The sequence below is a fragment of the Acinetobacter sp. NIPH 542 genome, from assembly GCF_000369825.1.
In the GTDB taxonomy this organism is placed as follows: domain Bacteria; phylum Pseudomonadota; class Gammaproteobacteria; order Pseudomonadales; family Moraxellaceae; genus Acinetobacter; species Acinetobacter oleivorans.
Genome location: NZ_KB850204.1, coordinates 1 through 115,343, shown reverse-complemented (window position 1 = coordinate 115,343; position 115,343 = coordinate 1). Strand labels below are relative to the sequence as shown.

General features: G+C 39.7%; 105 protein-coding genes and 1 pseudogene (1 of these 106 running past the window's edge). 54 read left to right on the top strand and 52 right to left on the bottom strand.

Annotated elements, in window-relative coordinates; genetic code table 11:
- Positions 1–604, top strand: partial view of an outer membrane protein OmpK gene (locus F886_RS01565; RefSeq protein ID WP_005300575.1) — the 3' portion only. The gene continues 122 nt to the left of window position 1, outside the view; 604 of the gene's 726 nt are visible here — the last part of the coding sequence; its start codon lies beyond the left edge, outside the window; the stop codon is at positions 602–604.
- 52 nt (positions 605–656) lie between these two features.
- On the opposite strand, the gene hpxO is transcribed toward F886_RS01565, so the two are convergent.
- Positions 657–1,814, bottom strand: a complete 1,158-nt coding sequence (gene hpxO, locus F886_RS01560) for an FAD-dependent urate hydroxylase HpxO (RefSeq protein ID WP_005300572.1) — start codon at positions 1,812–1,814, stop codon at positions 657–659.
- 199 nt (positions 1,815–2,013) lie between these two features.
- On the opposite strand from hpxO, the gene alc reads away from it, so the two are divergent.
- Together alc and F886_RS01550 are read left to right on the top strand one after the other, a co-directional pair.
- A complete protein-coding gene (gene alc / locus F886_RS01555; protein WP_005300569.1) occupies positions 2,014–3,024 on the top strand; it encodes an allantoicase in 1,011 nt (336 codons plus the stop codon).
- Positions 3,021–3,524 (top strand): ureidoglycolate lyase, encoded by a 504-nt coding sequence (locus F886_RS01550; protein ID WP_005300567.1) that lies wholly within the window; start codon positions 3,021–3,023, stop codon positions 3,522–3,524. Before alc ends, F886_RS01550 begins: the two co-directional genes overlap by 4 nt.
- A 122-nt stretch (positions 3,525–3,646) precedes the next feature.
- Here F886_RS01550 and parE read toward each other — a convergent pair whose 3' ends face one another.
- Together parE and F886_RS01540 are read right to left on the bottom strand one after the other, a co-directional pair.
- Positions 3,647–5,530, bottom strand: coding sequence for a DNA topoisomerase IV subunit B (parE, locus tag F886_RS01545; RefSeq protein WP_005300564.1), 1,884 nt, complete (start codon positions 5,528–5,530; stop codon positions 3,647–3,649).
- Positions 5,531–5,544: 14 nt separating this feature from the next.
- Entirely contained in the window at positions 5,545–6,126 is a 582-nt protein-coding gene (locus F886_RS01540) for a YqiA/YcfP family alpha/beta fold hydrolase (RefSeq protein ID WP_005300561.1), read from the bottom strand.
- Between the two features lie 210 nt (positions 6,127–6,336).
- Here F886_RS01540 and F886_RS01535 point away from each other — a divergent pair, with 210 nt between their 5' ends.
- Entirely contained in the window at positions 6,337–7,680 is a 1,344-nt protein-coding gene (locus tag F886_RS01535) for an alpha/beta fold hydrolase (protein ID WP_005300558.1), read from the top strand.
- 68 nt (positions 7,681–7,748) lie between these two features.
- Here F886_RS01535 and F886_RS01530 read toward each other — a convergent pair whose 3' ends face one another.
- The 6 genes from F886_RS01530 to gshA form a co-directional block, all read right to left on the bottom strand.
- The gene (locus F886_RS01530) at positions 7,749–8,105 is read right to left on the bottom strand and encodes a DUF5991 domain-containing protein (RefSeq protein WP_005300556.1); all 357 of its coding nucleotides are present in this window, start codon (positions 8,103–8,105) and stop codon (positions 7,749–7,751) included.
- Position 8,106: 1 nt separating this feature from the next.
- Positions 8,107–8,565, bottom strand: coding sequence for a hypothetical protein (locus F886_RS01525; RefSeq protein ID WP_005300554.1), 459 nt, complete (start codon positions 8,563–8,565; stop codon positions 8,107–8,109).
- 21 nt (positions 8,566–8,586) lie between these two features.
- The gene (locus F886_RS01520) at positions 8,587–10,335 is read right to left on the bottom strand and encodes a LysM peptidoglycan-binding domain-containing protein (RefSeq protein ID WP_005300551.1); all 1,749 of its coding nucleotides are present in this window, start codon (positions 10,333–10,335) and stop codon (positions 8,587–8,589) included.
- 11 nt (positions 10,336–10,346) lie between these two features.
- Positions 10,347–13,652 (bottom strand): type VI secretion system Vgr family protein, encoded by a 3,306-nt coding sequence (locus tag F886_RS01515; RefSeq protein ID WP_005300547.1) that lies wholly within the window; start codon positions 13,650–13,652, stop codon positions 10,347–10,349.
- A 164-nt stretch (positions 13,653–13,816) separates the two neighbouring features.
- Positions 13,817–14,332: a disulfide bond formation protein B gene (locus F886_RS01510; protein WP_005300544.1), complete on the bottom strand. Its 516-nt coding sequence runs from the start codon at positions 14,330–14,332 to the stop codon at positions 13,817–13,819.
- Positions 14,333–14,348: 16 nt separating this feature from the next.
- Positions 14,349–15,926, bottom strand: a complete 1,578-nt coding sequence (gene gshA, locus F886_RS01505) for a glutamate--cysteine ligase (protein WP_005300539.1) — start codon at positions 15,924–15,926, stop codon at positions 14,349–14,351.
- Between the two features lie 168 nt (positions 15,927–16,094).
- On the opposite strand from gshA, the gene F886_RS01500 reads away from it, so the two are divergent.
- The 5 genes from F886_RS01500 (at position 16,095) to F886_RS01480 (ending at position 21,237) form a co-directional block, all read left to right on the top strand.
- Entirely contained in the window at positions 16,095–16,634 is a 540-nt protein-coding gene (locus F886_RS01500) for a DUF924 family protein (protein ID WP_005300536.1), read from the top strand.
- Positions 16,635–16,693: 59 nt separating this feature from the next.
- Entirely contained in the window at positions 16,694–17,257 is a 564-nt protein-coding gene (locus F886_RS01495; RefSeq protein WP_005300533.1) for a CC0125/CC1285 family lipoprotein, read from the top strand.
- Positions 17,258–17,270: 13 nt separating this feature from the next.
- The gene (locus F886_RS01490; RefSeq protein WP_005300530.1) at positions 17,271–18,581 is read left to right on the top strand and encodes a DUF445 domain-containing protein; all 1,311 of its coding nucleotides are present in this window, start codon (positions 17,271–17,273) and stop codon (positions 18,579–18,581) included.
- 28 nt (positions 18,582–18,609) lie between these two features.
- Positions 18,610–19,764 (top strand): pyridoxal phosphate-dependent aminotransferase, encoded by a 1,155-nt coding sequence (locus F886_RS01485; protein WP_005300527.1) that lies wholly within the window; start codon positions 18,610–18,612, stop codon positions 19,762–19,764.
- Positions 19,765–19,869: 105 nt separating this feature from the next.
- A complete protein-coding gene (locus tag F886_RS01480; protein ID WP_005300523.1) occupies positions 19,870–21,237 on the top strand; it encodes an MATE family efflux transporter in 1,368 nt (455 codons plus the stop codon).
- A 56-nt stretch (positions 21,238–21,293) separates the two neighbouring features.
- Here F886_RS01480 and F886_RS01475 read toward each other — a convergent pair whose 3' ends face one another.
- Positions 21,294–22,127 carry an SDR family NAD(P)-dependent oxidoreductase gene (locus tag F886_RS01475; RefSeq protein ID WP_005300520.1) on the bottom strand — a complete coding sequence of 278 codons (834 nt, stop codon included), beginning with the start codon at positions 22,125–22,127 and terminating at the stop codon, positions 21,294–21,296.
- Positions 22,128–22,339: 212 nt separating this feature from the next.
- Between F886_RS01475 and F886_RS01470 the strand changes: the two genes are divergently transcribed.
- From F886_RS01470 to phoR, 3 genes are all read left to right on the top strand, one after another.
- Positions 22,340–23,011 carry a TetR/AcrR family transcriptional regulator gene (locus F886_RS01470; protein ID WP_000224580.1) on the top strand — a complete coding sequence of 224 codons (672 nt, stop codon included), beginning with the start codon at positions 22,340–22,342 and terminating at the stop codon, positions 23,009–23,011.
- 254 nt (positions 23,012–23,265) lie between these two features.
- On the top strand, positions 23,266–23,976 hold the full coding sequence (gene phoB, locus F886_RS01465) for a phosphate regulon transcriptional regulator PhoB (protein WP_000650776.1): 711 nt from the start codon (positions 23,266–23,268) through the stop codon (positions 23,974–23,976).
- 9 nt (positions 23,977–23,985) lie between these two features.
- The gene (gene phoR, locus F886_RS01460; RefSeq protein ID WP_005300516.1) at positions 23,986–25,344 is read left to right on the top strand and encodes a phosphate regulon sensor histidine kinase PhoR; all 1,359 of its coding nucleotides are present in this window, start codon (positions 23,986–23,988) and stop codon (positions 25,342–25,344) included.
- Positions 25,345–25,412: 68 nt separating this feature from the next.
- Here the strand turns inward: phoR and F886_RS01455 are convergent, their stop codons facing one another.
- Entirely contained in the window at positions 25,413–26,609 is a 1,197-nt protein-coding gene (locus F886_RS01455; RefSeq protein ID WP_005300513.1) for an alpha/beta fold hydrolase, read from the bottom strand.
- A 241-nt stretch (positions 26,610–26,850) separates the two neighbouring features.
- Here F886_RS01455 and F886_RS01450 point away from each other — a divergent pair, with 241 nt between their 5' ends.
- On the top strand, positions 26,851–27,612 hold the full coding sequence (locus F886_RS01450; RefSeq protein WP_005300510.1) for an AcfC family putative adhesin: 762 nt from the start codon (positions 26,851–26,853) through the stop codon (positions 27,610–27,612).
- A gap of 72 nt (positions 27,613–27,684) precedes the next feature.
- Here F886_RS01450 and F886_RS01445 read toward each other — a convergent pair whose 3' ends face one another.
- The 5 genes from F886_RS01445 to pncB all read right to left on the bottom strand — a co-directional run bounded on the left by F886_RS01445 (position 27,685) and on the right by pncB (position 32,938).
- On the bottom strand, positions 27,685–28,104 hold the full coding sequence (locus F886_RS01445; protein ID WP_005300507.1) for a hypothetical protein: 420 nt from the start codon (positions 28,102–28,104) through the stop codon (positions 27,685–27,687).
- A 129-nt stretch (positions 28,105–28,233) separates the two neighbouring features.
- Positions 28,234–29,454 carry an acetamidase/formamidase family protein gene (locus tag F886_RS01440; protein ID WP_005300505.1) on the bottom strand — a complete coding sequence of 407 codons (1,221 nt, stop codon included), beginning with the start codon at positions 29,452–29,454 and terminating at the stop codon, positions 28,234–28,236.
- Between the two features lie 425 nt (positions 29,455–29,879).
- Positions 29,880–30,731 (bottom strand): archaetidylserine decarboxylase, encoded by an 852-nt coding sequence (gene asd / locus F886_RS01435; protein ID WP_004790127.1) that lies wholly within the window; start codon positions 30,729–30,731, stop codon positions 29,880–29,882.
- Positions 30,728–31,576 carry a sulfurtransferase gene (locus tag F886_RS01430; RefSeq protein WP_034590637.1) on the bottom strand — a complete coding sequence of 283 codons (849 nt, stop codon included), beginning with the start codon at positions 31,574–31,576 and terminating at the stop codon, positions 30,728–30,730. The genes asd and F886_RS01430 overlap by 4 nt, the downstream gene beginning before the upstream one ends.
- A gap of 147 nt (positions 31,577–31,723) precedes the next feature.
- On the bottom strand, positions 31,724–32,938 hold the full coding sequence (pncB, locus tag F886_RS01425; protein ID WP_005300500.1) for a nicotinate phosphoribosyltransferase: 1,215 nt from the start codon (positions 32,936–32,938) through the stop codon (positions 31,724–31,726).
- Positions 32,939–33,106: 168 nt separating this feature from the next.
- On the opposite strand from pncB, the gene dtd reads away from it, so the two are divergent.
- Positions 33,107–33,550, top strand: coding sequence for a D-aminoacyl-tRNA deacylase (gene dtd / locus F886_RS01420; RefSeq protein WP_005300497.1), 444 nt, complete (start codon positions 33,107–33,109; stop codon positions 33,548–33,550).
- 43 nt (positions 33,551–33,593) lie between these two features.
- Here the strand turns inward: dtd and F886_RS01415 are convergent, their stop codons facing one another.
- The 3 genes from F886_RS01415 to serB all read right to left on the bottom strand — a co-directional run bounded on the left by F886_RS01415 (position 33,594) and on the right by serB (position 36,294).
- A complete protein-coding gene (locus F886_RS01415; RefSeq protein WP_013196563.1) occupies positions 33,594–34,073 on the bottom strand; it encodes a hypothetical protein in 480 nt (159 codons plus the stop codon).
- Between the two features lie 251 nt (positions 34,074–34,324).
- The gene (aciT, locus tag F886_RS01410) at positions 34,325–34,660 is read right to left on the bottom strand and encodes a ciprofloxacin tolerance protein AciT (RefSeq protein WP_004704819.1); all 336 of its coding nucleotides are present in this window, start codon (positions 34,658–34,660) and stop codon (positions 34,325–34,327) included.
- 410 nt (positions 34,661–35,070) lie between these two features.
- On the bottom strand, positions 35,071–36,294 hold the full coding sequence (gene serB / locus F886_RS01400) for a phosphoserine phosphatase SerB (protein WP_004790139.1): 1,224 nt from the start codon (positions 36,292–36,294) through the stop codon (positions 35,071–35,073).
- A gap of 59 nt (positions 36,295–36,353) precedes the next feature.
- Between serB and F886_RS01395 the strand changes: the two genes are divergently transcribed.
- The 8 genes from F886_RS01395 (at position 36,354) to glmS (ending at position 44,616) form a co-directional block, all read left to right on the top strand.
- The gene (locus tag F886_RS01395) at positions 36,354–37,661 is read left to right on the top strand and encodes a hypothetical protein (protein WP_081402053.1); all 1,308 of its coding nucleotides are present in this window, start codon (positions 36,354–36,356) and stop codon (positions 37,659–37,661) included.
- Between the two features lie 240 nt (positions 37,662–37,901).
- A complete protein-coding gene (gene ribBA / locus F886_RS01390; RefSeq protein WP_003654193.1) occupies positions 37,902–39,023 on the top strand; it encodes a bifunctional 3,4-dihydroxy-2-butanone-4-phosphate synthase/GTP cyclohydrolase II in 1,122 nt (373 codons plus the stop codon).
- Between the two features lie 11 nt (positions 39,024–39,034).
- Positions 39,035–39,505, top strand: a complete 471-nt coding sequence (gene ribE, locus F886_RS01385; RefSeq protein WP_002119264.1) for a 6,7-dimethyl-8-ribityllumazine synthase — start codon at positions 39,035–39,037, stop codon at positions 39,503–39,505.
- Between the two features lie 3 nt (positions 39,506–39,508).
- Entirely contained in the window at positions 39,509–39,958 is a 450-nt protein-coding gene (gene nusB, locus F886_RS01380) for a transcription antitermination factor NusB (protein ID WP_004790142.1), read from the top strand.
- A gap of 16 nt (positions 39,959–39,974) precedes the next feature.
- On the top strand, positions 39,975–40,892 hold the full coding sequence (gene thiL / locus F886_RS01375) for a thiamine-phosphate kinase (protein WP_005300488.1): 918 nt from the start codon (positions 39,975–39,977) through the stop codon (positions 40,890–40,892).
- Positions 40,870–41,385, top strand: a complete 516-nt coding sequence (locus tag F886_RS01370) for a phosphatidylglycerophosphatase A family protein (protein ID WP_005044357.1) — start codon at positions 40,870–40,872, stop codon at positions 41,383–41,385. Before thiL ends, F886_RS01370 begins: the two co-directional genes overlap by 23 nt.
- A 15-nt stretch (positions 41,386–41,400) precedes the next feature.
- Complete coding sequence (gene glmU / locus F886_RS01365; RefSeq protein WP_005300484.1) at positions 41,401–42,765, top strand: bifunctional UDP-N-acetylglucosamine diphosphorylase/glucosamine-1-phosphate N-acetyltransferase GlmU; 1,365 nt, start codon at positions 41,401–41,403, stop codon at positions 42,763–42,765.
- Between the two features lie 12 nt (positions 42,766–42,777).
- Positions 42,778–44,616 carry a glutamine--fructose-6-phosphate transaminase (isomerizing) gene (gene glmS / locus F886_RS01360; RefSeq protein WP_005300481.1) on the top strand — a complete coding sequence of 613 codons (1,839 nt, stop codon included), beginning with the start codon at positions 42,778–42,780 and terminating at the stop codon, positions 44,614–44,616.
- 244 nt (positions 44,617–44,860) lie between these two features.
- On the opposite strand, the pseudogene F886_RS01355 reads toward glmS, so the two are convergent.
- A pseudogene (locus F886_RS01355) lies at positions 44,861–45,158 on the bottom strand (hypothetical protein).
- Between the two features lie 1,196 nt (positions 45,159–46,354).
- Here F886_RS01355 and F886_RS01350 point away from each other — a divergent pair.
- Both F886_RS01350 and F886_RS01345 read left to right on the top strand, forming a co-directional pair.
- A complete protein-coding gene (locus F886_RS01350) occupies positions 46,355–47,575 on the top strand; it encodes a hypothetical protein (RefSeq protein WP_005300475.1) in 1,221 nt (406 codons plus the stop codon).
- A gap of 185 nt (positions 47,576–47,760) precedes the next feature.
- A complete protein-coding gene (locus tag F886_RS01345) occupies positions 47,761–48,384 on the top strand; it encodes a LysE family translocator (RefSeq protein ID WP_005300472.1) in 624 nt (207 codons plus the stop codon).
- Here F886_RS01345 and murI read toward each other — a convergent pair.
- The 10 genes from murI to hutC all read right to left on the bottom strand — a co-directional run bounded on the left by murI (position 48,371) and on the right by hutC (position 60,554).
- Complete coding sequence (gene murI / locus F886_RS01340) at positions 48,371–49,171, bottom strand: glutamate racemase (protein ID WP_005300470.1); 801 nt, start codon at positions 49,169–49,171, stop codon at positions 48,371–48,373. The two genes, F886_RS01345 and murI, sit on opposite strands and share 14 nt — an antisense overlap.
- Before the next feature lie 23 nt (positions 49,172–49,194).
- Positions 49,195–49,833, bottom strand: coding sequence for an HAD family hydrolase (locus F886_RS01335; protein ID WP_005300467.1), 639 nt, complete (start codon positions 49,831–49,833; stop codon positions 49,195–49,197).
- 99 nt (positions 49,834–49,932) lie between these two features.
- A complete protein-coding gene (locus tag F886_RS01330; protein ID WP_005300465.1) occupies positions 49,933–51,759 on the bottom strand; it encodes a DUF885 domain-containing protein in 1,827 nt (608 codons plus the stop codon).
- A gap of 251 nt (positions 51,760–52,010) precedes the next feature.
- On the bottom strand, positions 52,011–52,931 hold the full coding sequence (gene hutG / locus F886_RS01325) for a formimidoylglutamase (protein WP_034590628.1): 921 nt from the start codon (positions 52,929–52,931) through the stop codon (positions 52,011–52,013).
- A 10-nt stretch (positions 52,932–52,941) separates the two neighbouring features.
- A complete protein-coding gene (gene hutI, locus F886_RS01320; protein ID WP_005300460.1) occupies positions 52,942–54,147 on the bottom strand; it encodes an imidazolonepropionase in 1,206 nt (401 codons plus the stop codon).
- A 51-nt stretch (positions 54,148–54,198) separates the two neighbouring features.
- Positions 54,199–55,611, bottom strand: coding sequence for an amino acid permease (locus F886_RS01315; RefSeq protein WP_005300457.1), 1,413 nt, complete (start codon positions 55,609–55,611; stop codon positions 54,199–54,201).
- Positions 55,612–55,675: 64 nt separating this feature from the next.
- Positions 55,676–57,214, bottom strand: coding sequence for a histidine ammonia-lyase (gene hutH / locus F886_RS01310; protein WP_005300454.1), 1,539 nt, complete (start codon positions 57,212–57,214; stop codon positions 55,676–55,678).
- 87 nt (positions 57,215–57,301) lie between these two features.
- Positions 57,302–58,978 carry a urocanate hydratase gene (gene hutU, locus F886_RS01305; RefSeq protein ID WP_005300451.1) on the bottom strand — a complete coding sequence of 559 codons (1,677 nt, stop codon included), beginning with the start codon at positions 58,976–58,978 and terminating at the stop codon, positions 57,302–57,304.
- 251 nt (positions 58,979–59,229) lie between these two features.
- Positions 59,230–59,805, bottom strand: a complete 576-nt coding sequence (locus tag F886_RS01300) for a HutD/Ves family protein (protein ID WP_005300449.1) — start codon at positions 59,803–59,805, stop codon at positions 59,230–59,232.
- Positions 59,802–60,554 carry a histidine utilization repressor gene (gene hutC, locus F886_RS01295; protein WP_005300446.1) on the bottom strand — a complete coding sequence of 251 codons (753 nt, stop codon included), beginning with the start codon at positions 60,552–60,554 and terminating at the stop codon, positions 59,802–59,804. The genes F886_RS01300 and hutC overlap by 4 nt, the downstream gene beginning before the upstream one ends.
- Before the next feature lie 354 nt (positions 60,555–60,908).
- Here hutC and F886_RS01290 point away from each other — a divergent pair, with 354 nt between their 5' ends.
- Entirely contained in the window at positions 60,909–62,021 is a 1,113-nt protein-coding gene (locus tag F886_RS01290; protein WP_005300443.1) for an acyltransferase family protein, read from the top strand.
- Between the two features lie 31 nt (positions 62,022–62,052).
- Here the strand turns inward: F886_RS01290 and zigA are convergent, their stop codons facing one another.
- From zigA to F886_RS01275, 3 genes are all read right to left on the bottom strand, one after another.
- On the bottom strand, positions 62,053–63,318 hold the full coding sequence (gene zigA / locus F886_RS01285; protein WP_081402052.1) for a zinc metallochaperone GTPase ZigA: 1,266 nt from the start codon (positions 63,316–63,318) through the stop codon (positions 62,053–62,055).
- Positions 63,319–63,466: 148 nt separating this feature from the next.
- Positions 63,467–64,144, bottom strand: a complete 678-nt coding sequence (locus F886_RS01280; RefSeq protein WP_005300438.1) for a D-Ala-D-Ala carboxypeptidase ZrlA — start codon at positions 64,142–64,144, stop codon at positions 63,467–63,469.
- Between the two features lie 165 nt (positions 64,145–64,309).
- Positions 64,310–65,698: an amino acid permease gene (locus F886_RS01275; protein WP_005300436.1), complete on the bottom strand. Its 1,389-nt coding sequence runs from the start codon at positions 65,696–65,698 to the stop codon at positions 64,310–64,312.
- Positions 65,699–66,052: 354 nt separating this feature from the next.
- On the opposite strand from F886_RS01275, the gene fahA reads away from it, so the two are divergent.
- The 4 genes from fahA to F886_RS01255 all read left to right on the top strand — a co-directional run bounded on the left by fahA (position 66,053) and on the right by F886_RS01255 (position 69,620).
- The gene (fahA, locus tag F886_RS01270; RefSeq protein ID WP_005300433.1) at positions 66,053–67,360 is read left to right on the top strand and encodes a fumarylacetoacetase; all 1,308 of its coding nucleotides are present in this window, start codon (positions 66,053–66,055) and stop codon (positions 67,358–67,360) included.
- A complete protein-coding gene (gene maiA / locus F886_RS01265; RefSeq protein ID WP_005300430.1) occupies positions 67,347–67,979 on the top strand; it encodes a maleylacetoacetate isomerase in 633 nt (210 codons plus the stop codon). Before fahA ends, maiA begins: the two co-directional genes overlap by 14 nt.
- 17 nt (positions 67,980–67,996) lie before the next feature.
- A complete protein-coding gene (locus tag F886_RS01260) occupies positions 67,997–68,545 on the top strand; it encodes a VOC family protein (protein ID WP_004790185.1) in 549 nt (182 codons plus the stop codon).
- Positions 68,546–68,840: 295 nt separating this feature from the next.
- A complete protein-coding gene (locus F886_RS01255) occupies positions 68,841–69,620 on the top strand; it encodes an IclR family transcriptional regulator (protein ID WP_005300427.1) in 780 nt (259 codons plus the stop codon).
- A gap of 66 nt (positions 69,621–69,686) precedes the next feature.
- Here F886_RS01255 and hppD read toward each other — a convergent pair whose 3' ends face one another.
- The gene (gene hppD, locus F886_RS01250) at positions 69,687–70,742 is read right to left on the bottom strand and encodes a 4-hydroxyphenylpyruvate dioxygenase (protein ID WP_005300424.1); all 1,056 of its coding nucleotides are present in this window, start codon (positions 70,740–70,742) and stop codon (positions 69,687–69,689) included.
- A 525-nt stretch (positions 70,743–71,267) separates the two neighbouring features.
- Here hppD and F886_RS01245 point away from each other — a divergent pair.
- Positions 71,268–71,738, top strand: a complete 471-nt coding sequence (locus tag F886_RS01245; protein ID WP_005300421.1) for a 2-thiouracil desulfurase family protein — start codon at positions 71,268–71,270, stop codon at positions 71,736–71,738.
- A 4-nt stretch (positions 71,739–71,742) separates the two neighbouring features.
- Here F886_RS01245 and F886_RS01240 read toward each other — a convergent pair whose 3' ends face one another.
- Positions 71,743–72,705 (bottom strand): bile acid:sodium symporter family protein, encoded by a 963-nt coding sequence (locus F886_RS01240; protein WP_005300416.1) that lies wholly within the window; start codon positions 72,703–72,705, stop codon positions 71,743–71,745.
- 40 nt (positions 72,706–72,745) lie between these two features.
- Positions 72,746–73,390: a bifunctional nicotinamidase/pyrazinamidase gene (gene pncA / locus F886_RS01235; RefSeq protein ID WP_005300414.1), complete on the bottom strand. Its 645-nt coding sequence runs from the start codon at positions 73,388–73,390 to the stop codon at positions 72,746–72,748.
- 329 nt (positions 73,391–73,719) lie between these two features.
- Between pncA and dapA the strand changes: the two genes are divergently transcribed.
- From dapA to F886_RS01210, 5 genes are all read left to right on the top strand, one after another.
- Positions 73,720–74,613, top strand: coding sequence for a 4-hydroxy-tetrahydrodipicolinate synthase (gene dapA / locus F886_RS01230; RefSeq protein ID WP_005300412.1), 894 nt, complete (start codon positions 73,720–73,722; stop codon positions 74,611–74,613).
- 15 nt (positions 74,614–74,628) lie between these two features.
- Positions 74,629–75,234, top strand: coding sequence for a lipoprotein-34 precursor (NlpB) (locus tag F886_RS01225; RefSeq protein WP_081399090.1), 606 nt, complete (start codon positions 74,629–74,631; stop codon positions 75,232–75,234).
- A gap of 34 nt (positions 75,235–75,268) precedes the next feature.
- A complete protein-coding gene (gene purC / locus F886_RS01220) occupies positions 75,269–75,988 on the top strand; it encodes a phosphoribosylaminoimidazolesuccinocarboxamide synthase (RefSeq protein ID WP_004790203.1) in 720 nt (239 codons plus the stop codon).
- 190 nt (positions 75,989–76,178) lie between these two features.
- Positions 76,179–76,382 carry a hypothetical protein gene (locus tag F886_RS01215; RefSeq protein WP_005300406.1) on the top strand — a complete coding sequence of 68 codons (204 nt, stop codon included), beginning with the start codon at positions 76,179–76,181 and terminating at the stop codon, positions 76,380–76,382.
- Between the two features lie 152 nt (positions 76,383–76,534).
- Positions 76,535–77,383, top strand: a complete 849-nt coding sequence (locus tag F886_RS01210) for a formate/nitrite transporter family protein (RefSeq protein ID WP_005300403.1) — start codon at positions 76,535–76,537, stop codon at positions 77,381–77,383.
- A 1-nt stretch (position 77,384) separates the two neighbouring features.
- On the opposite strand, the gene F886_RS01205 is transcribed toward F886_RS01210, so the two are convergent.
- The 3 genes from F886_RS01205 to F886_RS01195 all read right to left on the bottom strand — a co-directional run bounded on the left by F886_RS01205 (position 77,385) and on the right by F886_RS01195 (position 80,492).
- Complete coding sequence (locus F886_RS01205) at positions 77,385–78,650, bottom strand: replication-associated recombination protein A (RefSeq protein WP_005300400.1); 1,266 nt, start codon at positions 78,648–78,650, stop codon at positions 77,385–77,387.
- 102 nt (positions 78,651–78,752) lie between these two features.
- The gene (locus F886_RS01200) at positions 78,753–79,925 is read right to left on the bottom strand and encodes a PQQ-dependent sugar dehydrogenase (protein ID WP_212749657.1); all 1,173 of its coding nucleotides are present in this window, start codon (positions 79,923–79,925) and stop codon (positions 78,753–78,755) included.
- A 108-nt stretch (positions 79,926–80,033) separates the two neighbouring features.
- A complete protein-coding gene (locus F886_RS01195) occupies positions 80,034–80,492 on the bottom strand; it encodes a YcgN family cysteine cluster protein (RefSeq protein ID WP_005300395.1) in 459 nt (152 codons plus the stop codon).
- Between the two features lie 193 nt (positions 80,493–80,685).
- On the opposite strand from F886_RS01195, the gene F886_RS19555 reads away from it, so the two are divergent.
- From F886_RS19555 to ahr, 8 genes are all read left to right on the top strand, one after another.
- The gene (locus F886_RS19555) at positions 80,686–80,844 is read left to right on the top strand and encodes a DUF1328 domain-containing protein (RefSeq protein WP_002053759.1); all 159 of its coding nucleotides are present in this window, start codon (positions 80,686–80,688) and stop codon (positions 80,842–80,844) included.
- A 171-nt stretch (positions 80,845–81,015) separates the two neighbouring features.
- Entirely contained in the window at positions 81,016–81,753 is a 738-nt protein-coding gene (locus tag F886_RS01185; RefSeq protein WP_005300392.1) for a dienelactone hydrolase family protein, read from the top strand.
- 183 nt (positions 81,754–81,936) lie between these two features.
- Entirely contained in the window at positions 81,937–82,299 is a 363-nt protein-coding gene (locus tag F886_RS01180; RefSeq protein ID WP_005300389.1) for an HIT family protein, read from the top strand.
- A gap of 141 nt (positions 82,300–82,440) precedes the next feature.
- Positions 82,441–83,475: an A/G-specific adenine glycosylase gene (mutY, locus tag F886_RS01175; RefSeq protein WP_005300387.1), complete on the top strand. Its 1,035-nt coding sequence runs from the start codon at positions 82,441–82,443 to the stop codon at positions 83,473–83,475.
- 47 nt (positions 83,476–83,522) lie between these two features.
- Entirely contained in the window at positions 83,523–84,059 is a 537-nt protein-coding gene (locus tag F886_RS01170; protein ID WP_005300382.1) for a M23 family metallopeptidase, read from the top strand.
- Between the two features lie 9 nt (positions 84,060–84,068).
- Positions 84,069–84,314 (top strand): hypothetical protein, encoded by a 246-nt coding sequence (locus tag F886_RS01165; protein WP_001287364.1) that lies wholly within the window; start codon positions 84,069–84,071, stop codon positions 84,312–84,314.
- A gap of 30 nt (positions 84,315–84,344) precedes the next feature.
- Positions 84,345–84,905 (top strand): DNA-3-methyladenine glycosylase I, encoded by a 561-nt coding sequence (locus F886_RS01160; protein WP_005300378.1) that lies wholly within the window; start codon positions 84,345–84,347, stop codon positions 84,903–84,905.
- A 38-nt stretch (positions 84,906–84,943) separates the two neighbouring features.
- Complete coding sequence (gene ahr, locus F886_RS01155) at positions 84,944–85,972, top strand: NADPH-dependent aldehyde reductase Ahr (RefSeq protein ID WP_005300375.1); 1,029 nt, start codon at positions 84,944–84,946, stop codon at positions 85,970–85,972.
- A gap of 2 nt (positions 85,973–85,974) precedes the next feature.
- Here ahr and F886_RS01150 read toward each other — a convergent pair whose 3' ends face one another.
- A complete protein-coding gene (locus F886_RS01150; protein ID WP_005300371.1) occupies positions 85,975–87,399 on the bottom strand; it encodes an aminotransferase-like domain-containing protein in 1,425 nt (474 codons plus the stop codon).
- 90 nt (positions 87,400–87,489) lie between these two features.
- Between F886_RS01150 and F886_RS01145 the strand changes: the two genes are divergently transcribed.
- Positions 87,490–87,864, top strand: a complete 375-nt coding sequence (locus F886_RS01145) for a hypothetical protein (RefSeq protein ID WP_005300368.1) — start codon at positions 87,490–87,492, stop codon at positions 87,862–87,864.
- Here F886_RS01145 and F886_RS01140 read toward each other — a convergent pair.
- Entirely contained in the window at positions 87,848–88,750 is a 903-nt protein-coding gene (locus F886_RS01140; RefSeq protein ID WP_005300365.1) for a LysR family transcriptional regulator, read from the bottom strand. The genes F886_RS01145 and F886_RS01140 overlap by 17 nt on opposite strands.
- Before the next feature lie 120 nt (positions 88,751–88,870).
- Here F886_RS01140 and dkgB point away from each other — a divergent pair, with 120 nt between their 5' ends.
- On the top strand, positions 88,871–89,674 hold the full coding sequence (gene dkgB, locus F886_RS01135) for a 2,5-didehydrogluconate reductase DkgB (protein ID WP_005300363.1): 804 nt from the start codon (positions 88,871–88,873) through the stop codon (positions 89,672–89,674).
- A gap of 4 nt (positions 89,675–89,678) precedes the next feature.
- On the top strand, positions 89,679–90,869 hold the full coding sequence (locus tag F886_RS01130) for an MFS transporter (protein WP_005300360.1): 1,191 nt from the start codon (positions 89,679–89,681) through the stop codon (positions 90,867–90,869).
- A 40-nt stretch (positions 90,870–90,909) separates the two neighbouring features.
- Here F886_RS01130 and F886_RS01125 read toward each other — a convergent pair whose 3' ends face one another.
- Both F886_RS01125 and dapB read right to left on the bottom strand, forming a co-directional pair.
- On the bottom strand, positions 90,910–91,563 hold the full coding sequence (locus tag F886_RS01125) for an START domain-containing protein (protein WP_005300357.1): 654 nt from the start codon (positions 91,561–91,563) through the stop codon (positions 90,910–90,912).
- 50 nt (positions 91,564–91,613) lie between these two features.
- The gene (dapB, locus tag F886_RS01120; RefSeq protein ID WP_005300354.1) at positions 91,614–92,435 is read right to left on the bottom strand and encodes a 4-hydroxy-tetrahydrodipicolinate reductase; all 822 of its coding nucleotides are present in this window, start codon (positions 92,433–92,435) and stop codon (positions 91,614–91,616) included.
- A gap of 183 nt (positions 92,436–92,618) precedes the next feature.
- On the opposite strand from dapB, the gene F886_RS01115 reads away from it, so the two are divergent.
- The gene (locus F886_RS01115) at positions 92,619–92,978 is read left to right on the top strand and encodes a hypothetical protein (protein WP_005300352.1); all 360 of its coding nucleotides are present in this window, start codon (positions 92,619–92,621) and stop codon (positions 92,976–92,978) included.
- Between the two features lie 114 nt (positions 92,979–93,092).
- On the opposite strand, the gene dnaJ is transcribed toward F886_RS01115, so the two are convergent.
- From dnaJ to F886_RS01095, 4 genes are all read right to left on the bottom strand, one after another.
- Complete coding sequence (gene dnaJ / locus F886_RS01110; protein ID WP_002119101.1) at positions 93,093–94,205, bottom strand: molecular chaperone DnaJ; 1,113 nt, start codon at positions 94,203–94,205, stop codon at positions 93,093–93,095.
- Between the two features lie 103 nt (positions 94,206–94,308).
- Positions 94,309–94,686 (bottom strand): hypothetical protein, encoded by a 378-nt coding sequence (locus F886_RS01105; protein WP_004790237.1) that lies wholly within the window; start codon positions 94,684–94,686, stop codon positions 94,309–94,311.
- Positions 94,687–94,825: 139 nt separating this feature from the next.
- Positions 94,826–97,951 (bottom strand): efflux RND transporter permease subunit, encoded by a 3,126-nt coding sequence (locus F886_RS01100; protein ID WP_005300348.1) that lies wholly within the window; start codon positions 97,949–97,951, stop codon positions 94,826–94,828.
- A complete protein-coding gene (locus F886_RS01095) occupies positions 97,948–99,054 on the bottom strand; it encodes an efflux RND transporter periplasmic adaptor subunit (RefSeq protein WP_005300346.1) in 1,107 nt (368 codons plus the stop codon). Before F886_RS01095 ends, F886_RS01100 begins: the two co-directional genes overlap by 4 nt.
- A gap of 149 nt (positions 99,055–99,203) precedes the next feature.
- Here F886_RS01095 and F886_RS01090 point away from each other — a divergent pair, with 149 nt between their 5' ends.
- The 4 genes from F886_RS01090 (at position 99,204) to F886_RS01075 (ending at position 105,257) form a co-directional block, all read left to right on the top strand.
- Entirely contained in the window at positions 99,204–99,827 is a 624-nt protein-coding gene (locus F886_RS01090) for a TetR/AcrR family transcriptional regulator (RefSeq protein WP_005300344.1), read from the top strand.
- 170 nt (positions 99,828–99,997) lie between these two features.
- The gene (ppc, locus tag F886_RS01085) at positions 99,998–102,682 is read left to right on the top strand and encodes a phosphoenolpyruvate carboxylase (protein ID WP_004790246.1); all 2,685 of its coding nucleotides are present in this window, start codon (positions 99,998–100,000) and stop codon (positions 102,680–102,682) included.
- 297 nt (positions 102,683–102,979) lie between these two features.
- Positions 102,980–104,275: a solute carrier family 23 protein gene (locus F886_RS01080; RefSeq protein WP_004790247.1), complete on the top strand. Its 1,296-nt coding sequence runs from the start codon at positions 102,980–102,982 to the stop codon at positions 104,273–104,275.
- 79 nt (positions 104,276–104,354) lie between these two features.
- Positions 104,355–105,257 (top strand): LysR family transcriptional regulator, encoded by a 903-nt coding sequence (locus F886_RS01075; RefSeq protein WP_005300341.1) that lies wholly within the window; start codon positions 104,355–104,357, stop codon positions 105,255–105,257.
- Here F886_RS01075 and F886_RS01070 read toward each other — a convergent pair.
- The 3 genes from F886_RS01070 to ilvD all read right to left on the bottom strand — a co-directional run bounded on the left by F886_RS01070 (position 105,254) and on the right by ilvD (position 109,506).
- Complete coding sequence (locus F886_RS01070) at positions 105,254–105,985, bottom strand: sulfite exporter TauE/SafE family protein (protein ID WP_005300336.1); 732 nt, start codon at positions 105,983–105,985, stop codon at positions 105,254–105,256. The genes F886_RS01075 and F886_RS01070 overlap by 4 nt on opposite strands.
- A gap of 79 nt (positions 105,986–106,064) precedes the next feature.
- Positions 106,065–107,354, bottom strand: a complete 1,290-nt coding sequence (locus F886_RS01065; RefSeq protein ID WP_005300333.1) for a hypothetical protein — start codon at positions 107,352–107,354, stop codon at positions 106,065–106,067.
- A gap of 322 nt (positions 107,355–107,676) precedes the next feature.
- A complete protein-coding gene (gene ilvD / locus F886_RS01060) occupies positions 107,677–109,506 on the bottom strand; it encodes a dihydroxy-acid dehydratase (protein WP_034590616.1) in 1,830 nt (609 codons plus the stop codon).
- Positions 109,507–109,854: 348 nt separating this feature from the next.
- Between ilvD and fmt the strand changes: the two genes are divergently transcribed.
- Together fmt and rsmB are read left to right on the top strand one after the other, a co-directional pair.
- On the top strand, positions 109,855–110,817 hold the full coding sequence (gene fmt / locus F886_RS01055) for a methionyl-tRNA formyltransferase (protein WP_005300327.1): 963 nt from the start codon (positions 109,855–109,857) through the stop codon (positions 110,815–110,817).
- Entirely contained in the window at positions 110,814–112,118 is a 1,305-nt protein-coding gene (rsmB, locus tag F886_RS01050; protein ID WP_005300323.1) for a 16S rRNA (cytosine(967)-C(5))-methyltransferase RsmB, read from the top strand. Before fmt ends, rsmB begins: the two co-directional genes overlap by 4 nt.
- Before the next feature lie 39 nt (positions 112,119–112,157).
- On the opposite strand, the gene F886_RS19545 is transcribed toward rsmB, so the two are convergent.
- Together F886_RS19545 and F886_RS01045 are read right to left on the bottom strand one after the other, a co-directional pair.
- The gene (locus F886_RS19545; RefSeq protein ID WP_004790262.1) at positions 112,158–112,301 is read right to left on the bottom strand and encodes a methionine/alanine import family NSS transporter small subunit; all 144 of its coding nucleotides are present in this window, start codon (positions 112,299–112,301) and stop codon (positions 112,158–112,160) included.
- A gap of 12 nt (positions 112,302–112,313) precedes the next feature.
- The gene (locus F886_RS01045) at positions 112,314–113,792 is read right to left on the bottom strand and encodes a sodium-dependent transporter (protein ID WP_005300319.1); all 1,479 of its coding nucleotides are present in this window, start codon (positions 113,790–113,792) and stop codon (positions 112,314–112,316) included.
- 635 nt (positions 113,793–114,427) lie between these two features.
- Here F886_RS01045 and F886_RS01040 point away from each other — a divergent pair.
- The gene (locus tag F886_RS01040; protein WP_212749656.1) at positions 114,428–115,135 is read left to right on the top strand and encodes a TIGR04219 family outer membrane beta-barrel protein; all 708 of its coding nucleotides are present in this window, start codon (positions 114,428–114,430) and stop codon (positions 115,133–115,135) included.
- Positions 115,136–115,343 lie beyond the last annotated feature (208 nt).

Sequence of the window (115,343 nt, the reverse complement as noted above, 5' to 3'; positions counted from 1 at the left end):
AGATGACAAAGAAACCACGATTACTTTGGAATATGCTGCGAAAGTTAAATACGCTGATGTATTTTTCTTCATGGACCGCATGCGCGGTGAAAATGACCACAAGAGTACTTACTTTGAGTTATCACCACGTTTAAGCTTAGGCGAAGTGTCTGGGAAAAAACTGGCGTATGGTCCAATTAAAGATGTGTTAATTAGTACCACTTGGGAAAGTAACAGTGAAAACGGCAATAACTTCGACAACTTCCTTTATGGTTTTGCAGTTGACTTAGATATCCCATATTTCCAATATGCGAATTTAAACTTCTACCGCGCGAATAATGAGAAAACTGACGACGATTATCAAATGACATTCGTTTACGGTGTTCCATTAAAATTAGGATCTGAAGATTTCTTGGTAGATGGTTTCCTTGACTGGTCAACTGCTGAAGGCGACCATGCCAGCGAGTTGAACTGGACAACACAATGGAAATGGAATGTAGGTAAACACATTTCTCCTGACACACGTCTATACCTCGGTATTGAGCATTCTGTGTGGAATAACAAATTCGGTATTAAAGGTGCAGACGAAAATAACGTCAGCGCATTGGTTAAATACCACTTCTAAAATTATGATTTAGAAGATAAAACAGCAAGGAAAATTCCTTGCTGTTTTTGTTTTAATCGAGTGGATTACCTACAATATTGCTAATAATTCCCTGCATAATATGTCCGCCTTGTTCACGGCGTAATTCTGCATACCACGCTTGAGTAACGCTTTCATCTTTCATATGAGTCACATCACAGCGTTTACGCGCACGAAGTACCAACTCATTTGCACGTTCATTACGCTTGTTTTGATAGCGACGTAAAGCATCTTCGACACCTAAAGTGTTAATTTGCAGAGAACGTGCTAAATAAATCGCATCTTCCATTGCTTGGCAACCGCCTTGACCAATATCAGGTGTCGTGCTGTGTGCAGCATCACCCAAAATCACCACACGACCTTTATAAAATTGTGTAAACGGTTCAATGTCATGGATTTCTACCCGATTGGTCTTTTGCGGGTCTAAGCGCTCAATGAGTTGCTGTACTGGCAAACACCAATCCGCAAAATATTGTTTTAAAAGTTTTTTATAGTCATCACGATCATTGTCTAGACCTACTGGCAAAGGCACATCTAAAAAGAAATAGAACTTGCCATCTGCAACTGGCATTAAAGAAGCTCGCTTGCCTTCCCCCACATAAGTCGTCCATTGCTGAGCTGGGGCTAAATCTTCAGATATTTCAACCAAGCCATTCCAGTTCACATAACCCGCATAACGGCGCTGTACTTGTTGGCCCAAAACATAGGTTCGTGTAAGTGAGTGAGTACCGTCAGCCCCAATTAATAGATCAGCCTGCGTTGAACTGCCATCTGCAAAATGGACCTCAACAAAATCAGCTTTGTCTTCAAGGCTAACCATTTTTTTGCCTAAATAAATCTGATCTCTGCCAAATTCATCCATCAGCATATTTTGTAAATCGGCACGTGCAACTGGATAAGGTCTTTGGCCTACTTCTTCAATTAATGGTAGTAAACTGAATTGTGTCATCACATCTCCAGTTAGACCATCCACATAGGCCAAATCATCCATTTGTCCACCAAGTTTGGCAATTTTGTCAGTTAATCCCAGATAGTTTAGACATTTCACACCATTCGACCACAGCGAAATTGCAGCGCCAACTGGAAGAATCTTTTCAGTTTGCTCAAAAATACGAACTTGGTGACCAAATTTTTTTAATGCAATGCCTGTGGTTAGACCTCCCATTCCCGCACCAATAATCACCACATTCATAACACGCTCCTATAGATATTCACCTATAGAGTGCTTATGCTAAAAACATGCCATCCTTCAAAATTTATTTAGCTTTTCCACAAAACTGGCATGCACCATGCTTATATATTTAGGTGTAAAACTCGTCTCAGCACGCTCCGTGTTGGCGCAGTTTTAAATGAAAAATCATGTTTTTAACAAGAAATACGGATAATCCACTATGGCAACATTGCACGCCCCAGCATTTGAACTTCCTGAAATTTTGAATACGAAAACCAATTTGGCTGATGCCCGAATTGGTGCACAAGTCATTGAGTGTTCAGATGATTTCTTTGCAGAAGCAAAGCGTATGCTGCAATTTGATGCACCTATTTTTGTTGAAGATAAATTTGATGATAACGGCAAATGGATGGACGGTTGGGAAACGCGTCGTAAACGTCACGCAGGTTATGACTGGTGCATTGTGAAACTTGGTGTGACTGGAAAAATCAGTGCACTTGATATTGATACCAGCTTTTTTACAGGAAATTATCCTGCATCTGCATCATTAGAAGCATGTTATGCACCAAATGGTGACCTTACAGGGGCAAAATGGGAGAGTCTTTTAGGAAATACGGAACTCGGCCCAAGCCAGCATCATATTTTTATGGTCAATAATGATGCACTTTTCACTCATATACGCCTCAATATTTTCCCAGATGGTGGTATTGCCCGTTTACGTGTCTATGGAGACGTTCATATTCAGGTGACTGATAGCGAGCAAACTCTTGATTTATTAGCCCTTGAAAATGGTGGCCGCGTAGTTGCCTATAGCGATGCGCACTTTGGACATCCGCGTAATTTGATTAACCCCGGTCGTGGCGTCAACATGGGCGATGGATGGGAAACCAAACGCCGCCGAGCTCCGGGTTATGACTGGTGTATTCTTTCGTTAGGTAAAAGCGGAAAAATTGAGAAACTTGAAATTGATACGGCTCACTTTAAAGGGAACTTCCCTGCCCAAGTATCCATTCAAGCGGTTTACCTTGAAAATGCTACCGATGCACAGCTGATTCCACAAAGTATGTTCTGGTCTTATTTACTTGAAGCTCAACCGATGCAAATGGACCATATTCATGAATATGTGAATGAGATTTTACAGCATGAAAAAATCTCTCATATTCGCATTAACATGATTCCAGACGGTGGTATTAGTCGTGTTCGTTTATGGGGAAAAATTGCCAAGCCATGATCATGAAGAATGTTCAAATTCAGCCTTTAACAATTGAAAACTTTCAGTCCTTCGGAGAGGTCATCTGTTGCGACGGGCATGACTTTTTTCATATTAACGATGCCCACACCGAGCGCTACCATGCGCTCGTTGAAACTGAAATTGAAGGGGAAGCAAAGGCAGGAATTAGTATTTTCCGTAATATTAAGGCCAGTGTACTACCTCTGGAAATTTCAATGCTAGAGCGCCATCCCAAGGGGTCTCAGGCATTTATTCCATTACAGCAACAAAAGTTTTTAATTATTGTCGCGCCCGCTTTAGACGAGAATACTCCCGACATTTCAAAGCTATGTGCATTTGTTTCAAATGGGAAGCAAAGTATCAATTATCGGGCAGGCACATGGCATCATCCTTTGCTTACCTTTGAGGCACCAAGTGATTTTGCAGTGGTAGATCGAATTGGAGGTGGAGCGAATTGTGATATTTTTCAATTTCCACAGACTATAAAAATTACGACCTAAATTAGAATATACAGATCTGTCTATTTTAATTTTATGGCAAAAACCGTTGTGGTGATTTCCAATAACTTAGTTTTACATAAAAAAATCCCCGCCTATTGAGCGGGGATTTTTTTAATTCTATTTTAAACAGTGATATCAGCTAGGTTACCCTTCTGCTCAAGCCACTGCTTACGATCTGCCGAGCGTTTTTTCGCAAGCAATTTATCGAGTAAACCAGCTGTAAAATGAGCATCATCTAGATCGAGCTGAACTAAACGACGCGTGTTTGGATCCATGGTCGTTTCACGTAGCTGAATCGCGTTCATCTCACCCAATCCTTTGAATCGGGTAATTTGCGGATTACGATTACCTTTGATATTTTTCAAAATAGTTTCAAGTTCATCATCATCAAGTGCGTAATGGACATCTTTACCAATATCGATACGGAATAAGGGTGGCATTGCCACATACAAATGCCCTTCTTCAACCAATGTTGGGAAATGTTTTACGAATAAAGCACAAAGCAACGTCGCAATGTGTAAACCGTCCGAGTCCGCATCGGCCAAAATACAGATTTTGCCATAACGCAGCTCTGATAAATCATCACTGCCAGGGTCTACACCAATCGCAATCGCAATGTCGTGAACCTCTTGAGAAGCGAGTACTTCATCTGAAGAAACTTCCCACGTATTTAAGATTTTTCCACGAATTGGCATGATTGCCTGAAAGTTTTTATCGCGCGCTTGCTTGGCACTACCGCCAGCAGAGTCACCCTCGACAATAAATAACTCACTGTCCTCACGTGTTTGACCAACACAATCTGCCAATTTACCCGGCAATGCAGGGCCGGAAACAATTTTTTTACGCTCGACTTTCTTTGCTGCTTTTAAACGACGACCAGCTTTAGAAATCGCCATTTCTGCCAATTGCATGGCAATTTCAGCATGTTGGTTTAGCCAGAGTGAAAAAGCATCTTTAGCAATATTTAAAACAATATTTGATGCTTCACGACTCGAAAGACGCTCTTTGGTTTGACCTGAAAACTGCGGTTCTTGGAACTTGAGCGACAAGATATAGTTCACGCCATCCCAAACATCTTCTGCCGAAAGTTTAAGATTACGCGGTAACAAGTTACGCAATTCACAGAACTCACGTAACGCCTCGGTCACGCCTGAACGTAAACCGTTCACATGCGTACCGCCTTGTGCAGTTGGAATCAAGTTGACGTAACTTTCTTGAACCTGCTCACCGCCTTCTACATTCCAGCAAATCGCAAACTCACAGGCTGCGCGGTCTGCTTGTCCACTACTTACAAATGCAGGGTTTGGCAAAATTTCGCGGTCTTGTAATTCATCCATCAAATAATCGACGAGGCCATTTTCAAACTGCCATTCGATTTTTTCATCATTAATTTGATCGATATAAATAATTTTTAAACCAGCTGCTAATACAGCTTTCGCTTTTAAATTATGTTTGAGTGCTTTTAACGCAAATTTTGGACTATCAAAATATTTCGCTTCCGGCCAAAAATGTACCGTTGTACCTGTCGCGCGTTTTGGAGCTTTACCTTCGAGAACGGCTAAAGGTGCTACGGGTTCACCTTGCTCAAAGGCCATTTGATATAGGTTACCCTGGCGTTGAACCTCGACCTCAACACGTGTTGATAAAGCGTTTACAACCGAAATACCCACACCATGCAAACCACCTGAAAACTGGTAGTTATCGGTGCTGAATTTACCGCCCGCATGCAGCTTGGTCAGAATGATTTCGATACCACTTTGGCCATATTCAGGGTGAATATCCACTGGCATACCACGGCCATTATCTTCAACAGACAATGAACCATCTTTATAAACTGTGACACATATTTTGTCGGCATGACCAGCTAATGCTTCATCAACAGCATTATCAATAACTTCTTGGGCTAAATGGTTAGGTCGAGTCGTATCGGTATACATCCCTGGACGACGACGAACAGGGTCTAAACCAGAAAGGACTTCAAGCGATTGAGCCGTATATTGTGTCACGTTGTACGTTTTCCTTATTTGATGGTGTGCGCAAAGAATTCGATCACTAACGGTAATTTTTCTTCAAAATCTTCCATAGCATGATTGCCATGAGCATCCGTCAAAATCAATGAGGATGGCGTTGCAGCACTATAATAGCGTTGTGCTTGACGATAATCCAAAATTTCGTCGCCTTGTTGCAACAAGACGAGTATTTTGTCAGCATTTTCAGGTTGTTTCAGTTCCAAGTGTTGTAATTGTCGCAACTGAATATGGTCAATTGACCATTGATCATTCACCACATAGGGCATGCTTTCAACTTGGAATAACTCATCAAACAACTTCCATGGTTGCATAGCAGGATTAATCAGTACAGCCGGAATGTTATATTTCGCGACAAAATATGTCGCAAAAAAACCACCGAGACTACTACCAACTAAAGCCACGTCTTGCAACGATTCAATCAGCGCTGAAACTTGCTCTACCACTAGATTAGGAGATCTATTTAGGTCTGGCAAATGCACATTTATGCCTAATTCGCTACAATACTGCTTCAGGCTTAGCCCTTTAATTGAAGAAGAGCTACTATTAAAGCCATGGAGGTAGATAATATTCATATATTTCCCTCTAAATTGAGAATAAACTCACATTTTTGTTCTCAGTTTGTATATAAAAACACTATTGTCAGACAAGAAAAACCACTCAACTAACCATTCATCAGTATTTTAAAAACATGTGTTATTTAAACTACTAAGATGGAAACGTTTACTGCCGTTGATAAAAAGTACAGCTTAAAACGTCGGTTATAACGTATATGGGGAAAAGATATGCCGAGCTTAACACCACTACATGAAACTTATTGTAAATGGGATCGTACGCCACCGAGTCAGGCAGACGTACTAGAAGGTTTAGCTCAACTGTTCAGTACCAGCTTAAATGGTGTACATGAATTAATACAAGTTATTAATATTGAAGTATTAAAAAATGCTTTTGGTGTAAGCACACAAAATGCTAAAAACTTTCAAAAACGACCATTTGTACAAAAGGCATATCAATTTTCTTATGGCGCATTACAAAAATATGGTAGCCACTTTTTAGCGCCAAGCTTACGTCATATTATTGAAAAATATCCCACACTTCACGAAAAACCACTCACCCCGAGCTTACATTTTTTAGTCGGAATTTTGAATGGAATTTTTGGGGATTACCTACTTAAACAACATAGTCCACTCGCTTTACCAATGGTGCTATACGATCACTACGGTGCAATACAACAAGGGGAACTTGCAGGACGTATTGTAATTTTGGTTCATGGTTTGTGTATGAATCATCTGAGTTGGTCAAATGCACATTATGGTGGTATTGGGGAGCGTCTGTTAGCACAGCGCGACCATAACACGATGCTGTATTTAAACTACAATACAGGTCGACGTATTTCAGCCAATGGGCGCAGTTTTTCAAATTTATTAGAAGACTTGGTACAACGTAATCCAAGAATTACCAGTATTGATATCATTGGTCATAGTATGGGTGGACTGGTTTCTCGTAGCGCCTTGTTTTATGGCAAACAAAATATGTATCAATGGATTCATATGGTCGAGAATCTAGTATGCATTGGCTCTCCACATCATGGTGCAGTGTTAGAGCGCTTTGGCTTTACCATACAAGATAAGCTTGGGGCCTTCCCTTTTGTGGGTTTACTCGGTCAACTGGTTAATATTCGTAGTAATGGCATTTTAGACTTACGCCACGGTAGCGTTCGTGATGACGACTGGGAATATATGGATGCCCGAATTGGCATGATGGATGATAACCGTGCCCCAGCTCCGTTACCTTCCCATATCAATACCTTTTTAGTGGCAGGCACACTCGAATTTGAAAAAGTACGCAACAAAGCACTCACCGTAATTGGCGACTACTTGGTGAGTGTGAAAAGCGCGCTAGGCGAACATCCAAATCCACGTTTTCAGCTCAAAGTTCCAGACTCTCATAAAGCTGTATTTTATGGCTTAAATCACTTTGAAATTCAGTATCACTCGAGTGTTGCGGAACAGATTACTCGCTGGCTATATCCTAATGTTAATGATTATGTGCAAGAAGGTATTCAAACTCATATTATTGATATGCCGAACTATACGCTCGAAGATTTAGAAGGAATTGTAGAGACGTAAAAAAAGCCCAACTTAAGTTGGGCTTTTTTACAGAATCTGAAAATATTTTAAAAAGAGCTCTATAACTATTATTTATCTTTAAAAAATAAGTTGTCTTTACTATCTAAAACTTCATCAGAATAAAGATAGTATTTTCCTTTATTAAAAACTACTTTTCCTAACTTTTCACCACTTTGAACATTAAAGAAATATAGCTCGTTATTTTTCTCTTTTACTTTGCACATATAGGATTTATCAACCTGAAAACCTATAATAGAGTACACACATTTTTTTGGTGCTAATGTTAAAGTTGACTCTATCGTCGCAACATTTCCACTAGGTAGCTCCTCTGAACTATAATAATGATAAGTACCATTCCATATTTCTGTATTTGCAAATGTATGATTAGCAAATAGTAAAATTAAGAACAATATTGAATATTTCATGTTATTTCCGCAGCATTTTAATTAAATCACTTCCATCATCATATTTTATATTTTCTATTTTTTTACAAGAAGACTCTTTATTAATAACAAAGTTAATAAATTCCGAGTATTGATGATATTCAACTTTCACTGTTACTAAATTATCCGTATCCTGTAATATCTTATATTTATTAGGAGTATCTTGAGAATGAATTAAAATATTAAAATCAATATTACAAACCCCATTATTTCTTGCACTACACTCTTGATCTTTTATAAGTAAATTTGTAAGGTTTTTATCGAAAAAATTACTTAAGGTTTTTCTATTTTTATTTTCAACAACCTCATCGCTATTAATAGGAAATTTATTGTATAAATCTGTAATTAGAACTTTTGAAGTATTGTAACATTCAGCTTCTTTTGCGGAAGCGCAACCAGATAAAAGGCTTAAACATAAAATTTCTAAAATTAAAAGTTTCATTAAAATCTCCTATTTAACAAATTACATTCTAAAATATCTGTAGTTAACATGATCACTATAAATTCTATGACCTTTTTGTTTAAAATCAGAAATCCATTGGCTACCATCATAGCCTGCAATATGGCCATATTGATGCTTATCAGTTTTGGTGATGATATAAATATCACCTAATTGAGGTTTATTAAACTCTTCAGGTATTTCTTTATAACCTATTTTTTTGAGAGTTGGCCCCCAATCTGATGCTGCGATAGGATGTCCTGAAGTGTCGGCTCCCCCAGCCTCTAATGCAATTCTTACATATTTTGCACATTGATGTTGACTTTTTTCTTTAGCTCTCTTTCTTAAAATTTCAGCAAATTTTTCCAAATTAATTTTCTGAGTATTTTTTACCTCAGTATGATTTATGTATGCACAATTATAATTTTTCTCTAAATTTTGACTTTTTATACCTTCGGTTAAATGTTTTTTAATTTCTTGTTCAACCTCCCAAACTTTAGTTGAACCATTTTTAAATCCTTGTTTAATAACTTTTTTGCCATCCCGTTTATATTCATCATTCTCTTTCATAAAACTAGGATTTTGGTGATATGGGCTTTCTAAAAATTTTTTAGAAGTTACTTCTGCATCTTTAGGTGCCGCATACACAATATCTTCATCTTCTAATCGATTTTCTTTGACATTTTTAGGATAATTCACCCATAAATATAATCCAGTTAGAGTTTTAATCTTTGTATGAGCAGAATTTAGTTTATAGTATTTTTCCACATAATCTAATTGTTGTACGGCTGACATTTTTGCTAAATCAGATCTTTTAACTTTTAAATCAATTGAAGCAAATTTTCCGAATTGGATAAGACCAACATAACCACCTTTAGCATCATCTGTTAATTTTTTGCTGACAAAAGTTCCAATTTTTGGACTAAAAGTACCGGCAGACTCTAAATGCATAACAGCCATTAATTGACTTGCCATATTCTCTGAATCATTAGGCCACAAATTTTGTGCTATTTTTATAACTCTTTTCCTAAATTCACAACTAACTTTAGATCCCCAAGCCAAATTATATTGTTTACAAATACATGGTGAAGTTGCATTAGTAGCAACTTTCATTGGTTTTCCTGACTCTTTTGTATATTCATCAGTTATATCTTTTGACTCTATTCTTTTTTGAGGTTTATCTGAAGTATTTTTATTATTATTTTCATGTGAATTTACTTTCTGAGTAGAAGATGATTTATTATTTTCATGCTTAGATTGATTGTTATCAGGATTTTTTTTGGTATCACTCGATGCACCTTTATATGGAATTTTAATAATTTGTCCAACATCTATATGATCAGGATTTTTTAATTTATTTAAATTTACAATTTCACTAATTTTACAATTAAATCGATGAGAAATTGAAGATAAATTTTCTCCTTTTTTTACTTTATGCGTTAAATATCTATAATTACCAGGTTTATTCGTTGATTTTGCTAAGGTAATATTATCTAATAGTATTTTTGATGATGTTACTCTTACTATCTCCTTTTTATAAACAATAGTGTGTCTAACTTTTTCTTTCAAATCACCTGTTATAATATTTTTTAAATATACATAAAGAGTATCACCTACATCTCTACTTATCATTACTGTTAAGCCATTACTATTCGTCATTCCAGAAGCAATAGTTACACCCTTTTCATTCTTAATAACATGATATAAATTAGGTATGTTATTAGCAGTAAATAATTCAACAAACCTAAACTGAATTAAACCTTTCTTATTCATTTTCTCTCCCCTTAATTAGAATTATTATTTAAGTTAGAATCATTTTGGATTTCATAATCATCAAAATCCTCAAACTCTTCTGTTTCTTTATGCCACTTATCAGCACTATATCCCACTAAAACCTTCATTTTATCAGGGGTACTACTCTTGAATCTTTCTGTTCTTCCTAAATCATCTAAATTCCCTTGCGTAACTCTTTGATTTTCAAAAAGTGCGCTATATTTAATATTTTCGAAATCACTCCATTGAAAAATCTTATACAAATCAATTCTATTACTATAATCAAAAGAACTAGGTAACTCAGGAACCTCATAAGAAACCTTAGCCCCACCCGTAAACAAATGCTGCCCAGCTTTACTTTCAAACTTACCGCCTGTTGTTGAAAATACGCCATCCGCATTAATTTTGAGCTGTGATCCACCTGCTGTTAGTACAATTTCTTTTGGACTCGTAAGCTCGATTTTTTCTTCTGTAGAAATGAGCTTGATGACCTTCTTGGCAATCGCTTCAATAGCATCATCTTGCGCTTGTAGTTCGAGCTTTCCTTTTGCTGCATAAGCGCGGAAACCCTTTTGTGCAGCAAACAAGCTGATTTTGTCTTGTGCATGCCCAATGATATTTTTCTGTGCGCTTAAATTAATTGAACCGCTGGCACTTTCAGCAATATCTTGTGAAGCTTGCAGAATAATATTTTCAGGTGTCGTTAAAGCAATACCATTTGGCGATGCTAATAACATCAGAGCTTGCCTAAAGATTTTGCCTTGTTCTTGCTGTTTACTATCGGAACTGCTTTCTAAACCTTGGGTATAACCCTCCATAAAGCCTTGCAAAGAACTCAACGCTTTTGATGGTGATACTTCTAATTTACTGCCTTTACTAAATGTTCCACATACACTCATCATGTCAAAGTCTTTAGTCTCGACATTCCCTAAGACTTTTCCGACCTCTTTAATACTTTCAAATGGATTTTTATGAATCCGATCTTTAATGCTGGCAAGTTTTCCTTTAACGATGTCAGCGCCATGTTCTTCAACATTTTCGATGAACGCTTTTAAATTCTCTACCGCATCTTTAGCATCGGTAAAGAAAGCGTTAAATTCGTCTACAACACCTTTTGTATCGCCACCTAGAGCACCCATGTCTTGAATAAAGCCACCGCAGTCTTTTAATGCGTGAATAGGGTCGTTATTAATGCCTTCCTTAAATAGGTTTACTGTACTATTTAATGCCTGCCCTGTGGTTTTTAGCTCAAGAGACTGGATAAATTTGGGTAATCGATTAATCACATTCAAAGCATCAGTTTGTTGCTTGGCCGCAACTTCACTGAGCATTTTCATGCTGTCATAACCTTGTGAAAGTAAAGATTGTGCTTGTGCAGCTTCTAAATGGTCTGCAATTGCCTGCTCTTGCGCATAGGTACTAATGAGCATGCCTTTGCCTGCACGCACAGCGCCCCAAGCATCTGTTCTCAGCTCAAAACCTTCTCCACGTCCTTGGCTCGTCGCTTGTTCTTTCGGATGGCTTAAGTTACCTAAGTTCAGTTGCGTCGCTGCATGACTACTTTGTAGTTGGGTACTGATTTGCCCTGTTGTGTCATCAAAACGTAATTGGTTAAAACCACTACCGCTGATTTCCTGACTGCGAATCCCGCTTAGTTTTTTAGTCGCAGGAAGCTGCCCTTTTACATCGAACTTGGTTGGCGAACGGTGCGCTTCATGGATACGCCCCGTCACGAATGGACGATCAATATTGCCATCAAAGAAGTCTATGACAACCACTTCACCAATACGTGGTAAAAACCGTGCTCCATAGCCTTCGCCAGCCCAAGGAGTCAGTACATCGACCCAAGCCGAATCAGTATCGTTGTCATTGCTCCCTGCACCACCGTCATGTCCATGATCATCACTACGGGTAAATAGAAAACGTACTTTTATACGACCCCATTCATCGACATGAATGGTCTCTCCCTCTGGCCCCACGACTTTCGCTCTTTGTGGGTAGGCAATTGGTCGATGCTGTTCTGGATGATATTCAGGTGCAGTTTTAATTTGACGGCGTATTAAGGTCAGCTCATTACCTTGGCGCTCAATATCTTCATAACCATGTTTATCCCAACGACTTTGGGTTAACAACTGGCTAACTTGCTGATGCAAATCTTTCGGTAGGTTATTTTGGTTATAGAAATTTTTAGCAATGATGAGGAACTCTTGATCAGCCCCATCATGCTGATCAATTTCTGGATGCTCCTGTAGATTAAACCAATAACCAACTTGGCTATCACGGACACTACTATAGGCCTTAAAGTATTTGGCCTGACTCGCATACATATTAGTGAAGTGCTGATTTAATTTCTCTAGCTGATTACCACTTGAAGCAGTGGCTTGATCTTCCCCTTTTAAATCTTGCATCCAAGCTGGGCTCATGTGCCATGCTTGTTCAAGGCTCAAACTCGCTGAATCAAACTGCTCTGAATGTATGTGTGTAGTAATAACTGAACCTACACCTTCTTCGTGTGCCAGAGCATCGGGTTGCCAGCGCTGCACATGTACTGCTGTCGGTTGCAGAGTCCGCACTGCTATAAAACCCGTAATGCTATCTTGATATTCTGTCGCACTACTGCGGTGATAACGGATGCTGCGTCGTTCTAAAGCTTGGTACTGGCTATTGTCATCAATGAGTCTTAGTTTTTGAGCATGTATTGGCACAGTAAAATGAGGTACAAAAAGTTCGGCTTCATCAATTAGCCAGCTAACGCCTTCACTTCGCCATAAGCGTGTCAGAAAGTCATAATCAGACTCATTGTGCTGCATGATAAATGGGCGAATATCATAACTCTGACTTAACCCACTAAGATCGAGACTTAAACTTGTCGCAAAAAGCTGACTTTTTTCTTGCCACTCTTTAAATAAAACTTCCGTGACTTCAATAATACTTTTATTCATAAAAACACGACTATTACGGCGCTTGTGCCATAAATTTGTCGCGTCTTTTAAGGTCAGTTTATAAAGCGTTAAAGCACCGTCACTCTGACCATAACTAGCTTCGGTCACAATACCTGTAGTTCGAAATAATTGTCCTGAATCAGTGACCTGATCAACAGCAACCTGTACCCCTATAAATTGCTTCAATGCAATTTGGGCACTCGTCGAAAGACAAATTAACTCAGCTTCAACTCCCCCATTTAGCTGGTGTTGGCCTTCGATACGCTGTAAAAAAACTTGGTTATTGAGTAGTTCATTAGAAAATTGCACGTGAATCGCACGTTTCTGTGCACTTAACCCTATTTTTTCCAAAACATTAAAGATATTAAAAAACATTTTTTATAATCATAAGGATATAAAACGGCTGCACTTTATAAAAAACAGACCTATCTGTCTACATCATTATTCTTTTTTTCAATTTGTTTTTTTATAGTTTGATTAATTATAAAACAATAAAAAAAGCCCAACATAATATTGAGCTTTTTTTAATCTGTTTAAACTTACTTTTTAGCAGTCTTAAACACTGGATAAAAACGGAATAACTGCCATAAACAGACCAGTAAGAGCAAAACGAAATAAACCAATGACCAAACTGGTAAAGACTGACCTAAAAAGGTCCAGTCAATAGCTGCACACTCACCTGAACCAGAAAGCACTTCTTGCAAAACTGCTTTCATAGGTAAAGCATCAATTAAATAATTTAAACCCGGTCCACAACTCGGTACTTGATCTGCTGGTAAATGCTGTATCCAAACATGACGCCCTGCGACACCGACTGACCATAAAATTGCGATGCCAGCCAAAAATGCATAAAAGCGTTTAATCGCATTGGAAACAGGGTTATGCAAAAAAGCGACGAGCGCCACAAAACCCATCGCCATTAAGCCAACACGTTGAAAAATACAGAGCGGACATGGCTCTAAACCTTTTACATGTTCCAGATACAACGCAAAAGACATGCCGACAATACTTGCTAAAACAAGTAGCCCACTCACCAAACGGTAACTTAATCGCATGTAAAACCTCGTTTTATTATCGATATTGTTCAAGATATTGATCAAAACTGACCTGAGTATCTTGCTCAAGTTGTTCTTGCTGCTGTAACGACTGTGCAGCCAATTGTTCAAAATGTTTCAAGGTTTCCACACTAAGCTCATGCTCTTCATAACTTTCAGCATGTAATTGCGCCATGTGGCTACCAAAACTCCAAGTTCCACCATGCTTTAACGTATCGTCAATAACATGGGCAGATAAAGTCTCATCAACTTCATCAATTCGTGCTTGCATGATCGCTAATGCTGAACCATACAAGTCCGTTGCATAGGTCTGATCGAGTAGCTGTGCACAATCTTGCATTTTTGCAATATATAAACGTGCCCAATCTTCGATGTGATATGACCCTGTTAAATCTGTAATGGTTGCGTTCGGTGCTCGACCTCGGTTTACCACCTCGGTCTGATTTTTCTCAACCAAGTCTTGCTCAGGACCTAACAAGTCTGGACTATCACTTAACAGACAATAAAGTGCTAACACTTCAAGGAAGCCTGCCGTTGTTTCATCAACGCCAATTGCCGAGTATGGGTTTACATCAACAGCACGTAGCTCAACATATCCCACTCCTCGATTTTTCAAGGCTTGAGACGGCGTTTCACCTTTTTGAGGCACCTGTTTTGGGCGTACGAGACTGTAATATTCATTCTCGATCTGCAAAACATGATCATTAATTTGCAGCGGCTCACCAGAGGCATCATTTAACCCTAAACGGCTAAATGGTGGGTAAGGAGAATGAACGGCTTTTTGTAAACCATCCAGATAGCCAGTCAAATTGTTGTAATGAATACCCAAGCTTTTTTGAGCTGAGTTTTGATAGCCCAATCGTCCCATACGGAGTGCTGTAGCATACGGTAAATAGTATGAACCTTTGATTAAAGGCAACAACTGATGTTTATGTCCAGTTAAGAAACAACGACATACTGTTGGGCTAGCGCCCACTAAAAACATAACTAACGGTGTTAAACGGATAAAATTACGAATAAGACCAAAATAACGATGGCTACGATAATCCTGCAAACTTAATGATTTTAATTGTTCGTCAGTTTCATGAGCTTGTAGCTCGGCAAAAAGCGTATCTGGAAAAGATAAATTGTAATGCACACCTGAAATGGTCTGCATACGGCGACCATATCGAATTCCCAGCCCACGGCGGTATAGTGTTTTAAAACGACCAATATTAGAGGTGCCATATTGTGCTAGACGAATCCGTTCTTCATTGTCATCTAACATACATGGCATAGATAACGGCCAGAGTTTCTCACCATTTTCTAAATGACGATGCACAACTGCATGAATATCGGTAAGCTCATTCAAAGCTTCACCAATGGTTGGCTTAGGTGAAGTAATAAACTCCATTAATGCTTCTGAATAATCAGTCGTAATTTGTGGATGTGTTAAAGCCGAACCCAATGCCTTTGGATGTAACTCTTGTGATAAGAACCCATTACTTTGCATACGTAGGCTTTCACGCTCTATTCCACGTAACATGCCTTGTAGTAGCGACGAATCCACCCAAGCAGGAATAACTGATTGAGAGGGTGTAGTGGGTTGACTCATGCATTTGCTCGCTTATTAAAGATCACTATATACAAAATCGTGAGATGATACGGCTATTTATATACTCACATCATTCCAGTTTGGCAATTTTTATCACAATCTTGTTATTTAAGACACGAAAGAATTGTGATTTTATTGAAGAATAATTGCTAAAGAGTTGTCAATATCATGAACGAACAAGACATTTTAAACTTCTGGTTTTCTCCTGAACACCGTTCACTTTGGTTTGCAAAAAGTGATGATTTTGACAAAAAAATCCGTGAAAATTTTTCTGACGTTCATCGACAGGCAACTCAAGCAGAACTGTGGTCTTGGCGAAAAACAGCGGAAGGCCGTTTGGCAGAGATTATTGTACTAGACCAGTTTTCTCGCAACATTTATCGTGATCAACCCGAATCTTTTGCCTATGACAGCTTGGCATTAGCTTTGGCACAAGAAACGATTAGCTTGCAACTCGATGCACAGCTTAATCCAGAGCAACGTTCTTTTTTATATATGCCGTTTATGCATAGTGAATCGAAGCTGATTCATGAGTTTGCCTTGAAACTCTTTCAACGCCTCGGCAATGAAATTAACTTAAGTTTTGAGAAAAAGCATAAAGTGATTATTGATCGCTTTGGACGCTATCCTCATCGAAATACCATTCTCGGACGTGTTTCCACTCCAGAGGAAACCGAATTTTTATTAGAACCGAACAGTAGTTTTTAAAACTTCTTAATTTTTAATGCTGAGTCATTTATTTTTTAATGCTTAGCTGGGAGTTCATCATGAAATATCTCTCTCTTTGTTTAGCATTAGGCACTGCCTTAACTTTAACTGCGTGTGCAACGACTCCAAGTAAACCAAAAACCTTTGATCAGCTTGGCCAGTTTTCAGCATATCCTCTAAATGCCCAAACATTCCGTATCAGTTTTCAAGCCGACCCAAATATGAGTTATGGCAGAGCTGAAGAAATTACCTTGGTGAAATCAGCACAAACGACGATACAAAAAGGTTTCCGCTTTTTTAAAGTGCAAAATGATCCAAGTAATCAGAGCCAGAAACCGCCACGTCAGGCTGTGGTTTATCCATCAGCTCCAAGCTTTTACCCATATGGTTATGGTCGTCGCTACCCAGGTTTCTGGCATGATCCGTTCTATGATTACCCACAAGTGGTCAATATCGACCCTGTTCAAGTGTCGTATACTATTGAATGTTATCGGGATCAGAAGCAGGCTCCTCAGGATGCTTTTGATGCAACCTTGATCTTGAAATCAATCGGACAAAAATATGGATTGAGTCCGACAGGAGAGCTGTTGCCACCGCCTGAGCCTCCAGTAAAACAAAAATGAATAGGATAAATTTATGAACATGGCAGAAGAAGTTCATCACGTGCCCAGTCTAAAACGTAGCAAATATTTTGCTACTCTAGCGCTTATTATTGTCGTTGTGCTGTGGATTGCACTGATGGTGGCTGATCGTTTTCTGCCAGAGTACACAGGTTTTATTCATATTTTAATGTTAGGGGCAGAAGCCGGTGTAGTCGGTGGTTTAGCCGACTGGTACGCGATTACAGTTCTGTTTCGGAACCCATTTGGTAAGTTACCAATTCCGAAGTTTTTACGCGACCATACCGAGATTATTCCACGCAACAAAGCACGCATTGCAGAGTCAATGGGCCGTTTTGTACAGGAAAATTTTCTTTCGCCTCAAATAGTAGAACGAAGCTTAGAAAAAACTGACTTAAGCCTCGCAATTGGTCAATGGTTAGCAAGCCCACAAAACAATACGCAAGTGGTACAGCTTATTCAGCAAACTGTTCCGAAAATTTTTGAGTTTGTTAGCCAAGATCAAATTGCCAACTTTGTGCAAAACAATAGTGTGCAATGGGTGCGTAATACCGAAGTCAATAAACTCGCAAGTGAAATGCTCCGCGCAGTATTGGAAAATGACTTCCACCAAGACGTTTTACAGCGTGGTCTCGATATCGCCCATGAGTGGGTGGTACAAAACCCAGATAAAACCCGTGAATTAACCCGAAAAATGTTTAAAGCGCTGGGTGTCTGGTCCCTTGCAAAAGGTGCAAGCTGGATTGGTATTGATGTTCAACAACGCACCATCGACTCACTCGTTGAAAAAGTAGAATCGATGCTGGCAGACCCTGAACACCCATGGCGACAGGAAATTGAAACCATTGCCCATTCGCTCATGCTTGAGCTAGCAAAACCAGACAGTGCTGCCAGCCAACGCCTAAACAGCGGTAAAGATGCCCTTTTAGACAGCCCTCAAGTCCTAAATTTCATCAGTGGTGCTGTCACCATTTTGTGTGATGCCATTAAAGAAGATTTAATGAAAAAAGACTCTGGCATTGCAATGAACCTAAGAGCGGCTATTCAACAACTAGGTGAAAACCTTGTTCAAAATACCAAGGTACGTGAAGTGCTAAACAAAGAAATGACAGGACTTGCGCTGACTTTTACAGATCAATATAGCCATAAAATCATACGCTATGTCAGTGAACGCATTCATGAATGGGATTCACGCGAAATGATCGGGAAAATTGAAAATGAAGTCGGTGGCGACCTACATATGATCCGAGTAAATGGCGTTGTAGTCGGTGCATTTATTGGTTTAACCCTCGGTGTAATTCGAGCAGTGATTGAATCAATTTTATAACTTTAAATATTTTTAATAAGAGAACAATATGCTACAGCTACAGTCAAAACTGGCCACTCAAGGCGTGACTATTTTTAGTACCATGACGGCAATGGCACATCGTTTAGGTGCTCTCAACCTGTCACAAGGCTTTCCAGATTTTCCGGCACCACAAGCCTTACTGGAAGCTTTATCTCAGGCGACTTTAGCTGGGCATAATCAATATCCACCTGGCGATGGTATTCTCGGTTTACGTGAACAGCTCGCTTTACAATTTCAGCAGCGTGATCAACTTCAACTTGACCCTGTAACGCAAATCACGATTACTCCCGGTGCAACCATTGCAATTTTTTGTGCCATACAGGCATGCATCAATGCAGGTGATGAAGTCATTATTTTTGACCCAAGTTATGACAGCTATGGCCCTTCTGTGCAATTAGCAGGCGGTAAAGCAGTTCATATCGCTCTTGAAGCTCCAGACTTTAAAGTGAACTGGCAGCAAGTTAAAGATTTGATTAATGACAAAACCCGTATGATTGTGGTGAATACTCCCCATAATCCAACAGGTACCATCTGGGCAAAACAGGATTGGTTAGAGCTTATTGCACTAATTCAAGATAAAAACATTGTGGTTTTATCCGATGAAGTCTATGAACACTTAGTCTTTGATGGTCAACAACACTTTAGTGCTTTGCATTTTCCAGAACTCAGAGAGCGTAGCTTTGTGATTGGGTCTTTTGGGAAAACCTTTCATGTGACCGGCTGGAAAACAGGTTATTGCGTTGCTTCACCTGAGCTAATGCGTTTATTCCGCCAGATTTACCAATATGCAAATTTCTGTGGCACGACGCCTTGTCAGATTGCTCTAGCGCAATATATGCAGCAACATCCAGAACATATTCAAGAGCTTTCGCAGTTTTACCAAACTAAGCGAGATCGTTTTAATCAGGCAATTCACAATAGCCGTTTTTTACTAAAACCATCTCAAGGTACCTATTTTCAGAACCTTGATTACAGTCAGATTAGACCTGACTTAAACGACGTAGAAATGTGCCAGTTTCTTGCCGAGCAACATAAAATTGTGGCTATTCCTGTTTCGGTTTTCTACCAGCAAGCGCCCGAGTCTTTACGCCTGATTCGCTTCTGCTTTGCTAAAAATGATGAAACATTGCAAAAAGCAGGAGAAGTCTTGAATGAATGTTAATAAATTTAGAAACTTAGCATAGTAAAACACTACAAGAAATTTCACCTAAATATGCTAAGTTGAATGTCTGCCCCGCTCATCAAAGAGATGGGCGATGGAGAACACATGCCACCAAGACAGTCTTTAATTCACCAGCAAAATCTATGGAAAACGTTTTTCGTTTTCTTACTGCCTCTCATTGCAACTAATATTTTGCAGAACTTGTCGGGGACAATTAACACCATCTTTGTTGGTCAAATGATGGGAGTTGATGCGATTGCTGCCGTCTCGGTTTTTTTCCCTATTTTATTCTTGCTCCTTGCTTTTATTATCGGGATTTCAACGGGTACTACAGTTTTAGTAGGGCAAGCATGGGGCGCACAAAATATAGAAAAAGTCCAAAGTGTGGTCGGTTCTACCCTGTTTATGACACTGATTGGTGGGGTAATTACCGCGATTATCGGTGTGTTTTTTGCCCACGATATTTTAGAGTTATTGGGCACAGATCCAAAGGTAATGCATCTTGCTTTGCCTTATGTGCAATGGATGCTGGCGGGTAGCCCGCTTCTGTTTGTTTATATTATTTATACCTCAATTTTACGTGGTGTAGGCGACAGTACCACGCCTTTACTTGCATTGGCTTTAACCAGTGTAATTGGCTTGGTGATTACCCCGATATTGCTTAAAGGTTATTTTGGCTTACCCGCCCTAGGAATTATTGCTCCAGCAATTGCAACGATCACGGGTTATGTTGCTATTTTGATTTTTCTAGCGATTTATCTGAACAAGAAAAATCATCCACTTCGGCCGAATCGTCAGCTTCTGCAACATATCCGTCACAATCCAGAACTGAGCAAAATCATTTTGCGTTTAGGCGTTCCAACCGGCATTCAAATGATTACCACCTCAATGGCTGGCTTGGTTATTGTTGGGTTGGTTAACCATTATGGTTCACATGCTACAGCAGCGTATGGTGCAGTGAATCAGGTGCTCAACTACATTCAGTTCCCTGCCTTGTCGATATCAATTGCAGCTTCAATTTTTGCAGCACAAGCAATTGGTGCTGGCAAATCAGATCTGTTAGCACGGGTAACCCGCACAGCTTTGGGAATGAACTTTTTATTTACAGGTACCTTAATTGCACTTGGCTATCTATTTTCAAAATATTTAATGGCTTTGTTTATTACCGACCCAACTGTGGTGGTGTTAGGGCAGCAACTTTTATTTATTGTGCTGTGGGCAATTTTATTCTTTGGTGCAGGTGCCATTTTTGCATCGATCATGCGTGCTAGCGGAACCGTGACTGTTCCAATGCTACTTAATATTTCTGCTATTTTATTTATTGAAATTCCATGTGCTTACTGGTTTAGCTCAATATGGGGCCTTAAAGGAATCTGGGTTGCCTATGCCTTGGCATTCGTTAGTTTATGTATTATTCAAGGCCTGTATTACCAATTTATCTGGAAGAAAAAGAAGATCAAAGTTCTTATTTAGAACTAACTAAACCACATAAAAAAAGCCATCATTTGATGGCTTTTTTAGTTAAAAAATTACTTCATTAATTTGGTCACAATGGTAGAAGCACGTTGATATCCCGTTGGGAATAAACGCTGGAATGCATCAAGAATTTTTGCATCACTACCAATCAATAAACGGCGCTTATTTTTTAATACCGCTTGTAAGATTTGACGAGCTGCTTCTTCAGGTGGAGTACGTAGTAGCTTGTCAAAGTTTTGGATCGATTTCGTCGGATCCATACCCAAACTATTCAAGCTATCACTCATTTTTGCAGATTTAGCAATATTGGTGCGAATTCCACCCGGATGTACACATAACGAGCTTACGCCACTTTTTTCAATATCCAACTCTTGGCGTAATGATTCGGTAAAACCACGTACAGCAAATTTAGTCGCGTTATAGCCAGATTGAGTCGGTTGAGCTGTTAGACCAAATAAGCTCGAGATGTTAATAATATGGCCATCTTGAGTTTGCTTAATGAACGGTAAAAACTCTTTAGTACCGTACACCACACCCCAGAAGTTAATCCCAACGATCCACTCTAAATCTTCGTAGGTCGCACCTTCAACAGTTGAGCCTAAAGCAACACCAGCATTGTTAAAAATCAGGTTAACAGAACCGTGATCTTGCACAGTTTCTTGTGCCCACTGCTTTACCGCATCCCGATCCGACACATCAAGCTTTTTGGTGGTAACCGTAATATTGCTGTACGGTTTTAAAAGCTCGACAGTTTGTTGTAATCCTTTTTCATTAATATCACTCAACGAAAGATGGCAGCCCTGTTTTGCCAAAAGAATTGCTAACTGTTGCCCAATGCCAGAACCTGCGCCCGTAATTGCAGCGACTTTGTTTTTAAAATTTTTCATTGTCCATCCTTTGTTTTTCGATATTTGCACAACCGGTTCATTGCATGTGCAGTTCAGACATCTTCAATATAATTTTGACAATATCCATTGTCAATATAGTACACTGTAATTTCAGATAGAATGGCACAATTCTTCTGAGGGCTTTATCATAGTGAGTACATTTGGCCAAAACCTATAAATTAGGAAACCAATCTTTAGGAAACGACTTATTTATGGCGACTAACGACTCAACCAGTAAAAAGAAAACAAAAAGTGTGAGTAAAGAACGTCAGTTCAAAGGGTTATCTCTATCTGAACGCAAAGAGGCGCGCCGCGAAAAACTGATTGAAGCAGGTATTGCGACCTACGGAACACTCGGTTTTTTTTCCGTGACGGTAAAAGATGTATGCCAAGAGGCAAAACTCACAGAACGTTATTTTTATGAATCATTTAAGAAGAGTGAAGATTTATTCCAAACCATCTTTTTAAAAATGATTGAAGAATTACAGCAAAATCTGATGCAAGCCGTGATTAAAGCTGCACCCGATCCAGAAAAAATGGTGGATGCTGGTTTAAGAGCACTGCTGACGACATTAAAAGATGACCCAAGATTAGCTCGTATTGTCTATGTCGACGCAGTTTTGGTACAAGAGTTACATAATCAGGCCACCATTCAAGAAACACTTGCGCAATTTGATCGCATGATTCAAGCCTTTGTTATGTTGACCATGCCGCAAATTCAACACCATGAAAATGAGCTCTCTTTAATCGCAACTGGCTTAAATGGATATGTCACTCAAATTGCGATTCGATGGGTCATGGGAGGATTTGAGCAGTCTCTTGAGCAGGTTTTAACCGCATGCCGCATCGTTTTCTTATCTTTATTAGCGCAAGTTTCAAAATAATATTAAAGTTTTTTGACAGCCATAAATGTGCAAAACGAGTTAAGTGATTAAAGTTATAAGATATTGAATTATTTTAAGAAAATTAAATTCTTCATGTCACAATTTGGTCATAGCTTTGCCTTAGTTTTGTCACAAATTATTGCTAAATTTAATTTTATAGACTTTTCTGCAATGAAATTGTCATAATTAATCTTTGTAATAAGCCTGTCATAACTACAAAACGGTTCACCGTTAAATCTATAGGATATTGCGCTGTGAAAGATGACTATATTTTAATTGTCGATGATGAGCTTCCTATTCGCGAAATGATCCATACGTCTTTGGACATGGCAGGCTTTCAGTGTTTACAGGCAGAAGATGCCAAACAAGCTCATCAAATTATCGTCGACCAACGTCCGGCGCTTATCTTGCTTGATTGGATGTTACCTGGAGGCGTAAGTGGTGTCGATTTATGTCGCCGCTTAAAACGAGATGAAAACCTAGCAGAAATTCCGGTCATTATGTTGACTGCTCGCGGAGAAGAAGACCACAAAGTACAAGGTCTTGACGCAGGTGCAGATGACTACATGACTAAGCCTTTTTCAACACGTGAACTAGTTTCACGTATTAAGGCTGTTCTGCGTCGTGCTAATGCATTAAGTGGCGAAAAAACCATTGATGCCAATGGCTTAATTCTTGATCCTGTAAGCCAGCGTGTTAGCTTTGGCAACAGCATTTTAGATATGGGCCCAACTGAATATCGCTTACTTGCATTTTTTATGACCCATCCAGAGCGTGCATATACACGTGCCCAGTTGCTCGATCAGGTGTGGGGCGGTAATGTATATATCGAAGACCGCACTATCGATGTGCACATTCGTCGTTTGCGTAAAGTTTTAGAACCTTTCGGTGTTGACCGATTTGTTCAGACTGTACGTGGAACTGGCTACCGTTTCTCAACACGTGCAGATTTAGCCGCAGGTTAACCAAGATTTATGTATGAACCCTACCCCGTCCCCGAACAGGTACGTGAACAAAAACTTTCCCGCTACAGTAGTTTATGGACGTTTGCCAAACAAGATTTACGGCTCTTATTATTTTTTCTAATTATTGCCGGTTTAGTCGGTTTAGGCGTTGGGTATTTCTGGAGCTGTATTTTTATCGCCTTCGTGGTGTTTTTTACACTCCAGTTGCGTTCTTTATATCTGGTCAATGACTGGATTGCGAATAAACCTTATGACGTTCCTCCAAATCTTAATGGGATTTGGGGGGCATTATTATTTAATGTTTACCGTGCTCAGCGCCAAGAACGAATTGTTCAGGCGGAAATGGTCGGTTTAATTGACCGAGCTCAGTCATCTTTGGTTGCACTTGCTGAAGCCGTTGTTTTAATTGATGACCAACATCAAATCGAATGGTGGAACCCTGCTGCTGAACGTTTGTTAGGGATCAGCCCACTTGACCGCGGTCGTAACTTATTAACGATTTTACGTCAGCCGACCTTTATTGAATATTTTAACAATATTGATCAGGCACCCGACGGGATTAAGCTTCACTCAAATTTTGATGATGACCGCTATGTACAGGTTAAACTCACAAGATTTGGTGGAGAAAGTCGTTTATTGGTGGCTTACGACGTGACTCGTATGCACAACCTTGAGCAAATGCGTAAAGACTTCGTCGATAATATCTCTCATGAGCTTCGTACACCTTTAACTGTACTAAGTGGTTATATCGAGACATTTACTGATCAGGAAGATATTAGTCCGCGCTGGAAACGTGCTTTTGATCAGATGCAGTCACAAACCAAGCGTATGAATGCTTTGGTAAATGATTTACTGCTATTATCGAATTTAGAAAATAATAAAAAAATTGCAAAGAATCAGATTATTGAAATGCCGAGTTTAATGAGTCAACTCTTTGATGATGCTCAGGCCTACAATGCCGATTATGGACACACACTCAATTTACACATTGATAGTCACTGTGACCTGATTGGTTCTGACATGGAAATTGCCAGTGCATTTAGTAATTTAATTACCAATGCCATTAAATACACACCAAAAGGTGGAACGATTACGATTGGCTGGCATGATGACGGTGAACATGCGTACTTTAGTGTACAAGACACAGGTATTGGAATTAACCCTAAACATTTGCCACGACTAACTGAACGCTTCTATCGTGTTGACAGTGACCGTAGTCGCCAAACAGGTGGTACAGGTTTAGGTCTTGCGATTGTAAAACACGTGCTGATGCAACACGGCGCATATTTAGATGTGCAGTCTAAAGAAAACGAAGGATCAACATTTACCGCAGTTTTTCCGAAAGAAAGACTATATAACATGACCTAAAATTATCCTTTGTACATGTAAAAAGCCGACTTATGAAAAGTCGGCTTTTTTGTATTAGTTAAACCAATTTACTTAAAATTAGAGCAATATGATTTCGTCTGATTTTTTTCTATTACGTTTAAAAAACTAGTGGCAAACGTATTGCTCTGACGTAATGCATCACGGTGATCTCCGCCATTAATCGTTTGATATATAGTTGGTTTTTTTAATTTACATAGCTGTTGATAATAAGCAGATGTGCCTCTAGGGTCGACTAAATGATCTTTAGAACCTTGAACAATCATTAATGGCACGGTAGGCACCATATTTTCAATGGACTGTTGCTTTAGATAAGCCAAAAGAGGTTTTAAATCGGCATCAGATCGAAATATACTAGAAGGAGATTTCTTCAAATCAGATTGAAGTTCAGATAAACAACGACTGCGTCCTTGAGTCAATACTGTGTTCATTTCTGGGCTTACCAGCTTTTCAGGAACGATGCTTGGATCTGCTGCTTGCGCACCCAATAACACAATCGGGAAAAATGCTGCCACACTTGGTTCTGGGTTTGGATTACTCTGCACATATTCTGCGATGCCTTCATATTGATAGCCGCCTGGCGCAAGAGCAATTGCCCCTTTTAAATCCAGTTCAGGCGCATCTTTTTGACCATAGGCAGACACTGCAATTGCCGCTGCCCCACCTTGACTGTGCCCCATTACCAACCATTGTTTATTAAAACTCTTAGGCTTAAGCAAATGTAATGCTCGCACTGCATCGACCACTGTATGCAGTTGGCTCTTTGCATTCATATAGGGATGCCCACCTGGTGTACCTAAGCCCTGATAATCAGGTGCAACAACTGCATAGCCATGTGCAAGCCAACCATCTAAAGCTTTTGAAGCAACTTCTTGATATGAATGGACTGGCCCACCTACATAGTCACCCGAAGGTGCACAAGTATCGGCAACTCCAGTCGTGCCATGCGCCCAAGCCAGTATCGGCCAGCCATTTTTTGGCGGAGTGCCTTTCGGTAATAAAATAAAAGCCGATGCCACAATGGGCTCATCCTGAATACCTCGACTACGATAATTAACTAACAAACGTTGATCAGCATGAGGAAATAAATCCGTCACATCTTGCCGTTCTAGAGACAGTATTGAACCCGGTTTGTCGCTCACAATTTGCTTACCCAAATCTGTAATGGGAGCAGCCATAGCAGAACCAGAAACCAAACAAGCGCTGCTAAATAAAATTTTTAAAAAAGAATTACTTTTTTTAATCAAGGGATTACTCCTCTATTATTTACAATATATCTATTCAAATAATCAATTTATAAAATATAAATTACCATAAAAACTTATATAGTTATATTTACTTCAAAAGAATTTACATTTATACAGTCACTTAAAATCTAATTAAAATATATTTTAAAGAAATGTATTATAAATATCGTTGCAAAAATTAATCCCGTTTAAATAATAAAAAATATATGCTGATATTTTCTTAATTACTATAGCGATTAAAATGTCAAAACAATATAAATTTATACCATACCTGATTTGTCTTATTCTCGGTTCTCTACCCATCCATAGTTTTGCAGACGTACAAGTGTATGGTCCTGGTGGGCCAGCACCCGCCATGAAAGAAGCCGCCAAACAATTTACCAATAAGACTGGTATAGCAGTCCATGTAACGTCTGGGCCTACTTCTCAATGGTCTGACAAAGCGAAACTTGATGCCGATGTTATATATAGTGGTTCTGAAGCCATGATGTCTGATTTTGAAAATGCTTTTTCTGAGCAAATTATAAAAGATTCGGTGGAACCTTTATATTTACGCCCCGCAGCCATTTTAGTACGCAAAGGAAATCCTAAAAATATTAAAGGATTTAAAGACCTAGCTAAATCTGGCGTTAAAGTTTTAGTTACTCATGGTGCAGGCCAGGTAGGTATGTGGGAGGATATCGCTGGTAGAACTGGCAATATTCAATTAACCAAATCTGTTCGAAAAAATATTGCCACCTATGCAGCTAACACAGGAATTGCCAAGAAAAACTGGGAAGAAAATAGTAGCTATGATGCTTGGTTAGTTTTTAATATTTGGGGAATTAGTAACCCAGATGTTGGGCAAATTATACCTATTGAACCAGAGCTAGTTGTCTATCGAGATACAGGTGTAGCCTTAACCAAGCATAGTTTAAAAGACACTGAAGCTAAACGTTTTGTAGAGTTCTTATCGTCTCAGCAAGGTAATACTATTTTCAAAAAATATGGTTGGACTAAATAGTTAAAAAAGGGAGCGTTGCTCCCTTTCATTTTTTTAAATTATTCATTCTAATTCACCTAGAATATATTCATTTCAAATTAAATATATTCCAACGGCATATAAACTTCCCAATATTAAACAAAAGGCTGAACTGATATACCAAAATAAATCACTATTACCGACAAATTTTGACTTTAACCACGGAAAAGCCAGACCACGGATAAGAAAAACCGCTGCAACAAGCGACAAAATAAGTTTAGTAAATGGTAATACCTGTATTCCCTTTGCTGCAAAGAAAGCATAAGTAGCACATACCGTTAGAATTAATCCCACAGCTATAGCTGTAAAATTAGGATACCAATGCCCTCTTTCGACCATCTGAACAATACTTTTCCCGGCCCCTAAAAACCGAAAACCATTTGCCCCCCAGAACACACAAACAAAATGAAGCAATGCGGCACATAATGTTAATAATGCAGCAATATAAAGTAGAGCGTTCGGAGGTAAGTGCATTAGATTTTATACTAATTAATATATGTGATATTTATTATACTCAATTATAAAATATATAAAACTTATTAATATTTAAAATGAATTTAACTTGGTATTTAATATTTTAAATACCAAGCTTAATTCACTTAATTATTTACTCTCAAACTCTTTAAAATCAGCTTTTCTGATTTTTGCATGGATCCCTTTGGTTTTATCTACAACTTGTGAAACTTCAAAATCAGTTGCGGCACTTAAATACGCATAAGCCGTTGCTTCATCAATACCGTATTCTTGGTTTAAGAAACGAATGGCTTCACGTGTAGACTTTTTCATCGCTTCATCTAAATCTTCATCAAGACCTGGTGTAATCCAAAACTCAGCATTTTCAGCTAAAGGTTGTTTTAGCTCTTTGCCCGGTATTTTATCTTTACCTGCTTTGAGTAAGGTAAATTTTAGTGTCGCACGTGCTGAAGCTTCGAGTGCAGTTAGTGCTACTTCACCATCCCCTTGCGCAAAATGGCTATCCCCCGTATAGAATAATGCGCCTTTGACCTGAACAGGATAATAGGCTGTTGAACCTGCACCTAGTTCATTAATATCAATATTTCCACCATACATTGCAGGGGGTACGGAGTGAACAGGCTCAGAAGTATTAGCTGCTACCCCCATAATTCCCATAAAAGGATAAAGCGGGAAACGTATTGATTTACCCGATTCTGTTTTTAATACACCTTCGTACTCACCTTTAGCATTTTTTTCAATTGGTGTGAAAATTGAGACATTTCCATAGCGTTCAGGATGCTCAGCCGATGCATTTTCTTGCTTTGCTTTTTTAGGAAATTCCCCCACTAAAGCACCTTTACCATGTCGATTTGAAATAACACCGTAAGGTACACGTGGCTCAACTTTAAGTACTTCAACTTTCAAAATATCACCGGGCTGTGCGCCTTCAATTGCAACAGGGCCTGTCACAATATGTGGCCCATCTTTATGAAAATCATGCTTTAAATTTGACTGCGTAATTGTTTTTGCATCTTCCAAGATTTCATTAGATTTGACACCTTTCGATTGAAAGAACTTTTCAGCATTACGCCCTTGGTCTTCAAGCAAACCTTCATGAGAAACCGTATCAAATGTCACAATACTACCCGACGGAACGGTAAGGACGGGTTTAGCATCCCGATTCGGTAAATAACCCCATGTAATGGTTTTTAAAGTAGATGGAACGTAATAATTACCTTTATATTCGCCGCTTTGAAGTTGAGTAGGCTGTTTTGAAATTTGATTTAAAACTTTAAAATCATTGGCATGGCTGAGTGAAATACAAAGTACAGATAAAACCGAAGCTGTCAGACGTTTAACTTTTAACATGATTTCAGAACCTAAAAAATATGAAAATTACTGTAAGGTCCTGAATAATTAGCAAGCATTGTGCCAAGGCTAAAGGCTGTGCAATATCTAAAAAGCGCTTCATATTTATAAAATTAAATAATTTTTTTAGATTTAATAACTTATCTTCAAATAAAATTAAAATTACGACTTAAGTCTAACTTAAATATTTCTTTCTATTTTTATTTATTATTTTTTAATCATATTAATATTTTGCTCTCTTCAGACACATATTTATAGACTAGCTTCTATAATGTCCTATTTCAGATCACTTAATAACAATTATATTTCTATATAATATAAATAAAAAAACAGTTATATATTTTACGTTTATATAATTTAAATCAAAAAAAACCCTGAATAATTAAAGTCAGGGTTTATTTATCTTATAGGGGTTATATCGTTTACTAAACTGTATGTCCCATGCGCTCGCCCATTACAACCACAGACTCAGCTTTAAAACGTTGTTCCCATTCGATCTTATCTTTTTCAAATAAAATAACCGCTGTAGAACCTAAATAAAAACGTCCAAGCTCAGCACCTTTCTCTAGCTTTAACTGATGATGCTGTAATTCAATACGACCTGAAGGTTTCACTTTACCTGTCGCCACAGTTTCAATACCAGCAACAATCATTGCACCCACTAACACAACAGCCATACGGCCAAGTTCAGTATCAAACAAACACACCATGCGTTCATTACGGGCAAATAGTCCCGGTACATTTTCAGCCGTCACCTGATTTACCGAAAATAGCTCACCCGGTACATACAAGGTTTCAGTTAATGTACCTGCAAACGGCATATGTACACGGTGGTAATCGCGTGGAGATAGATAGACTGTCGCAAACTCACCTTCTTGGAATGGCTGAGCAAGTTGTGGGTCGCCAATGAGTTTCTCTACAGAAAAGCTTTGGCCTTTTGCTTGAAATACTTCACCCGCAGTAATTTTACCAATCTGAGAAATAGCACCATCAGCAGGTGAAACAATGCTATCTGCATTTTCGTCAACGAGACGCACGCCATCTTTTAAAGCACGGGTAAAAAAGTCATTAAAAGATTTATATTTCAGTGCATTGCCTTGCTCAGCAATCGATAAATCAATCCCATATTTGGTTTTAAATGCATGAATAACAGCAGTTTTCACAACTGGATTTTCACTCGCAGCAACTTTACCTACCACACGGCTCAATTGATGCTGTGGTACAAGGTTTTGTGCCTTAATAAATAATTCTTTTTTTAATCGAGATGTGAAACTCACGACGGTGATTCTCCAGTAATAATAGGACTATCGAGGCGATTGCCCCATTCACTCCACGCACCATCATAGGCTTTTGCTTCCCAGCCCAAGAGCCTAGCCAAAATATAGGCCAAACCGGAACGGTGATGTGACTGGCAGTACACAACTACAGGTTGCTGTAAATCGAACCCAAGTTGTTCAAGGCGCTGCCGCGTGCGTTCAAGCGGGTGCAATTTTAGATGATTTTGACGATTAAGTGCAGTACTCCATTCAAAATGGAGTGCATTTGGAATGTGACCGCCGCGTCGCGCTGCTAAACGGATCCCACTATATTCATCACTCGTCCGGCAATCCCACAATTGAACATTTTCTTGTTCTACTTGTTTGCGTAGCTCTTCATAGTTCACACGGAACTGAGCGGCATGCGATAAATCAATCTGAATTAAGTCAGTAACAGGAGAAACTTCTTCGACTTCTGCTGTAGTTGGTAACCCTGCTCCTAACCATGCATGGATACCGCCATTAATTAAACTGGTACGGGTGAATCCTAAGCAATGTAAATTCCAGATTAAACGTCCAGCCCATGCTCCACCTTCATCGTCATAGACCACAACATGATGATTAGGTGAAATATTCAATTTCTCAATCAGTGCTTGTAAACCTGCTTCATCTGGCAAAATGCCAGTGGCTTCTTCGTGTTGAGACACTAACCATTTTGGTTGTAAGTGAATAGCATGCGGAATATGAAGTTGCTCATAAACAGACGCACGGCTCAAATCTACAATGCGAATATATTCATTGCCTAAATAAGGCACTAATTCTTCTGCTTCTATTAATAAATCGAGTTTAAAATTCGGGAGTGTCATCGTCATGGTTTCTTTTTATACCAGCTTAATTTCATATTAGCATAAGCTTATATCTAACAAACTCTGATTTTCTACAACTCTTTAGCAGAAAATCAGATATCAGCATTCTTACTTTTAAAAATACAAAATAGCGAGACTATTTATTACTTAAACCACTTCTTCAAGTTCTTCAATTTCAAAAACCTGACGTAAATAAGCCAAGAAAGTATCGTTATCAGTCATGGTTTTACCGGGACTATCAGAAATTTTCGCAACCGACTGACCATTACATTCGACTAGTTTCAACACAATATTGAGCGGCTTTTGGCCCATATCATTAGTCAAATTAGTTCCAATACCAAAACTCACCTGAAAACGATCTTTAAAGTATTGATGTAATTCCCATGCTTTTGGCAAATTAAGACCATCGCTAAAAGTCAGCATCTTGGTTTTGGTATCAATTTTTAATTTACGATAATGCGCATAAGCCTTATCGCCCCATTCGTAAGGGTCACCACTGTCATGACGTAAGCCATCAAATAGTTTCGCAAAATACAAGTCAAAATCTCGTAGGAACGCATCCATACCAACAACGTCAGTCAAAGCAATTCCTAAATCTCCGCGATATTCCTGAACCCATGTCTCTAAAGCCGCTTTTTGAAAGTCACGTAGTCGTACATCAAGTGCCTGAAAAGCTTGTAGGAATTCATGAGCCATGGTCCCAATTGGCGTAATGTTTAACTCTTTTGCGAGCAGGACATTACTTGTACCACGGAACACATTTGGCACTGTTTTATGAAAGGCTGCCACCACATGTTTTTGCCATACGAAGCTATAACGGCGACGTGTACCAAAATCAGAAACTAAGAATGGCGGGTCATTCGGTTTTTGTGTTTTTTCATATTCTTGAATCAATTCAAGCTTGGCTTTTAAACGGCGCTCGCCTTCAGCCCATACTTCATCAGTTTTGATACGACTAAAATAAAGTTCATTTACAATTGCCAATACAAAAATTTCAAACATCATGGCTTGAACCATCGGACCTTCAATATGAATATCCAAACGGCCTTCCGCATCGATGCTAGCTCGAATAAAGCGTCGCTTCAGTTGAAACAGTTCCAAGTAATCGACAAAGTCACTTTTTATAAAGCGCAATTTACGCAAATATTGAAGCTCGTCTTCTTTATATTTAAGACTACACAAATAGTCGAGTTGCTCGTTTAAATCATCCAAAATATCTACTAGTGGATAGACAGTATCTTCTAAATTTCTACAGCGGAAATGGTAGACACTATGGGTTTGCGGGAATTTATGCAAAACCACTTGTAACATCGTAAATTTGTACAAGTCTGTATCTAGTAAAGAATGGATAATTGGAGACATAGTCAATGATTATTCGCTTGCTTCTTAGCATTAAAGCATATTTTTATAAATCAATTGCGAGCTTTTAGACCATTGTTGCAATTCCATGAAATTTCCTTTTAAAAATCATTTAAATTAAATTCTGCTAAACTAAACCAATTCAATTAATTGCAGAAATTTGCTTTAACTATGCGCGCTTTAATACAACGAGTTCTTGAAGCCAAAGTGGTGGTTGACGGTGAGACTACTGGTGAAATCCAACACGGACTACTGGTTTTTTTAGGCATTGGCCGTGATGACACTTTAGCAATTGGCCAGAAGCTTATTGATAAGATTTTGAAATATCGCATCTTTGATGACGAACAAGGCAAAATGGGTTGGAATGTCTCTCAAGCAAATGGTGGAATCCTGCTTGTTTCACAATTTACTCTAATGGCCCAAACGCAAAAAGGTTTACGTCCAGATTTTGGTCCAGCCATGCCACCAGCAGATGCCAAAGCGTTATATGAACAGTTGGTTGAATATGCCCATTCACAATTTGAAAAAGTTCAAACTGGCATTTTTGCAGCTGATATGAAGGTTCATCTCATTAATGATGGTCCGGTGACGTTCAATCTAGAAGTCGAAGCGTAGATATAAAAAAACTCCCAAATGGGAGTTTTTTTATATCTGGCGATTAGCGGCCAGTTTTCTCTTTAATAAAAGCACGTGCTTGACGTACTTTCTCTTTAACTGGTTTTGGCAACTTAGGTGGAATGAGTCTCGCCACTTGGTTAAACCAAACAAGTAGGCTGAAGTCACCTTCCATTTTAATACTGCCGTTTTGCATGCCTGTCATAAATGCAGTTGGGTCACCTTTAATCAAAGTTTTTACACCCTGTTCGCTATCTGCAAACTGCAAGATAAAGTCAGCTTTTTCAGGTGCACCTGCAACAGTATCGATCTGTCCATTATTAATAATGATCTGACGTGCAACACCTAAGTCCGTACCAATCTGAATACGGAAAGCGCGGTCATGAATCAATTCAATAAACTTAGGGCTAGTACGTGCCAATTGCTTCATACGCAGCACTAAACCTGCTACCAATAAATCTAACGGGTCTGTACTGACATCAACGAGAGGTAACTTGACTACAGGTATAGAAGAAAGTTTCATGAACATTCACGCCTATTGTATTTTTATGAAAACTTTAGAGCAAAACTCAACAAGGACATACCATTGCTTGTGTTTTGTGCATCAACTGATAATTTTTAGCTGGCAACGCAATCTAGATGAAACGTCAACAGACGCGTCTATCGTAGCATAACTGGCTATTTTTTAATAAATGCTTTGTATAATAAAAATCACGTTTCGTAAATAAAAAAGGCATGCTGTGCATACCTCTTTACCGTTAGATAACAATTTAATTATCGGCTAGAACATTGCTGCTGATCATCTTCATATACTGGCGTGTGTTCTATATATTGGCGATTTGCCAAAGCCTTTTGTGCCTGTTTATCCTCACGTAACAAAACAAATGTAACCATTACCATCGCTAGACTTAGTGCAGTTAAATAACTATATGTGACTGGCATTTCAAAAGTGACTTGAACTCCAAAACGGACCACTTCTAATAGCCCCCAAAAGAACATCCCTGCAAGCATAAAACCAAGCCAACGACGGTAAGGAGAAAAGAAAACAGCAACAAGCGCGACAGCGATCAAGCTGAATCCGGCGATAGCGGCAAAATTCGCTGTTACCATAGAAACCTCCGTCTTAATGAAAACGTCTAAAAAGATTCGGTCTTAAAAAACCCGACCTCATTCCAAAAACAACTTTAATTCATAATTTGTGTTGAAGCTTAGGATGCATTATGGATGTTTTTTTTTAGAAAAAAAGACCCGTTTTTTCTTAATGCGACATACTTTGTCGCAACATTCTTTTGTCATTACATTTTTGTAAAATTCAAAAAGTTCGATTCCCTATATGGCATCAATTCTGGCGTGTCATTACAAAAAAATATGCTGTTTTTAAGGACCAAAATAAGTTTTTTTCAGATTTTTTTATTGCCTTTTTTCTGTGCATGATTTGAGCATAACATGCTTGTTTTTATGACTATTCTGCATAAAAAAAGCGCTACTCTGAAGTAGCGCTTAAAGCTTAGCCTTATAGATTAAGCACGGTTTAAATCTTTGTCATGCATACCAAGTAAATACAGAACCCCATCTAAGCCAACGCTTGAAATAGCCTGATTTGCATTTTGACGAACCAAAGGTTTAGCGCGATAAGCTACACCAAGCCCTGCAATCGCAAGCATTGGCAAATCGTTTGCGCCATCGCCTACTGCCATCGCTTGCTCTAGAGAAATACCCATTTTATTTGCAAGTTCGCGTAATAACTCAGCTTTACGAGCGCCATCAACAATTGCGCCTTTCACTTCACCTGTTACGAAACCGTCTTGCACATCTAAGATGTTGGCATGAACTTCATCAATACCAAGTTTACCTTGTAGGTATTCAGCAAAATATTGGAATCCACCAGATAAAATTGCCGTTTTATAACCAAGCGCTTTTAAGGTCGAGATGAGACGCTCTGCACCTTCAGTAATAGTTAAACGCTCTGCAATTTTAGGTAAAACAGCAGCATCTAGCCCTTTTAATAATGCAACACGAGCACGGAAGCTTTGCTGGAAATCAAGTTCACCTTGCATCGCTCTTTCAGTGATTTCAGCAACTTGTGCGCCTACCCCTGCTTCAATCGCTAACTCATCAATCACTTCTTGTTCAATGAGTGTTGAGTCCATATCAAAACAAACTAAACGACGGTTACGTCGATAAGCATTGTCTTCTTGAACAGCGACATCAATATTTAATTCACTTGAAAGAAGTAAACATGCTGCACGCATGGCTTGAGCATCTAGAGTTGGGCCACTGCTTAAACCAAACTGTACACATGCACGACGCGGGAATGCGCTATCCTTTTCAAAGTCGACACGGCCTGATAAACGGGTAACAGTTTCAATGTTAAAGCCTTGGCTAGACACAATTTGTGTAACGGCTTGTAAGTGTGCAGCAGTGAGTTCAGGGGCTAAAGCCGTGACGATATAACGAGTACGGCCACCTTCAGTTACCCATTGATCGTATTCTGCGCCTGTGATTGGTTTAAAGCGCACTGTTAAGCCAATATCATGTGCTAAAATCAGAATTTCTTTCATTGCCAATGCGGTCGCAGTTTCATTATCAGAAGCGACTACAATGCCCAATGTGAGTTGATTATGAATAACAGCCTGACCTACATCCAGTATTTGCAATGAATGTACGGATAGTACTTGCATTAATCGGGTAAACTGGTTTGGTTGGTCTGGTCCTAAAAAGGATATAAGAATGATTTCTCGCATGAATTGACTCTAGTCTGAGTGACAACTATTGTAAGAATCATAATCGAATTTCAATATAATTGCCTTGGAAGTTTAACTTGATTGCGCCTAGACAAGGGCTATTTGCTAGCCTACTGATCGTTAGTTTTGCATTGCATACCTTTTTAATGGTGATTGCAACGACACACCAGCTCAATGAAAACCGTGCGAGTCAAGGTCAGCTCATGACCAGTCAACTCGTTGCAGACAGCTTATCTGAGCTAGAACCTGCCAATACGGTATCTTTAGCTCTGATTGCTAATCGCTATGCGACCAATCCAAGCGTTGCGTCTATTCGCATTCTTGATGCCAACAAACAAGTGTTGGCAACGAGTGGAATTTCAAAAACTCGCCAAGGTGAGATTTTTGCTCGCGATGCTCTGCAAAATGAAAAGAAAGTGGGCTCTATCGAGATTACGCTGATTCAACCAAGTATTGGTGAAATTCTGCGTACTCAATGGCTAGCAATTTTAGCTTCTCTGTTTTTGCATGTTTTATTATGGCTTGCCTATCGCGCGATTGCTCGCCCAACCCGTAGCGAATATTTGGCACGTATTAACGAAGAAAACCGCTTAAAACATGAAATTCAGCAGTTAACTCAGGCATTGGCTTTAGAAAAACAAAATACAGTAACCTTGGTTGCTCAAGCTCAACAACAAGCGAAAGGTAAACCGGCGGCTCGTCCACAACCAGAGAAAACAGCAGATTCAGCTGACCAACATATGTTGGCACTCAATATTCAGTTTTATGACCCTAAACAGTTATTAAACAGTGTTAACCAATCGGTATCTGTTCCGTACTTTAAACTCTGTCAGCTCTTTTTAAACAAGAGTATTGAGTTATGCGTGAAACATTACCAATTAAAGTTAGCGGACATTGAAGTCGTAAATGAGTTTAATGCAGATGGCGCTACACTTGCGATTTCAACCTCGCATACTCACGCTGTAGAGTGTCTGCTTATGGTTGGAACCGTATTCCAGTTGCTCTCTGACGTTTTATATAAACGTTATCGCGAAGATAAACGCTTTGCGCTTCAAACTCGTAGTGCAACGTGTAATGCTGTGGAAGCAATGCAAATTGACGCGAAAGAAGCTGCTCAACGTTTAGCACAGCATCTTCATGCGAAAGAATCTGCTTTATATCTTGAGAATGATCAACTCAAAGCAATTCAAGACAGCTATCAACTTGTTGCGATGCCAAACCCAAGCAATGTCATGACTCGTCATGCCTTTATGATCAATGGTATGAATGCAGAGTGTGCTGAACTTGCACAAAATATTCGGACTGAGATTTTGATGGGGAAAAAATCAATCCCACAAAATGATAGTCCAAGCAGTGCAGCTTCATAAAAAATAACTGCGCATATCAGAACCTAGCCTTTTGGCTAGGTTTTTTTTATTTAAATTCATTGTTTTTATTTTAAATTATTCCTTTTTCTTATGATTTATTTGTATAAATAAAGCTGGATCTATTCTATCTGGTTGCAAAGTTGGATAAATCAGAATCATAGGCAAAATTCTCTAAACAGCGTAAACTATGCAAAATTTATTAAATAGAAATTGTCTAACGACAAAAAAAGGTGAGAGCGAATGCCGCTGAGTCGTGTTGAAGATCTTGTCGCCGATATTCGTGCAGGCAAAATGGTTATCTTGATGGATGACGAAGATCGCGAAAATGAAGGTGATCTTGTCATTGCAGCAACGCATGTTCGTCCTGAAGATATTAACTTCATGATTACCCATGCACGTGGTCTAGTTTGCTTAACGTTAAGCCGTGAGCGCTGTAAGCAGTTAAACCTTCCGTTGATGGTTGACCAAAATGGTGCTCAGCATAGTACAAACTTTACCTTATCAATCGAAGCCGCTGAAGGTATTACAACTGGTATTTCAGCAGCAGAGCGTGCACATACAATTCAAGCTGCTGTCGCAGCGCATGCAAAGCCAAGTGATATTGTACAACCGGGCCATATTTTCCCGTTAATGGCGCAGCCAGGCGGTGTTCTACATCGTGCGGGTCATACCGAAGCAGGCTGTGATTTAACACGATTAGCAGGTCTTGAACCAGCTTCTGTCATTTGTGAAATCATCAATGAAGATGGCACAATGGCGCGCCGTGCAGATTTAGAAATTTTTGCCGAGAAGCATGGCTTAAAAATTGGTACAATTGCGGACTTGATTCACTACCGCATGACCAATGAGCAAACGGTTGAACGTCTGGATCAAAAAACGATTCAAACAGAATATGGTTCATTTGAACTCTATCGTTATCGTGAGATTGGTAACCCGGACATCCATTTGGCTTTAGTCAAAGGCGAGCCAAAAGAAGGTGTTACAACAGTACGTGTACATGGTTTCAGTCCAATTCGCGATTTACTTAAGCTCAATAAAGCTGATGGTGAACCTGCGTGGAATCTAGACCGTGCACTACAGACAATTGCAGCGAGTGATCGCGGTGTTTTAGTCTGGATCGGGCAAGATCATTTGCAAGACTTGGGACCAGCGTTGGATGATTTAAATAAACCAAAACCGGTGAAATCCAATGCAGCACTTTCACACCAATATCAAACCATTGGTGTAGGCGCTCAAATTTTGCGTGACTTAGGTGTTGAAAAAATGAAGCTTCTTAGCTCACCATTACGTTTCAATGCTTTATCTGGCTTTAATTTAGAAGTAGTGGAATATGTCACTGCTGATCAAATCACAACGAAATAATCGAGGTTGCTATGGCAATTCGCCGTATTGAAGGTTTATTACATCTCGCAAGCGAAGGTCGTTATGCGATTTTAGTGGGTCGTTTCAACAGTTTTGTTGTTGAACACTTATTGGATGGTGCAATCGACACATTAAAACGTCATGGTGTAAATGAAGATAACATTACTGTTATTCATGCTCCTGGCGCATGGGAACTCCCGATTGTTGCTAAAAAATTAGCTACATCAAATCAATTTGATGCAATCATCGCACTTGGCGCAGTTATTCGTGGTAGCACACCACACTTTGACTTCGTTGCTGGTGAATGTGCAAAAGGTTTAGGTGTAGTCGCGTTAGAAAGCAGCTTGCCTGTCATCAATGGTGTCTTAACTACTGATAGCATCGAGCAAGCCATCGAACGTTCAGGTACAAAAGCAGGAAACAAAGGTAGCGAAGCTGCTTTAACTGCAATTGAAATGGTTAATTTATTAAAGGCAATTTAAAGCATGTCTCAAACACTGCAAGCCGCTTATGCAGCAAAACGCAAAGCACGTCGTTTTGCTGTACAAGGTATTTATGAGTGGCAAATGAGTCACAATCCTGTACATGAAATTGAAGCACGTACTCGTGCTGAAAATGCCATGCACAAGGTAGACTTAAATTACTATCACGAACTACTAACGCAAGTGATTGCACTGCGCGACGATCTTGATGCATTACTCATTCCGGTACTTGACCGTGAACTTAGTGCACTTGATGGCGTTGAGCTCGCAACCTTACGTTTAGGTGCTTATGAGTTACGTGATCATTTAGAAGTACCTTATCGTGTAGTTCTTGATGAAGCCATTGAACTCGCCAAACACTTTGGTGGAGCAGATAGCCATAAATATATTAATGGCGTTTTAGATCGTTTAAGTTCAACACTACGTAGTGCTGAAAAACAACAAGCAAACTAATAGGTTTGAAGTTGATATGGCTGAGTTTTCTATTATTGACCAATACTTTAACAGACAATCTTACACAGATGTCACCTTAGGTATTGGAGATGACTCAGCCTTAATCACCCCTCCCCAAAATCAACAATTGGTGATCTGTGCAGATACGCTAGTTGCTGGTCGTCACTTTCCTCTCAATACCTCAGCGCATGCAATTGGCTGGAAAAGTGTGGCTGTAAATCTTTCAGATATTGCTGCCATGGGTGCTAAACCCCATAGTATTTTACTTGCGTTAAGTCTACCTACCATTGACCATGAATGGCTCGAAGGATTCAGTCAGGGCATCTATGACTGCTGTAATCAATTTGGCGTTGCTCTCATTGGTGGAGATACGACCCAAGGTCCACATCTGACCATTACCGTGACGGCTATGGGTTGGATTGAAGCTGGACAAGCGGTGTTACGTTCGGGCGCAAAAGTCGGTGACTATGTGTGTGTGAGCGGTCAAGTCGGAGATGCAGCTTATGGTTTACAACACCTAGGTCATCCATTACAAAAAAGACTAGACTACCCGACGCCACGTTGTCAGCTTGGACAACAGTTAAAGGGCCTTGCTTCTAGCATGATTGATATTTCTGATGGATTAGCCCAAGATTTAGGTCATATTTTAAAAGCGTCAAAAGTCGGTGCCCGATTATTTTTAGAAAAGTTACCGATTGATTCAACGCTAGAGAAACTACCAGAACAGCAGCGTTGGCAATATGCGCTAGCTGGTGGTGATGACTACGAATTATGTTTTACAATAACACCGCAAAATTATGAAAAACTTTTGCAAAAACAACTAGACATTAAGATTACAATGATCGGACAGATCATTGAGCAAACACAACTAACTTTTGAGCATTTGGGTTCAGATTACCCATTGCAAATTCATGGATACCAACACTTTGCATAAGCCGCCGATTCATTTTAAAGACATGTCTTGGTTCAACCGCTGCATCGTTTTCTGTGGAGTTGGTTTCGGATCTGGTCTCGCACCTAAAGCCCCTGGTACTTTTGGCTCTGCCTTTGCCCTACTCTTTGTTCCGATCTGGTTATCGCTTGGATTTAACTTAAGCTTAATCGCGATGATTATCATGTCCTTGGTCGGGATTTATATCTGTGGTCAAACTGCAAAAGTTATAAACGTACACGATGATGGTCGAATTGTGTGGGATGAATTTGCAGGGCAATCTATTACCTTTCTTCCTCTCATTTACTTACAACAAATGAACTGGATGTGGGTGATCGTCGGCTTCATATTATTTCGAATTTTCGATGTTTGGAAACCTTGGCCTATCCGTGTTATTGATCGTCAAGTGCATGGTGGTTTTGGTATTATGCTTGACGATATTATTGCCGGTGTATGGGCTGCTCTTTGTACACTAATTATTATCCATTTGACTTAATCATTAGAGTTATTCATGTCAACTACCGTCATTATTCTTGCTGCTGGTAAAGGAACTCGTATGCGTTCTCAGCTTCCTAAAGTATTACAACCTTTAGCGGGTCGCCCACTATTAGGGCATGTCATTCAAACGGCAAAACAATTACAAGCTAAAAATATTATTACTATTTATGGTCATGGTGGTGACCGCGTACAACAAACATTTGCCCAAGAAAATGTTCAATGGGTTGAGCAAGCTGAACAACTTGGTACAGGTCATGCAGTACAAATGACCTTGCCTGTACTTCCTAAAGAAGGTGTTTCACTGATTTTATCAGGCGATGTACCATGCATTAATGCAAATACGCTACAAAAATTATTAGATGCATCGACCCAAACAGGAATTGGCTTGGTTACGCTCACTGTAGATGATGCTACAGGCTATGGTCGTATTGTGCGTCAAGATGGCAAAATTCAAGCCATTGTTGAACATAAAGATGCAAACGAAGCACAACGCCAAATTAAAGAATTCAATACGGGCATTTACTGTGTTAGCAACGCAAAACTTCATGAGTGGTTGCCTAAACTTTCAAATGAAAATGCACAGGGCGAATATTACCTAACTGACATCGTTGCAATGGCAATTGCAGATGGCTTAGAAGTTGCCTCTGTTGAACCAGAGCTTGCTTTTGAAGTTGAAGGTGTTAATGACCGCTTACAACTTGCAGCTTTAGAACGCCAGTTCCAGCAAGAACAAGTCAAAAAGCTCATGCAGCAAGGTGTAATGTTCTTTGACCCTGCACGCTTTGATTTACGTGGTTCTGTAAAAGTTGGACAAGACGTTCGTATTGACATCAATGTTATTATTGAAGGTGAATGTGAGCTTGGTGATTTTGTAGAAATCGGCGCTGGCTGTATTTTAAAGAACACCAAAATTGCAGCAGGCACTAAAGTTCAGGCCTATAGCGTTTTTGATGGCGCAGTTGTAGGTGAAAATGCTCAAATTGGACCATTTGCACGCTTACGCCCAGGGGCTAAATTGGCAAATGAAGTACATATTGGCAACTTTGTTGAAGTTAAAAACACATCGATTGGACTAGGTAGTAAAGCTAACCATTTCACATACTTAGGTGATGCAGAAATCGGTGCTGAATCAAATATTGGGGCAGGTACTATTACTTGTAATTACGACGGTGCAAATAAACACAAAACCACTATTGGCGATGCCGTTTTTATCGGTTCTAATAGCTCGCTGGTTGCTCCGGTGACCATTGGGAATGGCGCAACAGTTGGTGCGGGTTCTGTGATTACGAAAGATGTAGCCGAACAAAGTCTATCCTTTGAACGTGCGCAACAAATTTCAAAAGCAAATTATCAACGTCCCCAAAAGGTTAAAAAATAAGAGGATTGAAGTATGTGTGGTATCGTCGGAGGCGTTGCAGAGCGTTGTGTAACCGAGATTTTAATTGAAGGTTTAAAACGTCTTGAATACCGCGGTTATGATTCTGCGGGTGTTGCTTTACTGAATAACCAACAAATTTTACGTGAGCGTCGTGTAGGTAAAGTTATTAATCTTGCCGATGCAGTTGCTGAACACCAGCTTACAGGGGCTATCGGGATTGCGCATACCCGTTGGGCAACACATGGTAAACCAACTGAAAATAATGCTCACCCACATATGTCGGGTAAGGTTGCTGTTGTACATAACGGTATCATTGAAAACTACCAAGAATTAAAAGACGACCTTCAAGCTTTAGGTTATGTTTTTACTTCTCAAACAGATACTGAAGTTGTTGCACACTTAGTTGCTGAAGCACTAAAAAGCACAGATAGCCTTTTAGATGCTGTTGAAACTGTTGTACCTCAGCTTAAAGGTGCTTACGCGCTAGGCATTATCCACAGCGATTATCCAGATGAACTCATTACTGTACGTGAAGGTTCACCTTTAGTGATTGGCGTAGGTATTGGTGAAAACTTTATTAGTTCAGACCAACTTGCTCTTTTACCAGTGACTAACCGCTTTATGTACCTAGAAGAAGGCGATATTGCCCGTCTTACACGTACTTCAATTGAAGTATTTGCAAATGGCGAGCGCGTTGAGCGTCCAGTACGAGAGCTTGATGCAACCGTAAGCAGTGCATCAAAAGGTGAATACAAACACTACATGCTCAAAGAAATTTATGAGCAGCCAGAAGCAATCAAGCAAACGATTTCTCAAGCGCTTGATGGCAACAGCTTACGTGATGATTTCTTGAAAAATGCTGATGCAGATTTCAACAAAATTCAAAGCGTACAAATCATCGCTTGTGGTACAAGTTACCACTCAGGAATGATTGCGAAATATTGGTTTGAACAACTGATTGGCGTGCCTTGCCAAGTTGAAATCGCGAGTGAATTCCGCTATCGCACCCCTGTAATTGTTGAAAATACACTTTATATTTGTATTTCACAGTCAGGTGAAACTGCTGATACTTTAGCGGCACTACGTGAAACTCAAAAACGTGCGAAAGCAAACAATATCGATATTCAGACTTTGACTATCTGTAACGTTGCTACGTCTTCAATGGTTCGTGAAACTGATCATCACTTATTGACTCTTGCTGGTCCTGAGATTGGTGTTGCTTCAACTAAAGCGTTCACGACTCAGCTCGCTGCGCTTATGTTGTTAATCTTGAAAATTGGTCAAGTGAAACAACGTATTAGCCCTGCTCTTCTTGAAGAAATTACGCGTGAGCTATGGCACAGCCCGAAAGTTATTCTTGATACGCTTAAACATGATCCAGAAATTTTGCGTTTGTCTGAATTATTCGTTGAAAAAAATCACTGCTTATTCTTAGGTCGTGGTACGAATTATCCAATCGCATTAGAAGGTGCATTAAAGCTAAAAGAAATTTCATATATTCATGCAGAAGGTTATGCGGCTGGTGAGTTAAAACACGGCCCATTAGCACTTGTTGATAATGAAATGCCGATCGTCATTCTTGCTCCAAATGATGAAATGCTTGATAAGCTAAAATCAAATATGGAAGAAGTTCAGGCACGTGGTGGTGAATTATTTGTTTTCGCTGATGAAAATAGCGGAATCAATGGAAAAGACCGTCAACACGTTGTGCATATTCCAGCAGTAAACGAATGGCTTGCACCAATCGTTTATAGCGTACCAGTTCAGTTGTTGTCTTATCACGTTGCTGTATTACGTGGTACAGACGTTGACCAGCCACGTAACTTGGCGAAATCAGTAACTGTAGAATAATAATCAGACATGCTTTCTATGCCATAAAGGGTGTAGATCGCTTCTGTTGATTAGAAAGCCCGATATGCATTAATTGCCTATCGGGCTTTTTTATTGCGTTCATATCGCTACACAAGCGCTTTTACGTGAAAGAAAACCGAGTTTGATAGTAGAGAAATCCCCTAGGACCCTGTGTCACAACGGACTTTTTACTTTTGCGCTGATTTAAAGTTTGAGAGATCATTGCGACACAGAGATAAAGGAGCTAAGCGAAGTACTTAGCCCATTTCAGTTTTGTCGCAGCGTTGAATGCTGCTGAACAAGTTAGGGGCAAAGTCCTGTGGGAGAACAGAACTTTGCAAACTGGCATGTTTTAAACGTTGTACAATTTGAGGCGAATACGCCTGTGCAAGCTGTTGGCAAACACAATTACAACTGGCTTGCATGTGTTCACCTGACAAGCAAATTCTTTTAAATTCCTGCTGAGCATTGGCGTCATCATTTGTAATACTGTAAGCACCGACCACAAGGTTTAAAAACAATATAAATTTATGAAGTTTCATATTATTCTCATGCTTATTTATATCTTTAAATAAAATAAAAATATGATTAACTTAAATATTAAAATAATTTTTTAAATAATAATTAATCCTCCCACAAAAAATAGGAAAATAAAATAATTAAGATTTTAAAATAAAAATAATTTATAAATTTAAAAAATCAGGTTAAAGAAACCCAAATTTTAAATAAATAAAATAGTTAAATAAGAGAGAAAATGAGTTTAAATTGTGGCATGGCCAACTCCTTAAAAATGGAGTCCTACCACCAAATCACCGTCAATTGATTAGGGTGGCAGAACGAAAGAGGGTTAGCAGACTGACCTAGCGACCAGCACGCGCGAACGCGTCCCCCTTCCGCCCTACCATAGAGAAAAAGGGGGCACAAAGGTTCCACATGGGAAATACTCAGAAAGTATAACCCATTCGCTAGGATACGGTCTGCTAAAACCGACTGGCAATGTAGGCCAGCAACGAAATCATAATTGGTATAATAAAGAACGTCAATTTATTTTAATGAAAAAGTTTAAATATAATAATTTTATTCATATTTAAATAATATTATTGTCTTTATTATATTTGCGGATTTTAATTAAATTTAAAATAAAAACTTGGGTTATATATATTTAGTTAATAAAATAAATTGATCGTTAATTTTAATTTAACAGTTTATATAAATATATAAGATGAGAAAAAGCGAGACATAGAAACAACTTATAGAAAGCACTTACTCCAAAGATGCTGCGCCCCACCTCTTACCATCTTTTTGAGAGCTTATTTTTAAGCTTTTACAGGTGAATGCTGTCCTAATCCTAGGCCGTCAACATCTTTCTATATTGCATAGTACAGACGTTAACCAACAGCCTAACTTGGCTAAATCAGTAACCGTTAAGTAATTTAAAAGTATTTCGTTATCAAAGCATTCATAACTTTGATAACTCATCTATTAAAAAACTAGATATGTCTTTGAAATACATATTGGACTTTTTTATTGTGTTCTTATAGCTCTAAAGTATAGTCTCATGCTTTTATTAAGAAATTCTAATAAATACAATAAAATCAAAATGTTAAATACAAAAACCAACAAAAACACTTGGATTTATATGTGAAAAATTATGGTATAAATCACGCTTCGAAATTTACTTGATAACTATTAATTTCGACTATTACAAAAACTTTCTAATTATAAGGAGCGACATATCATGGCTAATGGCTTTCCAGAAGGAAACTTTAGAATCGTTAACAAAGAAACAGGTGCATGTATTTCAAGTTTGTATGGTGGTCAAACCCATGGTGTACAAGATGCAGTAACTGCGCGTGGTGAAACGGGTAAGTTAGCTTACTCTCATACAAATGACCGTGAATTTACGGTACATGACAAGGTTAAAAATATAGACGAAGAGCTTTGGTATTTTGACAGTAGTGCAGACAGTTGGGGTCACAGAGTGAATATGCTTTATAACAAAGTTAAAGATATCCGTTCTCGTTGGGTGCTCGGTGCTCATGTTAAGACAAATGCGGTTGCATATAAATTATTAGACAAAGACTTAGAACATTTCCTTAGTCTTTTGCCAAAACAAGATGAAGAAACACTAGCCCATTTACAAACAAGTGAAGGTCTTGATATTGTTCGTTTATTAAAAACATTTATTCATAGTAACGGCGAAGAAACAATTAAATCCGAACTCATTGGCAAACTTGATGAAACTAAGCTGAATGATTCTTTAAATACGGTACTGGCTCATAATTCAATTCGTAGCATCGAACACAAGTTCCATGAATATGCTAAATCTCCGTTTCTAGGTTTAGATATTCCTGAACTTAAAAATTTGTCTGTGAATCCTTTCGCTCAGCATAATGAACAACTTTATAAGATCATTCTTGCCGCGGTGCAATTAGATGTCTTGGATCAAAAAGATTGGACTTCAAGGTCAGAGTTCCGATTGCATTTACACCATCAAAATATTGATACTCTTCTAAAAAAAATCAAGAAAGAGAGCATTCATGAGCTTCATGCAAAAGTATTTAAAGAATATGAAAATACTCAAGACCTTAAAAAAGAAGCCGTAAAAGTTCTTTTAGAGCTTAGAAAAACTCTAGATTTACATACGAATGAAAAAAATATGGATACGGTCAAAAAGATTTTGCAGACAGGTTTACAGTCAAATGAGTCTTTTGAACAACTCCAAACCGCATTAAACAGTACCAATGGTAAAGAAATAAAACCAATTAATTGGCATAGTGGCCGTGTTTTCTTGCAAGGTGCGGGTCGCCAGTACCAAACTAAGTGGGCATTTGAAGATGGTTATATCTTTGTGGAAGGCCAACCAGATGCTGTACTGACACATACTTGGGGTTCATCTGTAGGTATTAGTCAACGATCTAATGACCCAAAACAGCGCTGGGAACTTAAAAGTGCTTAATAGACAGTGACTCTAAAAGCTAAATAAGCTTATTTTCAATCATCCAAAGAATTTAAATCATTCTTTGGATGATTTTTAGTTTTATAGAAATAAATCTGCTTATAAAATTGAAATACTTATAAATTTCTTATACTTTAAATTGTTTAAAATTCACTCAAAAATAGTAACAATAAGATAGGTCAAACATGATTTCTTTAGAGCTTTTCATTACCTTTTTAATTACTACAATTATTTTTGCTTATATTCCGGGCCCAGCAATGTTGTATACCGCTGCACAGACGCTTTCTCGCGGCAGAAAATCTGGTTTGATGGCAGCATTTGGAATTTTCTTAGGAGGTTGTTTTCATATCATCGCGGCCTCTTTAGGCTTAACGACTATCTTTCAAATTATTCCAAAACTCTATGATATTATTAAGATTTTAGGCGCTTTGTATTTAGTTTGGTTAGGCATTAAATTAATTAGATCTACCTCGTCCCCTACTGTTCAGCAAAATGTTGAAAATGGTCAATTATCTTTAAAGCAGAGCATTCTGGTCGAAGTTTTAAACCCTAAAACCGCTATTTTTTATATCGCATTTTTACCTCAATTTATTAATACCTCATTAGATTTTCCAGTTTGGTCTCAATTCATCATTCTGGGGCTGATTGTGAATCTAATCTTTGTTTCTGCTGATATTGTTTGTGTGTTTTTAGCCAATTACATCAGTCAAAAATTAACTAAATCAAAGAAACCCCAAAAATCTATGTCAGTTATGGGTGGACTCATTTTTATGGGACTAGGCGTTTTTCTTGGCTTTAAAAACCAGTAGTTTCTACGGGTAAATGTTTACCTAACAATGAAAAAGTAACGTCCGCAACTTCCAACGGGTCTGAACTGGTCCAAATAATATGATTCCCCTCATTTGGACTTTCAGAACTTAACTTATATTGATTGAGCTGCCGAATTAATTGCGCTGTTACAGCTTCGGAAGGCTCAATAATTTGGATATCATGGCCTACAATTTCCTGAATCGTATCTGAGACAAACGGATAGTGTGTGCATCCTAAAATAATCGTATCGACTTTTTGCTCGACCAACGGCGCCAAAATATTTTTTAAATAATCTTCAACTTCCGCTGTATGTGCTTTACCCGTTTCAATTTTTTCGGCTAAACCAATACAAGGTACTAAAGACACTTTAATATCTTGCGCATACGTTTCAATTAAACTTTTTAAGTTTTTGCCCTTCACTGTGGTGGCAGTCGCCAAGACAGCAATATGCTTACTTTGAGTGATGGCTACAGCAGGTTTTACCGCTGGTTCTATGGCAATGAGTGGCACATTAATTTGCGCTCTGATTGTTTCAATCGCTACAGCCGTCATCGTATTACACGCAATCACGATCGCTTTGCATTTACCCTGAGCAACTAGATTTGAAATTAGATGCGTGGTTCTTGAAACAATCCAGTCGCTTTCTTTGTCTCCATACGGGACATATTTCGAGTCAGCGAAATAGATAATATCTTCATTCGGAAGGGCCTGCCGAATGTGCTTAAAGAGAGACAACCCGCCTAAACCAGAATCAATCATTCCAATTGGGTTGTTATTGTTATTCATGGTTTGTCCTGCATTTCATATATTTAGAAAAATTCTTTCATGGTTGCTAAGTCTGTTAGCACGACTTTGGGCTGAATGGTTTTTAATTTTTCAGCCGATGTATAACCCCAACCGACGGCAGCAAAATCAATACCTGCTTTATGTGCAGCTTCGCCATCAGTGGTTTGGTCGCCAACATAAATGGCCTGCTCTTTATTTAAATTCAAAATGTTGAGAACACGCTTAATTCGTTTAGCTTTACCAAATATAGACGAGCCACCATCAATATGGCTAAAAAGCTCACAGAGTTCTTTACCCAGTACATTTTGACAGTTTTCTTTAGAGTTTGAAGTAATAATTGCGAGCGTATACCCCTGCTTATGCAGTTCAATTAAGTGATCGCGCATGCCTTCAAACATGTAAACTTCTTGGTCTCTTTCTTTCATTAGCTGAATAAAATCTTTGGCAATCCAAGGTAGTTTCCACCTAGAAACATTCATTTCTTTCATAATTTCTTTTGGTGAAAGATGTTTGTACTGCTCTACTTCATGTAGCTCTACAGATTTAAACTTATACTTTGCGGAAAGTTGATTTAAAACGCTTAGAAAAAAATGAAAGGAGTCGACTAAGGTACCATCTAAATCAAAAATAATAGCCTGATATTCTTTTAGGTTTTTTTCCATTTCTAATTTCGAAAATATATTTTTTATTATTATATTCTGTTTTCTATCGGTTTTTAAATCAGGCCCAACGAGGACCTGACCTAAATTTCAAATTTTATTTTAAGCTGCCGCTTTTTGTTCCTTAATCCAATTTTTAATACGGGCATCAAGTATATTTAAAGGCAATGTTCCTGCATTTAAAACCATGTCATGGAATGCTTTGATATCAAAACGGTCTCCAAGCTCGTGTTTGGCGAGCTCCCGTAGCTCTAAAATTTTTAGTTGTCCCATCTTGTATGCCAATGCTTGGGCAGGAATAGCAATATATCGATCAGTCTCTGCCTGAATATCTGGTTCATCTAAAGCTGAGTGTTCACGCATAAAATCAATCATTTGCTGACGGGTCCATTTTTTATAATGTACGCCAGTGTCCACCACTAAACGACAAGCGCGGAACAACTCACTTGATAGTCTTCCATAGTCTGAAAGCGGGTCTTTATAGAAACCAACATCTTTACCCAATTGCTCTGCGTAAAGTGCCCATCCTTCAATATACGCGGTGTGATTCGGCTGCTTCCGGAACATCGGCAAATTTGGCAGGTTTTGGGCAATATCAATCTGCATATGGTGGCCGGGAATAGCCTCATGGTAAGCGGTCGCTTCCATTGATATTTTGGAACGTTCAGAGAAGTCGCCAGTATTTACATATACTTGTCCGGGGCGTGAACCATCAGGTGTGCCTTGGTGATACTCCGCACCTGCCGCTTCTTTTTCTCGATATTGCTCTACAGGTAAAACTTCGACTTTATTTTTGGGCAATAAACCAAAGAGCTTCGGCAACTCTGGTTGCATTTGGGCAATATACCCGCGATAAATCTCTAAAATTTCTTCACGAGATTTTGGGAAAACAGCTGGATTTGTTTTTAAAGATTGTTGGAAACTTTTTAAGTCATTGAAACCTTGTGCTTTGGCAATTTTAAGCATTTCCGCTTCAATACGAGCAACTTCTTTTAATCCGAGCTGATGAATAGTTTCAGGGCTTTCTAGGGTGGTCGTATTATCTTCTACATAAAAACGATAGAGCTCATCACCGTTTGGCAAGCTCCATATACCCTCGTGCTGTCGTCCATAGGGTAAGTAATCTTTCTGAATAAACGTCCCGAGTTTTTGATAGGCAGGCCGAACATTCTGATCTATGGCCTGTAGTATTTCACGGCTTAAACGCTCTTGTTCTGCTTTCGAAATGTTTTTTGGAAATTGCTTTAATGGCGAAGCAAACACACTGTCCGCCCCTGCAGGAGTTGCAATGCTATCAATCTGCTTTGCCACTTTTTCAATTAAATACTTAGGTGGTATCAAGGCATCTTTTTGCCCTTGCTTCGCTAACTGAATACCTTGATCAAGAATAAGAGGGATTTGTTTTAAACGAGCAATATAGTCTTGATATTGCTTAGCATTATCAAATGGAATCGAACTAATAAATCCCGGAAATTGTAAATGTAGGCCCCACATTTGATTAAAAGGCATCTCATACAATTTCAAATCATAATTTTTAAGAGTCTCTTTCAACTGATAAATCATTAAATCTTTATTTAATTGATCAGTTGCTGAAAACCCTGTGCTATCAATCGCTTCAAAACGTTTTAAAAAATTTTGAGTAGTTTTTTTATCTTTCTCAATCTGACTTTTTGAAGACTCGGTCCATCGATCGTTGTAGCGTAAATCGCCTAAAGTCGTTGCAGTTTCAGGGTTATTTTTCAAAGTATATTCCCATTGTTCTTGTAAAAGCTGATTTAAAGCTTTCACCCGAACAGAGATATCACTCTTTTGCTTAGATTGTGATTTTTCGATGGTATTTGTATTTATTTCGGGGGTTGTAGCATTAGACGAATGAGACATCCAAAATAAAACACTGATACAAGCAAAATGTAAGGTTCTGTTTTTCATTTAATTATCCAAACATATTTAACGAAGTTTAAAATATAGACAAAACAAATTACGTGCCAAGCAGCCTATAAAATGGTGTAAAAATCGAGTATTTTTTAACTCAATGATTTTATAAATTAATTTTCTTTTTAATTAAATTATTTATAGTTGCTATCTATATTCCGTAGCTGACTTTAATGGTTCAGAAACTTAAAAAAGTGCACATGAGCGATCTCAGTGCACTTTTGAATTTCTACATTAAAAATTGTTTCTCAAGAAAACAAATATTGATAAACAATATATGCAGCCAGTTTTGCTGTTCTATTGTCTAAATCAAATTTTGGATTGCACTCGGCAATATCTAAAAGTTTGATTTTCCCAGTCTCTTGAATATGCTTAAAAATTGCTTCAAAAGTGGCTAAATCAATTCCTTTTACAGCTGGTGCACTGACTCCGGGTGCAACCGCAGCCGTGAAGACATCTAAATCTATCGTAACGTACAAACAGTCTACTTTTTCAATAAAAGCATCAACCGCTGCGAGCACGTTGTTTAGGTTAAAAATATTAACCTCATGATCGCGTAAATATGAACAATTCAGCGCATCGGCTGTATCAAACAAAACTTTAGTATTGGCGTGGTTAGCAACCCCAATACATAAGTAATTAAATTGTTTTTGATGCTGTTCTGAAAGTCTTGCTGCTTGTAAAAAAGGTGTTCCAGAGGTGGCATGTTCTGCTTCACGCAAATCAAAATGGGCATCGAAATTAATAATGCCTATTTTTTTATCTGGTGCGTGGGCTTGCATATATTGGAATAGACCGCTAAAGCTACCAAAAGCAACTTCATGTCCACCACCCAATACAATCGGTTTTAAACCATTTTGTAGGCTAGTTGCGACTTGTTCTGCTAACTCACTTTGTGCTTGCTCTAAATTGTCATATTCGCAGGTCACTGTACCCAAATCGACAATACTGACTGGACGATGAATCGGTAAGTTAGCAAGCTGATTACGGATTGCATCTGGCGCATCGGCAGCACCGACTCGCCCCTTGTTACGCTTCACACCTTCATCAGAGCTAAAACCAATCAGCGCAAATTCGGCATGTTGGGTTTTATTCATAATATGATGAATACGTTGGTGTGCTTCACCTTCGCCATCATGGCGGCCTTGCCATTTAAATGTGTGATTCATGTGACACCGTTTAAAAAATAACTTCTTGTCCATGCTGAACGACTCGCTTAGGCAAATCTCCGCCAAGCCAGTAAACAATTTCAGATGGATGCTCAATATCCCAAGCCACAAAGTCAGCGACTTTACCCTGCTCTAAACTGCCGTGTGTTTGCTCTAAACCGAGCGCTTGTGCAGCATGAATGGTGACACCCGCTAATGCTTGCTCTGGCGTTAAACGGAAGAGCGTACTGCCCATGTTCAGCATTAAACGTACAGAAAGTGCTGGAGATGTGCCCGGATTTAAATCACTCGACAGCGCAATACGCACGCCATGTTTAATAAGACTTTCAATTGGTGGGTATTGTGTTTCACGCAATAGATAAAAAGCGCCCGGTAGTAACACCGCAACCGTACCCGACTCTGCCATGGCTTTGACATCATCTTCGGTCATGTACTCTAAATGGTCAGCCGACAAAGCATGATAACGTGCTGCCAAGCTTGAGCCACCTAATGATGAGAGCTGTTCAGCATGAAGCTTAACGGGTAGACCCAATGATTGTGCTGTTTTAAAAACACGTTCGACCTGAGCAGGTGAAAATGCTAAATGCTCACAGAACGCATCAACTGCATCGACTAAACCTTCAGCATGCAGTTTAGGCAACATTTCTGTACAGATATGCTCGATATAAGCATCGCTTTGGTCTTTGTACTCTGGCGGTAAAGCATGAGCAGCTAAACAGGTACTTTTGACCGTCATTGGTAAAGCTTCACCAATTTGACGGATCACACGCAGCATTTTGCGCTCATTTTCGTAATTAAGTCCGTAACCAGACTTAATTTCGATGGTGGTTACACCGTCTTGTTGCATGCAACGAATACGTTTAAGTGCTGAATTTAATAGTTGTTCTTCGCTTGCTTCACGCGTTGCACGTACTGTACTAGCAATACCGCCACCGCTTGCTGCAATTTCAGCATAACTTACACCTTGTAAGCGCTTTTCAAACTCAACACTACGGTTGCCACCAAATACACTATGCGTATGGCAGTCGATGAACCCTGGGGTAACCCAAGCGCCTTTTAAGTCAACTGTTTCGGAATATGTGTCGGTAGGAAGTTGTTGTTGTTTTCCAATCCACTGAATGAGATGCCCTTCTGTGACAATTGCAGCATCTTCAATGTAGGAGTATTGCCCATTTTGCATGGTCGCAATGTGGCAATTCTGCCAAAGTTTTTTCATGAGCCTTTCCTCAAAACTGCCCAATAGTTAAACCATTGGGCAGTTCATTTGTTAGCTTTCTATCTCAACATTTTGCTGGATAGGATTACTTTCCTTTCCCAAGTTTTGCTGTGGTTTTACCCATATGCGATAAGCAATAGTTAAGAGTGCAAGCCATGTTATTCCGACATAAATTGCAGGACGTGAATCAGGGAAATAACCCATCATCACTAAAATAAACACCATAAAACCAATCGCGAACGCAGGTGCAACTGGCCAACCCCATACAGGGAAATCCAGTGCCTTAATTTCAGCAGTAGATAATTTACGGCGCATCGCAACTTGCGAAAGTAAAATCATGAGCCATACCCAAACCGTTGCAAAAGTCGCAATTGATGCAATGATCATGAATACATTTTCAGGAATTAGGTAGTTCAACACCACACCAATTAACAGCACGCCAGCCATAACCACAACAGTCATCCAAGGCACACCATTACGCGATAATTTTTGGAAAATGCGAGGTGCTTGACCACGGTTTGCCATACCATAAAGCATACGGCCAGCGCCAAATACATCACTATTAATTGCCGAAATCGCAGCAGTCACCACCACAATATTTAGAATATTCGCAGCAGATTTAATGCCTAAATTTTCAAAAATTTGTACAAATGGACTACCTTGGCTACCAATTTGATTCCATGGGAAAATCGACATCAAAACAAAAATGGTCAGTACATAGAAAAGTAAAATACGTACTGGAACAGCATTAATTGCTTTTGGCAAAGTGGTTTTAGGGTCTTGTGACTCACCAGCAGTTAAACCGATAATTTCGATACCACCGAAAGCAAATACAACCACAGATAAACATGCAACTAAGCCTGCAATGCCATGCGGCATAAAGCCATCATAAATCCATAAGTTTTGAATACCCGGTACCACACTGCTATGGTCAGCATGGAAGCCATAGAACATTAACCCTATTCCGCCTAAAATCATGGCAACAATGGCACTGACTTTAATGATGGAAAGCCAGAATTCGAGTTCACCAAAGACTTTAACGTGAATCAGGTTAATAGCACCCAAGAACATAATCAGAGATAAAATCCAGATCCACCGTGGCACATCGGGATACCAGAACCCCATATAAATACCAAAAGCGGTGACATCGGCAATCGCGACAATCACCATTTCAAACACATAAGTCCAGCCCGTAGTAAAACCTGCCAAAGGACTAATGTATTGTGATGCATAGTGACTAAATGAACCGGATACTGGGTTATGGACAGCCATTTCACCCAGTGCGCGCATAACGATATAAATTGCAATCCCTGCAACGATATACGCCAATAATACTGAAGGCCCCGCCATTTTAATGGCGGTAGCCGAACCATAGAAAAGCCCAGTTCCAATTGCTGAGCCCAATGCCAAGAAACGAATATGGCGGGTGTTCAATCCCCGCTGTAATGTGGAGTTTTGTGACATTATAATCTCCAATCCTTGAGGAAATTTAGTTAGATTCGGCCACTCCATGTGACCGTTTTATCAATCACACTTCAGATAAACTAGGGAGTAGTTTTGGAATAAGTAACTCGTTTAAACAGCCACTCGAAAGTAATTCACTTGCTTGTTCAATATCAGGAGCAAAGAAACGGTCTTCACTGTAGTAAGGAACTTGATCGCGCAAGATTTTACGAGCTTGTTCAAGTTTAGGCGAGCTTTTTAAGCCTTCACGGAAGTCTAGACCCTGACAAGCGCCTAACCATTCGACAGCTAAAATGCCACGGACGTTATCAGCCATATACCAAAGACGTTTACCTGCATTCGGAGCCATTGATACATGGTCTTCCTGATTCGCTGAAGTTGGCAAACTATCAACACTCGCTGGATGTGCAAGTGCTTTGTTATCACTCGCAAGAGCTGCTGCTGTCACTTGAGCAATCATGAAACCTGAGTTCACACCACCATTTGCAACCAAGAACGGTGGAAGCTGTGACATGTGACGGTCCATCATCATCGAAATACGACGTTCTGAAAGTGAACCAATTTCTGCGATTGCCAATGCTAAATTATCTGCCGCCATTGCTACAGGTTCTGCGTGGAAGTTACCACCAGAAATCACATCACCTTGTTCTGCGAAAACAAGTGGGTTATCAGATACCGCATTTGCTTCAATTTCTAAAACTTCAGCAGCCTGACGGATTTGAGTTAGACATGCACCCATCACCTGTGGTTGGCAACGTAAAGAATAGGGATCTTGAACTTTGCTACAGTCTTCGTGTGAATGTGCAATTTCACTCGAATCCGTCAATAAGTCACGATAAGCCGCCGCAACATCAATTTGACCACGTTGACCACGTACTTCATGAATACGTGCATCGAACGGTGAGCGTGAACCCAGCATTGCTTCAACACTTAAGCCACCACAAACTGTCGCAGCAGCAAATAAATCTTCAGCTTCAAATAAGCCACGTAAAGCATAAGCAGTCGAAACTTGTGTACCGTTTAAAAGTGCCAAGCCTTCTTTCGCTGCTAAAGAAATTGGTTCTAAGCCTGCAATTTTTAAAGCTTCAACTGCTGGTAACCATTCACCTTTATAACGCGCTTTACTTTCACCAAGTAAAATCAAAGACATATGTGCAAGTGGTGCCAAGTCACCTGAAGCGCCGACTGAACCTTTAAGAGGAATGTGCGGATAAACTTCAGCATTAATTAAAGCCAACAAAGCATCAATCACTTTACGGCGAATACCTGAGAAGCCACGTGCCAAGCTATTTGCTTTCAATAGAATAATTAAACGAACCATTGCATCATCAAGTGCTTCACCTACACCTGCTGCATGCGAAAGAACTAACGAACGCTGTAATTTTTCTAAATCTTCAGGAGCAATCTTGGTTGAAGCAAGTAAACCAAAACCTGTGTTAATGCCGTAAGCTGTACGCCCTTCATTTACAATCTGTTCTACACAAGCCACGCTTGCGTTGATTGCAGCTGAAGCACTTTCATCTAATTTAACTTTAATCGGGTTGAGGTAAGCTTGACGTAAATCAGCTAAGGTTAATTTTCCCGGTTGGATCAGTAATTCCATGTTGGCTTCCTAATTTTTTGCACTATATTCTGCTGAGACAGTGCTTTTCACAATTGCAAAAAGCACCGCCAGTTCTTCCATGTATTTTTATTGCGTGATCATTGGCAAGTTTAAGCCTTGCTCTTTCGCACAGTTAATCGCAATTTCATAACCGGCATCGGCATGACGCATAACACCTGTTGCAGGGTCATTGGTCAGTACACGAGCAATACGTGCAGCAGCTTCATCTGTACCGTCACACACAATCACAACGCCTGAGTGTTGAGAGAAGCCCATACCTACACCACCACCATGGTGTAAAGAAACCCAAGTTGCGCCGCCTGCTGTATTAAGCAAAGCGTTTAATAAAGGCCAGTCTGATACTGCATCTGATCCATCTTGCATTGCTTCAGTTTCACGGTTTGGACTCGCAACTGAACCTGAGTCTAAGTGGTCACGACCAATCACAACTGGAGCTGATAATTCACCGCTACGAACCATTTCGTTAAATGCCAAACCAAGTTTTGCACGTAAGCCTAGACCAACCCAACAAATACGTGCTGGTAAGCCTTGGAAGCTAATGCGTTCACGTGCCATGTCTAACCAGTGATGTAAATGTTCATCATCAGGAATTAATTCTTTAACTTTAGCATCTGTTTTATAAATGTCTTCTGGGTCACCAGAAAGCGCTGCCCAACGGAATGGACCAATACCACGGCAGAACAATGGACGGATATACGCAGGCACGAAGCCAGGGAAATCAAAAGCGTTTTCTACGCCTTCTTCTTTCGCCATTTGACGGATGTTATTACCATAGTCAAATGTTGGAACACCCATTTTTTGGAAATCGAGCATCGCTTGTACGTGTTTTGCCATCGACTGTTTTGCAGCTTTTACAACAGCCTCTGGTTCAGTTTTCGCACGTTCACGATATTCATCCCAAGTCCAGCCTACTGGTAGGTAGCCATTGAGTGGATCGTGTGCACTTGTTTGGTCGGTTACCATGTCAGGACGTACACCACGGCGAACAAGCTCAGGTAAAATTTCTGCAGCATTGCCATGAAGTGCAATTGAAATAACCTTGCCTTCTTTGGTGTAACGATCAATACGCGCTAAAGCATCGTCTAAATCAGTTGCTTGTTCATCTACATAACGAGTACGTAAACGGAAATCGATACTTGCTTGCTGACATTCGATGTTTAAAGAACAAGCCCCTGCAAGTGTTGCAGCTAAAGGCTGAGCGCCACCCATACCGCCTAAACCAGCAGTAAGAACCCAACGACCGTTTAAATCACCATTGTAATGTTGGCGGCCAGCTTCAACGAAAGTTTCATAAGTACCTTGCACAATGCCTTGGCTACCGATGTAGATCCAAGAACCCGCTGTCATTTGACCGTACATTGCGAGTGCTTTTGCATCTAATTCGTTAAAGTGTTCCCAGTTTGCCCAGTGCGGTACAAGGTTTGAGTTTGCAATTAAAACGCGTGGTGCATCTTTATGAGTTTTAAATACACCAACTGGCTTGCCTGATTGAACTAATAAAGTTTCGTCAGTTTCAAGATTTTTTAAAGTATCTACAATTTTGTCGAAACATTCCCAGTTTCGTGCTGCACGGCCAATACCACCGTATACAACCAACTCTTTCGGGTTTTCTGCAACGTCCGGATCAAGGTTATTCATCAACATACGTAATGGGGCTTCAGTTAACCAACTCTTAGCCGTTAATTCAGTGCCACGTGGTGCACGAATTTCTACATCACGAAATTTTGTTGTCGTTGTTGTCACAGGCGGACTCCTTCCTTTGAGCTTACATCAGCAGAACATCACTTGTTTCTGCATTTGTATAGTAATGTATTAACTTGTATATACATCCATATACTACACAAATATTTTACGGCGTGAAGAGGGTTACTCATATTTTTTTAAAAAAACTGAATAAGCATATGAATTAAATTAATTTATTTTTATATTAGGTATAAAAAAAGCACATATCTTTTAAATCGACATGTGCTTTTTAAGTAATAAATAATGTCTTTTTATCGTTGGATTAACTCAATGACATAGCAGCTTTTAAGTTGTTTTTTTAGAAAACTGATCGATGTCACGCCAGCATTTCTCTCAATTTTTAACGTCTCATGAGCAGCAAGCTGAACGGAATGATCATCAACATTTACTTCCGTTTCAGAACCACTATTAAAAATGAAAATCAGGTCTGCCGAACTTAAAAAAGTCTGTTCTTCTGTACACTCTACTCTCTGAAAGCGGGCATGAAACTTTGCAGGATCATAAATTAAATTTAAATCTCGAATTACACCGTCTATCAGTTTACTTTGAACCTGACTCTCACCATGGAAAGCAAAAATATCGCCTTGGTTCAGCGTTTTGGCAGGAAGATCATCGACATGCAGCACCAGGCCTTTTCCATCAAGCACACTAATAATTCGCTGCTTATTGGGAAATAAAGAAAATGGCCCAGAAGTAGTCACATCAGCCATCGAAATACGCCAATCGAAATCAGCCTCACCTTGGCTTCGAGCAATTTCTAAAGTGGAACCCGCACCATTTTTCCAAAGCATTTTTGTATATTGATCTGCCCTGATCAATTCAATCATGGGTTAAATTTCCCTTCAAGATAATAGCGGCTACCCGGATAAATCAAACGCGCACTTGAAATGAGTTGTTTGTTTGACCATGTACGGCGACGGATCAGTAAACAAGGCTCAGCTTTAGTAATTTTCAACCACTTACACTCTTGCGGAGATGCTAAAACTGCCTCGACAATGTGCTCACCTTCTGAGACAGGAGCTTTTGCCATGAGGTAAGCATTCGGCGTAATCGTTTTAAAATCTTGTTGTAGATAATCTGGTATCAGTGCTGCATCGACTAAACGATCTTCGACCTGAACAGGTACATCATTTTCATAATGCACAATAATCGAGTGAAATAATCTTTGCCCTTCACGAGTCTGCATTAACACGCTTTGCTCTGCATTTGCATAAATTTGTTCTAAGACTAAAACTTCAGCGTGGTGCTTATGGTTTCGTGCAATAATCTCATCGGCAATATTATTAATCTGAAAAAGTGCAGTTCGGCCTTGCCCTTCCGCAACGAAAGAACCAACGCCCTGAATTCGAACGAGTAAACCCTCAGTCGTTAATTCACGTAGCGCACGGTTTACCGTCATACGGCTACAACCGAGTTGATTAACGAGTTCACTTTCCGAAGGAATTTTTTTATTTACAGCCCAAGTACCTTCATAAATTTTTTGTGAAATCAGTTGTTTTACGCGTTGATATAAAGGAACTGGACTATCAGCTTCAATCGAAAGCTCAGTATGTTCTTGTTTTGATGTTCTGGGCATAACTAATTACTCAAAAAGGCGGCAGGCAAAAAGGTATTTTAGTTGACATGCTATGTATATACAACCACATACAACATGTTAATTTATGAATTAAATAGATTTTAAAAAGTTTAAAAAATAAACATAGCTCGATAAGAGCTAATTTAAAGTTTTATGTAGAGAAATTCAAATATATAAAGGCTTTATCAATATTTATTTAATAGTTATTTCTGCTATGCCTGTGCTCAATTCAAGGATGTAAAAAGTATCGTCTTTTCTGATTTACGAAATGCTGCTTAAAATTTTTATTTAAAATAACTGATCGATAGTATTCTTCTGCCACACAGTATATTAATAAAACTGGAAGCACATCGAATGCGTAATTATAAAATAGATATTCTTCGAGGAATGTCTATCCTTTTGGTTCTTTTACATCATTTTAATATTCCCTATAAACTTAAAGATACATGGTTAGGCTTTGATTTCTTAGGTGAAGCATTTAGCACAGTCATCGCAAGAAACGGAAATTATGGCGTCACCATGTTTTTTGTGATTTCGGGTTTTTTAATCACCCATCACACTTTAAAAAGAGATAAACAATTTTCCGCAATTAACCTCAAGCATTTTTATATCCGACGGGCAGCCCGTATTTTACCGTGTCTGATATTACTCATTTTAGGGGTAAGCATACTTGGTTCATTTGACTTAAAACCCTTTATGAACCAAGCTCCGAATGGCATTGAGGTTTCCTATCCTTTAACCATATTTGCGGCTTTAACCTTCTGGATGAATATCCTGATTATTAAATTTGGTTGGGTAAACTACGCTTTGGGCGTGTTATGGTCGCTCTCTGTAGAAGAAGTTTTTTACTTTGTTTTTCCATTATTGTGCCTGCTCACGCGTAGTAATAAGGTCTTTATTGCTGTACTGATTGGAGTCATTTTATACGGACCTTATTTTAGGTCTCTCCATTTTGGAGAAGAAAGCGGCGCTTATTTATATCATTATTTTTCGAGCTTTGATGGTATAGCAATTGGCTGTTTAACAGCGATTTTCTCTGATAAATATCAGCCAAATTGGCACTATAAAAAACCTCTTTCTTGGTTGATTATTTTGAGCATGGTCGCTCTTTATTTATATGCACCAATTAAAGAAGTGAGTACTTGGGGGATTAGCTTATTTGCTCTTGCCACAGGCTTAATGATTTTGTGTTTTCAACATCCTTCCGAAACGCAAGCGCATAACCTCTTTACAAAAATCATGGTTTGGTTGGGGCAAAGAAGTTATGAAACTTATTTGTTTCATCTAGTTGTGCTGGGTCTTATGAAAGTTGCTTTTGTTCCGGCTCAAACCGACTCTAGCATCAAAATTATGCTTTTAATTGGCTATCTGGTTCTGACCTTTATTATCAGCGCAGCGATTGAAAAATATTATTCCACACCGCTTAACAGCTACATTCGAAAGATTTTCATTAAAGACAAATCATAAAAAAAGCCCCTTTAAATAGGGGCTTTTTTAATTAAGCGATCAACATGGTTTCATCTTCTTGTTTAAAAGGATTAGACCAGTTCTGCCAAGCTTGTGGTCCTAAAGCCATTTCCTCATCACTTAATAAACAACGGTCTAAGCGTTCTATTAAAGCTTGCTCATCCATTTGCATACCAATTAAAACCAGCTCCTGACGTGCATCACCTGTTTGAGCATCCCAAACCTTTTTAATTTGTTCGATGCTGTCTAAGTCACTTGGCCAGTCTTCCTCTGCAACGGCCGCCCACCAATAACCTGCCAAGCCATGTCGTGCCATCGCACCTGCTTGTGACCATGAATAAGCCAATGTCGGTTCAGCAGCCAACCAGAAAAAACCTTTAGAACGAACGACACCCGGCCATTCAGCCTGTACCAAATCATAAAACCGTTCTGGATGGAAAGGTCGACGCGCGCGGTAAACAAAGCTACTGATTCCATACTCTTCAGTCTCTGGCGTATGTTCTCCACGTAACTCTTTTAACCATCCCGGCGCTTGTGCAGCTTCATCAAAATCGAATAGTTGAGTATTTAAAATTTTATCTAAAGCGATCTTTCCAAATTGAGCAATCTCAATTCGAGCACGCGGGTTTAAAGTTTTTAAAATTGCGATGAGTTGGTCTTGCTGAGCCTGATCAATCAGGTCAATTTTATTCAGCATAATCACATCACAAAACTCAATCTGATCAATAAGAAGGTCGACCACAGTTCGCTCATCGTGTTCACCTAATGACTCACCACGTTGTTGCAGGGAGTCCATTGAACCGTAATCTTTAAGAAAGTTAAAAGCATCGACTACCGTGACCATGGTGTCGAGTCGAGCAAACTCATTGAGTGAGTTTCCATCTTCATCTTCAAAGGTAAAGGTTTCTGCAACAGGCAGCGGTTCAGAAATGCCAGTTGACTCAATCACCAATTGATCAAAACGTCCTTCATCAGCTAACCGTTTAACCTCAACCAATAAGTCTTCTCGTAAAGTACAACAGATACAGCCATTACTCATTTCAACCAGCTTTTCATCTGTTCTTGAAAGCTCCGCCCCACCTTCGCGTACTAATGCCGCATCAATATTCACTTCAGACATATCATTGACAATCACGGCAATGCGGCGGCCTTCACGATTATTTAAAATATGGTTGAGTAATGTGGTCTTTCCTGCACCCAAAAAGCCAGATAAAACAGTGACGGGAAGCTTGGCAAATGAGTTGGCGATTGCAGTGCGCATGGCTTGATCTCTTTGAATAATATTTAAACTGATCATGGCTGGCCATTTAAATATGGCCAGATCACAGGCGTAATCTATTTCTAAACCACAATAATGTTATGTTATAACATAACTATTGATCAAGTTTTTATTCCAGTTTTATTTAAGCCCATTCATTTAGTCTTTGAAAAAATTGCTTTTATAGTTACTGACAAATCGAGGTTCTATAGTGATGGTCAGGCCCCCATGAACGGAATCCTTGGCTATCAATATGAATTTGTCCCGAAGCATAAACACCCAGACCCATGTTAAGTGCTTGCCCCTTGGTTTCCCAGAACTGACAAAGTTTAGTTTTGGTTTGTTGAATATTAAACTGGTCTAAATCGGTAGGCTGTTCTGCTCCAATTCGAAAATCAAGCGCTGCATTAAAGACATGTCGCGAAGCATCTGCACCACCTGCACAACGGTTTAAAGATAAAGCTCGATAGGCCGATGTCACTTCAAAATCGTTAATTACCCCATCGTCAACTAATGCTTTTAAAATGCTAAGCGTCGGAACGATGTTGGACCAAATCTCTCTTGGTGGCACCGCATACGGTTCAACTCCACATTTTTGCCAATCACGAGCCGAGCGTAATAACTCATGGTCTGGAACTAAATTGGCAAGCCCTTTTTGCTTAAGAAATTGCTTATAAGCTTGTACAGACTGTCCGTGATCTGCGGTTGCAATCCAAGCCACATAATCTTCGGGTTGCTGCTTTATTCTGACCACTGTTTTTTTAGGCTGCGGCAAAGTGTGGGTGTGTAGAGGAGTTGTTGGCTTGGGCGTTTGTGTACTACACGCTGTAAGAGATAATAAAATTAAACCTAAATAACGTTTCATAAATATGCTCTATCTTCGCCAAAAATGGGAAGACTGCTCATCATCAAATTGAACAAATGTTATATTATAACAATAATAAAGTCCTTTAATTTCTGTTGTTAAATTTTAAAAATAAAAAAGGACGTATGAGATACGTCCTTTTGGTAAATACAACTTACGCTGTTATTAAATATCGGCTTCTACAGCAGTTAAAGACTGCTCAGCTTTTAGTTTTCGGCGTTTAAATTGATAAGCCACCATCAAACACAAGATCCAGCCAGGAATCATCATGACCGCAACACGCATATCTGGTGTTAAAGACATCACAATTAAAATGCCCAACATAAACACGATGCATAAATAGTTGCTAAATGGATACATGAAGCTTGGGAACTTCGTTGTTTGCCCTTGGCGTTGCATATATTTGCGGAATTTTAAATGCGTCCATGAAATTACAACCCAGTTAATCACAATGGCTGCAACCACGAGCATCATGAGTAAACCAAATGCTTTTTCAGGGAAAATATAATTTAACAATACACATAAAATAGTCACAGCAGCAGAAAGGATCACTGCATTGGTTGGAATGCCGCGTTTATTAATGTGTGCAAATACTTTTGGTGCATTTCCTTGTTGTGCAAGGCCCAATAGCATACGGCTACTGCAATAACTTGTACCGTTATAAACTGAAACAGCAGCAGTCAGAATCACAAAGTTTAATAACGTTGCAATTCCTTGGCTATCTAAAGAAGCAAATACCATTACAAACGGGCTTCCACCTTGTGCCATTTGATTCCATGGGAATAGCGAGAATAAAACAAAAAGTGTCGCAATATAGAAAATCAAAATACGGTAAATAATTTGATTCACAGCTTTAGGTAAAGTTTTATCAGGGTCACGTGCTTCAGCCGCAGTAATACCGAAAAGCTCAATACCACCAAAAGCAAAAATAATGACAGCCATTGCCATCACTAAGCCTTCAACACCAAATGGGAAGAAACCACCAAGTGCCCAGAGGTTCGAAATGCTTGCTTGTGGACCTGCCGTGCCTGTTGCAAGTAAATATGAACCAAAACCAATCATTGCAAGAATCGCCAAGATTTTGACAATAGAAAACCAAAATTCCATTTCGCCAAAAAACTTAACATGTAGCAAATTAATGCCATTAATTAAGACAAAGAAGGTTAAAGCAGATGCCCACGTTGGGATTTGCGGCCACCAATATTGAATATAAAGACCAATTGCGCTTAGTTCTGCCATACAGACGAGAACATTGAGTACCCAATAGTTCCATCCTGACATGAACCCTGCAAATGGTCCCCAATATTTGTAGGCAAAATGACTAAAAGAACCACTGACTGGCTCTTCAACCACCATTTCACCAAGCTGACGCATCATTAAAAAAGCAATAAATCCTGCAATGGCATAACCGAGGATGACCGATGGACCTGCTAATTTAATCGATTGTGATATACCAAGAAAAAGCCCTGTGCCAATCGCCCCACCCAATGCAATAAGCTGGATGTGCCGATTACTCAAACCATGTTTCAGGTTTCCTTGCTCTTGTGCTGACATATGATTATTCTCATCCGTGTCACGTAATTTTTTTCCAATAAATTACGTATATCATAAATTTATCAAACTTTCATAGATATTCATGAAAAAATAATTGCGTGACTTTTCTCATGACCGCGAATGAAAACAGAAAATACAAGAAATGACAATTATTATGAAATGTGTAATTAAATTATGTATTGCGTAATTTGATGAATTCAGTATTATAGAGACATGAAGCAATTGGTTGTGCTCGGTCTATATCAAACTCATAAGACAGATGATCTAAGCAAAGGTTAAAAACTTATTGAGTAGCTCAGTCCTAGACCGAACTTTTATTTGTATAAGACCCGAGATAAAGACAAGGACGCGAAAATGGAACAAAAACTAAACTCTTTTATTGAAGTTTCACCTCAATCAGATTTCACTATTCATAATTTGCCTTATGGTATTTTTAGCAAAACAGCTGATGGCGAGCGTCAGGTTGGTGTAGCTATTGGTGATTGGGTGATTGATCTCGCTGCTCTTGAAAAGCACGGTCTTTTAAAACTCTCAGAACAAGACACATACTTTAACCAACCGACACTGAATAAATTTATCGAGTCTGGCAAAGCCAACTGGTCAAAAGTTCGTAAGACACTACAGTCTCTTCTTTCAGTTGAAAATTTAACACTTCAAGAAAATGAAGCATTACGCCAAGAAGTTTTAGTTAAGCAAGACAGCGTTACTTTGCATTTACCTCTTCAGGTGCCTGGTTATACCGATTTCTATTCTTCTAAAGAACATGCGACCAATGTAGGTTGTATGTTCCGCGATCCAAAAAATGCTTTACTACCAAACTGGACTGAATTGCCTGTTGGTTATAACGGCCGTGCTAGCTCTGTTGTAGTCAGCGGCACTCAAGTTGTGCGTCCTTCTGGACAAATTAAACTTCCAAATGAAGAGCGCCCAGTTTTTTCTGCATCGCGTAAACTCGATTTTGAACTTGAAACAGCATTTGTTATTGGTAAGCCAACGGCGCTTGGTCAACCGATCTCGATTGAAAATGCGTGGGACCATATTTTTGGAATGGTATTACTCAATGACTGGTCAGCACGCGATATCCAGCAATGGGAATATGTGCCTCTAGGTCCATTCAATTCAAAATCATTTGCCAGTGCCATCTCACCTTGGGTGGTAACACTTGAAGCACTTGAGCCATTTAAAGTTGAAGGCCCAGAACAAGAGCCTAAACCTTTACCTTATTTACAAGAAAATATCGCTAACAGTTACGACATTAATTTGAGTGTTGAAATTCAAAGCCCGAAATCGGCGCAAAGCGACGTAATCTGCAAAACCAATTTTAAATATATGTATTGGTCTATGTCTCAACAGCTTACTCACCACACCATTGGCGGCTGTAACGTTCAGGTTGGTGATTTAATGGGTTCAGGTACGATTTCAGGTTCTACACCTGACTCTTATGGCAGCTTGCTTGAGCTTACATGGAACACCACTAAACCTCTGACACTTTCTAACGGCGAAACTCGTGGTTTCTTGCAAGATGGCGATACGCTCATCATGAAAGGCCACTGTGAGAAAAATGGTATTCGCATTGGCTTTGGTGAAGTTCGAAATACGGTTCTTCCTGCATTAACGTTCGACTTTGCAGAAACTTCGGAGCCAGACTATGAAGCTGTATAGTTACTTTCGTAGCTCTGCAGCCTACAGAGTACGGATTGGTCTAAACATTAAAGGTTTAGCTTATGAGACTGTTCCGGTTCATCTGGTAAAAAATGAACAGCAAAGCGAAGACTATTTAAAGTTAAACCGCAGTGCTCTGGTTCCAACATTAATTGACGGCGATTTAACATTGTCTCAATCGTTAAGTATTTTGGAATATCTGGATGAACAATATCCAGAAAACAAATTACTTCCAAGTAATGTGCAAGAGAGAGCCAAAATCCGTGCTTTTTCCCAAGCAATCGCTTGCGATATTCACCCGTTAAACAACTTACGCGTACTGAAATATTTAAAAAATGACTTAAATGTTTCAGATGAGCAAAAAAATTATTGGTATCAGCACTGGATTATTGAAGGCTTTCAAAATCTCGAACAGCTACTTCAAGATTCAAACGGACAATTTTGCTTTGGACACGAAGCAACAATTGCTGATTGCTGTCTGATTCCTCAGGTTTACAACGCGAAACGCTTCAAGATTGATTTATCTGCGTTTCCAAAAATTGAATCGATTTATCACCATTGTTTGTCTATCCCAGCCTTCTATAACGCGGCGCCAGAACAACAACCAGATTGGGAATAGTAAAAAGGAGTTTTAATATGACATTTGCCATTAAAAAAATACATCACGTTGCATATCGTTGTAAGGATGCGAAAGAAACTGTTGAGTGGTATAAAAAAATGCTCAACATGGACTTTATTTTAGCTTTTGCTGAAGATCATGTGCCTTCAACTAAAGCCTTTGACCCATATATGCATTTATTCTTAGATGCAGGTCAAGGCAACGTTTTAGCTTTCTTTGAATTGCCAACTCAACCAGACATGGGCCGAGACGAAAATACCCCACAATGGGTACAACATATTGCTTTTGAAGTTGAAGACTTAAATGCTTTGATGGCTGCGAAGCAACATTTAGAAGAAAATGGCGTGAAAGTTTTGGGCGTAACCAACCATGGCATTTTCCACTCAATTTATTTCTTCGATCCAAATGGCCATCGTTTAGAACTGACTTATAACGATGTGCATGCTGAAGAAAAAATTGCAAAAATTACAGAAGAAATGAAAGCTGAAATGCTAGAGGAATGGAGCAAAACCAAACGTGCTCCGCACCACACTCATTTCTTACATGAAGCAGAATTAGGAACCTAATTTAAAAAGAGCAAACTAAAAAGTCGGCATTGATTAGAATTGTTTGAATGAACGGTTCTGTATCAATGCCGATTTATATTATTTAAAACTGCTAAATTTCTAGAAAATCGCGCTATAAATAAGAGTGTCGGGATTTTAGAAAATTGTTGATTATTAAACATGCCAATTTCGCTAATAGAAAAAGGTGATTTCTATTTCGCACTAGGCTCAGGCATGATGTAAATCGCAGCAATTTCAATTTATATTTTGATCGTCACTGTTTAACAGCTGAAGTAACTTTATTAAGGGTATTTAAATGATTGAAGAAAAAGTATCTGGGGGGGTTCAATCACTTGAAGTCGGTTTATCTGTACTAAACGCCCTTTTAGAGCACAATCAACCTATTATTCTCAAAGATCTATCGAGCAAGCTAGAAATGCATCCTGCCAAGGTACACCGCTATCTGGTCAGCCTTATTCGCATGGAATATGCAAAACAACTTGATGATGGTCAATATGCCCTAGGTGATCAGGCATGGCGCTTAGGTCTCAACTGTGTTCAGCATAGCGACACACTACAGCTGGTACAGCATTTAATTTACGACCTACAAAACAAAATTGGTTGCGGCATACAAATTAGTAAATGGTCGCCTAAAGGCCCTGTAGTTGTTCAATCGATTGAATCAAACCATCCTATTTCGATTGTCACTAAAGTCGGCTCGATTATGCCTTTAGTCAATTCTGCTGCGGGACGTTTATTTGCTTCCTATCTTCCAGAGCATTTTGTTCGCCCCTTAATGGAAACAGAATGGCAGAAACATCAAGAGCTTGGTCTAAACATCGCACCACAAAACTGGGAAGCGTTTACAGAGCTTAAAGAAACCATTCGCCAGCAAGAAATGTCGGCAGCAAAAGGTGATTTACTGACGGGAATTAATGCGGTGGGTTTACCTGTGTTTAACTCAAACCAGAGCATTGAATTTTGTATTGTCGCCCTAGATAGCGAAATGTTTTTACCAGTCGACCCACACAGTAAAACGATTGAAATCCTGAAAAATGAAGTGAAGCTCATCAATCAATATATTAAAAGCCGCTAATCAACAGCAATAAAAAAACCAAGAGATCAAACTCTTGGTTTTTTTAGATCAGGAATAAAGCTCAGCTTATTTAGCTTCTAGAACACCACGGCGAATTTGGTCACGTTCAATCGATTCAAATAATGCCTTGAAGTTACCTTCACCAAAACCATCATCATCTTTACGTTGAATAAATTCAAAGAAGACTGGACCAATCATGTTTTCAGAGAAAATTTGCAATAACAGTTTCTTCTGACCATCTTTAGTATTGCCATCTAGCAAAATACCACGCTGTTTTAACTCTTCAGTCGGCTCACCATGCTCAGGTAAACGTTCTGGTAACATTTCATAATAGGTATTTGGCGGCGGTGTCATAAATTTCAGACCAAGGCCTTTTAACTTATCCCAAGTCGAAATTAAGTCATCACAAATAAACGCGATATGTTGAATACCTTCGCCATTAAAGTCAGAAAGGAACTCTGCAATTTGGCCGTTTCCTTTGTCCGAATCTTCGTTTAATGGAATACGGATCTTGCCGTCTGGTGCTGTTAATGCTTTAGACGTTAAGCCCGTATATTCGCCCTTAATATCAAAGTAGCGAATTTCTTGGAAGTTAAAGATTTTTTCATAGAAGTTTGCCCAATACTCCATACGGCCTTTGTAGACATTATGAGTTAAATGGTCAATTTCATTTAAGCCTGCACCTACTGGGTGTCTTTGAGCATCATCAAAGAAAGTAAAGTCGTTTTCATAAATATCGCGGTCAACTAAGAATATCGGCATGCCACCAATACCTTTAATTGCCGGAATGTTGAGCTCCATTGGCCCAACTTTTGAATACATTGGTTCAGCACCAAGCTCTACTGCTTTTTGGAAAGCTTTTGCTGCATCACGTGTTTTGAAACCCATCGCACAAGCAGATGGACCATGTTCATTAAAGAAGAATGAAGCATAAGATTCTGGCTGATAATTCAGGATAATATTGATATTTCCTTGACGCCATAAGTACGCTTCTTTCGATTTATGCTTGGCTACTTTTGAAAAGCCAATTGTTTCAAAAATTGGATCTAATTCATTTTCTTTTGAAACAAACTCAATAAATGCAAAACCGCATAATTCTAATGGGTTCTCTAAAATATCCATCTAGTTTCCCTCTGGTGATTACCTGTTCCGTTTATCTCTATTGCTGATGAACTCAGCTCCTTTCTCTATAGAATACGTAATCATTGGGTGAGTATTTGAACCGTCAAAATGCCTTAACCCAACGCATCCTATGAGAAAAAAACGAATCATTAAAATGAAGATATGATGAGCGTAGAGCCTTTGATGATTAATTTCCGTTCCATGTGGTGATTGTTTTCCATACACACTGTCCTTTGTTATCTAAAAGTACGATTGAGATTTTTCAATAAACCCTTAAAAATCGTCTTTTCCTAAAAATCATTTATAGATTTATGGAGACCAACATCCTTGTTGGATCTCCATTGGCCATTTACCTTGAATTAGATGCTACTAAAAACAATTAAATTATGCAATACATAACTTAATTATGAATTGCATAATTTTAGTAATATTAAATTAAGTAATTTTAAAATTAATGGTCAGTTTCCAAATTTTGTTTATGATTTCTACAATAAGCTCCGCCATCCATTTGATTTAGGAAAACTTATGATCTTAGTCAGCGCCTGTTTAACTGGTGAACCTGTTCGATATGATGGTAAATCTTGTTCAAATACTTTACTTAAGCAGCTATTACTCAATAAAAAAGCCCAATCATTATGCCCAGAGTTATTAGGTGGTTTTACTACTCCTCGCTTACCCGCAGAAATTGTGGGCGGAACAGGTCAAGATGTGCTTGATGGCAAAGCAAAAATTACCGATTCATCTGGTTTAGATGTAACAGACTTATATTTAAAAGGCGCTTACCGCACTTTAGAAATTGCACAGCAAATAAAAGCAAGCTGTGTGGTTTTAAAAGAAAATAGCCCTTCTTGCGGCAGTCAAAAAATTTATAACGGGACTTTTCAAGGGGAAAAAATTGTGGGAACTGGAATTACCACAGCACTGTTACAGCGCCATGGTTTTGAAGTAATTTCTGAAAATGAGATTGAAGATTGGTTAGTAACCCATCCTCTTTAGTGAATTAGTCAGCTTTTACTTGAATGGGTTTGTCTACCTCTGTACGACTTGCCCAATAAGTCGCAAGTGCAGGACCAGAAATATTATGCCAAAGACTGAAAATCGCGCTTGGTACAGCTGTAATTGGAGAAGCAGCAAAATGTACTGCTGCGAGCGCAACACCTAAACCTGAGTTTTGCATACCGACTTCTACAGCAATTGCTTTACTGTCCGCATACGGTAGTTTAAAGAATCGCGCTGCTGCAAAACCTAATAAATATCCAAATCCATTATGTAAGATCACTACAGCTAAAATGAGCAAACCCGACTGTAAAATTGCTGCTTTGCTCCCACCAATAATGGCTGCCACGATCGCTACAATTGCAATCACGGAAACTAATGGCATGACTTGAATATAGGATTCAACCTGACGCTTGAGCCATGTTCTTAAAATCAGACCAACCACAATAGGAAGCAACACCACCTGCAAAATCGAAATAAACATCGAAGCTGCATCAATCTTTAACCATTGACTCGCGAGCAAATAAAAAATCGCTGGTGTTAACACTGGCGCTAAAAGTGTTGATACCGATGTACAAGCAACCGATAAAGCCACGTTACCTTTGGCCATATAGGTAATCACGTTTGAAGCTGTTCCGCCGGGGCAACACCCCACTAAAATAACCCCAACGGCAATTTCAGGCGGTAAGTTAAATAATTTACATAGAACATATGCTAAACCGGGCATCACCACAAACTGGGCAATCACCCCAATCAACACAGCTTTAGGACTTTGCAATACACCTTTAAAGTCGTCTACAGTCATCGTCATTCCCATGCCGAGCATAATAATGCCCAAAATCCATGGAATGTAAGCTTTGAGCCAAACAAAAAATTCAGGCTGCCATAGCGCTAGTGCAGCAAACACAATCACCCATAGGGCAAAAGTTTTTTGAATAAATTGGGTAAAGCGCAGTAATGCAGACATTCTTTCTATCCCTAAAAATTAAAATACTAGACCAATAGACTTAGTGCCCACTCAACAGATCAGTCGATTGAATACGGATAACACCTTGTTGCTGCATGGTTTGCCACGCGTGTTCTAACGAGCCATTCAGATCAATAGCTTTACAAGCATCTTCAACCACTAAAGTTTTAAAACCTTGTTTAACTGCATCTAAGGCAGTCCATGCCACACAAAAGTCCGTGGCAATTCCGACCACATAAACCGTATCAATACCGCGTTCTTTTAAGTAACTCGTTAAACCCGTCATTGTGGCGTGGTCTGCTTCCATAAAAGCCGAGTAGCTATCAATATGAGCATGAAAACCCTTTCGAATAATCAGTTGAGCGGTCGGAATATTTAAACTCGGATGAAATTCGGCATCTTGGGTACCTTGCACACAATGCTTAGGCCAAAGCACTTGTGGCCCATAGTCGAGTTCAATGGTTTCAAATGGCTGCTTACCCGAATGGTTTTGTGCAAAAGATATATGATTATAGGGATGCCAATCTTGTGTCAAAACAACATTTTTAAAACAATCAGCAAGTTGGTTAATCTTTGGAATAATTGTATCGGCATCGGCAACTGCTAAATTTCCACCCGGTGTAAAACCATTTTGCACATCAACTACGATTAAAACCGCATTTTGTGGTTGTTTATTCATATTCATGTCATCTTCAATCCCAACCGGGAAAATTGCATTCTATCTTGCCATAAAAAAAGTACATATTAAGTAAGGTCCAGTCGAATCAGGCTCTATTGTTATATTTACTGGCCTCTCTCAGCTGACAATAATGAAAACATCCTATCTTTTCCTCAAGTTTACCTCGCGATTATCCGTTAGGCGTATTGTTCTTATGCGTCTGATCAGTCATAATTTGCATAATTGTCATTCAACAATCTGTTATTGTTAGAACTGGACAATCAAAATACTGCAACCATCCCACATTTTGTTTTTCTTACCTCAGATTCGGATGGATAAATAGGATATTTTTAAAAATGACTCAGCAAGCACAGACCATTCAAGGCTCAATCGTCGCAATCGTCACACCAATGTTGAAAGACGGCGGTGTAGATTGGAAGGGTCTTGAGAAGCTGGTTGAGTGGCACATAGAACAAGGTACAAACAGTATTGTAGCCGTCGGTACAACCGGCGAAGCCTCAACATTGAGCATGGAAGAGCACACACAGGTTATTAAAGAAATTATTCGTGTAGCCAATAAACGTATTCCAATTATTGCCGGTACTGGTGCAAACTCAACCCGTGAAGCAATCGAATTAACTAAAGCTGCGAAAGATCTTGGCGCGGATGCAGCTTTACTTGTGACGCCGTACTATAACAAGCCAACTCAAGAAGGCCTATTCCAACACTATAAAGCGATTGCTGAAGCCGTAGAACTACCTCTTATTCTTTATAACGTACCAGGCCGTACTGGTGTAGATCTTGCAAACGATACAGCTGTACGTTTAGCAGAGATCCCTAATATTGTTGGTATTAAGGATGCGACAGGTGATGTACCTCGTGGTAAAGCATTAATCGAAGCTTTAAACGGCAAGATGGCTGTCTACTCAGGTGACGACGAAACTGCTTGGGAACTCATGCTTCTTGGCGCTGACGGTAATATTTCGGTTACTGCAAATGTTGCACCTAAAGCAATGAGTGAAGTATGCGCTGTTGCGATTGCCAAAGATGAACAACAAGCGAAGACGATTAACAATAAGATTGCAAATTTACACAATATTCTATTTTGCGAATCAAACCCAATTCCTGTGAAATGGGCACTACATGAGATGGGACTGATTGATACAGGTATTCGTTTACCACTCACTCCTCTCGCTGAGCAATATCGCGAACCTCTCCGCAATGCCCTAAAAGATGCGGGAATTATTTAATAAGAGCAATTTATGATGCAATTACGTCTTGGTTTAGTCCTTGCAGTTTCAGCCTTAAGTTTAGCTGGTTGTGGTCGCTTCGCAATTAATAATCACTCTTTAGATTATAAAAATGCCAAGCAACTTGCCCCGCTTGAGTATCCTGCCGATGCAACTGTACGACCAGCGACACCTTTGTATCCTGCACCAACTGTTGACCAGCTCGCTATCGAGCACGCGCCGAAGTTTGAAAACCAGCGTGGTAACCGTTTTGCATTGCCACGCCCTGAACAAACTCAAGGTAACAATGCAACAGCAGATGCATCTGCTCAAACGACAACTGCGCTTGGACGTCCTCAGCTTGTGACCGACGGTAATAAAAACCCATTATTAAAAGTTGATGGGAATACGACCGAGATCTGGCAATACACCAAAGCGACATTAAGTACTTTAAATTACAACATCATCGCTCAAGGCAGTAATCAGGCGACGATTAAAGTAAATGACAATACTTATGTGCTTAAACTTACTGGTGTAGGTTCAAGTCATACTCTTGCTCTATTTAATGTAGACAACACTTTTGCAAGCCCAGATGTGGCTGCTGAAGTGTTAAACCAGATTTACCAAAATTGGCCAGCCTAGTCGTTTACTAGGCATTTTTTTAAAAGGTTCCCTCATGTTAAAACAAACCTTGCTCTATACTGGTAAAGCAAAATCTGTATATGAAACAGACAATGCCGACCATCTGATTTTAGTCTTTCGTGATGATGCCTCTGCGTTCAACGGCGAAAAAATCGAACAACTAGATCGTAAAGGCAAGGTGAACAACCTTTTTAATGCCTTCATCATGGAAAAACTTGCTGCTGCGGGTATTGAAACGCATTTTGAAAAATTGCTTTCTCCAACTGAAGTGCTTGTTAAAAAACTTCAAATGATTCCTGTTGAATGTGTAATACGTAACTACGCAGCTGGTTCTCTATGCCGTCGCTTAGGTGTAGAAGAAGGTAAAGAGTTAACTCCTCCTACATTTGAATTGTTCTATAAAGATGACGGTCTAGGCGATCCAATGGTTAACGAATCTCAAGCGATTGCTTTAGGTTGGGCGACTGCTGAACAATTAGAACAAATGAAAGTGTTAACTTACCAAGTAAACGATGTATTAAAAGCATTATTTGCTGAAGGCAACATGATCTTGGTGGACTTCAAGCTTGAATTCGGTGTTTTCCATGACCGTATCGTGCTTGGTGATGAATTCTCTCCAGACGGCTGCCGTCTATGGGATAAAGACTCTAAGAAAAAACTCGACAAAGACCGTTTCCGTCAAGGTTTAGGCGGTGTTGTTGAAGCTTATGAAGAAGTTGCTGCTCGTTTAGGCGTAGATTTATCTGCTCTCTAATCGTTCAAACTTCATGAAAAACCGGGCTTTAGCCCGGTTTTTTTATATTTAATTACTTGAGATATTAAAAAGTAGACAGATTTGTATATTTAATTAAATTATGACTTGCACAATCTAAAAAAAAAGCACTAAAATTTAAAAAAACATTAAGCACTTCACAATAATTAAATTTCAAAACTAGGGTAAAGCTATGGAAATATCTAAGCTTGAAAAGAGATTAACGAATCATCCAATCCTTTTTGGTGAAAATCCTTTGGTCTTATTAACTAACTTTAGCAATTCCGCCTTAAAAGAAGGCTGGAGTCAGGCAGAAGTCGAATCTGTTATTTCTAAAGCCTCACAAGGTGACTATATGGCACTGATCCGTACGTTAAGGGCTTATACATTTCTTTAATCTTATTGCTGATGATCTGCTGCAACTTCACTTTCAATTTATAAAAAGACACATAAAGCTGTTAGGAATCGACTGGATTTATCCCAAGCACTGCCTTATCAATAAATAAAAATAAGAAATATAAATTATTTATTCAGTGAGGAGTAAACCTGATGGATCATGAAATAGAGGAAAAAAAGGTCGAGAAAACCTTAAGCTGGCGTGAAAAAATGGCAGTTGAAGAACATGAAAAACTGTCACCCCGTTTGGTCTATGAAATTATCCGCCGTGATGGTGCCGAAGAGCTGGATCGTCCAACGGCTGCACTCATCTTTTCAGGGATTGCTGCGGGTTTAGTCATCAGTTTTTCATTTGTATTTAAAGCGATTATTGCCTCTTACCTCCCCGCTGATGCTGTTTGGACCGATTTAATCACCAATATCGGTTATACCATTGGGTTCCTGATCGCTATTTTGGGTCACATGCAACTCTTTACAGAGAATACCATCACCACTGTTGTACCTTTATTCAAACCCTTTACCTTCGATAAATTACGAGCAGTGGGCCGCTTATGGGGCATTGTGATTCTCTGCAATATCATTGGGACAGCGTTGGCGAGTTTATTTTTCTTAACTACTCACCTGTTTACTCCAGATATTGACAAAGCACTGGATGAACTCGCCCATCATGTCGGTTCCTTTTCTGCAACCCAGAATATGCTCAAAGGTATTATGTCAGGGCTGTTAATTGCAGCGTTGGTCTGGATGTTACCCTCAGTTACTAATAAGTTCCTGCTCATCTTTTTCATGACTTACTTGATAGGACTAGGCGACTTTACCCATGTAGTGGTGGGTTCTACAGAAATGTCCTATCTCGTCTGGCAAGGAGAGGCTTCCATTAATGACTATCTATTTACTTTCCTCGTCCCCACCACCATTGGCAATATTATTGGCGGCACAGGTGTATTTACACTATTGATTTATGGTCAAGTGACTGAAGAACTAGAGCAGAAGCATCAATAAACTATTGTTCCTGCTGCCATCTGCGTTGCTGTAAGCGCTCACCTTCAACCTCACGTTTATTTCTCGCAGATTCATAGAGTTTGGTTCCCTTTAACTCAGGCGGCAAATAGTCTTGCAACACAAAGTGCTCAGGGTAATCGTGAGGATAGAGATAATTAATCCCATAGCCTTGCTGTTTCATCAGCTTGGTTGGTGCGTTTCTCAAATGCAAAGGTACAGGTAAATTTGCCGTTTTTTCAGCAAGATCTAAAGCCTTATTAATCGCTAAATAGGTGCTATTACTCTTTGCACTCGTTGCTAAATAAACCGCAGTTTGACCCAAAATAATTCGAGCCTCAGGCATCCCCACCGCTTGTACAGAGCGGAAACACTCACCTGCTAGCAATAGCGCATTAGGGTTAGAGTTTCCAATGTCTTCTGAGGCTGCAATCAGCATACGTCTTGCAATAAAAACCGGATCTTCTCCGCCTTTGAGCATACGTGCCATCCAATACAGGGTTGCATCTGGATCACTACCACGAATTGATTTAATAAAGGCAGAAACGAGGTCGTAATGCTGCTCACCCGATTTGTCATAACGCGCAATATTTTGCTGAGCGACTTTCACCACCACCGCATTGGTAATCGTGTTTTCAACTTCTGGCTCAAACGTACTTGCAATTAAATCCAGTAAATTAAGTGCCTTACGAGCATCGCCTGCTGCAAACTGAATGAGAGCATCGTATTCTTCAACATGAATGTAACGCTCTTTTAAGAATTTATCGGCTTGAAGTGCATTATTGAGGAGTGTCTGAATTGCCTCACTGTCTAAACTATTTAAGGTATAGACCTGACAGCGAGATAAAAGCGCACTATTCACCTCAAAAGATGGGTTTTCAGTCGTCGCGCCAATTAAGGTAATTTTGCCTTTTTCAACTGCACCCAATAATGCATCTTGCTGTGATTTATTAAAGCGGTGAATTTCGTCAATAAAAACCACAGGTGTCAGTAAATCCCCACTTTCTGCAATCACTTCACGTAATTCTTTTACGCCCGTATTCAGCGCAGATAAGCTCACAAATGGGCGATCTATCGCTTGAGCCAAAAGCAAAGCAATTGTTGTTTTACCAACGCCTGGTGGCCCCCAAAAAATAATAGAAGGCAAATGTCCCTGATCAATCATTTGACGCAGTGGCGCATGTTCACCTAATAAATGATCTTGCCCAATAATTTCAGACAAGTCTCTCGGGCGCAGGCGTTCAGGAAGTGGAATATGGGTGTCTGACATCTCAAATTGCTTTATCGTCTTTTCACTATAGTCTATTGTGTCTCACAGAAATCTACAATTTGAATCTATGAGACACGTCCGTTATTTATAGGCTGGTTCACATTAAGAGGGTTTCTTACTTAGCTTCAGTAAACGCGCATTTGAGCCGTCTTCAATCACCCAAATCGAGCCATCTTGGGCTTCATGTAATCCACGAATACGTTTTTTCATACCTAATCTTTGCACTTCTTTCACGGGTTTATGCTCTAAATCCACCACAATAATTGCTTCTGAAGATAGTCCGCCAATTAACGCCTTATTTTTCCATGCAGGAAATTGTTGTCCCTGATAAATGATTAGGCTCGACGGAGAGATTACGGGAGTCCAGTCAATTTCTGGTGCTTTAAATTCTGGACGAGTGTGATGGTCTGGAATAGGTTGGCCCGAATAATGGTCTCCATTTGAAACGATTGGATAACCATAATTTTCACCTTTTACGATGATATTAAGCTCATCACCACCTTTAGGCCCCATTTCCACCACCCAGAGCTGTCCTTGGCGGTCAAAAGCCATACCTAATGGATTTCGGTGTCCAAGCGACCATATTTCAGCAGTGACCCCACCTTGCTTATAAAAAGGGTTATCTACAACTGTCGAACCATCCTCATTTAAACGCAAGATTTTACCCAAGTTACTTTTCATGTTTTGAGCAGGGTCAAACTTTTGTCTCTCACCTGAACTAACCCAAAGCTTACCATCTGCCCCAAAAAGCATGCGATGTCCATAATGGCCTTGTCCTGAAACTTTAGGTACTTGCTGCCAAATCTGCTTTATATCGGTAAGTTTTGGCTGATTGGGGTTAGATAAATCTAATTTCGCACGCGAAATCACTGCCCCTGATCCGCCTTGCCCTTTTGTAGCGTAGCTGAGATAAACCCAATGATTCTTAGCAAAGTCAGGATGCAAAATAACATCTCCTAAACCACCCTGTCCCCCATAGTTCACTGCTGGAACGCCTTGAACATCCAAGATTTGTTTATTTTTAGGGTTAAAAATTTTTAATTTACCTTGCCGTTCAGTGACTAATAAACGCTGATCAGGCAAGCTGGTCAAAGCCCAAGGTTCATTGAATTGAGCAAATATTTCAGTTTGATAAGGTTGTTTAGTTAAGGCGGTCTGCTCTGTTTTTGCAGACGTATTTTGTTCAAGTTTTTTTGAATTTGTATTATTAGACCCACAAGCCATCAACAAAAAAAAGCTACTACATAATAAGGGGGTTGCTAATCGTCTCATCACTCTTATCTCCTTTTGTTTTTATTGTTATATAACGGAGATGAGCAAAAAATTTACGAGAAAATGTTACTTTATAATACGTTGTAATTAAAAATGCCCATCATGAGCATATTAACGCACCCATCGTACGACATAATCTTCAAGATCATCTTCATGGACATCAACTTCTGAAAGACAACGTCCAGCAACTGACTTTTTCGCCTTAACGACGCTTTGTCTCGAACCTGTATTTAAATAATGCCAAGAAGGTAGATTTTTACCTTCATTCAAGCGCTTATAGGCACAGCTCGATGGTAACCAATGAATTGTTTTTAAAGACTCTGGGGTTAATTGCAAACAGTCAGGCACTTGCTGCTGACGATTTGGATAATTGGTACAACGTCCTGTATCACAATCGAGTAACTTACAGGCCACTTTGGTATAAGCCACCTCATGGGTATCTTCATCTTCAAGCTTGACCAAACAGCATAAACCACACCCATCGCATAAAGCTTCCCACTCAATTTGAGTGAGTTGCTCTAATGGATAGTTTTTCCAGAAGAGTGGTCGAAGTGAGGTCTCGGTAGACATAATGTTTTAACAGCTGATGAGATGAAACAGTGACTAAGTATAACATTGAAGTCGTCTGTACGAAAAAAGAAGCTGTATTCCTAGCATCACAAAATGATTGTTTAATATACATTTCAACCACATAAACGACACATTCGGTGCAAAAAACAAGCTATATAGTTAAACAACAATGAAAAAATAAGGAGAACAGCATATGTTCCGTTGGGCTATAATTTTTGCAGTGATTGCACTCATTGCCAGTCTATTAGGGTTTGGTGGTGTTGCAGGACTATCTAAAGACTTTGCCGTGATTTTATTAGTTGTGGCTGTAATTCTCGCTGTAATTGGGTTCATTTCCCGAGGCAGAACGTAACTTAATCATGATCACCTAAAAAGAAGGAACTGGTTTCCTTCTTTTTTTATTGCTTGAAGATTTCTCTCTTTTGTTTTGATGTAGATTCTTACACAGTTATTTATATTAGTTTTATCTTTTTATGCTTTAATCAAGCGTGTTTAAATCTCTTTAAATTTCAGGATTAAGGTTATGAGTACAGCAATTAAAACCCGTGAAATTCAATATACTGCACCAGATGGAAGCCATTTAATTGGTTACTTTGCGGCTCCAGATAGTGAAACACCTGTTGCGGGTGTAATTGTTGGTCCTGAGTGGTGGGGTCGTAATGAATATACGGAACAACGTGCACGCGAGCTTGCTGAACATGGCTATGCTGCGCTTGCAATTGATATGTATGGCGATAAAAAAGTAACTTCGACTGCCGCTCAAGCCTATGAATGGATGATGCAGACATTTGAAAATTTAGATACGGTTACTGACCGTGCCAATGCAGCGCTTCAAACTCTAGCGGCCCAACCAGAAGTAAATAGTGAAAAACTTGCTGCAATTGGTTTCTGCTATGGTGGCAAAGTTGTATTAGACCTTGCTCGCTCAGGTGCACCACTTAAATCAATTATAACGTTCCATGCTACATTAGCTCCGAAAGCACCTGCTCAAAAAGGCAACATTCAAGGTGAAGTTTTAGTACTACATGGTGAACTAGACAGCATGGTCACCTTAGAAGATGTTGCTAATTTTGAAAAAGAGATGCAAGCTGCTGAGGTTAAACATGAAGTAGTGGTTTTAGAAGGTGCTAAACATGGCTTTAGTAACCCGCTTGCAGATGAAAAAGCTAAAGCGAACGGTGTAGACCTTGGCTACAATAGCGAAGCGGAAAAACAGGGCCTTGCTAAAATGTACGCGTTGTTAGATCGTACTTTAAAATAAAAGAAGCCAATTTGGAGCAAATGTTTTTTCGCATTTGCTCCCTTAAATGTTTATGACTTTGCAATATTTTTACTGTATTTTTTAAACCATACTTCAATAACTATACTCCCGTTGAGCTAGAGCAAAGCCTAGTCTTATTTCCCGCACTCGGGGTTTAATGGAATAACATGAGAGGATACAACAATGACTGACAAGAAATGTCCGTATTGCGAATTTGATGAATATGACATCATTGATAAGAATGAATTTGCTGTAATTTTGCCTGATTCTAATCCGCTATCTAAAGGCCACTGTGTGGTAACGCCACTACGCCATGTTCGTTCTTTTTTTGATATTACTTCTAAAGAACATCAAGGCTTGCTTACACTTCTTGAAATTGCTCGCCACGAAACACAGCTTCGCCATCAACCAGACGGTTTCCATATTGGCTTCAATGATGGTGAAGTGTTCGGACAAAATTCTGATCATTTCCACATTCATGTCATTCCGTACTACAAAAACCAGCCGTTGAAACTTGACCAACGTTGGGGTGTACAAAAGGATTAGTCCTTTTTATACATGAAGCAGAGGTTACTCATTATTAGGTAATCTCTGTTTTAACATACTCTCGCTGTTCGCCTGCTTTAAACAAAATTTCATCTAAATTTCAGCTATAATTTAGCCCTTACTTCTCTTCTATAGCTGTTCATGCCTGAATTTTCTTTTTCTGATGCCCTTTTAAACTGGTTCGATCAACATGGTCGTCACGATTTGCCTTGGCAAGTTGCAGATGATCCATACAAAGTTTGGGTTTCTGAAATTATGTTGCAGCAGACTCAGGTGAAAACGGTTCTGCAATATTTTGACCGCTTTATGGAGCGCTTCCCAACTGTAGAGACATTAGGTCATGCAACTTGGGATGAAGTAGCGCCTTATTGGGCGGGTCTGGGCTATTACGCTCGTGCACGCAATTTGCATAAAGCTGCTGGCCTTGTCACTCAGCAAGGCAAGTTTCCTGAAACACTAGAAGAATGGATTGCACTACCCGGCATTGGTCCCTCTACCGCAGGTGCACTCATGTCTTTGGGTCTACGTCAGTACGGCGTCATTATGGATGGCAACGTGAAACGTGTCTTAGCCCGTTTCTTTGCCATTGAAGATGATTTAAGCAAACCACAGCACGAACGTGAAATGTGGAAACTCGCTGAAGAGCTTTGCCCGACACATCGTAACCATGACTACACGCAAGCGATTATGGACTTGGGTGCAACCATTTGTACGCCTAAAAAACCGCTTTGTTTATATTGTCCAATGCAAGAACATTGCAAAGCTTATCAGCAAGGTTTAGAACAAGAATTACCTTTTAAGAAACCGAAAAAAACACCGCCTGTTAGAACAGCAGATGTTCTTATCATCCAGTGCGAAGATGAATGGTTCTGGCAACAACGCCAAGCCCATGGTCTATGGGGTGGTTTATTCTGCTTACCTATTTTAGAAAATGAACATGAGCGACTGAGCTTAAGCCAGCAATTTAAATTACATCCTCAACCGCAAACTTTTCAGATCAGTCATAGCTTCACTCACTTCACATGGTTACTTAATGCTCACATGTTCCACGTGGAACCTGATCAAAAAGAACATCTGTCAATTGAACTTGAAGGCCAATGGTTGAGCCCAGAACAAGCTATTGCTAAAGGTGTACCAACCGCCATGAAAAAATTGATCTCGACAAGCCGTTCGTGACATAGTGAGCAAAATAATTTTGATATGACTGTGACAGGGAGTATTTTGTGCGACGTTTTGTTTCTCATTTCTCACTTGGTTTTCTGATTATCCTATTGGCGGCCTGTGCCAGTGCACCTAAAAAACCTGCCCCACTTCCACCTGCTCAAGTTAATAAACTTAAAAGTATGCAGCTTCCAAATCGACTGCCTGTACCAGTGAAAGGTGTCGATCGAGATGAGTTAAAAGACACATGGGGAGCTGCTCGCAGTCAAGGTCGTAGTCACGAAGGAATTGATATTTTGGCTCCACGTGGAACCAAAGTGTACAGTGCAACCGAAGGACTGGTTGCAGATCTTCGCAATAATAACTTAGGTGGCAAAGTCATCTGGATTTTAGGTCCAGCTGGAACATGGCATTATTATGCCCACCTTGATGACCACAAACGTGGCTTAAATGTGGGTGACTATGTCAAAAAAGGCGATCTAATTGGCTATGTCGGCAATACGGGCAATGCACGTTATACTTCACCTCATCTTCATTATGGTCTTTACCTAGATGGTAAAGGACGTGGTGCTGTTAATCCTTATTCATATTTACGCTAGGAACATTTTATGTCGGAAGCGCTGATCAATCGCTTAGTAGAGTTTGCCGAGTCTGGCAACCAGCAAAAGATCATTTTAAATGGCAATAGCTATCAAGGCTGGATCATGGAAATCAGTGATGATGCCCTGCTAATCAGTACCGGTTTTTCAGATAAAGTTGGTAAAGACTTTTGGCTAAAGTTTGAAGACTTAACTCAAGCTGAACTGTATTATTGGGATACTCGCCCAAATGAATGGGTGCTGTTTAAACTTTAAAATTCTAAGATAAATATAAGGAGCATTATCATGAAAACTCAACGTTGCGGATGGTGTTCCGACGATCCACTCTATATTGCCTACCATGATGAAGAATGGGGCAAACCGGAACATGACGAAGCACGTTTATTTGAAATGCTTTGCCTTGAAGGTCAGCAAGCTGGTTTATCTTGGATTACTGTACTGAAGAAAAGAGAAAGCTACCGTCAGCACTTTTTTAATCATCCGATTGCAGAAATTGCTTCATTCACAGATGATTTTTTAGAATTAAAATTATCCGATGCAGGCTTAATTCGCCACTTAGGCAAACTCAAAGCTATTCGTGATAATGCAATTGCTTGGCAAGCACTCAAAGCACAAGTCGGTGACGTTCCTAAATGGCTTTGGCAGTTTGTAGATGCAGCTCCACAACACAATGATGTTGTAGATTATCGTAAGGCTCCTGCACAAACTGAACTCAGCGTAAAACTTTCCAAGACTCTTAAAAAGAATGGCTTCAAATTTGTCGGCCCAACCACTTGCTATGCTTTTATGCAAGCAGTAGGCATGGTCGATGATCATGAAAACGATTGTCAATTTAAAGCTTCATAACCCACTCGAACGGTCCAAATCCGCTTAAGGAGTTTCCGATGAGCAATAATACGATTCAGGCTTATGCCGCAATGCAAGCAGGTGAAAAACTGGTTCCCTATCAATTTGATGCAGGTGAATTACAACCGCATCAGGTTGAGGTAAAAGTTGAATACTGTGGTTTATGCCATTCTGATGTTTCTGTTTTGAACAATGAATGGCGCTCAACTGTATACCCTGTGGTTGCGGGTCATGAAATTATTGGACGAATTGTTGCTTTGGGTTCAGAAGCCAAAGGTCTACAAATCGGGCAACGTGTCGGCATTGGCTGGACCGCGGAAAGTTGCCAAGCCTGCGATGAATGTATTGGTGGTCAGCAAGTACTTTGTACAGGCGGAAGTGTTGCAACAATCGTAGGACATGCGGGTGGTTTTGCCGATAAAGTCCGTGCAGGCTGGCAGTGGGCTATTCCCCTCCCTGAAGATTTAGACGCTGAAAGTGCTGGTCCTTTACTTTGTGGCGGAATTACCGTTTTTGACCCACTACTTAAACACAAAATTCAAGCAACACATCATGTCGGTGTGATTGGCATTGGTGGCTTAGGTCATATCGCCATTAAGCTACTCAAAGCATGGGGCTGTGAAATCACTGCTTTTAGTTCTAATCCTGATAAAACAGAAGAACTCAAAGCAATGGGAGCTGACCATGTCGTGAATAGCCGCGATACAGACGCGGTAAAAGCTCAAAAAGGTAAATTCGATTTATTGCTAAGTACCGTGAATGTGACTCTAAATTGGCCTGCTTTTATTGCAACACTGGCACCAAACGGAACCTTACATTTCTTAGGCCTTACGCTTGAGCCTGTTCCTGTTTCTGTTGGCTCTCTTATTGGTGGTGCTAAGTCAGTGACTGGTTCACCTACGGGCTCACCTGCTGCACTACGTCAGCTTTTAAAGTTTGCTGCACGCAAAAAAATTGCGCCTCAAATTGAGCTATTTCCAATGTCACAGCTTAATGAGGCAATTGAACGTCTACACTCAGGTCAGGCACGCTACCGCATTGTGTTGAAAGCAGACTTTGCAGAATAAAACTAACTCACGTTTTTCATCTGTTGTCGTGACCATTCCGCCAAGTCACTAATTGCTTGGCGGACATCTGCTGTTAATTCATGACCCGCATTTAAACGAATGAAGTGCCGATATCGTTCATCCTCACCAAAAACATGGCCCGGTACCACGGTAATTCCTTCAGCTTTCGCAGTGTAATAAAGCGCTAAGGTATCTACTTCCTTTGGTAATTGTATCCAAAGTGCGTAGCCCCCTTCTGGCTGACTTAACGCAATGGGAAGGCCGTCAAAGGCTCTTAAAATACAACTTCGATATTGCTCGACCTGCCGCATTAGATTTGGTCGTAGCTGCTCTAAATGCTCTCGATAACCACGGCTATAAATAAAATCAGCTAAGCCTAATTGTAGCGGTGTATTTACGCCAATATTACTTGCCAGTAGCTCTAGTTTTAAATGCTGTAGCTTTGAGCTTAAACAAAACCACCCCACCCGATATGCACTCGACAGCGACTTAGAAACTGATCCACACCAAATGACATAGCCTTCGCGGTCCCAATAGCGAATCGGTAGCGGGCGTTCGTTGCTGTAACCGCATTCACCAAAAATATCGTCTTCAATAATAAAGCACTGATACTTTGCAGCTAATTCAGCAATCTTTTGTTTTTCTGCATTACTTAAACAATATCCTAAAGGATTTTGATAGTTGGCTGTCATCAGGCAAACCTTCGCCAACCCCTGCTCCATCAATGATTCTAAACGTTCAAGATCAATGCCACGATGATGTGCTGGAATTTCAATAATCTGCCGTTTTAAACTTGCTAAAAGCTGTAGTTGTCCATTGAAAGTAGGTGTCGGAATTAAAATACTATCGCCTACTTCTGTTAGGTGCTGAATGACTAACGACAAAGCGGGGATGCAACCATTGGTAATAAAAATATCTTCCGTTGCAATGAAGATTCCGTCTTCGCGCCAATGATCAGAAAGTGCTTTTCTTAATTGCTCATGTCCTTGTTTATTACAATAGAGAAAGTCTTGTGGCTGACAATTTTTTAAAGCCCGTTGAATAGAACGACGTAAACCTTCTACCGGAATAAAATGCGGCGTCAACTGAATCGAACCCAACGGTACGAGATGGCTTTGTAAGGCGGCTTCTTGAATTTGGTTATGCAACTCTAAATTTGAGACTTGCCGAGGCAAAGACAAAAAGTCTGGGCTATCAGGAATAGGACTAGATTGACTACGAGCAACCACAAAATAACCTGATTTCGGCTTTACATAAATCAGTCCCCTCGCCTCAAGCAATTCATAGCAACTTTTTGCCGTGCTTAAGCTAATACTGTGCTGACGAGCGAAATCTCGTAATGAAATCAGCTTCTGATGAGGCTTGAGCTCATCTTGATAAATTCGATGTGCTAATTGATTGGCAAGAACCTGATATTGAAAAGTCATTCTGTGCTGCTTTTTTAAAAATTTCTGTATCTGTACTGGTTTATAGAACACCTTTACGCTATATAAATCAACTCAAAGAGTAGCAAGATCATGAAATTAAAAGCTATATTATTATTTACTATTGTTTTAGCAGGTTGCCAACCACAACCAAAAAACGAGCAGTATAGACATACGGTTTGCCAAAGCCTCATAGAAGGTTATTTAAAAATGACCAATCAACAAGACTATAAAATGGAGCAACGCACTGATGATGAGGCTGGTACGATTTCTCATTATCAATATAAGCGTAATAGCTCTAATGAAGTTGTGATGGTGAATTCGACTTATTCCAAATTATATTTTAGTTGTCGACAACAGCAAAAAAGCTATTTTCTGGCCCAGCATTCATCAGAGGGACAAATCACTCCAATTTTAGAAGTTCATTTTCCAACTGATGGTTATGCTACTTTTAGAGAGCGCTTTTAAAACCATCTTTTAACTGTTCTGCCAAAAATTCAATGAATAAACGGATTCGTTTTGGTAGATGCTCTTGTTGATAATACACAGCATGGATGCTTTGATATTGATGCTCAATTTGATCTTCGAATAATGCAATCAAGCGTCCTTCTTGAATATCTTTCCAAACTTCAAATTCAGATAGTCGTGCGATACCATGACCTCTAATCGTGAGTTGGCGTACCGTCTCACCGCTAGAAGCTTTAATATTTGCTTGTGCGAAAAAATATTCATCGCCGACTTTAATCGGCCAGCTATTAATATAGGCAGGTCTGGTAAAACCAATCAGGTCATGCTGTTCGAGTTGTTCAGGCTGTGTTGGTGTGCCCTTAATCGCTAGATATTCTGGGCTCGCAACAATAAATAAACGACTTTTACACACCAGTTTGGCATGCAGACTCGAATCATTAAGCTCCCCAAACCGAAATGCCACATCGGTTTTATGCTGCAATAGATCAATCACCTGATCATTACTATTTAACTCAATTTCAATATTTGGATAACACTCTCGAAACTTATGCATTAATGGGGCAATCACGTGTAAAACAAACGGCGTTGCTGAATCAATACGAATGAGTCCCGCAGTACCCTGATCAGATTTTTGTAGTTCTTCTTCAGCCGCATTTAGTTCATTTAAGATTTTACGGGCCTTTACCAGAAACTGTTGCCCTTCTTGAGTAAGTTTCAATTTACGTGTCGTTCGCTCTAACAAAGTCACATCTAACTTTGCTTCCAAGCGTGTTAAAGATCGACTAACTCCCGAAGGTGTTTGTTTTAAATGCTCTGCCGCCGCAACAAAAGAACCCGTATCAACGATTGCGATAAACGCGACGAGTTCTTCAATTGTTGATTTCATGTCTTATTCCATTATTGACTAATGATCAAAGATATTTTGCTTATTCATCTATTTTTTCGCAACAATAAAAAAAGCAAAATGCACATCAAGTTAAATGATTATTCAAATTTAGGTAAACACATGAATATTCCTCGTTTTGGTCTAGGTACTTTCCGTCTTAAAGAACAAGCAGTCATTGATTCTGTGAAAACTGCTTTAGACGTAGGTTACCGTGTAATTGATACTGCTCAAATTTATGACAATGAAGCAGCGATTGGTCAAGCCATTGCCGAAAGCGGTGTATCACGTCAGGACTTATTTCTAACCACAAAAATCTGGGTAGATAATTTTGCTCAAGATAAGTTCATTCCAAGCTTAAAAGAAAGCTTAGAAAAGCTTCGTACTGACCATGTCGATTTAACTTTGATTCATTGGCCAGCACCAGATTTAGGCGTTTCGATTCCTGAAATCATGAAGCTTTTACTTGAAGCGAAAGAACAAGGTCTTACTAAACAAATTGGTATTTCAAACTTCAATATTGAGCTTACCCAACAAGCGATTGACACAATTGGTGCTGAAAATATTGCAACTAATCAGATTGAGTTAAGCCCTTATCTTCAAAACCATAAACTTGTAAATTTCTTACAAGAGAAGAATATTGATGTCACTTCATATATGACGCTTGCATACGGTAAAGTGCTTCAAGACCCAGTTTTAACTGAAATTGCAGCAGCTCATAAAGCAACGACAGCGCAAATTGCACTTGCATGGGCATTGCAACGTGGTTTTGCAGTTATTCCATCTTCGACTAAACGTGAAAACCTGATTAGCAACTTAAAAGCACAGGATATCGAGTTAACTTCAGCTGAAATGCAAATGATTGCCGAACTTGATCGTAACAGTCGTGAAGTTAGCCCAGAGCCATGGGCACCAGTTTGGGACTAAACTCATGAACACTCAATCAAATACGGCGTTCTCGTTATTGGCATTGGCAATTGGTGCCTTTGCCATTGGCACCACGGAATTCTCTCCAATGGGATTGTTGCCGAATATCGCTAATGATTTAGGGATTTCAATTCCAACGGCCGGAATGTTAATTACGGGCTATGCACTTGGCGTCATGCTAGGTGCCCCGTTCATGACCTTGTGGTTTGGTGGTTTTGCACGACGTAATGCGCTTATCTTTCTCATGGCGATCTTTACGGTAGGTAACCTGATAGCGGCATTTTCACCAAGCTATATGAGCTTATTAGGTGCGCGTCTCATCACAAGCCTTAACCATGGTGCTTTCTTCGGGATCGGTTCAGTTGTAGCAGCAAGCATTGTGCCCACACATAAACAGGCCAGTGCTGTAGCAACCATGTTTATGGGCTTAACCATTGCCAATATTGGTGGTGTACCGTTGGCAACATGGGTTGGGCAAAACATTGGCTGGCGTATGTCCTTCCTTGCGATTTCATTGCTTGGTGTGATTACTATGCTCGCTTTATGGAAAGCATTACCACAAGGTATGGTTGCCCAAAAACCGAATGTGAAAGCTGAGTTGAAAGTGTTGACGCGTGCCCCTGTAATACTTGCTCTACTTACCACCGTGCTTGGTGCAGGTGCAATGTTTACGCTCTATACCTATATTGCGCCAAGTTTGACTGAGTTTACACATGCTTCACCGACCTTCATTACGTTTATGCTGATGTTGATTGGTGTCGGTTTCTCTGTTGGTAACCATTTAGGCGGTCGCTTTGCAGATTTGTCTATTAACAAAACTCTGATTGGTTTCTTGGTTCTGTTAATTGTAATGATGGTGACTTTCCCAATCCTTGCACAAAGCCAGATTGGAGCAGCCATTGCATTAGTGATCTGGGGTGCTGCAACTTTTGCTTTAGTTCCACCATTACAAATGCGTGTAATGTCTGTCGCTCACGAAGCACCAGGCCTTGCCTCTTCAGTAAATATCGGTGCCTTTAACTTAGGTAACGCAGTTGGAGCAGCAGCAGGTGCATTAGTACTCGATTTAGGTTGGGGTTATAGCGCAGTATCATTTGCTGGTGCATTGCTAGCAGGGTTAGGTTTGTTATTGGTTTTATTCCAAATCAAACGCGAGAGTAGTCCCGCCCAAGCATTACAGCAGTGTTCAGATTAAAAAAAAAGCGCCTGATCTCAGGCGCTTTTTTTTAAGCTATTTATTTTAAAATTTCCGGTAACTTGGGTTGCTCGTAAATCGGACTCGTCACTTCCCGCTTCATTTTCAGCAACATCTGGTAAGGTTGCTGTTGAACAAACATATTTACGAAGCTCAGCGGAATCGCACCGGCTGGGTCAGCATAACCACTTGTGGTTACTTTAACTTTGTTATTCGCTAATTTCTGGAAGGTCCAGTCCCCTTCATAGCGTGTTAAACGCACGACATCAGGTTGTATCGGATAATTACTATTAATCGCCGTATTCTTAATGGTAATTAAGCCATTGGCTGCTTTACTCATTTTTCCTTTCACGACCACATCGCGATCTTTTAGAGGAAATGGAAAATCTAATAGCATATAGAGTGTGAATTCACCCTTTTTCTCATCTTGAGACAACATCTGAACCTTGCCCATATAAGGCACCCACTGATCGGCACGATTTACATCTAAAATCACCGCAACAGCGCGTTCAAGTGGCACATCAAAAGTCGTTTCAGCCTTATATTGAAAGACTGGATTATCAGTCTTTTGATAGGTCCAGACTTTAATATTATTACGGTCTAAGCTGAGTTTAGCTTTTTCCGTAGAAGCAGCCCCCGTCCAGAGGCTGCTTAAGCAAAGAAGAGTGGTCAAGGCAATTTGTTTTTTATTCATGTTCTGCTCTATCTTGTTTTTCTCGCTACACATGGAATACGGACAGGGTTTTAAACCTGTACGTCGTTCAATCCTAAAACATCTTTCATGTCATATTTACGCGCTTCACGGCCCACAACCCATGCAGCAGCTCGCACTGCACCAGAAGCAAAGTTCATACGATTCGTTGCTTTATGAGTCACTTCAACGCGCTCACCTTCACCAATGAACATCACAGTGTGCTCACCAACGATATCGCCACCACGAATGGTTTCAAAACCAATCGTTTGACGTTCACGTGGACCTGTGTGCCCTTCACGCCCATAAACAGCAACTTCTTTTAGGTTACGGCCTAAAGTATCTGCAATCGCTTCACCCATCATTAACGCTGTACCTGACGGCGCATCTACTTTATGACGGTGATGAGCTTCAATCACTTCAATATCTACTGTATCGCCAAATACTTTTGCTGCAAGCTCAAGTAACTTGATTGATACATTTACGCCAACAGAATAGTTCGCAGCGTAAACCACAGGTATATGGGTGGCAACTTCGTCTAACTCAGCTTTTTGCTCATCTGACATGCCCGTTGTCCCGATTACTATAGCTACCCCAGCTTCACGACATAGCTTTAGATGCTCAGATGTTGCAACAGGAGTAGAAAAGTCAATTACGACATCACAGTCTTTAAGAACCTCTGCCAAGCTTCCTGTAAGCTTCACTCCAATTGAACCCACTCCTGCAAGTTCCCCAGCATCAGCACCGATTAAAGTACTTTCTGGGCGTACAACGGCTGCTCCTAATTGATAGCCTGCTTGTTGAACTGCCTGAATAAGTATACGGCCCATACGACCGCCTGCACCTAAAATACCAATGCGTGGAGCTGCTGACATAATCCTTCCCAATCTTCTGTTTTACGTAATTTGTCTACTATATCAAAACTCTTTGCTCACGATAAAAAGTAAAAATTATTTTTTGAGATGAACTGAAATTTAATCTGTTTTCACAAAAGTTAAAGAATTGATCTGCACACTACGGGCTACGAATGAAAAAAAGATGACTATAAGGAGTTCAACATGCATTCGAGAATTATTGGCTTTACCTTGATGATGGGGATTATGAGTTCAATGGCATTTGCAGAGCCTGCAATCCAGCCAGGAGACACCTTAGAAAGCTTATCTAAAGCACGTATTACAACTAACGTAAGTACTCAAACAGCAACACCTACAGCTCAGACTGTAGCAACTGATGCCAACACTGACGTTAAAGTTGAAGATATTGACCCGATTATTGGCGAAACAGCAGCAGAGGCACCAAAAGTAGCTGTACAGGCAGAAGCAGTAGCTGCACCAGTAATCGAAAATGCTCCTACTCTTGCTTCTAGCGAACCGACTGTAAGTGTTAATGATATTGATGTTGCTCACCCTACAGAGTAAGCAGACGTAATTTTCTTTTAAGCAGAATAAAAATAATAAGATGAATCAGCGCAATAAAAAGGCGGATATTTTATGAATATCCGCCTTCTTTTTAATTTCTTATCTAATCAAGTATTAATCGAACAAACGATCAAAGAATGATTTTTTCTTCGGTGAAGAAGCACTGTCTTCGCCATCAAAAGAAGCTTGCAATTCTTTAAGTAATTCACGTTGACGAGAATTTAAGTTGACTGGTGTTTCTACCACAATACGGCAGAGTAAATCACCCACCATGCTGCTACGTACTGGACGAACGCCTTTGCCACGTAAACGGAATAATTTACCTGTTTGAGTTCCCTCAGGAATCTTCAAGCTAACGCGACCTTCCAAAGTTGGAATTTCAATTTCTTTACCAAGTGCAGCATCAGCAATGCTCACTGGTACGTCCATATAAAGATCGGCACCATCACGTTGGAAAATTTCGTGTTCACGAACTACAACTTCAACGTACAAGTCACCTGATTGGCCATCACGAATTGCTTCGCCTTTACCACTCAAACGAACGCGGTCACCATTATCTACACCCGCTGGAATTGTAACTTCCAACGTTTGCTGGCGATCAGCTACACCTGAACCATGACATGCCTGACAAGGGTTTTTAATAATTTTACCTTGGCCACGACAAGTACCACATGTTTGTTGTACAGAGAAGAAACCTTGCTGCATACGTACTTGTCCTGAACCATGACAAGTTTTACAAGTTTCAACATCTTTTGGATTTTTTGAACCTTTACCGTCACACACATCACAAGGTGCTGGAGCAGTAAAGGTAATGGTTTTTTTCACCCCTTTTACAGCTTCTTCAAGGGTAAGTTCCATTACATAGCGTAGATCTGATCCGCGACGTTGACGCTGTTGACGTCCACCGCCACCGAATGCACCACCGAAGATATCACCGAACTGGCTGAAAATGTCTTCGGCACTAAATCCACCAAAGCCACCACCACCGCCGCCAAAGCCGCCTTCGAACGCATTATGACCCATGCGATCGTACATGCTACGCTTTTCGCTGTCCGATAAAACTTCATAAGCTTCAGCAGCTTCTTTAAATTTCTCTTCAGCTTCGGCATTGTCAGGGTTTCTATCAGGATGATATTTCATCGCCAATTTACGGTAGGCTTTTTTGATCTCATCATCACTTGCGGTTTTTGAAACGCCTAAAACCTCATAATAATCACGTTTAGCCATTTTTGGCGGTGCTCCTCACGGAATTTTATCAATACTCTATTGCCGACTAAATGGGGGGCTTTAGCCGAATTTACAAGGGTAAAATGTTTAAAAAATAGATATATTAAAAAACTGCCTTATTTTTTAAATATTTAGACAAGCCTTTTAACCATGCATTTAATAGAAATAACCACGCAATAGCACTAAATACCACACCCGCAACCGTAGAGGCGGTTACCCAGAGGTTACTGTCCCATGCAAAAAAGAAGAGCGGAATAAACCAGACCACAGCAAAAATTGCCATACAAAGAAATAGAATCCCGTTTCGCATAATCCATAGTGCATGCGCATGAATCCAAACTTCTGCATTATCTACAACCGCCACTTTACGAGCGACCAAATAAGCAAAGGCCGCAAAAATAACCGTAAACAATGCAAGAAACATGAACGCATAAGAAATTACTATATAACGGCGATGCTGTTCGATATGGTCTTGCCCCATCTGTATTTCACCTCAATTCACTGCACTTAGCCTATTTTTTATGCAGTGAAATAATCCTGTATTTTTTGTGTAAAGACAGGTGCTACTATATTGGAGTTTTCAATATTTCGCACCTTTATTCACAAAAAATTTATGTATTTTATGCGGTTTTTTTCACCTTAAACCATGCTGCGTAGAGCGCAGGTAAGAAAAATAATGTCAGTAAGGTGGCAACAATCAAGCCGCCCATGATCGCAACTGCCATTGGACCAAAGAAAATACTTCGTGAAAGTGGAATCATGGCCAAAACTGCGGCTAATGCAGTCAAAATAATCGGGCGGAATCGACGCACTGTCGCCTCAATAATCGCTTCCCATGTTGGATGCCCTGCTTGCCTGTCTTGTTCAATTTGATCAATCAAAATAAGCGAGTTACGCATGATCATGCCAGAGAGTGCAATTGTGCCCAACATGGCCACAAAACCAAATGGTTTGTTAAATAGAAGTAAGAATAAAACCACACCAATTAAACCCAGCGGAGCTGTTAACAACACAATGGTCGCGCGTGATAAGCTTTTGAGCTGAATCATCAGTAATGTCATGACCACAGCCAAGAACAGTGGCATACCCGCATTAACGGAATTTTGCCCACGTGCAGACTCTTCTACAGTTCCACCAACTTCAACCAGATAACCACTTGGTAATTCAGCACGTAATTTATCCATTGATTCAGCTAACTCGCCAACCACTGTAGCTGGTTGTAATTGAGTGCGGATATCTGCGCGAACAGTAATGGTCGGTAAGCGGTTACGATGCCAAATTAAACCATCTTCAAACTTATACTCAATTTTAGCGATTTGAGCTAAAGGCACAGTCGTTCCGTTGGACGTTGGTACAGCTAAACTTGCCAGGGAAGCCACTTCAACTCGTTCGCTCTGATCGCCGCGTAAACGGATTTCGATGAGTTCACGCTTTTCACGATATTGCTCAATCGCACTACCTGTAATTGATGCATTAATGAAATTCGCTAAATCGACACTAGAGACACCCATTTGTCGAGCACGATCTTGGTCAATTTGAATTGAAATAATCTTACTCGGCTCACCCCAATCTAAATGCACATTGGTGGTATTCGGATTTTCGCTAATCAGTTTAGCAACTTTCTGTGCTTCTTGACGGACCAGATTTTGATCTTCACCCGACACACGATATTGCAATGGATATCCAACAGGAGGGCCATTTTCTAGTAATGACACGCGAGTACGAACTTGCGGCAGCAATTGTCTAATTTGTTTGTCTAACGAGCGTCGAATTTCATCACGATCATCCAGTGATGATGCAAGTACAACAAACTGTGCAAAGCTGGCTTGCGGTAATTGCTGGTCTAACGGTAAATAAAAACGTGGTGAACCTGTACCGACATAAGCCACATAGTTATCAATACCTTTTTGTTTAGACAGGAATTTTTCAACCTTTTTCACAGCTTGTTCTGTCGCTGTTAAAGAAGCACCTTCTTCAAGTTTTAAATCAACTAAAATCTCGGCACGGTTCGAAGGTGGGAAAAACTGCTGAGGAACGATCTTAAACATCAGCACAGATAGCACAAAAACACCCACCGTCGTCGCAATTACTGTTTTACGGTAAGTCACACAAAACTCAACCATCTTTCTAAAACGTAAATAGAAATTAGATTGGTAAGGATCGTAGTGATGGTCCTGTGAAATGGCCACGGTTTGCGGTTGCGGTTTTTTGGTTAATCTCGCCCATAAACGGACATACCAAGGTGCTTGATGACCTGTTTTAGTAAAATCGGGTAATAGCTTTTCGCCTAAATAAGGTACGAATAAAACTGCTGCAACCCAAGACACTAATAAGGCAATCGTCACCACCTGAAAGATAGAGCGAGTGTATTCACCTGTACCAGACTGAGCCGTAGCGATCGGTAAGAAACCAGCCGCAGTAATCAGTGTTCCGGTGAGCATCGGAAATGCCGTTGTTTTCCACGCAAAGCCGGCGGCTTTAATCCGGCTATAACCCTGCTCCATCTTAATTGCCATCATCTCGACGGCAATAATGGCATCATCGACTAATAGACCTAGTGCCAGAATCAAAGCACCCAGTGAAATCTTATGCAGTCCGACATCGAATAGATTCATCCCCGCAAAGGTCATTGCTAAAACTAAAGGAATAGAAAAAGCGACAACCAATCCTGTACGGAAACCTAAAGAGAAAAAACTCACTAACAAGACAATAATAACTGCTTCAGCGAGTACCTTTATAAACTCATGAATACTGCGTTGTACCGCTACAGGTTGGTCAGAAACTTTTTGGAGCTTCATGCCTAAAGGTAAAGTTTTTTGCAGCTGGGCAAATTCTGTGTCGAGATTTTTACCTAAGGCAATAATGTCACCGCCCTTACGCATTGATAAAGCAATACCAATCCCATTTTCACCCATAAAACGCATACGTGGCTGAGCAGGTTGACTAAAACCACGGTAGACATCAGCGACATCTCCGAGCTGAATGGTTTTATCACCTACCAGTAAAGGCATTTTCTTAATTTCATCAATGTTTTGTAAATGACCGCTTACCCGAATCTGGATGCGGTCTGTGCCTGTTTCAAAAAAACCTGCACTTGCCATACTATTTTGCTTTTGTAAGGCATCTTGAATCGCTGTAACTGGAATACCAAGCTGTACCGCTTTGGTGTTAGAAATCTCAATCCAGATTTTTTGATCTTGTAGACCAATTAATTCAACCTTACTGACATCCTTGACGCGTTGAAGCTGTAATTGCAAACGATCTGCATATTCCTTAAGAAGTGCATAGTCAAAGTCTTTGCCTGTCAGTACATAAATATTGCCGTAAGTGTCTCCAAATTCGTCATTGAAAAATGGACCTTGTACACCGTTTGGCAGTTCATGGCGTATATCATTTACCTTCTTACGAACGTTGTACCAAACATCAGGAATCTTGTCAGAAGTCAGTGAATCCTTCGCTACAAAAGTGACCAACGACTCACCTGGACGGGAGTAAGCCATGATCTTGTCATACTGCCCTGTTGTCATGAGTTCCTTTTCGATACGGTCCGTAACTAAAGTAGAAACTTCTTTGGCAGTCGCCCCAGGCCAGTAGGTCTGCACCACCATAACCTTAAAGGTAAAGGGTGGATCTTCACTTTGTGATAATTTTGAATAAGAGATTGCACCGATAATGCCAAGCAACAGCATAAAATAAAGGACAATACCTTTATTATTTAATGCCCATTCCGAGAGATTGAATTTCATGGCTGGGTTGCTCCCTGAATTTTCACCCCACGGTTTTCACGATCAATCGGATGAATCTTCTGTTTATCACGTAGCAAATGTACGCCGCCAATCACAACCCAATCATTTGGAGCCAAGCCAGATAACACAGGTACGCTGTCTTTGCCATATGCACCAATCGTTACAGGTACTTTACGTAAAGTCTGATTCGCATTAACTACCCAGACATAAGGTTGATTATCTGTTGCTGAAACACTTGAAAGTGGCACACTCATCACATTGGTTTGAGTCGAGCTAAAAAATACGCGTGCACTTTGTCCAAGCTGAATAGCAGATTGACCTTCTTTGAGTGCAACTTTGACCGTAAATGTACGAGACTGATCCGCTGCTGGGGAAACTTCACGCACATAACCAGCAAATCGGTCATTCGGTTTAGACCATAAAGTCACCCAAGCTGCTTGGCCAACCTTGATCTCGGAAACCGCTTGTTCTGGCACACCAATGACAACTTCACGCTCTCCATCAATCGCCAGTTGATAAGCCGCTTGGCCCGCAGCAACCACTTGTCCAATTTCAATGTTTCGCGCAGTAATTACCCCGTTTTTATTAGAAACGAGTTGGTTATAACCAGTTTGGTTTGCAGAAACTTCATAATTAGAACGAGCTTGCTGTAGAGCCGCTTGCGCAGCGTCATATTGATTTTTTACCGTATCGAATTGCGAACGACTTACCGCATTAATAGGCAATAATTGCTGAAAACGTTTAAGTTCGTCTGCTGCTGTTTTTGCTGAAGCCTGTGCATTGTCCAGTTGGGCTTTAGCGGCATTTAATTGTAGCTGAGCATCTGCTACGTCAAGCTTTGCTAAAACTTGTCCGACTTTAACTCGATCACCTACATCCACATAACGTGCCGTAACCTGTCCACCGACCCGAAATGCTAAAGCTGTTTGCTGTCTAGCCTGCACATCCCCTGCATAGCTTTTTTGTTCATTGAGAGTAGTTAAGGGTTGGGCCACCATCACATAGGGTATTTCTTCTGTTTTGGGAGCTTCTTTACTACACCCCATTAATGTGACCGTACAAACAATCACCATACTCATGATGAGAGGTTTTAACAGATTCATATCTTATCGCTCTTATTCAAACTGATTTTTTAAGGCACAATATGCTTGCATCATAAATTGTTTATTTTTTAATTAATATACCCATGGGTACATTAATTAAAGAAAAACTTATAAATTGCTATCTTTTTAAATTTTTATCAGAGGATTTTGTGCAAACAGTTAATCAAAGTGGTCGACCCAAAGATCTGGAAAAACGTGCTCGTATCTTACAAGCCGCGAAAGCTATTTTTTTAAAATCTGGCTATCACGGTACCAGCATGAACCAGATTGCACAGGAAGCAGGTGTCACTAAACTCACGGTTTATAATCACTTTCAAGACAAAGCAAATCTGTTTATTTGTGCAATTACGCAAACCTGTGAAGAGACGCTAAATCCTAAACAATTTGAATTAGATGCATCGGTAGACTTTTATCAAGCACTCTTTATTGTGTGTTCAGGCGCTTTGCAGATTATTTATTCACCTGAAGCATTAAAGCTGGAACATGTATTATTTGAACTCGCAGCAGAACAAAGCCCTTTAGCTGAACAGTTTTTTGATGCATCACATACGCGACTTCAAAATCAGTTAGCCGCATTCTTCCAAAAAGCAGCTGAATTAGGTTTTATCCAAGCCGATGATCCGGTTTATCAAACAGAGCTTCTTTTAACTTTGTTGCTTGGAGTACGTCACCATAAGGTTCTACTTAGAATTATTGCCGTACCAAATGCAGAAGAGCTAGAACACATTATTAAAGATGCAATTCATTTATTTTTGCTCAAATATCGGAATTAAACCAAAGTCCGATTGCCAAAAGTTGCACTGAGTGCATGTCTACTTTTAAGACGCCATAAGCGAATTAAATGTTATTTTTTAAGCAAAAATTCACATTTTCTTACGCTCAAAGCTTGGAATGTTTGTTAATCGCGCTATATTCGATAAGAATAAGAACAGGAGAAAATAGCATGGTTCAGCAAATCGATGCGCCACTGCGTGAGGATGTCCGTTTACTTGGCAATTTGTTAGGTGAAACCCTAAAACAACATGCAGGACAAGAACTGTTTAATCAGATCGAGCAAATCCGTGCTCTTGCCAAAGGTGCACGTGATGGTCAAGCTGAAGCCGAAAAGCAATTAGAACAATTATTTTTAGAATTGCCCGATGAAGAGCTATTGCCTCTTACCCGCGCTTTTTCTCATTTTTTAAATTTTGCCAATATTGCCGAGCAATACCATGTAGTGCGTAGCCGCAGACAGGCAGAGTTTGATTCGGAGGCTAATTCTCCAAATCCGCTTGTTCACCTATTTCAAAAATTTAAAGATAAAAGTATTTCGACAGAAAAACTATTCCAGCAAATTTGTGATCTTAATATTGAATTGGTACTTACGGCGCACCCAACCGAAGTCAGCCGTCGTACCCTCATTCAAAAATATGATGATATCAATGCTTGTCTTTCTCAGCTTGATCAGCAAAAACTTACTCCGCGTGAACGACAAAATGCACTTGCCAACTTAAAGCAACAAATCAGTTCGGCATGGCAAACAGATGAAATTCGCCAGCACCGCCCGACCCCTGTTGATGAAGCAAAATGGGGATTTGCAACCATCGAACAAACACTTTGGAATGCTGTGCCTAAATTTATTCGTGAGTTAAATGAGTTGGTTCAAGATAATTGCCAACAAAACTTACCACTTAACATTGCGCCGGTACGCTTTGCTTCTTGGATGGGCGGAGACCGCGATGGCAACCCAAATGTTACTCATCAAATTACCCAAGAAGTACTGTGGTTATCACGCTGGCAAGCTGCCGACCTTTACCTAAGAGATATCGAAAACTTACGTTGGGAGCTTTCAATCCAAACCTGTTCCGAAGAAATGATTCAGGCTATTGGTAACCAACATGCAGAGCCTTATCGTGAATATTTACGTGCTACACGCGAACGCTTAAAAGCGACTCGCCACTGGTTAGCGCAGCGCCTACAAGGCTTAGAAGCAGATGACAGCAATGTCATTAAGAGCAAAGATGAACTCTTACAGCCTTTATTACTGTGCTATCGCTCTTTAATCGACAGCAACTTACCTGAAATTGCGAATGGTCAGCTCCTGGACTTTATTTACCGTGTGAACTGTTTTGGTATTGAACTACTTAAACTCGACATTCGCCAAGAATCAGGTCGTCATCGCCAAGCGATTTCAGCAATTACCGAATATTTAGGTTTGGGTAATTTTGAATCGTGGACTGAACAAGCGCGCCAAAACTTCCTGATTCAGGAATTACAGAGCAAGCGTCCGCTTTTGCCGAAATATATTAATGAACCTGAAGGCAGTTTGATTGGACACCCAGATGTCCAAGAAGTATTTGCAACCATGCGTACTTTGGCAGACCAACCGCCTGAATCTTTAGGTGCCTATATTATTTCGATGGCTGAATATCCAAGTGATGTTTTAGCTGTGTTGTTATTGCAAAAAGAAGCAGGTATTCAGCACCCTTTACGTGTAGTTCCTCTGTTTGAAACTTTAAAAGATTTAGATGGCGCTGCAACAACCATGAATACGCTGTTCAATATGCATTGGTATAAACAGCACATTCAGGGTAAACACGAAGTGATGATCGGTTACTCCGACTCTGCAAAAGATGCTGGTTTCATGTCAGCTAACTGGGCGCAGTATCGTGCTCAAGAAGAACTGACCGCAATTGCTCAAAAACACGGCGTACAGTTGACGCTGTTCCACGGCCGTGGTGGTTCGATTAGTCGTGGTGGAGCTCCCACCCAACAGGCACTATTTTCACAGCCGCCGGGTTCGATCTCTGGTGCAATCCGTGTCACAGAACAAGGTGAAATGATTCGCTTCAAGTTCGGTTTAGAAGGAATTGCCATGCAAAACCTTGAAATCTATACCGCTGCAACACTTGAAGCGACCTTATTACCGCCACCAGAGCCTAAAGCCGAGTGGCGTGAAATCATGAACCGTATGACAGATCACTCCGTGAAAGTTTATCGCCAGACCGTGCGTGAAAATCCACATTTTGTGAAATATTTACGGACTGTTACGCCTGAACTTGAATTACAAATGTTGCCATTAGGCTCACGTCCAGCAAAACGTAAAGTGAGTGGTGGTATCGAGTCTTTACGTGCGATTCCATGGGTATTTGCATGGACCCAAATCCGTTTGATGTTACCTGCATGGCTAGGTACTGGTGCAGCAATTAATGAAGTGATTGCCGATCAGCAAAAAGCAACGCTTGATGAAATGCTCCAGCAATGGCCTTATTTCCAGACGCTTATTGATATGTTGGAAATGGTATTGTCTAAATCCGATGCCAACATTGCACTCTATTACGAGTCCCATTTGACTGACGATGAAGATTTAAAAGTGCTCGGTAATCAATTACGTCAGCGCTTAAAAGATGCTGTTGAAACGCTCCTTAAATTGAAAGATGAATCAAAGCTTCTTAGTAACAACGAAGTGCTTGATCAATCTATGCAGGTTCGTAAACCATACTTACTTCCTTTGCATCTTTTACAGGCTGAACTCATGAAACGCCGCCGTGATTATCTTGCTGAGCGTCAGGCAGAGAACACACCTGTTGACCATGCACTTATGGTGAGTATTGCGGGTATTGCTGCGGGTTTACGTAATACGGGCTAAGCTAATTTTACCAATTGTTTAACAAGGCAGTGCATCTTAATGTGCTGCTTTTTACTTGCAAAATTCTCTATTTTTCTTAAATTTTCCTCGATTTTCTATTTTTTTGAATATTTTTTTAAAATCAAAAAATTAGTCTTTATGAGAAAAAAATAACTAATTCCTTATATTTAGAATTCATAAAATTATACCAATCGTTAAAAAATAATTACTTTTCACTAACATACTTCTTTCTAGTGATTAAATGCACTCTCAAGAAAGAGTATCATGGCACCAATTAAAGAATAACGAGCTTATTTTATGTCCAATTGGTTTCCAAAATGGCAGCCTTACCAAGGTGATATTGACCACCGACCGGTCTCTACCAACGAATATCTCCCCCCAGTTCAGAGTGCTATTTTAGGTATTCAACATGCGTTTGCCATGTTTGGAGCAACTGTTTTAGCACCATTACTTATGGGCTTTAATCCTAACCTTGCCATTTTAATGTCTGGTATCTGTACCATCCTGTTCTTTTTAATTACGGGTGGTCGTGTTCCGAGTTACTTAGGCTCAAGTTTTGCGTTTATTGGTGTGGTTGCAGCAGCAACTGGACATATTACAGGTTCAGGCGCCAATCCAAACCTTTCTATGGCTTTAGGCGGAATCGTAGCATGTGGTGTGTTTTACGCCATTATCGGTTTTATTGTGATGCTTACGGGTACACGTTGGATTGAAAAACTCATGCCGCCTGTGGTGACTGGCGCCATTGTGATGATTATTGGTCTAAACCTCGCACCCGTTACCATTAAAGGTGTTGCAGGCCAACCGTTTGAAATGTGGATGGCCTTAATTACCGTACTTTGTATGGGTAGTATTGCAGTCTTTACTCGTGGCTTATTGCAACGTTTGCTTCTATTGGTCGGTTTAATTTTGGCATATGCAATTTACGCTATCACCACCAATGGGCTAGGTTTTGGTAAACCAATCGATTTTAGCCAAATCTCACAGGCTGCATGGTTCGGTATCCCAAGCTTTTCACATCCTACTTTTGATACTAAGGCTATGCTGATTATTGCGCCAGTTGCGCTTATTTTAGTAGCAGAGAACCTAGGTCATATTAAAGCTGTTGGTGCAATGACTGGTGAGAACCTAACGCCACAATTAGGCAAGGCATTTGTTGCAGATGGTTTAGCAACAACGCTTTCTGGTAGTGTCGGTGCTCCAGGTATGACCACTTACGGCGAAAACATTGGAGTCATGGCAGTCACTCGTGTGTACTCAACCATTGTTTTTGTGATTGCTGGTGTCTTCGCCATTTTCTTGGGTTTATCTCCAAAATTTGGCGCGGTAATTAGTACGATTCCAAGTGCTGTCTTAACAGGTGCATCTATTGTTGTGTTTGGTTTAATTACCATTGCAGGTGCAAAAATCTGGATTGAAAACAAAGTTGATTTTTCTAACAATAAAAACCTGATTGTTGCTTCTGTGACGATTATTTTAGGTGCCGGAAATTTTGAATTAATGTTTGGTAATTTCAATTTAGGTGGCATTGGTACAGCAACATTTGCGGCCATTATTTTAAATTGGTTGTTTAGTTTAAAAGATAAAACCTAAATTCAAAAAGGCAGCGTAAGCTGCCTTTTTTCATTACGATTTAGTATGATGAATTTTTGCGTTTCAATACGTTCCTATCATGCGTTTTGATTTTTTTGATTTACAGCTGGTTATCCATATTGTCTCGACTGGTAGCCTAACTAAAGGTGCTGATCGCTCTGCTATTTCACTTCAAGCAGCGAGCGAGCGTATAAAAAAACTCGAACAATATTTTGAGACACCCTTATTTGTTCGCCAAGCCACTGGGGTAGAACTCACCACAGCTGGACATGCTTTTGTAGAACATGCTCGTCAGCTTTTAGTACAAAAAGATCAACTCGAACAAGAAATGCAGCGGTTTAGGCACCCTACCACAGAGGCATTAACGCTTTGGTGTAATTCTTCTGCTCAAAGTGAATATTTGCCTACGTTATTACCACAATATTTAGTGTTTCATCCTGAAATGAATATTGATTTACATGAGGCAGAAAGCTCAGAAATTGTAGATGCATTAACCCAAGGAATTGCGAGTCTAGGTCTAGTCTCAAGCTTTTTCGATACCCGACATTTGCAAACCAAAGAATTTGCGAGTGATCCGTTAGTTCTAATTTGCCCTACTACCCACAATTTAGCTCAATACCAAGAGCTGAATTTGGTAGAGGCTCTAAGCTATGGTTTTATTGGTCTTAAACCTCATCACTCTTTGCAGCAGTCTATCGAAACTCAAGCTAAATTATTAGGCTTTAACATACAATACCGTTTGCGCTTACCTAACTTTAGTGCAATTGCTGAAGTCGTTGCCAAAGGCGTGGGAATTGCGATTATGCCAGCTCGTGCGGCACAGCGTTTGCAATCAGATTATGATTTTCATTCGATCCAACTGCTAGGTGCATGGGCAAATCGTAAACTCCTTTTAGCCACACAAAACTTCAACCAGCTGCCTAGCAGTTACCAACAGTTTGCAGATTTTTTATTGCAGCATCGTCCTGAAAAAACGGCTTAATGCAAAATCATGTAAAGCCCTAATGACACCAACCCTATAAAAAAGATACGACGAAATAACTGCTCGTTGAGTCGATAGCGAATTTTTTTACCTAACCACATTCCAACGAGTGCAGCAAATAAAGCCGCAAAAGATAACCGATAATCCAGTGTTATTCCTGAAATTGGGTTGTGGTGTAAAAAGACGGCAAGACAAATGGTAGACACCGTAAATGTTAGTCCCAAAGCCTGTACCAGCTCGTCACGTTTTAAATGCAAAGACTGCAAATATGGCACGATAGGAATAATAATGACGCCTGTGGCTACGGTGACTGCTCCACCAATATAACCAATGATCGGCGATAGCCAACGCTCATGCTTTCCTAAGTGCGGGAGCTTTTTGACACATAGTCCATAGAGCCCATATAAGGCCAACATACAGCCCAATAAAATCTCACTACTGTGCCCATGACTTTGACTTAAAGTCGGTAGAAAACTCCATATTGAACCGACCACAATGCCTACGAGTAAGGTCCAGAAACGGCGAATAAAAGCCCAGACATGTCCTTCAGCAAAAAGCTGCCAAACATTGGTGACCATTGAAGGAACAATGAGTAAAGAGGCTGCTTGAAAAGGACTCATTGCGATGGTGAGTAAGCCCATCGATACTGCGGGCAACCCTAAACCGATCATGCCTTTAATCATGCCAGCAAAGGCAAACACCATCATAATAATTACTAAAAAAGTCACTGTTTATCTCCGATTCCCTACATGGTTATGCTACGGAAAAAAAACAGGTTTGCCCTATTCTTGTTTTTAGGAGTAGGCCTCAATTAGAAGTTGAGGCCGTTTTGTATTTTTCTTCTAAAACATTACTAAAAATACTTTCAATCATCCAAACGCGGTACAAGCTATTAAATACATAACTTTGCCCATCAATACGCAACTCTAAAACCGGTAAATCAGGCTGATGCTTATCTTTGCAAAAAGCATCATTTTGTGCCAAAACAGCTGGTACATCCTGCTCGGTTAACTGCTCAATTCCCAGCTGATGCTGTAATTCTTGGAAATGCTTTTGGAAAGATAAATCTTTGCCTTTTGTCCAAACGGCCTGCAAGATCGTAAAAATCGTATCGATTTGCTGATTTTCCTGCACACTATAGAAAAGCTTTGCCATTTCAAGCGCACTTTCTTCGGTAGGGCGGCAAAAAGGAGTAAAAGCGACATCTGTTCGTTTAGAAACACGTGTTGCCAAACTCCAGTCAAACCAATCTCGGCCTTGGTAGCTTAAAGGGTAAACTTTTAATTGAATATCATAATAATCAGCCAATTCTTCCTTAATATAAGCAAGCAACAGCCAACTCATTGGATCTTCTAAGGCAATATATAAATCAAGTTCAGGATGAAGTGTCTGAATTTCGGTAAGTGCCTCAGCATCATTAATTAAATGTTCACGCCATTCGATATGATTAATTAAAAAGATCGGATTGCCGGTCAGTAACTTTTGCTGTTTTAGACGGCGGGTTAAGCGTAATAAATCATCTACTGCATGATATTTACGTCCACCAAACTCAAAGTAAGCTGCTGGTACAGGCTCATCCGTAAAAATACGTTCTGAAAAATGTTGAGGAAGCTGATGTTTAACTGCCATGGCATGTAAAGTACGTAGCTTTCCGTATTGCTGCTGCCAAAGCATGTGAAAAATATCTTCAAGTAAATGTAAGAAATTCTGACCTTGTAATGGGGTTCTTTTTAATATGACGGCGGCTTGTTTTAAAGATTCTTGGCTTGGGATTTCTGGAAATTCATCAAAAGCAAAACGATGTTGTTTGGCTAATATTTTGGCATCATTCAAACAATAATTTTGCCATTCTTCATGCGACATAGCATTTGGAGGTTCAGAAGCAGTATGGGAAATAATAATTTTTAAGGGCTTAAGTTCATCACTTAAAATCTCATCAAGCTGAGACAGTTGCTGAACAGCTAAATAGCTATACACATCATCAAGTCGTAAATAAATACTTAAACCATTTTCCGTGGGTAACACCGCTTGACGTGAAGGTTTTTGGTAAAACCAACTCGATCGGATAGGGTCAAACCAACGGCGTAGCAGTGACATGAGAGTAGAGCCTCTAAAAAAAATAAATCCTAAGCAAGACCAAAAAACTGCTTTGATCGCAGTACAAAGTGTCGCAGAAACTTCATATACAAAATGCTGAAGAGCTCTGCTTACGCAGAACAAAGTTCATGTTATTGCACGTATTCCTGCATCGGTGAAGATTTTATCATCATTTTATGGCAAACCCATAGAATGACTTGCAACACCCTCATCTACAAGCCTATTTTTTCGAACAGATGTAAAAAATGCACCCATCAGCATGATAATAATTTATCGTGCAAATGGATGCATAGTTTCTATTCAATTAATAAAATTGAATATTTTATAGAACGCGTACAGCTCCTTTCGCTGCACTTGTTGTATGCATTGCATAAACTTTTAACGCTTTTGATACCTTACGTTTACGTTCTTCTTTCGGATGCCAGCCTTTCGCTTCTTGAACTGTACGACGGTGCGCCATAGTCGCATCATCAACATTTAAGTGAATCGTACGGTTCGGAATATCGATTTCAATGGTATCGCCATCTTCTACCAAACCAATTGCACCACCTTCAGCCGCTTCTGGCGAAACATGTCCAATTGAAAGACCTGATGAACCGCCAGAGAAACGGCCATCTGTTACTAATGCACAGTCTTTTCCTAAACCTTTCGATTTAAGGTAGCTGGTTGGGTAAAGCATTTCTTGCATACCCGGACCACCACGTGGACCTTCGTAACGAATAACAACAACATCACCAGCTTTAATATCATGACCCAAGATTGCATCTACAGCAGCATCTTGGCTCTCAAATACACGCGCTGTGCCCGTAAATTTCAAGATCGATTCATCTACACCCGCAGTTTTTACAATACAACCATCAAGCGCGATGTTGCCGTATAGAACTGCTAAACCACCATCTTTAGAGAATGCATGTTCTGCATTACGAATCACGCCTTTTTCACGATCGCCATCTAAAGTTGCATAGTAACGGTTTTGAGAGAACGCAACTTGAGTTGGTACGCCACCTGGAGATGAGCGATAGAACTCATACACATCTGCATCTTCAGTACGGATAATGTCCCACTTATCTAAGGCATCTTTTAAAGTTTTCTCATGTACAGTCGGTACAGATACATCAAGTAACTTCGCACGATCAAGCTCGCCCAAAATGGCCATAATACCGCCAGCACGGTGAACATCTTCCATGTGAACGTCTTGTTTTGCAGGCGCTACTTTAGACAATACAGGAACTCGACGTGACAACTCGTCAATGTCGTCCATAGTAAAGTCAACTTCTGCTTCACTTGCTGCTGCCAATAAATGCAGAACCGTATTGGTTGAACCACCCATTGCAATATCAAGGGTCATCGCATTTTTAAACGCGGCCTTGGTTGCAATTGAACGAGGTAAAATGCTTGCATCTTCTTGTTCGTAATAGCGCTTAGCCAATTCAACAATAAGCTGGCCTGCTTTTAAGAATAGTTTCTTGCGGTTTGCATGTGTCGCAACAATTGAACCATTACCCGGTAAAGATAAACCTAAAGCTTCAGTTAAACAGTTCATTGAGTTTGCAGTGAACATACCTGAACATGAACCACATGTTGGACATGCTGAACGTTCAAATTCTTCAACTTCTTCGTCTGTATAACTTTCATCAGCCGCAACAACCATTGCATCAACAAGGTCAATCGCTTTTTCATTACCACGGAACTTGACCTTGCCCGCTTCCATTGGTCCACCTGACACAAAAACAACTGGAATATTCAAGCGCATCGCAGCCATGAGCATTCCCGGAGTAATTTTGTCACAGTTAGAAATACATACCATTGCATCGGCGCAATGTGCATTCACCATGTACTCAACTGAGTCAGCAATCAAATCACGTGATGGTAATGAATAAAGCATGCCGTCATGCCCCATTGCGATCCCGTCATCTACTGCAATCGTATTAAACTCTTTAGCAACACCACCTGCCGCCTGAATTTCTGCTGCGACTAGTTGCCCTAAATCTTTAAGATGTACATGGCCCGGAACAAATTGAGTAAATGAGTTGACCACCGCAATAATCGGTTTGCCGAAATCCTCATCTTTCATTCCTGTTGCACGCCATAAGCCACGTGCGCCAGCCATATTTCTTCCGTGTGTCGATGTTTTTGAACGATAGTCAGGCATTAGTGTTTCCAACAAGTTGTGCTTGAGCGGAATTTCTCCCACTCTGGCTGAATGATACTGATATAGCGTTAGATCAGTCGGAATATTGACTCATCATCATAATTTGATCATTCTCCATTCTATAGAAGCAAATAATATTCGGAAAGCCAAGAACAGTAATAGTCAGTCAATATTTAGCAAAACTTACATGAATAATTTTTTATTTTTTCATAACATTTTTTTATCAATAAAAATTTTTGAATAATTTTTTGTTCACTATTTAAAAATCAAATTTCTCAATAGCCATGAGTTTAGGGCTTCAAACGTTTTTCACGTATACTACCCATAAACTCTTTTTGGATTGCATTTGTGAAAATTATTTTTGCTGGCACCCCCGAATTTGCTGCAACAGCATTGGCGGCATTATTAAAAACTTCCCATGAAATTATCGCCGTTTACACCCAGCCAGATCGTAAAGCCGGCCGTGGACAAAAACTAACGCCATCTCCTGTAAAACAGCTTGCGCTTGAACATGGTATCCCTGTTTATCAACCACTTCACTTTAAAGCATCTACAGAAGAAGGGCTCGCAGCCCAACAAGAACTTGCAGCTTTAGGTGCCGATGTGATGGTCGTTGCAGCCTATGGTTTGATTCTGCCACAAGCTGTGCTCGATACACCTAAATATGGCTGTTTAAATATTCACGGTTCACTATTACCACGTTGGCGCGGTGCAGCACCAATTCAGCGTGCGATTGCAACAGGTGATGAAGAAACCGGAATCACAATCATGCAAATGGCTGCTGGTTTAGATACAGGCGATATGATGTATAAAACCTACTGTCCAATCACAGCCGAAGATACATCAGCGACTTTACATGACAAACTCGCAACTCAAGGCGCAACAGCAATTTGCGACGTACTCGAGTCAGAAGAAACACTACAAAAATATTTGGCAGAACGTGAAGTTCAAGATGAAAACCTAACTGTCTATGCACATAAGTTAGTGAAATCAGAAGCTCGTATTGACTGGTCAAATGATGCTGTTCAACTTGACCGAAATATTCGTGCGTTCAACCCTTGGCCAGTTGCATTCATTCAACTAGATGAAAATAGTGCTTTGCGTGTTTGGAACTCAACCACTTCTACTCAAAACCAAGCAAATGCCCAAGCTGGTGAAATTATCGCGATTGATAAACAAGGCGTCCATGTTGCTTGTGGTCAAAACTCTTTTATTTGTCTGACCAGCGTGCAATGGCCGGGTGGTAAAGCAATGAATGCACAACAAATTGCACAAACTCAAAAACTTCACGTAGGACAAATTCTACCATGAGTCAGGTTTCATCAAATTCGTCACGATTTAACTTACGTGCTCAAGTCGTTCAGACGTTATTAAAAGTTCAGCAAGGTCAATCACTTGCTAGTATTTTAAATACACAGCTGAATCAAGTTGCCGAACGTGATCGCGCACTATTTCATGAACTTGTTCTAGGTACGCTCCGCCAATGGTTTGCACTTAAATCAATTAGCCTACCTTTGCTCAGCAAACCGTTAAATAATGAAACTGTTGAAACCTGTCTGTATGTTGGGCTTTATCAAGTTTTATGCACGCGTATTGCAGCGCATGCCGCTATTTCAGAAACAGTAGATGCCACCAAACAACTTGGATTTCCTGCACTCGGCGGTATTGTGAATGCTATTTTGCGTCGAGCTACTCGTGAAACTGATGACTTTCAGCAAGGTTTACAGCAAGCGCATGGCTTACCAAGTTGGCTTTTCAAAAGGTTAAAAAAGGATTGGGGAGAACAAACTGAATCTCTTTGCCAATCATTAAAACAAGTCGCACCTTTAACCTTGCGAGTTAACCAGCGTCATATTGGTCGTGATGCTTATTTAGCAAAATTACAAAGTCTAGATATTCAGGCACGTGCATGTACTCTGTCTGATGCAGGTATTGTTCTTGAACAATCTGTACAAATTACCCAGCTACCCGGCTTTGAAGAGGGATGGTTTTCTGTACAAGATGAACATGCTCAGCTATGTGCAACATTATTGCCAGATCTAAATAATAAAACAGTAATTGATGCCTGTGCAGCTCCCGGTGGAAAAACAGCTCACTTACTCGAAAAGTTTAAACCGGCTCAGCTCATTGCTATTGACCAAGATTCTAACCGTTTAATCCGTGTAACTGAAAATTTAAACCGCTTAGCACTTGATCAAAGTCAAACAGAAATTTTGGCAGCGGATGCAACCCAATGGGTACCTGCCCAACCAGTAGATTGTATCGTGCTTGATGCACCATGTTCTGCGACAGGCGTTATTCGTCGTCATCCTGACATACGCCTATTGCGCCAATCTAGCGATATAGCTCAAACGATCGAACTGCAAAAGCAGATTTTGGAACATATGTGGAAACAACTCAGCGTTGGAGGCACATTGCTCTATATTACCTGTTCAGTTTTAAAAGCTGAAAATGAACAGCAGATGATAAATTTCTTTGCAGAACATGCTGATGCAAAAGAAATTAAGATTGAAGCGAATTGGGGACTTGAACAAATTCATGGCCGACAATTATTACCACAAGCGCAGTCTGGCGACGGATTTTATTATTGTAAAATTCAAAAAATTGCATAAAAAAAGCAGGCTTTAAGCCTGCTTTTTATTAGATCAGCATCAAAGCGTATGCTGATCTTTTACATCTTCTAAAACGTCATCTAACTCTTCAGGATGTTTCGATAAATGTAGAATGGATAAAGCCAACCCACCCCATAAAAACACCATCGAAATCACCATCATCACGATTGCCGAAGTATTCATTATTTTATCCTCCTAGCGATCTTTCATTTTGCTTAACACGATTGCAACGACCGCACAGAAAATCACACTGCCCCAGCCGAATACACCTTGTAAGCTCATACTATAAGTATCATAGCCATTTTTGATCAAATTAAAAACAGTCATACAGAGTGTAGTTAACAAGATTAAAGATGTAATAACCGTTAAAGTGAAATCCCATCCCTTACCCACTTGAATGGTTGAGATCCGATTTATATGGTCACTAAGTTCTTTAAGAGCTGAACGTTTAAACCAAGCTACGCTAATAATTGATATTAATGCGCCACCGATAATACCGATGTTATTAATAAAGTGATCAACAATATCAACTAGCTTAATTGCATTTACACTTGAGAATAAAATAATTGATACAAGTGCACTACCACCACCAATAATCGTTACAGCTTTTTTACGGCCCCATTTCAACTTATCTTGCATTGCTGCAATAGGCACTTCCAAAATACTGACCATCGAAGAAATACCGGCGACGAAAAGTGAAGAGAAGAATAAAAGACCAAATAAATCAGCCCCTGCGCCTAAGCTTGAAATAATTTTAGGGAATGCAATAAATGCTAATCCAATTCCGCCACTCACGACATCTTTAACATCAGTACCCGCTGCATGTGCCATAAAACCAAGCGCAGCAAAAATACCAATCCCTGCTAAAATCTCAGTTGATGCATTTGCAAAACCAACGATTAAGCCAGAACCAGTTAAATTCGTTTTTGGTTTTAAATAAGATGCATAGGTAACCATGATCCCGAAACCAACAGATAATGAAAAGAAAGTATGACCATAAGCGGCTAACCATACCTTATAGTCCATCATTGCTGACCAGTTTGGCGTAAAGAATGCATTCAAACCTTGAACTGCACCAGGTAAACGCAATGACTGAATCACCAAAATAGTAAATAGAATGAATAATAATGGCATGAAAATTTTATTGGATAATTCCACACCCTTTTTCACCCCACCATAAAGAATGATTAAGGTAAGTGCCCAAATTCCAACAATCGGCCAGAATAAATGACTTACAAACTGTAAATCAAAACCAGTCGCTTTTGAGGTTTGTAAGTAGGTATTAAAGAAGAAGCCTTCCGGATCACTTCCCCACATTTGACCAATAGAGAAGTAAACGTAACTACCTGCCCATGTCAAAACGCTCGCATAATACAAACCAATAATGATACAGACACAAACTTGCCACCAACCTAATGTTTCTCCACCTTTAAATAAGGCCCGATATGCTTTTGGAGGTGAACCAGTACTACGATGACCGACCGCATAATCTAAAAATAGTAACGGTAAACCAGCAGTAATGAGTGCCAATAGATAAGGAATAAGAAACGCACCACCACCATTTTCATAAGCAACGTATGGAAAGCGCCAAATATTACCTAAGCCTACAGCCGAACCAACGGCTGCAATAATAAAACCAGATCGTGACGTCCAGTTTTCACGAGAATCTGTCATAAAACACCTAATGTTAAAAGATTGCTTATTTTTACTGCTATTGTTGATTGTTATTCCGCATGCAAAAAAAGAACCAAAGAATACTTTTGTGTTTGATTGAGAATAAAAGGCACCTTGTGAGTATTTTTATTTTCATTTCAAACAAGCAAAAATAGAAAATTCTTCCTTAAAGATTTTTGTCCATTTTTTGCCCCTATATAGCTGAACAATACCTGTTTTTATTTCTTTTTACTGTAATTTCCATCAGAAATTTTACGAATTTTTTAAGTTTTTTTCACAAGTGGTTATTTTTCAGCTAATCTTTACGTTTAAATCAAATAGTCAGACAATATTGTTCAATGACATTTTCTTCCAACTCTTAAAAAGATCTATTTAATTACTCGACTTATCTATTAATTTCTTCCTTAATTTCCAATTAAAATTTGATAATATCCATTTTTTATATGACAAAATTTATACTAAAATCTGTAGAGGACTAATGTCATCCAAATGAAAAATTTAAATATTAATTATTTGAAATGATTAATATTTTATCTAGCTTAGAAAAATTATTAATAATATATGCTTCAGACTCATATTTTTTATCAATGCATCTGTAGCAAGATGTCTATATCATGCGCTCAAAGATTTCTTTTATGCGGAAGTTCAAAGTGAAAATATTAAAAATATCTTTATTAACGCTCGGGATGGGCTTAAGTGGCCTTGCTCAAGCAGACTTTGTTGGAATAAAAGGAGATGTCGGCTACTGGTTTTACGATGGGAAAGCGAATATGTCTTCTCAATTTCCTGATGATCAAGATCTAGATCAAAAAGGTAGTGCTCAACTCTCATTGGCAATAGAACACCCAATCCCATTTATTCCAAATGCAAAAATACGTTATGTAAATTTAGATACTCAAACTAAATCAGAAACTCTAGGTCAAGCTAACTATAAAGTTGATTTAGATCATAGCGATTTTATTCTCTATTATGAGTTACTAGACAATATTGTGAGTGTAGATGCTGGGCTTGGTGCAACTGTACTAAATGGTGATATTACTGCTTATACAGGTAAGCGTGTAGATATTGATAAAACATATCCTATTGCTTATTTATCTGGTGAAGTCAAACTTCCATTTACAGGCTTGAGTGCTAAAGGTGAAGCAACCTATACAAACTTTGATGATGCAAGAATCACAGACGCATTAGCAGAAGTAAAATATAAATTTGCAGATAATCTACTTATTGATCTTGGTTTAACAGCAGGGTATCGCGTACTTAATATTGATTTAGATGACTACGATAATAATGATCTTAAGTTTGAATTTAAGGGTCCATATCTCGGTTTAGAAGCCCATTTCTAATTTAGAGCGGGGTCGAAGTTTCCTTCATATAAAAAAAGGACTCATATAGAGTCCTTTTTTATGGGTCTTAGTGCATCTAAATTAAACAATTCATTGAATTTTCGCGCATAAAGCAACACCCCGGTTTCTTTCGAGACCGGGGTGTTAGAATAATGAGCTGGCGATGACTTACTCTCACATGGGAAACCCCACACTACCATCAGCGCTA

Bases quoted from the DNA above. Each gene is read 5' to 3' on its own strand.
- hpxO (WP_005300572.1), bottom strand. From the start codon at position 1,814: ATGAATGTGGTGATTATTGGTGCGGGAATGGGAGGTCTAACCACAGGC.
- alc (WP_005300569.1), top strand. From the start codon at position 2,014: ATGGCAACATTGCACGCCCCAGCATTTGAACTTCCTGAAATTTTGAAT.
- F886_RS01550 (WP_005300567.1), top strand. From the start codon at position 3,021: ATGATCATGAAGAATGTTCAAATTCAGCCTTTAACAATTGAAAACTTT.
- F886_RS01540 (WP_005300561.1), bottom strand. From the start codon at position 6,126: ATGAATATTATCTACCTCCATGGCTTTAATAGTAGCTCTTCTTCAATT.
- F886_RS01535 (WP_005300558.1), top strand. From the start codon at position 6,337: ATGCCGAGCTTAACACCACTACATGAAACTTATTGTAAATGGGATCGT.
- F886_RS01530 (WP_005300556.1), bottom strand. From the start codon at position 8,105: ATGAAATATTCAATATTGTTCTTAATTTTACTATTTGCTAATCATACA.
- F886_RS01525 (WP_005300554.1), bottom strand. From the start codon at position 8,565: ATGAAACTTTTAATTTTAGAAATTTTATGTTTAAGCCTTTTATCTGGT.
- F886_RS01520 (WP_005300551.1), bottom strand. From the start codon at position 10,335: ATGAATAAGAAAGGTTTAATTCAGTTTAGGTTTGTTGAATTATTTACT.
- F886_RS01515 (WP_005300547.1), bottom strand. From the start codon at position 13,652: ATGTTTTTTAATATCTTTAATGTTTTGGAAAAAATAGGGTTAAGTGCA.
- F886_RS01510 (WP_005300544.1), bottom strand. From the start codon at position 14,332: ATGCGATTAAGTTACCGTTTGGTGAGTGGGCTACTTGTTTTAGCAAGT.
- gshA (WP_005300539.1), bottom strand. From the start codon at position 15,926: ATGAGTCAACCCACTACACCCTCTCAATCAGTTATTCCTGCTTGGGTG.
- F886_RS01500 (WP_005300536.1), top strand. From the start codon at position 16,095: ATGAACGAACAAGACATTTTAAACTTCTGGTTTTCTCCTGAACACCGT.
- F886_RS01495 (WP_005300533.1), top strand. From the start codon at position 16,694: ATGAAATATCTCTCTCTTTGTTTAGCATTAGGCACTGCCTTAACTTTA.
- F886_RS01490 (WP_005300530.1), top strand. From the start codon at position 17,271: ATGAACATGGCAGAAGAAGTTCATCACGTGCCCAGTCTAAAACGTAGC.
- F886_RS01485 (WP_005300527.1), top strand. From the start codon at position 18,610: ATGCTACAGCTACAGTCAAAACTGGCCACTCAAGGCGTGACTATTTTT.
- F886_RS01480 (WP_005300523.1), top strand. From the start codon at position 19,870: ATGCCACCAAGACAGTCTTTAATTCACCAGCAAAATCTATGGAAAACG.
- F886_RS01475 (WP_005300520.1), bottom strand. From the start codon at position 22,127: ATGAAAAATTTTAAAAACAAAGTCGCTGCAATTACGGGCGCAGGTTCT.
- F886_RS01470 (WP_000224580.1), top strand. From the start codon at position 22,340: ATGGCGACTAACGACTCAACCAGTAAAAAGAAAACAAAAAGTGTGAGT.
- phoR (WP_005300516.1), top strand. From the start codon at position 23,986: ATGTATGAACCCTACCCCGTCCCCGAACAGGTACGTGAACAAAAACTT.
- F886_RS01450 (WP_005300510.1), top strand. From the start codon at position 26,851: ATGTCAAAACAATATAAATTTATACCATACCTGATTTGTCTTATTCTC.
- F886_RS01445 (WP_005300507.1), bottom strand. From the start codon at position 28,104: ATGCACTTACCTCCGAACGCTCTACTTTATATTGCTGCATTATTAACA.
- F886_RS01440 (WP_005300505.1), bottom strand. From the start codon at position 29,454: ATGTTAAAAGTTAAACGTCTGACAGCTTCGGTTTTATCTGTACTTTGT.
- F886_RS01430 (WP_034590637.1), bottom strand. From the start codon at position 31,576: ATGACACTCCCGAATTTTAAACTCGATTTATTAATAGAAGCAGAAGAA.
- pncB (WP_005300500.1), bottom strand. From the start codon at position 32,938: ATGTCTCCAATTATCCATTCTTTACTAGATACAGACTTGTACAAATTT.
- dtd (WP_005300497.1), top strand. From the start codon at position 33,107: ATGCGCGCTTTAATACAACGAGTTCTTGAAGCCAAAGTGGTGGTTGAC.
- F886_RS01415 (WP_013196563.1), bottom strand. From the start codon at position 34,073: ATGAAACTTTCTTCTATACCTGTAGTCAAGTTACCTCTCGTTGATGTC.
- aciT (WP_004704819.1), bottom strand. From the start codon at position 34,660: ATGGTAACAGCGAATTTTGCCGCTATCGCCGGATTCAGCTTGATCGCT.
- serB (WP_004790139.1), bottom strand. From the start codon at position 36,294: ATGCGAGAAATCATTCTTATATCCTTTTTAGGACCAGACCAACCAAAC.
- ribBA (WP_003654193.1), top strand. From the start codon at position 37,902: ATGCCGCTGAGTCGTGTTGAAGATCTTGTCGCCGATATTCGTGCAGGC.
- ribE (WP_002119264.1), top strand. From the start codon at position 39,035: ATGGCAATTCGCCGTATTGAAGGTTTATTACATCTCGCAAGCGAAGGT.
- nusB (WP_004790142.1), top strand. From the start codon at position 39,509: ATGTCTCAAACACTGCAAGCCGCTTATGCAGCAAAACGCAAAGCACGT.
- thiL (WP_005300488.1), top strand. From the start codon at position 39,975: ATGGCTGAGTTTTCTATTATTGACCAATACTTTAACAGACAATCTTAC.
- F886_RS01370 (WP_005044357.1), top strand. From the start codon at position 40,870: ATGGATACCAACACTTTGCATAAGCCGCCGATTCATTTTAAAGACATG.
- glmU (WP_005300484.1), top strand. From the start codon at position 41,401: ATGTCAACTACCGTCATTATTCTTGCTGCTGGTAAAGGAACTCGTATG.
- glmS (WP_005300481.1), top strand. From the start codon at position 42,778: ATGTGTGGTATCGTCGGAGGCGTTGCAGAGCGTTGTGTAACCGAGATT.
- F886_RS01350 (WP_005300475.1), top strand. From the start codon at position 46,355: ATGGCTAATGGCTTTCCAGAAGGAAACTTTAGAATCGTTAACAAAGAA.
- F886_RS01345 (WP_005300472.1), top strand. From the start codon at position 47,761: ATGATTTCTTTAGAGCTTTTCATTACCTTTTTAATTACTACAATTATT.
- murI (WP_005300470.1), bottom strand. From the start codon at position 49,171: ATGAATAACAATAACAACCCAATTGGAATGATTGATTCTGGTTTAGGC.
- F886_RS01335 (WP_005300467.1), bottom strand. From the start codon at position 49,833: ATGGAAAAAAACCTAAAAGAATATCAGGCTATTATTTTTGATTTAGAT.
- F886_RS01330 (WP_005300465.1), bottom strand. From the start codon at position 51,759: ATGAAAAACAGAACCTTACATTTTGCTTGTATCAGTGTTTTATTTTGG.
- hutG (WP_034590628.1), bottom strand. From the start codon at position 52,931: ATGAATCACACATTTAAATGGCAAGGCCGCCATGATGGCGAAGGTGAA.
- hutI (WP_005300460.1), bottom strand. From the start codon at position 54,147: ATGAAAAAACTTTGGCAGAATTGCCACATTGCGACCATGCAAAATGGG.
- F886_RS01315 (WP_005300457.1), bottom strand. From the start codon at position 55,611: ATGTCACAAAACTCCACATTACAGCGGGGATTGAACACCCGCCATATT.
- hutH (WP_005300454.1), bottom strand. From the start codon at position 57,214: ATGGAATTACTGATCCAACCGGGAAAATTAACCTTAGCTGATTTACGT.
- F886_RS01300 (WP_005300449.1), bottom strand. From the start codon at position 59,805: ATGATTGAATTGATCAGGGCAGATCAATATACAAAAATGCTTTGGAAA.
- hutC (WP_005300446.1), bottom strand. From the start codon at position 60,554: ATGCCCAGAACATCAAAACAAGAACATACTGAGCTTTCGATTGAAGCT.
- F886_RS01290 (WP_005300443.1), top strand. From the start codon at position 60,909: ATGCGTAATTATAAAATAGATATTCTTCGAGGAATGTCTATCCTTTTG.
- zigA (WP_081402052.1), bottom strand. From the start codon at position 63,318: ATGATCAGTTTAAATATTATTCAAAGAGATCAAGCCATGCGCACTGCA.
- F886_RS01280 (WP_005300438.1), bottom strand. From the start codon at position 64,144: ATGAAACGTTATTTAGGTTTAATTTTATTATCTCTTACAGCGTGTAGT.
- F886_RS01275 (WP_005300436.1), bottom strand. From the start codon at position 65,698: ATGTCAGCACAAGAGCAAGGAAACCTGAAACATGGTTTGAGTAATCGG.
- fahA (WP_005300433.1), top strand. From the start codon at position 66,053: ATGGAACAAAAACTAAACTCTTTTATTGAAGTTTCACCTCAATCAGAT.
- maiA (WP_005300430.1), top strand. From the start codon at position 67,347: ATGAAGCTGTATAGTTACTTTCGTAGCTCTGCAGCCTACAGAGTACGG.
- F886_RS01260 (WP_004790185.1), top strand. From the start codon at position 67,997: ATGACATTTGCCATTAAAAAAATACATCACGTTGCATATCGTTGTAAG.
- F886_RS01255 (WP_005300427.1), top strand. From the start codon at position 68,841: ATGATTGAAGAAAAAGTATCTGGGGGGGTTCAATCACTTGAAGTCGGT.
- hppD (WP_005300424.1), bottom strand. From the start codon at position 70,742: ATGGATATTTTAGAGAACCCATTAGAATTATGCGGTTTTGCATTTATT.
- F886_RS01245 (WP_005300421.1), top strand. From the start codon at position 71,268: ATGATCTTAGTCAGCGCCTGTTTAACTGGTGAACCTGTTCGATATGAT.
- F886_RS01240 (WP_005300416.1), bottom strand. From the start codon at position 72,705: ATGTCTGCATTACTGCGCTTTACCCAATTTATTCAAAAAACTTTTGCC.
- pncA (WP_005300414.1), bottom strand. From the start codon at position 73,390: ATGAATATGAATAAACAACCACAAAATGCGGTTTTAATCGTAGTTGAT.
- dapA (WP_005300412.1), top strand. From the start codon at position 73,720: ATGACTCAGCAAGCACAGACCATTCAAGGCTCAATCGTCGCAATCGTC.
- F886_RS01225 (WP_081399090.1), top strand. From the start codon at position 74,629: ATGCAATTACGTCTTGGTTTAGTCCTTGCAGTTTCAGCCTTAAGTTTA.
- purC (WP_004790203.1), top strand. From the start codon at position 75,269: ATGTTAAAACAAACCTTGCTCTATACTGGTAAAGCAAAATCTGTATAT.
- F886_RS01215 (WP_005300406.1), top strand. From the start codon at position 76,179: ATGGAAATATCTAAGCTTGAAAAGAGATTAACGAATCATCCAATCCTT.
- F886_RS01210 (WP_005300403.1), top strand. From the start codon at position 76,535: ATGGATCATGAAATAGAGGAAAAAAAGGTCGAGAAAACCTTAAGCTGG.
- F886_RS01205 (WP_005300400.1), bottom strand. From the start codon at position 78,650: ATGTCAGACACCCATATTCCACTTCCTGAACGCCTGCGCCCGAGAGAC.
- F886_RS01195 (WP_005300395.1), bottom strand. From the start codon at position 80,492: ATGTCTACCGAGACCTCACTTCGACCACTCTTCTGGAAAAACTATCCA.
- F886_RS19555 (WP_002053759.1), top strand. From the start codon at position 80,686: ATGTTCCGTTGGGCTATAATTTTTGCAGTGATTGCACTCATTGCCAGT.
- F886_RS01185 (WP_005300392.1), top strand. From the start codon at position 81,016: ATGAGTACAGCAATTAAAACCCGTGAAATTCAATATACTGCACCAGAT.
- F886_RS01180 (WP_005300389.1), top strand. From the start codon at position 81,937: ATGACTGACAAGAAATGTCCGTATTGCGAATTTGATGAATATGACATC.
- mutY (WP_005300387.1), top strand. From the start codon at position 82,441: ATGCCTGAATTTTCTTTTTCTGATGCCCTTTTAAACTGGTTCGATCAA.
- F886_RS01165 (WP_001287364.1), top strand. From the start codon at position 84,069: ATGTCGGAAGCGCTGATCAATCGCTTAGTAGAGTTTGCCGAGTCTGGC.
- F886_RS01160 (WP_005300378.1), top strand. From the start codon at position 84,345: ATGAAAACTCAACGTTGCGGATGGTGTTCCGACGATCCACTCTATATT.
- ahr (WP_005300375.1), top strand. From the start codon at position 84,944: ATGAGCAATAATACGATTCAGGCTTATGCCGCAATGCAAGCAGGTGAA.
- F886_RS01150 (WP_005300371.1), bottom strand. From the start codon at position 87,399: ATGACTTTTCAATATCAGGTTCTTGCCAATCAATTAGCACATCGAATT.
- F886_RS01145 (WP_005300368.1), top strand. From the start codon at position 87,490: ATGAAATTAAAAGCTATATTATTATTTACTATTGTTTTAGCAGGTTGC.
- F886_RS01140 (WP_005300365.1), bottom strand. From the start codon at position 88,750: ATGAAATCAACAATTGAAGAACTCGTCGCGTTTATCGCAATCGTTGAT.
- dkgB (WP_005300363.1), top strand. From the start codon at position 88,871: ATGAATATTCCTCGTTTTGGTCTAGGTACTTTCCGTCTTAAAGAACAA.
- F886_RS01130 (WP_005300360.1), top strand. From the start codon at position 89,679: ATGAACACTCAATCAAATACGGCGTTCTCGTTATTGGCATTGGCAATT.
- F886_RS01125 (WP_005300357.1), bottom strand. From the start codon at position 91,563: ATGAATAAAAAACAAATTGCCTTGACCACTCTTCTTTGCTTAAGCAGC.
- dapB (WP_005300354.1), bottom strand. From the start codon at position 92,435: ATGTCAGCAGCTCCACGCATTGGTATTTTAGGTGCAGGCGGTCGTATG.
- F886_RS01115 (WP_005300352.1), top strand. From the start codon at position 92,619: ATGCATTCGAGAATTATTGGCTTTACCTTGATGATGGGGATTATGAGT.
- dnaJ (WP_002119101.1), bottom strand. From the start codon at position 94,205: ATGGCTAAACGTGATTATTATGAGGTTTTAGGCGTTTCAAAAACCGCA.
- F886_RS01105 (WP_004790237.1), bottom strand. From the start codon at position 94,686: ATGGGGCAAGACCATATCGAACAGCATCGCCGTTATATAGTAATTTCT.
- F886_RS01100 (WP_005300348.1), bottom strand. From the start codon at position 97,951: ATGAAATTCAATCTCTCGGAATGGGCATTAAATAATAAAGGTATTGTC.
- F886_RS01095 (WP_005300346.1), bottom strand. From the start codon at position 99,054: ATGAATCTGTTAAAACCTCTCATCATGAGTATGGTGATTGTTTGTACG.
- ppc (WP_004790246.1), top strand. From the start codon at position 99,998: ATGGTTCAGCAAATCGATGCGCCACTGCGTGAGGATGTCCGTTTACTT.
- F886_RS01080 (WP_004790247.1), top strand. From the start codon at position 102,980: ATGTCCAATTGGTTTCCAAAATGGCAGCCTTACCAAGGTGATATTGAC.
- F886_RS01075 (WP_005300341.1), top strand. From the start codon at position 104,355: ATGCGTTTTGATTTTTTTGATTTACAGCTGGTTATCCATATTGTCTCG.
- F886_RS01065 (WP_005300333.1), bottom strand. From the start codon at position 107,354: ATGTCACTGCTACGCCGTTGGTTTGACCCTATCCGATCGAGTTGGTTT.
- ilvD (WP_034590616.1), bottom strand. From the start codon at position 109,506: ATGCCTGACTATCGTTCAAAAACATCGACACACGGAAGAAATATGGCT.
- rsmB (WP_005300323.1), top strand. From the start codon at position 110,814: ATGAGTCAGGTTTCATCAAATTCGTCACGATTTAACTTACGTGCTCAA.
- F886_RS19545 (WP_004790262.1), bottom strand. From the start codon at position 112,301: ATGAATACTTCGGCAATCGTGATGATGGTGATTTCGATGGTGTTTTTA.
- F886_RS01045 (WP_005300319.1), bottom strand. From the start codon at position 113,792: ATGACAGATTCTCGTGAAAACTGGACGTCACGATCTGGTTTTATTATT.
- F886_RS01040 (WP_212749656.1), top strand. From the start codon at position 114,428: ATGCGGAAGTTCAAAGTGAAAATATTAAAAATATCTTTATTAACGCTC.